The sequence below is a fragment of the Pseudomonas sp. H1h genome (assembly GCF_000633255.1).
In the GTDB taxonomy this organism is placed as follows: domain Bacteria; phylum Pseudomonadota; class Gammaproteobacteria; order Pseudomonadales; family Pseudomonadaceae; genus Aquipseudomonas.
The window spans coordinates 1-113,198 of sequence record NZ_AYMJ01000017.1; the positions used below are offsets into that span (position 1 = coordinate 1).

A 113,198-nucleotide genomic window follows, 5' to 3' on the forward strand; every position below is an offset into this window, starting at 1 on the left:
GTTTTGCCCGCAGGAAAGTGATTTGCTTCGCCACACAAGGCGCTACGACTGAGGTGCGGGCGTTCCAGCCGTCGCCGGGACAGCCACTGGGGAAAAACCTTCTGAAGTGACCGCCCGGTTTTTGGTATGGTGCAGCTCGTTTTTAACGGACTGATGTCATGCCCACGGACAGGCACTCATTTTTTGTCGAAGAGTTGCTGTAGAAATGCCAGAACCCATCCCGATCAAGGATCACGAAAAAGAGAAGCGCTTGGTCAACAAGCGGTTGATCGCCTGCGCTCTGTTCGTCTTCGCTATCAGCTGTGCGCTGGTGGTGCGCTTGTACATCCTGCAAGTGGTTGAATACGACTATCACTCGACCATTTCCGAAAACAACCGCGTCCACGTCTTGCCGATCCCGCCGACTCGCGGCCTGATCTATGATCGCAACGGCGTACTGCTCGCCGACAACCGCCCCAGTTACAACCTGATCATCACCCGCGAACGCGCCACTAACGTCAACCAGGAGCTGGACGAGGTCATCAATCTCCTGCATCTGCCGGCAGAAGATCGTAGCGTTTTCGATAAGGCCATGAAGCAGTCCCGTCACCCATTCACCCCGGTGACGCTGTTCTACGAGCTGACGGAAGAACAGATCGCTGTGTTAGCGGTTAACGAGTTCCGCTTGCCTGGCCTGGATGTCGAGCCGCAGTTCGTTCGGCATTACCCGCTGGGGCCGCACTTCGCGCATTCGATCGGTTACGTCGGCCGGATCAACGAGAAAGAGTCCAAAACTCTGGATTCGGTCGAATACCGCGGTACGCAATCTATCGGCAAAACCGGCATCGAACGCTTCTACGAAGCGCAGTTGCACGGCCATGTCGGCTATGAAGAGGTCGAGACCAACGCTCAGGGCCGAGTGCTGCGAGTGCTCAAGCACACCGATCCGGTTCCAGGCAAAAATATCGTGCTGAGCCTCGACGTCAAACTGCAGGAGGCTGCCGAAGCGGCACTGGGAGACCGCCGTGGTTCGGTGGTGGCGCTGGATCCGGCCACCGGCGAAGTGCTGGCGATGGTCAGCAACCCGAGTTTCGACCCGAATCTGTTCGTCACCGGCATCAGCTCCAAGGAGTACTCGGCGCTGCGCGATTCCATCGACCGACCGTTGTTCAACCGAGTGCTGCGCGGTTTGTACGCACCGGGTTCGACCATCAAGCCTGAGGTGGCGATTGCAGGCCTCGATGCCGGCGTGGTCACCCCGCAGACCCGTGTCTTCGATCCGGGCTACTACCAACTCCCGGACTTCGATCACAAGTACCGTAACTGGAACCATAGCGGCGACGGCTGGGTGGACATGGACGCGGCGATCATGCGTTCCAACGATACCTACTTCTACGACCTCGCGCACAAGCTCGGCATTGATCGGTTGCACGACTACATGGCCATGTTCGGTCTCGGTGAAAAAGTCTCGCTCGACATGTTCGAAGAGTCGCCCGGATTGATGCCGTCGCAGGCCTGGAAGCGCGCCACGCGCCGTCAGGCGTGGTTCCCGGGTGAAACGGTCATTCTCGGCATTGGCCAAGGCTACATGCAGGTCACGCCGCTACAGTTGGCCCAGGCGACTGCGCTGATTGCCAACAAGGGTGTGTGGAACCGTCCACACCTGGCCAAGACCGTCGATGGTGTGGCACCGGTCGACGAACATCCAATGCCCAACATCCTGCTGAAGAATCCGCGTGACTGGGATCAGGTCAACCACGGCATGCAGATGGTGATGCACGATGCCCGGGGTATTGCTCGCGCCGCTGCGGCCGGTGCGCAATACCGCATTGCCGGCAAGAGTGGTACCGCGCAAGTGGTGGCGATCAAGCAGGGCGAGCGCTACAACCGCGAGAAAACCCTCGAACGCCACCGGGACAACGCCTTGTTCGTCGGCTTCGCGCCGGCAGAGCATCCGACGATCGCCATTTCGGTGATGATCGAAAACGGTGAGGCCGGTGGTCGGGTGGCGGGTCCTGTGGTGCGGCAGATCATGGACGCCTGGCTGCTGGACCAGGATGGCCACCTCAAGCCGCAATATGCGGCGCCGGCCAAGCCACCCGGTGATCCGCACGTGTAGCCGCAAAAAGCTTCACAGCACAGGCTCACGCGGGCTGCGCATGTGCTGTGAAGCTCGTTATCGGTGACTCAGCTTGCGCATCGATGCGCTTTCATTCTGCAACGGACTATTTGCAGCTGTAACCCTCGGGCATCGTGATGCTGTAGTTGCGTTGCACACGGTCCTGGAAGTTCAGGTTCTGCAGACCTTGCTCCACCAGAAAGGCTTCGACCTTGGCTGCCTGGCAGTCCTCGTTATAAGACGACGCCCGCAGCAGATACACCGTGCGTTTGCTCGCCTCATCGCGGGCGGTGGCAATGAAGGTGCTGAGGGTGGTGTAACCGATTCGCTCAGAGGTGCCCACCGGGCCATAAGTGGTATTGGGGGTACTGGTGCAGGTCAGTCGGTCATCTTTTTTCTTGGTGTTCTTGCACACGGTCGAAGTGCTGGTTGGCACTTGCCCATAGTCGGTCGCGGTATAGCGGTAAGACACCTGCCGGCTACCAATGTCGAGCGTGATGGTCATTTTGATCGGCGCGTGGTTCCTGGGCAGGCTGGCGTCGGTATAAACCTCCAGGAAGCCCAGGTCTTTCAGTGCGTTGACCATATCACGAAGATAGTAGCGGGCATTGAGTGCATTCTCATCGGCGGCGCTCGCCGAGGTCACAAGTACTGTTGCCTTTCGGTCGAACTGATAGTCCGGATCAGGTATTGCATTGAGTGCTACGTCTATTTGCGTGGCGCAGCCGCCAAGCAACGCGGTGAGCATTAACAGGACGCAGAACAAATAACGGGACATGACAAAGACGCCTTGCAACTAAGGATTGAATAGAAGTTAAACGGATGAGGCGCGCGACAAATAACTCGTGGCCGGCAAGGCTCAGTCTTTCTGGTATTCCAGCAGATCGCCTGGCTGGCAATTGAGCGCTGCGCAGAGTTTGTCGAGCGTGGCCATTTTCACGCCCTTGACCTTGCCATTCTTCAGCAATGACAGGTTGGCCTCGGTGATGCCCAGCAGGGCGGCTAACTCTTTCGAGCGAATTTTTTGCGTGGCCATGACAACGTCAAGGCGGACGATAATGGTCATTATATTGTTCTATATGTATTGACTTTGCTCATCGCTGAGTACTTTTGCGTCACGCATGATAATTGAAAATATGCAGAGCAATACGCCTTTGATTATCTCGTAGGCAGAAGCGGAAGACAGGCCGATCGAGAACTGAAAAATCCGATCCCCCGGCGGCAGATCTATCGACAGCGCCAGACCTTGCAAGGTCTCTACCAGCGGATAGGCTGCCGGAGAAACGATGCACAGTATGCCCACTCGCCACAGGACCCTGATGTTGCGGTCGGTCCAGGTTTCGCCGCGCGACAAGCGCAGGAAAAACAGCCCCGTCAGCCATAACGCGTAGCCCGACAGAGCAACGGGCAGGAAGTCCAGAAGAACGATCAGCGCAGTGACCGTCGACGACAGCCAGGTCGCAGGATCAAGCAGCGCGCCCTCGACAAACGGGTCAAGCAATTGCGGTGAGCCTTCAGCAAAGGCATAGAGCAGGCCCGCGAGCATTTCATCCTTTTTGAAGAACCAGATCGTCGCGTTGCCGCCGACCTCCGTCACACCCAGAACCCAGACAAGAATCGCTGCCAGCAGCCCGATCCAATGCATGCGCTGCAGCGCCAATCCGTTGATGTGAGTACTCATGAGAATTCCTGGTTGTTTCAATTGGGTAGCGAATTCTCGATGATAAATTATCGAATAACAATAATTAATTTTGAGCAACTACAAAATCAGGCCCCAGGCACCGGGCAACTCATGTCACCTTCCTCACACTTCAAATACTGCTTCAGGGCGTCGACCCGCACCTTGGTCACCCCGGTCAGGCAGTTGCTGTAAATCAACGGATAAACGCTCCCGCCGTCTACCCCGGACGCCGAAAACTTGCATTCGGCATCACGAAATTCGATCCACGCCCGCTGTGCACTCACTAGCAGCTTTCTGGCGTCGGCGTTGTCTTTCAACCGACCGGTGATCTGCTGATACACCGCATTCAGCTCCTTGTCCGCCGCCTTGAATTCCTGCCCGGCACACTGGTTCATGGTGGCCTGATCGCTGGCATTGGCGCAGTCGACGGCGGCGTGGGCGATAGGCGTGAGCAGGAAGGGTGTCAGGGCTATGAGCAGGCGTGGGGACATGAGTAATCTCACTGTGTCGGATGAAAGTGCAGAACAGTTTATCGGCTGTGGTGCTTCTATTCAGGAACGCGCAGCCGGGAGGCTTCGAGCAGGCGATCTGCGGTGGCTGCAATCTCCTCGCCGTCATGGAGCATTTCCAGCCAGTGGGCAGGAATCGCCCTAACGCCATAATAGGCCCCGGCCAATTGACCGACGATCGCGGCAGTGGTGTCGGCACCATCGCCCAGGTTGGCGGCTTGCAGAATCGCTGCTGCGAAACTGTCGGTGTGATGAAAACACCACAGCGCGGCTTCCAGTGACTCAACGCTGTAGCCGCTGCCACGGATTTCAGTGACTGATTTGGCCAGATAATCTCCTCGAGCAATTGCGGCAACTTTAGGTTGAGTGAAGGTTGAGAGCGGCAGTCTGCACAACTCGGTTTTGGAGGCGCCGAGCAGCGCGTTGGCAATCAGTTCGGCAAACAATTGACAGCATTCGATGGCTTCAGGGGCCGCGTGGGTTGTCCGCGAACTGTCGCTGGCGAACTGGCGGATTTGTTGGGCGACAGGGAGGAAAACAGCACCACTGGCGCCAACCGCATCAGCGAGCCGTTGCCGGCGGTAAACGGGTCGGTTGATCCAGCAAAGGGCTGACCGGTTTGCTGGTACTGCGACAGTGCCTGACTGACCGTCATGCCAATATCGAAACAATCCCCCGTCGAGCTGAGATATCCCCATTGCCACCAGTTCAGATAGCGTCCCATTTGATCCGCCGCATCGAATGTGTTTTTGGTCAGCAGACTCTCTGCGAGGCACAGCGCCATCGAGGTGTCATCCGTCCATTGCCCAGGCTTCAAGTGAAAGGGGCCTCCGCCGACCATGTCTGTCAGCGGCTGGAATGAGCCTCGCGGTTTGAACTCCACCGTGGTGCCAACGGCGTCGCCGCAAGCCAGGCCGAGCAGGGCGCCGCGATAACGTTCTGATAGGGAGGGCTGCATGCTTCGTCCTTGTTTGTTTCCGTTTCGCTGGAAAAGGTAGCAGGTTCACTGGGAGGGATGCGTCAGTCATTCACTCTTTCAACGATCAGAAATGCCGCCGAATGTTTCCTTTGGACTGAACAGGCGCAGCCCTTTGATACAACTTCAGGTTGGACATGTGGTCATACAAGCCTACTGTTCAGAACAGGAGGTGACTTATGAAACCAGTACCCAATAGTTTCGAACGCAAAATCACGCTCAAGGCGCCGCGTTCTTATGTCTGGCGCGCATTGGTCGATGCCGAGGCGTTTGGCCAGTGGTTTGGTGTGGCGCTGGAGGGCAGGCGGTTCATTGCCGGCGAATGGACGCAAGGGCAGGTCACGTACCCGGGTTATGAACATGTCCTGTGGAACGTGCTGGTCGAGCGGGTCGAGCCGCAGCAGTTGTTCTCGTTTCGCTGGCACCCGTACGCGGTCAATCCGAAAATCGATTACTCCCAGGAGCCGACGACACTGGTCAAGTTCGAGCTGCAGGATTACGAGGGCGGCACGTTGCTCAAGGTGTCCGAATCCGGTTTTGCGCATATTCCCGATGTGCGGCAGAAAGAGGCGTATTACATGGACAGCCGTGGCTGGGAGGAACAACTGAGTCGACTCGAACAGTTTCTCGCCGAAAGCGCCAAGACCCGCGAGCGTGACGGTGACTGATGACGCCATGTTCGAACCGTGGCTGCAACGCTGGGCGCTGGTGCCGGACGGTGAGCCGATCATCACCCCGGGCAGCCGCCTGTTACCGGTGCGTTTTGCCGATGCACCGGCCATGCTCAAGATCGCGCTGGATACCGACGAAAAGTATGGCAATCGGCTGATGACCTGGTGGGACGGTGATGGCGCCGCGCAGGTGCTGGCTCATCACGAGGACGGTTTGCTGCTGGAACGGGCCATGGGCCGGCGTTCGCTGATGCACATGGCGCTCAATGGTGAAGACGACACCGCCACACGGATCATGTGCACGGCGCTGGCGCACCTGCATGCACCGCGTCCGACACCGCCACCGCCGCTGGTGGAGCTGGCGCCGTGGTTCGCCTCACTGCGAATGGCCGCCGCCGAACATGGCGGCGCTTATGCCGTGAGCCTGCAAGCGGCTGAAGCGTTGCTCGCTGACCCGCAAGAGATAGTGGTGCTGCACGGTGATATGCACCACGACAATGTCCTCGATTTCGGTACTCGCGGCTGGCTGGCGATCGATCCCAAGCGGGTGCGCGGTGAGCGCGGTTTTGATTACGCGAACCTGATCTGCAACCCGGATCTGCCGACGGCTGCCGACCCGGAGCGTGTCCGGCGACAGGTTGAGGTGATTGTCGAAGTGGCCAAGCTGGATCGCCGACGGGTGCTGCAATGGGTGCTGGCGTTCGCCGGATTGTCTGCCGCCTGGTTTTTGGAGGATGACCAGCAGGAACGGGCCACTGGGCAGCTGAGCGTCGCGCACATCGCGGCTTTGCTGCTTGAAGGCTGACAGGCGTAAGGGTTTTCGGAAGGGCTTCTATAGCGAATGTCTTACACGCGGTGGTAGCTTTTTCGACTATTGCCGATTGGATCCACGGCGTAATCTACACCCATCAACTGAGACACAGGGAGTGTTTCAGGATCACGGATGATCGACCATTAGCAAGGATCGCTGCCGACAGGGAGTCGATATTGGTCTTGGGAAAAACCCGCTTCGGCGGGTTTTTTTTCGCCTATGGAAAAGTGCAGGGATATTTGTGGCAGGTGAACTTGTGGCGGGGGAGCAAGCGCCCTCGCCACAGTGGATTCAAGTCCTGAGGCGTGCGTGTTACGAGGCAATCAACTGCCGCAACACGTAATGCAGGATCCCGCCGGACTTGAAGTACTCCACCTCATTCAACGTGTCGATGCGGCACAGTACTTCAAGTTTCTCCTGCCGCCCGTCTTCACGGGTGATCACCAGGGTCAGGTTCATCCGCGGCGTCAGCTCGACACCGGTCAGGCCCTGAATATCCACGGTTTCCTTGCCGGTGAGGTTCAGGCTCTTGCGGTTCTGATCAAGCTTGAACTGCAGCGGCAACACGCCCATGCCCACCAGGTTGGAGCGGTGAATACGCTCGAAACTTTCGGCGATCACCGCTTTGACGCCCAACAGGTTGGTGCCCTTGGCCGCCCAGTCGCGGCTGGAGCCGGTGCCGTATTCCTGACCCGCAATCACCACCAACGGCGTGCCATCGGCCTGATAACGCATGGCAGCGTCGTAGATCGCCATCTTCTCGCCGCTGGGGATGTAGATCGTGTTGCCACCTTCTTCGCCGCCGAGCATTTCGTTGCGGATACGGATGTTGGCGAACGTGCCGCGCATCATCACTTCATGGTTGCCACGGCGTGAACCGTAGGAGTTGAAGTCCCGCGGTTCCACGCCTTTTTCGCGCAGATAGCGCCCGGCCGGACTGTCAGCCTTGATGTTACCGGCAGGGGAGATGTGGTCGGTGGTCACCGAATCACCGAGCAGTGCCAACACCCGCGCGCCTTTGACGTCAGTGATCACCGGCAACGGTCCGCCAATGTCATCGAAGAACGGGGGATGCTGAATGTAGGTCGAATCGTCCTGCCACACATAGGTGGCGGCTTGTGGCACCTGGATCGCCTGCCATTGCTCATCGCCGGCGAACACCTCGGCGTATTCCTTGTGGAACATCGCGGTGTTGACCTGACTCACCGCCTCGGCGATTTCCTTGCTGCTCGGCCAGATGTCACGCAGGTACACCGGGTTGCCTTGTTTGTCCTCACCCAGCGGCTCAGTGCTGATGTCTGTACGCACGCTGCCGGCCAGGGCGTAAGCGACCACCAGCGGCGGCGAGGCCAGCCAGTTGGTCTTGACCAACGGATGCACCCGGCCTTCGAAGTTGCGGTTGCCGGACAGCACCGAAGCGACGGTGAGGTCGGCTTTTTGAATGGCTTTCTCGATCGGTTCCGGCAAGGGGCCGGAGTTGCCGATGCACGTTGTACAACCGTAACCGACCAGCGAAAACCCGAGTTGATCGAGGTACTGCGTCAACCCGGCAGCCTTGTAGTAGTCGGTCACCACTTTTGAACCCGGTGCCAGCGAACTCTTGACCCACGGTTTGCGCGTCAGGCCTTTCTCCACGGCTTTTTTCGCCAACAGACCGGCCGCCATCATCACGCTCGGGTTGGAGGTGTTGGTGCAGGAGGTGATCGCGGCGATCACCACCGCGCCGTTTTTCAGGCGATAGGTGTGGCCTTCGTATTCGTACTCGGTTTCGCCGATCAGATCGGCGTTACCCACGGCCACACCACCACCGCCTTCGCTTTCCAGGCGACCTTCTTCCTTGCTGGTGGGCTTGAATTGCAGGTCCATGAAATCACTGAAGGCCTGCGCCACATTCGGCAGCGAGACGCGATCCTGCGGGCGTTTCGGCCCGGCCAGACTGGCTTCGACGCTGCTCATGTCCAGCGCCAGGCTGTCGGTGAACACTGGTTCCTGACCGGGCAGGCGCCACAGGCCCTGGGCCTTGGTGTAAGCCTCGACGAGTTTCACCACTTCCGGCGGTCGGCCGGACAGGCGCAGGTATTCCAGAGTCACGTCATCGACCGGGAAGAAGCCGCAAGTTGCGCCATATTCCGGGGCCATGTTGGCGATGGTTGCGCGATCCGCCAGTGGCAGGTCGGCGAGGCCGTCACCGTAGAACTCGACGAATTTGCCGACCACGCCTTTCTTGCGCAGCATCTGCGTGACCGTCAGCACCAGGTCGGTGGCGGTGATGCCTTCCTTGAGCTTGCCGGTGAGTTTGAAGCCGATCACTTCCGGAATCAGCATCGACACCGGTTGGCCGAGCATCGCCGCTTCCGCCTCGATCCCGCCGACGCCCCAGCCGAGTACGCCGAGGCCGTTGATCATGGTGGTATGGGAGTCGGTGCCGACCAGCGTGTCGGGGAACGCGTAGGTGCGGCCGTCCTCATCCTTGGTCCACACGGTGCGCCCGAGGTATTCGAGGTTGACCTGGTGGCAGATCCCGGTACCGGGTGGCACCACGCTGAAGTTGTCGAAGGCGCTTTGGCCCCAGCGCAGGAAGGCATAACGTTCGCCGTTACGCCGCATCTCAATGTCGACGTTCTGTTCGAAAGCGCTGGCGGTGGCGAATTTGTCGACCATCACCGAGTGGTCGATCACCAGATCCACCGGCGACAGCGGGTTGATTCGTTGCGGATCGCCGCCGGCCTTGGCCATGGCAGCGCGCATCGCGGCAAGGTCGACCACGGCGGGTACGCCGGTAAAGTCTTGCATCAATACGCGGGCCGGGCGGTACTGGATTTCCCGGTCGGAGCGCCGCTCCTTGAGCCAGGCGGCGATCGCCTTGAGGTCGGCGCCGGTGACAGTTTTTTCATCTTCCCAGCGCAGCAGGTTTTCCAGCAGGACTTTCAGCGACATTGGCAGCTTGTCGATATTGCCAAGGCTTTTCGCTGCGTCCGGCAGGCTGAAATAGTGGTAGGTCTTGTCGTCGATTTGCAGTGTTTTAAGGGTCTTCAGACTATCGAGGGACGGCATTACGATCACTCCTTTGAGTCCGCACGGCTACGGACTGAGGGGACGGGCAGAGCTATCAACGTAGCCCTGTTTTCAGTAGCTGGCTAATAACTGGACTCTATGGGCAAGTCCAAGGTTCCGACATCGGCTATCATGCGCCGGTTTTCGTGACAGGCTTTGCTTCAATGCAAGGCTTGAGCATCGTGCAGGGGCCGAATGTCCGCCCTCTGCCCAGGAGTAAGAATGAACACCCTATTCATGCATTGCCGGCCAGGCTTCGAAGGCGAAGTCTGTTCGGAGATTTCCGACCTCGCCGCCCAGTTGAACGTCGCCGGTTACGCCAAGGCCAAAGCGGCCACGGCCTACGCCGAGTTCGTCTGCACTGAAGCAGACGGCGCTGAACGCCTGATGCGCGGCCAGCGTTTCGCCGAACTGATTTTCCCGCGGCAATGGGCGCGCGGTATCTTCATCGATCTGCCGGAAAACGACCGCATCAGCGTCATCCTTGCGCACATGGCCGATTTCCCGGTGTTCGGCAGCCTGTGGCTGGAAGTCGTCGATACCAATGACGGCAAGGAACTGTCGAACTTCTGCAAGAAATTCGAAGGCCCGCTGCGCAAGGCACTGACCGCCGCCGGCAAACTGGTGGAGGACGCCAGCAAGCCGCGTCTGCTGCTGACGTTCAAAAGTGGTCGCGAAGTGTTCCTCGGCATGGCCGATGCCGGTAATTCGGCGATGTGGCCGATGGGCATTCCGCGCCTGAAGTTTCCGCGCGAGGCGCCAAGCCGTTCGACGTTGAAGCTGGAAGAGGCCTGGCACCACTTCATCCCGCGTGACCAGTGGGACGAGCGTCTGCACAGTGACATGACCGGCGTCGACCTCGGCGCGGCGCCCGGTGGCTGGACCTGGCAACTGGTCAACCGCGGCATGCTGGTGACCGCCATCGACAACGGCCCGATGGCTGAAAGCCTGATGGACACCGGCCTGGTGCAGCACTTGATGGCTGACGGGTTCACCTTCAAGCCCAAGCAGCCGGTGGACTGGATGGTCTGCGATATCGTCGAGAAGCCGGCGCGCAACGCGGCGATGCTTGAAGAGTGGATCGGCGAGGGCCATTGCCGGGAGGCGGTGGTCAACCTCAAGTTGCCGATGAAGCAGCGCTATGCCGAAGTGAAACGCTTGCTCGAGCGCATTGCCGATGGCTTCAAGGCCCGTGGGATCAAGGTCGATATTGGCTGCAAGCAGCTGTATCACGATCGCGAGGAAGTGACCTGCCACCTGCGCCGGCATGACATCAAGAAAGCCAAATCCCGCTGACACACCGTAACGCCTTGTGGGAGCAAGCCCGGTCCCACAGGGGTTAGACGATGCCCCCGGCAATGCGCGACAATGCCGGTCAGTTTCAGGAGTGAATCATGAGTGAAATGATTGATACCCCGGTCGATGGCACCCTAGACGCCACCGGCCTCAATTGCCCGGAGCCGGTGATGATGCTGCACCAGCACATTCGTGATCTGGTGCCCGGCGGCCTGCTCAAGGTGATTGCCACCGATCCCTCGACCCGTCGCGACATTCCCAAGTTCTGCGTGTTTCTTGACCACGAACTGGTCGGTCAGCACGAAGAGGCCGGTACTTATCTGTACTGGATCCGCAAGAAACACGCCTGAGTCCGAGCCAAACACAAAACCTGATGTGGGAGCGGGCTTGCTCGCGAAAGCGGTATGTCAGTCACGATCAATGGCGACTGATACACCGCATTCGCGAGCAAGCTCGCTCCCACATTTTTTGTCTTGCGTTAAGGGGCTTAGCCCACCGAACGACTGATCCGAATACGCTTGCGCGCACTGCGGGTCAGGCGGATCGACAGCATCAGCGCCGCACAGCTCAGGCCGACGATCAGGCCTTGCCACAAGCCACTCGGGCCACGCGGTTCGCCGAGCCAGTCGGTCAGGCCGAGAGCGTAACCCACCGGCAGACCGATGCCCCAGTAGGCGAACAGGGTCAGGATCATCGTCACCCGGGTGTCCTGATAACCGCGCAGAGCGCCGGCGGCGGTGACCTGAATCGCATCGGAAAACTGGAACAGCGCCGAGTACACAATCAGCATCGCCGCGATGTGGATCACCGTCGGGTCTGCAGTGTAGATCGCGGCAATCGGCTCGCGCAGCAATAGCATCATGCTTGCCGACAGGCAGGCGTAGGCCAACGCGGTGCCCATGCCGACGCCGGCGGCGAAGCGCGCCTCGCGTGGTTCTTCACGGCCCAGGGCCTGGCCGACTCGTACGGTCACCGCCATGCCCAGCGAGTACGGAATCATGAACACCAGCGAACTGACGTTCAGTGCGATCTGATGCCCGGCGACCACCGTGGCGCCGAGACTGCCGATCAGCAGGGCGATCACGGCAAAGATGCTCGACTCGGCAAACACCGCGATGCCGATTGGCAGGCCAATCGCCAGCAAACGCTTGATTACCGCCCATTGTGGCCAGTCGAAGCGGCTGAAGATCTCACTCGAACGATAGGCTGGCGCCCAGCGCTCCCAACCGGCCAGACCCAGCGCCATGACCCACATCACGATGGCCGTGGCCCAGCCGCAGCCGACGCCGCCCATGGCCGGCACGCCGAAGTGGCCATAAATGAAGATGTAGTTCAGCGGAATGTTCAGTGCCAGACCGCACAGACCCAGCACCATCGCCGGGCGGGTACGACCGATGCCGTCACTGGTGCAGCGCAGCACGTGATAGAACGCCACCGCCGGCAGTCCGCTGGCAATGCCGTGCAGGTACTGCATGCACGGGCCGATCAGTTCGGGATCGACCTTCATCAGGTGCAGCACCGGCTCGGCGGCCACCAGCATCGCCGTCGCGATCAGGCCGACCACCAGCGCCAGCCACAACGCCTGACGGACGATCGGGCCGATCTCGCTGTGGGTGCCGGCGCCGAAACGCTGGGCGACTTTCGGTGTGGTGGCCAGCAGGGTGCCGGTCATCAGCAGAAATACCGGGACCCAGATCGAGTTACCCAGTGCGACTGCCGCCAGATCCTTGGGCCCGACGCGCCCGGCCATCACCGCATCGACGAAGCCCATGGCCGTGGTCGCCAACTGCGCGATGATGATCGGCAGCGCCAGGGCGAGCAGGTTCTTGAACTCCAGGCGGATACGCGCGGGGCGGTTGAGAGAGACGGCGACAGGTTGTTCAGTTACAGAGTTCACAGGCAAAGCGTCCACAGGTGTTGATGCGCAAGGCGCCGCATTCTACGCCGCTGACGTGACAGTCAGGAAAAATCCTCTGTTGCGGATTTGTAATCGCAAGGCCTCTGGCCCAACCGCCCATCTGCACCTAAACTGCCGATCCGCTATAGGAGCCCGCCATGCTGATTGTTGCCGACGAAAATATCCCGTTGCTCGATGCCTTTTTTGCCGGTTTCGGCGAGATCCGCCGGGTGCCGGGCCGTTCCATCGACCGTGCGACGGTCGAACACGCCGATGTGTTGCTGGTGCGCTCGGTGACCAACGTCAATCGGGCGTTGCTCGAAGGCAGCCGGGTACGTTTCGTGGGGACGTGCACCATCGGCACCGATCATCTGGATCTCGATTACTTCACCGAAGCGGGGATCACCTGGTCCAGCGCTCCCGGCTGCAATGCCCGCGGTGTGGTCGATTACGTGCTCGGCAGCCTGATGACCCTCGCCGAAATCGAAGGCGTCGATCTGACGCAGCGCACCTATGGCGTGGTCGGCGCCGGTGAGGTCGGTGGTCGGTTGATCAAGGTGCTCAAAGGACTGGGCTGGAACGTGAAAGTCTGCGATCCGCCGCGTCAGGCGGCCGAGGGTGGCGACTACGTCAGCCTGGAACAGATCATCGAGCAGTGCGACGTGATCAGCCTGCACACCCCGCTGACCCGCAACGGAGCAGGGGCCACCTGGCATCTGTTCGATCAGCAGCGTTTGCAACAGCTCAAACCCGGTGCCTGGCTGATCAATGCCGCGCGTGGTCCGGTGGTGGATAACGCTGCACTGCGCAAGGTGCTGCTGCAGCGCGAAGACCTGCAAGCGGTGCTTGACGTTTGGGAGGCAGAGCCCGAAGTCGATGTGGCGTTGGCCGAGCTCTGCGTGCTGGCGACGCCGCACATTGCCGGCTACAGCCTGGACGGCAAACAGCGCGGCACGGCGCAGATCTATCAGGCGTACTGTGAATTTATCGGACAGCCGGCGAGCATCCAGCTCAGTGAGTTACTGCCTGCACCGTGGCTGTCACAAGTGACCCTGCACGCTGGCAGTGATCCGGCTTGGGCGCTGGCGATGTTGTGCCGTGGAGTGTACGACCCGCGCCGCGACGATGCGGATTTTCGCCGCAGTCTTGTAGGTAATGTCGGTGAACAGCGTGCGGCGTTCGATGTGTTGCGCAAGCAGTATCCCGTGCGACGCGAGATTGAAGGCTTGCAGGTGCGAATCGAAGGGGACTCGCCGCAGTTGCAGCAGATTGTGGCGGCGCTGGGGGCAGTGGCGGTCTAGAACCGAGTCGGCCTTTTTCGCGAGCAGGGATCTCTCATTCAATGAAGATCCCCCCTGTGGGAGCGAGCCCGCTCGCGAAGGTCGCACCAAAACAACCGGATCGGCACACAGAAAAAACCCGGCCAAAACGGGCCGGGTCAGGAAGGCGGTGGCTATGTCACTTTTGTTCGGCAGGCTTGACCAATCGCTTCTCCAGTTCGCGGCATGCGTCCTGGATCATGTCTTCAGTGATCGGTACTTCACGCCCATCCTTGTCAATAATGGAGCAACCCAGAGGTTGGCCGGGCTTGGTGCGGATCACTTGAATCTTGTCTTCGCTGCTGTGTTGCAAGGACATGGCCTGTCTCCTCATCAGGTTGTACGCGTAGATTAAAACCGCCACGTGACCAGGCTGTGACAACTCCCTGAGGTCTTTCAAAAGCGGCATCTCCACTCCAACAGAAATGACCGCTCGTCTCAACCGGGACATTAGACCAATAGCAACTATGGCCTAGTCTTTGGGGGCATATTTAACCTGACTCATTGTGATTTACAGAGTTCCGCCCCATAGAAGGTTTAGGCTAGCCCTTTCACCAACACGGATGTGTACCTGAATGACCCCGAAGCTTTCTTCACGACACCGTCGCGCTCTGCGCCTGACCAGTCGATTTCTGGCCCCTTACCGCTGGCAAGTCATCGGTGCGCTGCTGGCGTTGATCGTCACCGCCGCTGTCACGTTGTCGATGGGGCAGGGGATCAAGTTGCTGGTCGATCGGGGTTTCATGACCCAGTCGCCGCACCAGTTGAACCAGAGCATCGGCATCTTCATGTTGATGGTGCTTGGCCTCGCGATCGGCACGTTCGCGCGGTTTTACTGGGTGTCCTGGATCGGTGAGCGCTGCGTGGCCGATATCCGACGCGAGGTGTTCAACCATCTGGTGTACTTGCACCCCGGTTTCTACGAGAACAACCGCAGTTCGGAGATTCAGTCGCGGCTGACCGCCGACACCACGTTGCTGCAATCGGTGATTGGCTCTTCACTCTCGATGTTTCTGCGCAACCTGCTGATGGTCATCGGCGGCGTCGTGCTGCTGTTCGTGACCAACGCCAAACTCACCAGCATCGTGGTGATTGCGTTGCCGTTCGTGGTTGCCCCGATACTGATTTTCGGTCGGCGGGTGCGCAATCTGTCGCGGTTGAGTCAGGACCGGGTTGCCGATATCGGCAGCTATGTTTCCGAAACCCTCGGTCAGATCAAGACCGTGCAGGCCTACAACCATCAGGTGCAGGATGAGCGACGTTTCGCCGCGACGGTCGAGGATGCGTTCGATACGGCACGCAAGCGTATTTTTCAGCGCTCATGGATGATCACCATGGTGATCGTGCTGGTACTGGGCGCGGTCGCGGTGATGTTGTGGGTCGGCGGCATGGACGTGATTGCCGGCCGCATCACCGGTGGCGAACTGGCTGCGTTCGTCTTTTACAGCCTGATCGTCGGCAGTGCGATTGGCACCTTGAGCGAGGTGATCGGCGAGCTGCAACGTGCGGCGGGTGCCGCCGAGCGCATCGCCGAACTGCTGGGTTCGCAGAACATCATCCTGCCCCCGACCACCGGGCTGGTGACCTTGCCGGAGCGCATCCAGGGCGAACTGCAATTGCAGGATGTGCGCTTTTCCTACCCGTCGCGTCCGGAAAGCTACGCCGTCAACGGCTTGAATCTGACTATCAAGGCCGGCGAGACGCTGGCGCTGGTGGGGCCATCCGGTGCCGGCAAGTCCACGGTGTACGACCTGTTGTTGCGTTTCTACGACCCGATTGAGGGGCAGATCCTGATTGACGGCGTGCCACTGACCAGCCTTGACCCGCTGGATCTGCGTCGCAACTTTGCCTTGGTCTCGCAATCGCCGGCGCTGTTTTTTGGCAGTGTCGAAGAAAATATTCGTTACGGTAATGCGGGCGCAACGCTGGAGCAGGTCAAGGACGCCGCGCGGATCGCCCACGCCCATGACTTCATCGAGAAAATGCCCAACGGTTACCAGACGCATCTGGGCGATGGTGGCCTCGGCCTTTCGGGCGGCCAGCGTCAGCGCCTGGCGATTGCCCGTGCGTTGTTGGTGGATGCGCCGATCCTGTTGCTCGACGAAGCCACCAGCGCCCTCGATGCGCAGAGCGAACACTTGATCCAGGAAGCCTTGCCCAGCCTGATGCAAAACCGCACCACGCTGGTGATCGCGCATCGTCTGGCCACGGTGAAAAACGCCGACCGGATCGCAGTGATGGATCAGGGCAAATTGGTGGCAATCGGTACGCATCAGGAGCTGATCGTCAGCAACCCGCTGTATGCGCGGCTGGCGGCGTTGCAGTTCAATGATGGTCAGAGTGCTGCAACGAACTCGGTCACCGAACCTGTAATCGACTAAGTAACCGACCCGATAGCGCCTAAAAAAAATGCCCTTATCTCGCGATAAGGGCATTTTTTGTTACTCGGTGTCAGCCATGTAATCACTGATCATCAAAGTACCGCTCATGCCAATCCACCAGCGGTTGCGGCGAGTTGAGTTTCTGCCCGTAGATCACCGAGTAAGACAGCACGTTCTGCACGTACTGACGGGTTTCGTCGAACGGGATGCTTTCCACCCACACGTCGAAACTCAGGTGATCGGCACCGCGCAGCCACTGGCGCACGCGGCCGGGGCCGGCGTTGTAGGCGGCGGAGGCAAGTACGCGGTTGCCGTTGAACTGGCTGTGTACCTGACTCAGGTACGCGGCGCCGAGCTGGATGTTTTTGTCCGGATCGAGCACTTGCTGCGGCGAGGCCAGCGGGATGCTGAATTTGCGCGCAGTTTCCTTGGCGGTGCCCGGCATCAGTTGCATCAGGCCGCTGGCGCCGACGCCGGAGCGGGCGTCGTCCATAAAAGCGCTTTCCTGGCGGGTGATGGCGAATACCCAGCTGGAATGCAGGCCACGGACCTTGGCTTCACGCACGAGGGTGTCGCGGTGCGCCATCGGGAAGCGGATGTCCAGATCGTCCCAGTATTGCGCCTGACTGATGGTGCGAATCGCCGGGAAGTACCACTTCAGGTCGTAGGCCAGTTTGGCCTGCGCAACCATTTCGTCACGGTTGAAATGACGGCTGACGTGGTACCACTCGCGGCGCCCGTCGACGATCTGTCCACGGGCATGGAATTCCAGGGCGCGACGCACACCGGGGGTGTTGCGCACCTTGTTGATGGTCGCCTGGCTGAGTACCAACGGCTTGTTGACCAGCGAGTAGGGCAGTTGCGAGCGGTCAGCGGCGAGGAAACCGTAGAAGTCACGTTCCTTCGCCAGATTCTTGTACAGCGTCTGCGCTTCCGGGTTCTGTGGCTGCGCCAGTTCCAGGCTGCGGGCCTGCCAGTAACGCCAGCGGTTGGTGGTCGCCAGATCCTGCGGCAGGCGACGGGTCAACTGATAGGCATCGTCCCAGCGTGCCAGACGCAACAGCAGGCGCAGGCGCCATTCGGAAACGGTGTTGTCGCGCAGTTCCGGGTCGTATTTGGTCATCACGTCCAGCGCGCGGCTGTCGAAACGCCGGGCCAGGGTCAGGCCGATTTCCCGGGCGATCGCGACTTTCTCGTCACGGGAGAAGTGCATGCTGCTGGCGTAACCGTCGAGCAGGGCCATGGCCTTGTCCGGATCCTGACGGGCGAGACGGCGCAGGCCGAGGCTGACCACGTCGGACATTGGTTCATCCGCCGGGGTGAAACGCGACGGCTGATTCAGCAACTCTGGCTTCTGCGCCACATCCACCAGCAGGCGACCGCGCGGGGCGAGGGTGGTCAGGCCGTTGACCAGGCTGTTGGCGAGTGGATAGTTGCGCGCCTGGGCGGCGAGTTTGGTGCGTTCCCAGCGCTTCTGTTCGGTCAACTGACCGTCGGCGGCCCAGATGCCGAACAGCGCGTCACAGGCTGCCGGTTGTGATTTGCCGGTCAGCCACAGTTTGTCGGCGTTGGCGTAACCCTCGGCCTTGTGGCCGCTGCTGATCTGGTATTGCGCGTTGAGGCAGTCCAGTTCGGTGAAATTGAGTTTCGGGTCGTAATACTTGACGAAAGTTGCCCAGTCGCCACGGTCGGCGAGCCAGCGCAACCAGCGCAGCTTCATCCAGTTGGCCTGGGGCAGGTCACCGTGCTCGGCGAGGAACTTCTCGATCTCGGCGTTGCTCGCGGACTTCAGGCGCGCGGTCAGTTCGTCGTAGGCCAGGTAAGGCTCCAGCGGATAATCGGCCAGGGCCTGGCTGTAACGGAAGTACGGGCCGGTATCGCCCTTGGCCAGGGCGCGCTTGGCTTCATCGTAATACTGGCGTTGGGTGGACAGGTCCACCGCCTGGGCGGATTGAGCGGCAGCGGCGGTAAGTAGCAAACAGGACAAGACACTGAAAAGGCGACTGCGCATGAGACATCCGGGCAGAGAAATCATGACAAGCACCGGCCGTGGCCAGCACTGAATTGTCTGTAGCTTAGCCTTTTGCCAGCAACGGGCGAAAGCTTTGCGGGTCTCGCAGCACAAGTTCGCAACAAATGTTGTGCAGAGTGCTTCGGCAGACAAATTGCCGGCCTGTTGAGGGCCTAACTCAGGTAGAATGCGCGCCCGGTTTTTGGAGAAGCTCATGACCCTGCTCAAATTCAGCGATGTGTCCCTTGCATTCGGCGCGATGCCGTTGTTGGACAAGGTGTCCTGGCAGATCGCCCGTGGTGAGCGGGTGTGCATCATCGGCCGCAACGGCACTGGCAAGTCCAGCATGATGAAACTGGTCAAGGGCGACCAGAAGCCCGATGACGGCTCGGTATGGCGTGCCCCCGGTCTGAAAATCGGCGAATTGCCGCAAGAATTGCCGGTGGCCGACGAGCGGACCGTGTTCGACGTGGTTGCCGAGGGCCTCGATGGCGTTGGCGCCTTGCTCGCCGAATACCATCACCTGAGCCAGAACATCGTCACCGACGCCGATCTGGACAAGCTGATGCACGTTCAGCACGACCTCGAAGCCCGTGACGGCTGGCGTTTACAGACCCTGGTCGACAGCACGCTGAGCCGCCTGCAACTGCCGGCCGACAAGACCCTCGCCGAGTTGTCCGGTGGCTGGCGTCGTCGCGTGCTGCTGGCGCAGGCGCTGGTGTCCGAGCCGGATCTGCTGCTGCTCGACGAACCGACCAACCACCTGGACATCGGTGCGATTGCCTGGCTCGAAGAAGCGCTGAAGGATTTCCAGGGCGCCGTGCTGTTCATCACGCACGACCGTTCCTTCCTGCAAAACCTTGCCACGCGCATCCTCGAACTGGATCGCGGCGGCCTGATCGACTGGAACGGCGACTACGCCAGTTTCCTGGTGCACAAAGAAGCCGCTCTGGCCGCTGAAGAAACCGCCAACGCGCTGTTCGACAAGCGTCTGGCCCAGGAAGAAGTGTGGATCCGTCAGGGCATCAAGGCCCGTCGTACCCGTAACGAAGGCCGCGTGCGTGCCTTGAAAGCCCTGCGTGTTGAGCGCAGCGAGCGTCGCGAACGCACCGGCAAGGCCAACATTCAGCTGGAAACTGCTGACAAGTCCGGCAAGCAAGTGATGGTGTTGGAAAATGTCAGCTTCCATCACCCGGACGGCCCGTTCCTGATCAAGGACTTCTCGATGGTCCTGCAGCGCGGCGACCGTATCGGACTGCTGGGCGCTAACGGTACCGGCAAGACCACCCTGCTGAAACTGATGCTCAACGGTCTGCAACCGACCAGCGGCAAAGTGGAAGAGGGCACCCGGATTGACGTGGCCTACTTCGACCAGTTGCGCCATCAGCTGGACCTGGAAAAAACCGTGATCGATAACGTCGCCGAAGGTCGTGACTTCATCGACATCGACGGCCAGAGCCGCCACGTGCTGAGCTACCTCGGTGACTTCCTGTTCAGCCCGCAGCGTGCCCGCACGCCGGTGAAGGCGTTGTCCGGCGGCGAGCGTGCGCGCTTGCTGTTGGCGAAGCTGTTCAGCAAGCCGGCGAACCTGCTGGTGCTCGATGAACCGACCAACGACCTCGACGTGGAAACCCTCGAACTGCTCGAAGAAGTGCTGCTGACCTTCAACGGCACTGTGCTGATGGTCAGCCACGACCGGGCATTCCTCGACAACGTGGTCACCAGTACGCTGGTCTTCGAAGGTGAAGGCAAGGTTCGTGAATACGTCGGTGGCTATCAGGACTGGATCCGTCAGGGCGGCTCGCCGCGCCTGCTGGGCGTGACCGAGAGCAAGTCCGGCAAGGCTGACCTGAATTCGGCGGTGGTCACCGCTGAGCCTGCGCCAGTTGCTGCACCTGCTGCTGCCCCCGCCGCCAAGAAGAAGCTGAGCTACAAGCTGCAGCGCGAGCTGGAAGCGTTGCCGGGTGACATCGACGCCAAGGAACAGCAGATTGCTGCCGTCGAGGCTGAAATGGCCGAAGCCGGCTTCTACCAGCGCCCAGCGGCCGAGACTGCCAAGGTGATTGCTTCGCTTGAGCAGTTGCAGGCTGAGCTTGATGCATTGGTGGAGCGTTGGGCCGAGCTGGATGCCTGATTGATCCGCTAACAAAAAAGCCCGGCGCTCAGTGATGAGCGCCGGGCTTTTCATATGCAATGCGATCTACAGGCCAAGGTAGATCAAATGTGGAGCAGGCTTGCTCGCGAAGGCGTTGTGTCGGCCGAGATCAATGGCAGGTGCGCGACGCTTGCGCGAGCAATCCGGCTTCCACCGGCTCATGTGTTTCAGCGTTTGACCAGGTGTACGGCGAGTACGTCGCACGGCGCTCCGTGCAGCACATCATTCGCGGTCGAACCCAGCAGCAGCGCCAAGCCGTGACGGCCATGGCTGCCGACCACGATCAGGTCACACAGTTGCTCCTTGGCGAAGTGGTGGATCTCCTGGCGTGGCTGGCCGTAGGTCAGGTGGCAGTTGGCGCCTTCAAGCTCGGTGTATTTGAGTTTCAGGCGCTCAAGGCGCTCCTTGGCCTGATCGAACTGTTGCTGTTGCAGTTGTGACAGATCCATTGGCACATCGCCGCCGAACGCCATGGCCATCGGTTCGACGATATGCACCAGCGACAGCTTGGCGCCATTGCTCACCGACAGCTCTCGGGCGCGGTGGATCACTGGGTCGCACTCTTCGGTCAGATCTACGGCGACCAGGATGTGGGAGTAGGGCATGAGGTGCTCCTCGTGACAGTTCAATATTGTTAAGTATGGCTGGTTTCAAGCGCATTGGTTCCAAAGTGACACAATGCGCTTACCTATAAGTCGGGAGTAGAGATATGACGGTCTGGTTGGTGGTGTCAATCCTGCTGGTGGTTCTGAGCCCACTGGCATGGTTGCGCCCATCGCGCGTGCAGAGCGGCCGGATGGCCCTGCGCATGGAGGCGCGGCGCATCGGGCTGGCCATGCAACTGGCGCCTCAGGAGTGGCCGCACTGGCTGTCTCAGGAGCCCCCGAGCCCGTGTGCGCAATACCATCGACCGCGGCGTGGCAGTCAGCCGGCGTGCTGGACCTATTGGCAGAAATCGCCGGGGGTGTGGGTCAATCAATGGCAGGAAGTCTGCGAAGACCGGGCGCTGCTCAATCATTTCGAAAAATTGCCAGGCAATGTCTTCAAGGTCGAGGCCGACAAGCAAATGATCGCCTTGTACTGGGGCGAGAAGGGTGAGGCCACGGTCTTGCAGGATATCGACGCGACTCTGAAAGCGCTGGCATGACTCACGGACTTTTCCCACTGCAAGGGTGGGGAGCGTCCGGCAGACGAGCAATAAAAAGCCCGACATGATTCATCGGGCGGGGTGGCCAGGCAGGCCGGTAACTGTTTTTGTCGTTGACTCGACTTTGCGCGGTCAACGAATCTCCCTGTAGTCCAGCCAGCGTAGCCTGTTAAACAAGGCCCGCGGTGAATTAGGGCGACTTTTCTAACTATTGATTCTATGAATGGCTTTGCATGCAGTGCCGTGTTGCAGGTCTGTGTGCGACGGAAGTGACCGCAAAGTCGCATTTCAACCCGTATTTTGGGCGATTGACAATTGCTGGAAATTCCGTGAAGGTGACGTACCCAAATCAAACGGGCGTATGAATTGAGCGTTTGTCTTACAGACTGCTCCTACAGAATCCCGACTATCGCGTTGGCGGGTGTGCCGGGTGGATTGGCGTCAGCATCGACGAAAAAGCGTCCTGCCGAGCCATTTACCTGCGTCCGACGTGTACTGTTCAGCTTCCATATCGTGGAGATCAGTTGATGATTTACGAAGGTAAAGCCATCACGGTTAAAGCTCTTGAAAGTGGCATCGTCGAATTGAAATTCGACCTCAAGGGTGAGTCCGTCAACAAGTTCAACCGTCTTACCCTGAACGAACTGCGTCAGGCCGTAGACACCATCAAGGCAGATGCTTCGATCAAGGGCGTGATCGTCAGCAGTGGCAAGGACGTATTCATCGTCGGCGCCGACATCACCGAATTTGTCGACAACTTCAAGCTGCCGGATGCCGAGCTGGTTGCTGGCAATCTCGAAGCCAACAAGATCTTCAGCGATTTCGAAGACCTCAACGTTCCGACCGTGGCCGCGATCAACGGCATCGCCCTGGGTGGCGGTCTGGAAATGTGCCTGGCAGCTGACTATCGCGTCATGTCGACCAAGGCCAAGATCGGTCTGCCGGAAGTCAAACTGGGTATCTACCCAGGCTTCGGCGGTACTGTGCGTCTGCCACGTCTGATCGGTGTCGACAACGCCATCGAATGGATTGCCGCCGGCAAGGAAAACCGCCCTGAAGACGCCCTGAAAGTCAGCGCCGTCGATGCCGTGGTTGCTCCAGAGAAGCTGCAGGAAGCTGCCCTTGAACTGATCAAGCGCGCCATCTCCGGCGAGTTCGACTTCAAGGCCAAGCGTCAGCCGAAACTTGAAAAACTCAAGCTGAACGCCATTGAGCAAATGATGGCTTTCGAAACCGCCAAAGGTTTCGTGGCAGGCCAGGCTGGCCCGAACTACCCGGCGCCGGTTGAAGCGATCAAAACCATCCAGAAAGCCGCGAACTTCGGTCGTGACAAAGCGCTGGAAGTCGAAGCCGCCGGTTTCGTCAAACTGGCCAAGACCTCTGCCGCGCAGAGCTTGATCGGTTTGTTCCTGAACGATCAGGAATTGAAGAAAAAGGCCAAGGCCTACGACGAAATCGCCAAAGACGTGAAACAGGCCGCTGTATTGGGCGCTGGCATCATGGGTGGCGGTATCGCTTATCAGTCGGCCTCCAAAGGTACGCCGATCCTGATGAAGGACATCAACGAGCACGGTATCGAGCAGGGTCTGGCCGAAGCCGCCAAACTGCTGGTTGGCCGCGTTGACAAGGGCCGCATGACCGCCGCGAAAATGGCTGAAGTGCTCAACGGTATTCGTCCGACCCTGTCCTACGGCGACTTCGGTCACGTCGATCTGGTTGTCGAAGCTGTGGTCGAGAACCCGAAGGTCAAGCAAGCTGTGCTGGCTGAAGTTGAAGGTCAGGTCAAAGAGGACACAATCCTCGCGTCCAACACTTCGACCATTTCCATCAGCCTGCTGGCCAAGGCCCTCAAGCGTCCGGAAAACTTCGTCGGCATGCACTTCTTCAACCCGGTGCACATGATGCCACTGGTGGAAGTGATCCGTGGCGAGAAGTCCAGCGAGCTGGCTGTTGCCACCACCGTTGCCTACGCCAAGAAAATGGGCAAGAACCCGATCGTCGTCAACGACTGCCCGGGCTTCCTGGTCAACCGTGTGCTGTTCCCGTACTTCGGCGGTTTCGCCAAACTGGTCAGCGCCGGTGTGGACTTCGTCCGTATCGACAAGGTCATGGAAAAATTCGGCTGGCCGATGGGCCCGGCGTACCTGATGGACGTGGTCGGCATCGACACCGGCCACCATGGTCGTGACGTGATGGCTGAAGGCTTCCCGGACCGTATGAAGGATGACCGTCGTTCGGCCATCGACGTGCTTTACGAATCCAAGCGCCTGGGCCAGAAGAATGGCAAGGGCTTTTACGCCTACGAGGCCGACAAGAAAGGCAAGCAGAAGAAAGTCGCTGATCCGTCGGTGCTGGAAGTGCTCAAGCCGATCGTTTACGAGCAGCGCGAAGTCACTGACGAAGACATCATCAACTGGATGATGATCCCGCTGTGCCTGGAAACCGTGCGTTGCCTGGAAGACGGCATCGTTGAAACCGCCGCCGAAGCCGACATGGGTCTGGTCTACGGTATCGGTTTCCCTCCATTCCGTGGCGGTGCGCTGCGCTACATCGATTCGATCGGTGTTGCCGAGTTCGTTGCCCTGGCTGACCAGTACGCTGATTTGGGCGCGCTGTACCACCCGACCGCGAAGCTGCGTGAGATGGCCAAAAACGGCCAGAGCTTCTTCGGTTAAGCGCCCCCAACTAGAGTGAGAGTGAACTTATGAGCTTGAATCCTAGAGACGTCGTGATTGTCGACTTCGGTCGTACTCCGATGGGCCGCTCCAAGGGCGGCATGCACCGCAACACCCGCGCCGAAGACATGTCGGCGCACCTGATCAGCAAATTGCTGGAACGCAACACCAAGGTCGATCCTGCTGAAGTCGAGGACGTGATCTGGGGCTGCGTCAACCAGACCCTGGAGCAGGGCTGGAACATCGCACGCATGGCGTCGCTGATGACCCAGATCCCACACACTTCTGCCGGCCAGACTGTCAGCCGCCTGTGCGGCTCGTCGATGAGTGCGCTGCACACTGCTGCGCAAGCGATCATGACCGGTAACGGTGACGTGTTCGTGGTTGGCGGCGTCGAGCATATGGGTCACGTCAGCATGATGCACGGCGTCGATCCGAACCCGCACATGTCGCTGTACGCGGCGAAAGCTTCGGGCATGATGGGTCTGACCGCAGAAATGCTGGGCAAGATGCACGGCATCACCCGTGAGCAGCAGGATGCCTTTGGCGTGCGCTCCCACCAACTCGCCCACAAAGCGACTGTGGAAGGCAAGTTCAAAGACGAAATCATCCCGATGCAGGGCTACGACGAAAACGGCTTCCTGAAGCTGTTCGACTACGACGAAACCATTCGTCCGGAAACCACCCTGGAAAGTCTGGCGGCCCTCAAGCCTGCCTTCAATCCAAAGGGCGGCACCGTGACTGCCGGTACTTCGTCGCAGATCACCGATGGTGCTTCGTGCATGATCGTGATGTCGGCGCAGCGTGCGCAGGACCTGGGGATCCAGCCGATGGCCGTGATCCGTTCGATGGCAGTGGCGGGTGTGGATCCGGCGATCATGGGCTATGGTCCAGTGCCGGCTACACAAAAAGCCCTGAAGCGTGCGGGCCTTGGCATCAACGATATCGACTTCTTCGAGCTCAACGAAGCTTTCGCCGCACAGGCCCTGCCGGTGCTGAAAGATCTGAAAGTACTCGACAAGATGAACGAGAAGGTTAACCTGCACGGCGGCGCGATCGCCCTGGGTCACCCGTTCGGTTGCTCCGGTGCCCGTATCTCCGGCACCTTGCTGAACGTGATGAAGCAGAATAGCGGCACCTTCGGGGTGGCCACTATGTGCATTGGTCTCGGCCAAGGCATCTCCACCGTCTTCGAACGCGTTTAAGCGTCTCGTCGATGGAAGCCGGGGCCAAGTGCCCCGGTTTTTGTTTTTGTGGATTTATTTTTGTATTTATTTTGAAAAAAATTGAGTGAGGGCCAAAACATGCCGATACAACCTGGGCTCTACCAACATTACAAAGGTCCGCAGTACCGCGTATTCAGTGTCGCGCGGCATTCCGAGACCGAAGAAGAAGTGGTCTTTTACCAAGCCCTGTATGGGGATTACGGCTTTTGGGTGCGCCCTTTGAGCATGTTCGTCGAGTCGGTCGAGGTTGACGGCGAGCAGGTGCCACGCTTTGCTTTGGTGCAAGCCGAACCGAGCCTTTTTTCCAGGGCATAAGGCGAGTGCGCACAGAACCCTGTGCTTGACCTCACCTTGTATCAACTATATATAGCGGTGCCGCGTCAGGCGCCAACCGCCTTTCACTTCTAGAATTCAGGAATTTTCTGATCCATGGGCAAATCGCTGGTCATTGTGGAATCCCCGGCTAAGGCCAAGACCATCAACAAGTATCTGGGTAACCAATACGTGGTGAAGTCGAGTATCGGCCATATCCGAGACCTGCCCACCAGCGGTTCGGCTAGCGCCAGCAAAGAGCCAGCCGCCAAGCGCGGCAAGGCTGCCGCAGGCGAAGGTCCGGTGCTCTCCCCTAAAGAGAAGGCGCGCAAGCAGCTGGTCTCGCGCATGGGTGTCGATCCCGATCATGGCTGGAAAGCCAAGTACGAGATCCTCCCGGGCAAGGAAAAGGTCATCGAAGAGCTGCGCCGGCTCGCCAAGGATGCTGACACCATCTATCTCGCAACCGACTTGGATCGCGAGGGGGAAGCCATTGCCTGGCACCTGCGCGAAGCCATCGGTGGTGACGACAGCCGCTACAAGCGAGTGGTGTTCAACGAAATCACCAAGAAGGCGATTCAGGAAGCCTTCTCCGAGCCTGGCGAACTGGACATCGATCGTGTAAACGCTCAGCAGGCGCGTCGCTTCCTTGACCGCGTCGTGGGTTACATGGTTTCGCCACTGCTGTGGTCGAAAATCGCCCGTGGCCTGTCCGCCGGCCGCGTGCAATCGGTTGCCGTGAAGCTGGTAGTCGAGCGAGAGCGTGAAATCCGTGCGTTCAACCCGGAAGAGTACTGGGAAGTTCACGCCGACCTCGGCACCGCCAAAGGCTCGACCGTGCGTTTCGAAGTAGCTCGCGAGAAAGGCGAAGCCTTCAAGCCGCTCAACGAAGCTCAGGCCATGGCCGCGCTGGAGAAGCTCAAGTCTTCCAGCTACAGCATCGTCAAGCGCGAAGACAAGCCGACAAGCAGCAAGCCTTCGGCGCCGTTCATCACGTCCACCCTGCAGCAGGCCGCGAGTAACCGCCTGGGCTTCGGCGTGAAGAAAACCATGATGATGGCCCAGCGTCTGTACGAAGCCGGCTACATCACTTATATGCGTACCGACTCGACCAACCTCTCGGCCGATGCCGTGGCGATGGCGCGTACCTACATCGAAGACGAGTTCGGCAAGAAGTACCTGCCGGAAACGCCAAACGTCTACAGCAGCAAAGAAGGCGCACAGGAGGCTCACGAAGCGATTCGTCCTTCCGACGCCAACACCACGCCGAGCAAGCTTGCAGGCATGGAGCGTGATGCCGAGCGCCTCTACGAGCTGATCTGGCGCCAGTTCCTCGCTTGCCAGATGCTGCCGGCGCAATACCTGTCGACCACTGTCAGCGTAGGTGCTGGCGACTTCGAGCTGCGTGCCAAGGGCCGTATTCTGAAGTTCGACGGTTACACCCGCGTGATGCCGCAGATCGCCAAGCCTGGCGATGACGACGTTCTGCCGGACATGGCGCAGGGCGACGTGATGAAGCTGATCAAGCTTGATCCGTCCCAGCACTTCACCAAGCCGCCGGCACGCTACTCCGAAGCCAGCCTGGTCAAGGAAATGGAAAAGCGCGGTATCGGTCGTCCTTCGACCTACGCTGCGATCATTTCGACCATTCAGGATCGCGGCTATGTGACCCTGCACAACCGTCGTTTTTATTCGGAAAAGATGGGTGACATCGTCACCGAGCGTCTGTCGGAGAGCTTCTCGAACCTGATGGACTACGGCTTCACTGCCGGCATGGAAGAGAACCTCGATGACGTGGCCCAGGGCGAGCGCGACTGGAAAAACGTGCTGGACGAGTTCTACGGCGATTTCAAAAAGAAACTCGAAGTAGCCGAAAACCCGGATAGCGGCATGCGTGCCAACCAGCCGGTCATGACCGACATCCCTTGCACCACGTGCGGCCGCCCGATGCAGATCCGTACCGCATCGACCGGTGTGTTCCTCGGTTGCTCGGGCTACAGCCTGCCGCCGAAAGAGCGCTGCAAGGCCACTGTCAACCTGGTGCCGGGCGACGAGATTGCCGCAGACGACGAAGGCGAGTCGGAATCGTTGGTACTGCGTGGCAAGCATCGCTGCCCGATCTGCAGCACGGCGATGGACGCTTACCTGCTCGACGAGAAGCGCAAGCTGCACATCTGCGGCAACAACCCGGATTGCGCTGGCTACGAAATCGAAGAAGGCAGCTATCGCATCAAGGGCTACGAAGGCCCGAGCCTGGAATGCGACAAGTGCGGCAGCGAGATGCAGCTCAAGACTGGCCGTTTCGGCAAGTTCTTCGGGTGCACCAACCCGGCGTGCAAAAACACCCGCAAACTGCTCAAGAGCGGTGATGCGGCGCCGCCGAAGATGGACCCGGTGAAGATGCCTGAGCTGAAATGCGAAAAGGTCAACGACACCTACATCCTGCGCGACGGTGCGTCCGGTCTGTTCCTGGCAGCCAGCCAGTTCCCGAAAAATCGTGAGACCCGTGCTCCGCTGGTGATCGAAATTCTGCCGCACAAGGACGAGATCGATCCGAAGTATCACTTCCTGTGCGAAGCGCCGCAGAAGGATCCTGATGGTCTGCCAGCCGTTATCCGCTACAGCCGCAAGACCAAGGAGCAATACGTGCAGACCGAGGTCGACGGCAAGCCTACCGGTTGGAAAGCTTACTACGACGGTGGCAAGTGGACCGTTGAAGACAAGCGCACGAAAGCCAAGGCTGAGTAAGCGCTAGTCCGATACACACAAGGCCGCATGATGACCCTCGGGTTTTCATGCGGCCTTTTTGTTTTGTGCTTGCGGTGGGATCGACTGATCCATGACACTGTCCGGCCTGTGTGACGCAATTATTTCGTTGTGGAGACTGCCGGCATGGCGCACGAACTCTATACCCGCACCAATCAGAAGATCTATTTTGCCGGCCTGTCGCTGGAAGCCCTGGCTCGCGCCGAAGAAGGCCGGGCGATGAACTCGTTGGCGTTGATTCAGGCAGGGCGTGAATCGGCGTTGTTCCATCTTTACGGCGCGCTTTTGGGGCTGTGTCATGAGATCGCCGGTTTCTACCGTTTGCCTCAGGCTAATGCGCCGCGGGCAGAAACGCTTCTGACTCGTGAGGTTCTGGAATCGATTGCGATCCCTGAGTTGGCGGAGATGGTTGAGCTGGCCGGCAATCCTGAAACCTGGCTGGCGAAACTGTTGGCGGCGCATTCGGCGCTGTTCCAGCCACCACGGGTGCCACACAAGCCAAAGGGTGATGTGACACAGCCATTGATTCAGGCCGTTAATCTGGATGAAGAGGAGGCGCCGCAGGAGTTGAGTCGCGAAGAGCTGGAGAGCTGGCGGCAGAATCTCAAGGGGCTGGCCATTCGTTTTCGCGAAGGCTTGAACGAATGCTGAGGACAATTGACACGGTGGCAATCTGAAACATGCTGCTGGTCAAGATCCCGAGCGAAGCCCGAATGATGTCTATATAATCCCTGCCTTTCGTGGAGAACAGACCTATATGCCAACGTCCTTTCTAGAAATTGTCGAGTTACCAGACGGCCGAATCGAACTGCGCAGGGCTGAGGACGAGGGTTCTCTGGTGACGCTGGATTTCTCCGAGGATGCCAAGGCGTTCCTGCAAGGCCAGCACGTGGAAATCGCCAAGGCGATGTTGAGCGTCGGCGTGCAGATGGCCGGTCGTATGGTTGAAGGCGAATTTGATAAGGAAGAGGGGCCGCGGGTTCTTCACTGATCCCCTGCCTTTCGGCGTTAGCCGGTACTGTATCAAGTCGGCTTCTCTGTCCCTGGAGAAGCCATGCGCTTCACACAGCGCGCGTTACAAGTGAATCAACCCAATCGAATGTTCAAGCTCTGCGCGTCGCCTATGCGGGCAGCGCTGATCAGTTGTTGCCGTGAGCCGGTGTTCAGCGGGTTGAGCCAGGTCACGACCGTGTGGCTGCGACCCAGGCGCAGTGCTTCACACGCCAGTTGCTGTGCGCTTTGCGCGCCCCGTGGCTGCAACAGCAGGATGCGTTCGCGGTTCAGGCCGGCCTCGCGCAGCCAGGTCTGGGTCAGGCTGGCAGGCGGGGCAATCAGTGTCAGCCAGCGGGCATCCTGATCCTCGCTCAGTTCGCGAAGGATCGGGGCGAGCAGGTTCAGGCAGTTCCCTGCTGCACCGCGCAGTGACAGCTCACTGAATACTTCCGGTTCGGCAATCCAGGGGCGCTCGACCACGTCTTTCAGGGTCGGCGCCATCGGTTGTGCCAGAAACGCTTCGAATAAAGGCAGTTGTGTTTGCTGAGGTGTGTGTGGGAACTGCATAAAGCCTCCTTTAGCGGCGGATTACGCCGACACTCAAGCCTTCGATCACCAGTTCCTGATCTTTCAGGTCCACTTCAATAGGGGCGAACTCGGGGTTTTCGGCAATTAGCCAGACCTTGCTGCCTTCACGCTTGAAGCGCTTGACGGTCACTTCGTCACCGATACGTGCAACCACGACCTGGCCATTGCGTGCCTCGCGGGTGGTATGCACCGCCAGCAGGTCACCGTCGAAAATGCCGATGTCCTTCATGCTCATGCCGTGCACGCGCAGCAGGTAGTCGGCGCGGGGATGGAAGAAGGCCGGGTTGATGTTGCAGGATTCTTCGATGTGCTGCTGGGCGAGGATCGGTGCGCCGGCGGCGACCCGGCCAATAATCGGCAGGGTGGAGTCGTCAGCCTTGGCTTCGAAGCCCGGGATGCGAATGCCGCGCGAGGCGCCCGGGGTCATCTCGATGGCGCCTTTGCGGGCGAGCGCCTTGAGGTGTTCTTCAGCCGCGTTCGGCGATTTGAAGCCCAGTTCCTGAGCGATTTCCGCGCGGGTTGGCGGGTAGCCGTTGTCTTCAAGGCAGCGTTTGATAAAGGCCAGAATCTCGGCTTGGCGTGGCGTCAGCTTTAGCATATTGATCGCTCTGTCTTTTTATACAGTGACTGGGATTATATACAGTGAAGCGGTCTTGGCAATGCCCGTTTTTTTGCAGGCCGCCGGACGGTCGGCGGCCACGCTTATTAATGGCGCGGGTGAGTGTGGTTAAATAGCTGACCGACCATTCCCAAAACGAACTGGCAGGCTTGACAAGGCACAGGCTGAAACGTATGTTTCAAACAAGTGTTTGTCAGGCGGAGTAGCCATGGCCCAGTCGGAAACCGTTGAACGCATTCTTGATGCTGCCGAACAGTTGTTCGCGGAGAAAGGTTTCGCGGAAACCTCATTGCGTTTGATCACCAGCAAGGCCGGCGTCAACCTGGCTGCGGTGAACTATCATTTCGGCTCCAAGAAAGCCCTGATCCAGGCAGTGTTCTCGCGCTTCCTCGGGCCGTTCTGCATCAGCCTCGATAAAGAGCTGGAGCGGCGTCAGGCCAAGCCTGAAAACAAGCCGACGCTTGAAGAGCTGCTGGAGATCCTCGTTGAGCAGGCGCTGGTGGTGCAGCCACGCAGCGGTAATGACCTGTCGATCTTCATGCGCTTGCTGGGCCTGGCGTTCAGTCAGAGCCAGGGCCACCTGCGTCGTTATCTGGAAGACATGTACGGCAAGGTGTTCCGCCGCTACATGCTGCTGGTCAATGAGGCAGCCCCACGGATTCCGCCTATCGAGCTGTTCTGGCGCGTGCACTTCATGCTCGGTGCGGCGGCGTTCAGCATGTCGGGGATCAAGGCCTTGCGTGCGATTGCCGAGACCGATTTCGGCGTCAACACCTCGATCGAGCAGGTGATGCGCCTGATGGTGCCGTTCCTCGCTGCCGGCATGCGCGCCGAAACCGGTGTCACCGATCCTGCGATGGCGACAGCGCAACTTCGCCCCCGCAGCAAATCGACCCCGGTGGCCGCCAAGGTTTAACCGCGCACGGGTGGGCGCGGCAGTTTACATCCGCTAAGCTAGCCGCCCATGTCGACTCTCGTTCTGAACCCGTTTCCCATGACCATCGCCAACCTGCCGGGCACTGCCCTCGGTGGCGATGTCGTGCGGGACGGGTTTTTCGTTTTCAAGGAATCTCTATGACTGCTGGCCTGCAAGGCTCGTTGATGGTGGACGTCGCCGGTACCTGGCTGACGGCCGAGGATCGCCAATTGTTGCGCCAGCCCGAAGTGGGCGGCCTGATCATTTTTGCCCGTAATATCGAGCATCCGCGCCAGGTGCGGGAGTTGAGCGCCGCGATTCGCGCCATTCGCCCGGACCTGTTGCTGGCGGTGGACCAGGAGGGTGGTCGTGTGCAGCGCTTGCGTCAGGGCTTTGTGCGCTTGCCGGCGATGCGCGCCATTGCTGACAATCCGAATGCCGAATACCTCGCCGAGCAATGCGGCTGGATCATGGCCACCGAGGTGCTGGCGGTCGGCCTCGACCTGAGTTTCGCCCCGGTGCTGGACCTGGACTACCAGCGCAGCGCCGTGGTCGGCACCCGGTCGTTCGAGGGTGACCCCGAGCGCGCCGCATTGCTTGCCGGAGCGTTTATCCGCGGCATGAACAGCGCCGGCATGGCTGCCACCGGAAAGCATTTCCCCGGTCATGGCTGGGCTGAAGCCGACTCCCACGTGGCCATCCCGAACGACGAGCGCAGTCTCGACGAAATCCGCGCCAACGACCTCGTGCCGTTCGCCAGGCTCAGCAAGCAACTGGCGGCGGTGATGCCGGCGCATGTGATTTATCCGCAAGTCGATTCGCAGCCTGCCGGTTTCTCCCGCCGCTGGTTGCAGGACATCCTGCGCGGCGAGTTGCAATTTGACGGTGTGATCTTCAGCGACGACCTGTCGATGGCCGGCGCCCACGTGGTCGGTGACGCCGCCAGCCGTATCGAGGCCGCGCTCAGCGCTGGTTGCGACATGGGCCTGGTGTGCAACGACCGTGCTGCGGCCGAACTGGCCCTGAGCGCTGCACAACGGATGAAGGTCAAACCGTCCGCGCGCATTGCGCGGATGCGCGGACAGGCGTTTGCCAGCACCGACTATCGTCAGGATCCGCGTTGGCTCACTGCCATCGGCGCGCTCAAAGACGCTCAATTGATCGATTAAGGACTCATTCGTTATGACGGTTTACGCAATCATCGGTGGCACCGGCCTGACTCAGCTTGAAGGCTTGAGCATTCGTCAGTCGTTGGCGGTGGATACGCCTTATGGTGCGCCGTCGGCTGAAGTGCAGGTCGGCGAGTACGCTGGCAAGGAAGTGCTGTTCCTCGCCCGTCACGGCCATCCGCACCGCTTCCCGCCACACAAGGTCAACTACCGCGCCAACCTGTGGGCGCTGAAGCAGGCCGGCGCCGAAGCGATCATCGCGGTCAACGCGGTGGGTGGGATTCATCCCGCCATGGGCACTGGACACTTCTGCGTGCCGCATCAGATCGTCGACTACACCAGCGGTCGCGAGCACACGTTTTTCGCCGATGATCTGGAGCACGTCACCCACATCGATTTCAGCTTCCCCTACAGTGAGCCGTTGCGTCAGCAATTGATCGCCGCGCTGGCTGCTGAAGGCTGCGAGTACAGCGATCAAGGCGTGTATGCCTGCACCCAGGGCCCGCGCCTGGAAACGGTGGCGGAGATCGTGCGTCTGGAGCGCGACGGCTGCGACATCGTTGGCATGACCGGCATGCCGGAAGCGGCATTGGCCCGTGAGCTGGACCTGGATTACGCCTGTCTGTCGCTGGTGGTGAACCCGGCAGCGGGCAAGACCACGGCGGTGATCACCATGGCCGAGATCGAGCAGGCGCTGCATGACGGGATGGGCAAGGTAAAGTCGACGTTGGCGCGGGTGCTCAAGGGCTGAGTCTGGCTTCGGACCGAGTGAGCCCATTCGCGAGCAGGCTCGCTCCCACACTGGATCTGTGACAATCACAAATCCCCTGTGGGAGCGAGCCTGCTCGCGAAGACGATCTAATAGACACCCAGGATCTCAACGCTTGTCGAACTTGTCCGGCAGCGGCGCAAACAGCGCTTCAATATCATTACTCTGCAGTTTCCAGTCCCCGGCCTTGCGCCCATCCAGCACGCCCGCTGCCAAGTCGGATTTTTCCTTCTGCAGGTGCTGAATCTTCTCTTCCACTGTGCCCCGGGCAATCATCTTGTAGACGAACACCGGTTTCTCCTGGCCGATCCGATACGCGCGATCAGTCGCCTGATTCTCGGTTGCCGGGTTCCACCACGGATCGTAATGAATCACCGTATCCGCTTCGGTCAGGTTCAAGCCGACGCCGCCGGCCTTCAGGCTGATCAGAAAGATCTGACGCTTGCCGCTTTGAAATTCCTTCACCGGCGTGCGTCGATCACGGGTCTGCCCGGTCAGCAGTGCGTAGGCGACATTGCGCTTTTTCAGTTCGTCTTCGATCAGCGTCAGCATTGAGGTGAACTGCGAAAACAGCAAAATCCGTCGACCTTCCTCGAACAGCTCCTCGAGCATTTCCATCAGGCTGTCGAGCTTGCCTGAGCTGCTGCCACGAGCGGGCAGGGTGGCGTCGTTGACCAGGCGCAAGTCGCAGCACACCTGACGCAGCTTGAGCAATGCTTCCAGAATGATGATCTGGCTGCGCGCGACACCCTTGCGGGTGATTTCGTCACGGACTTTCTTGTCCATCGCCAGGCGCATGGTCTCGTAGACATCACGCTGGGCTTCGTTGAGTTCGACCCAGTGGATGATCTCGGTCTTGGGCGGCAGTTCGGTGGCCACCTGTTCCTTGGTACGGCGCAGCAGAAACGGTTTTATCCGACCATTGAGGTGCTGAAGTCTGACTTCGCTGGCGCGCTTTTCGATGGGCACGCGGTAGTCGGCGTTGAAGCTTTTTATATCGCCGAGCCAGCCGGGCAGCAGAAAGTGGAACAGCGACCACAACTCACCGAGGTGGTTTTCCAGCGGTGTACCGCTCAGGCACAGGCGTTGGCGCGCGTTGAATTCGCGGGCGGCCTGCGCTGCTTTGCTGTTGGGGTTCTTGATGTACTGCGCTTCATCCAGCACCAGCACGTGCAGCGGCTGTTGCGCCAGACGCTCGACGTCCTTGGGCAGTATTGCGTAAGTGGTCAGGATCAGGTCGAAGTCAGCCAGATGATCGAAATGCTTTTTCCGGTTGGCGCCATACAGCGCGACCACTTTCAGTTGCGGCGTGAAGTGTGCTGCCTCGTCGAGCCAGTTCGGGATCAGGCTGGTGGGCATGACCACCATGCATGGTCGATCCAGGCGTCCGGCGTTTTTCTCGCTGAGAATGTGCGCCAGGGTCTGTAGGGTTTTACCCAGACCCATGTCGTCCGCAAGAATCCCGCCTACCTCAAGCTGACGCAAGGACTGCATCCAGCTCAACCCTTCGAGCTGATAAGGGCGCAGCGTCGCATTCAAGCCCTTCGGTGCCTTGGCCGTGTAATCACGGATGTCGCGCAGGCGTTGGGCGAAGCTGCGGATCTGTTCGCCGCCCTCCCACAGCAGTGGGATGCCTTCCAGCGAGTTGAGCCGTGTGGCGTCGGCCTTGCTCAGGCGCAGGGTGGTTTCGCCCGGCTCCTGCAAGTAAAACTCGCCCAGCGTCGCCAGTACCGGTTTCAGTCGGCCAAGGGGCAGGGCCACTTGCAGCGGTCCATGTTCACTGTTGCGTTGCGGAATATTGACCAGAATCAGCTCGTCATCGCGGCGGCGCGCCAGACGTTCCGGGTTAAGGATTTCCGTGTGCGAACGCATCAGATTGAGCAGGATCGGCAGTAGGCTCAGGCGTTCGCCATTGACGATGATCCCCAGTTCCAGATCGAACCAGTCGCGTTCCGGTGTCTGTTCGACCGTGGCATACCAATCGTCGACAGCAGTCAGATCGAAGCCGAATTCCTCATCGATCTGCAATTCCCAGCCTTGGGTGCGCAGCTTCGGCAGTTCGTTGAGGGTGAACGTCAGCCAGGCGCTGTCGTTGACCATCTCGTACAGCTCGCCGGCGCTTTCCGGCAGGGCTTTGCTCTGGCGGGTGGCGATACGAAAGCCGAGGATGCGTAACTGTTCGCGGTAGGACTGTTCCACTTCGGGGTGGCGTTTTATCCGCAGGGTCTGTGCTTCCTGGCGGATCAGGATGTCGCTGTTTTTCTGTCCGCTGACGTATTCATCCAGATAGCTGAACGACAGCGCCGCCCGATGCTGGATGTACCGCTGCATCTTGCCGTTGCGCGGCTCGAACGCGCTGAATTCGACGCTTGCCAGCCACAGGCGCGGCACCGGTTGCACATTGTCCACCAGCACTTGCGGCGGCGCCTTGGGGCTGCGGTTTTCGAGGACGGCCTGGAGCTTTTCCAGCAGTTCGGCGTCTTTCGCGGCGGCAGGGTACTCGAGGGTTTCCTGCACTTGCAGCAGCACCGCTGCGCAATGTTTGCAGTTGCTGCGCACCGGGCAGGTGCAAGCGGCGTCAACCAGCAGCAGGGTGCCTTTGGCTGACTCGCGCAGGTGAATGGTCTGACGGTAGACGTTGCCGCCAGAGCCTTCGCAGCTGGCGGTGATGGTGGCATCGCCCACTTGGGCTATGCGTACTCGATTCTCCAGGGCGTAGCGGCGGCCACGCTCCAGGCTCTGTTCCTTGAATCGGCTGACCCAGGAGGGTGCCAACGGTTTACTCAGGGGCGGGGACATAAGGACTTCGATCAGTCCGGAATGGCTTCAGGCGCTTCCCGTGGCGCAGGCGCCGTCAGGGAAGTGATCTTGATCAGCAGGGCCAGGTGGCCGTTGTCGAGATAGTTGAGTTGGCCGTTTTTGGTGTGGCTGTCCTGCTTCAGGCGTTCGCTGGCGGTGACCATGCCGTTGGTGTCGATCTGGTTGACCCAGAAGTCGGCGTTCACATCGGTGAAGCGTCCCAGTTTCAGTTCCAGGGTGCCCTCGATCGGGAATTGGCCGAACTGTTCCTTGCCGTCGCTGACCGCCACCTTGGTCGGCGCCTCGCCGAGGGTCTGCTGCCAGGCCTTGTGCAGCAGTACGCTGTAATCGCCGCTGGCGGTGAGTTTGCTGGCAACCTCACCCAGTGCAGGCGTGCGCTGGCTGGCAGCGTCCAGTCGCTGAGCGCCGGCGGCCCAGTCTTCCGGGGCGGCACGGCTGACGATCGCCGGTACAGCGTTCTGCCGGACCAGAATCATTTCGACCTGATACAGGTCATCGGCAAACGCCATCGGTGCTACGAAGGTCAGTAGCAAAGTCAGTGAGCGAAACAGGCGCATGCGGCGTCCTTCAAACAGTTTTCGGGAGGAGACGCTCGAACAGCGCCTCTACAGTATTAAAGCGCTCTTCCGGGCGCTCCATCGGCACCTGGAACTTGAACATCGTGGCGCCTTCGAATTTGTAGCGTTTTGGCTGAGTCTGGATCAGTTTGATCAAGGTCATCGGGTCGACCGGCGTTTGGGCGGCGAACTCGATGCGTCCGCCTTGCGGGCCGCCATCGACCTTTTTGATACCCAATTGCTCGGCCTGCAACTTGAGCGCAGTGATGCGCACCAGGTTCTTCGTAGGCTCCGGCAGCAGGCCGAAACGGTCGATCATCTCGACTTGCAGATCCTTCAGGCCTTCCTCGTCGGTGGCCGAAGCGATGCGCTTGTACAGAATCAGGCGTGCATGCACATCCGGCAGATAGTCTTCCGGAATCAGCGCCGGCACGCGCAGGTTGACCTCAGGGCCACCGCCGAGCGGTTGATCGAGGTTCGGTTGCTCGCCCTTGCGTATCGATTTCACCGCGCGCTCGAGCATTTCCATATACAGCGTGAAGCCCACGGCCTGAATCTGACCGCTCTGACCGTCGCCGAGCAGTTCGCCAGCGCCTCGGATCTCCAGGTCGTTGGTTGCCAGTACGAAACCGGCACCGAGGTCCTGAGTATTGGCAATCGCTTCAAGACGTTTTTCGGCGTCCGAGGTGATTTGCTGGCGCGGCGGGGTCAGCAGGTAGGCGTAAGCCTGGTGGTGGCTGCGGCCGACGCGACCACGCAACTGGTGCAGTTGCGCCAGCCCGAACTTGTCGGCGCGCTCGATGATGATGGTGTTGGCGCTCGGCACGTCGATGCCGGTCTCGATGATGGTCGAGGCAATCAGCACGTTGAAGCGCTTGTGGTAGAAGTCGCTCATCACCTGTTCGAGTTCGCGCTCGCGCATCTGCCCGTGGCCGATGCCGATCCGTGCTTCCGGCACCAGTTCGGCGAGATCCGCCGCGCACTTCTCAATGGTCTTCACGTCGTTGTGCAAGTAGTAAACCTGACCACCGCGCAGCAGTTCACGCAGCAGGGCCTCTTTGACCGTGCTCTTGTTCTGCTCCATGACAAAGGTGCGTACCGACAGGCGTCGCGCCGGTGGCGTGGCGATGATCGACAGGTCGCGCATGCCCGACACTGCCATGTTCAGCGTGCGCGGAATCGGCGTGGCGGTCAGCGTAAGAATGTCGACTTCGCTGCGCAGGGCCTTGAGTTGTTCTTTCTGACGGACACCGAAGCGGTGTTCTTCGTCGATGATCACAAGGCCAAGGTTTTTGATCTTCACGTCGTCGGACAGCAGCTTGTGCGTGCCGATGACGATGTCGATCTTGCCTTCCGCCAAGTCGGCGATTGCCGCGTTGACTTCCTTGGCCGATTTGAAGCGGCTCATCACTTCCACGGTCACCGGCCAGTCGGCGAAGCGGTCGCGGAAGCTGTTGTAGTGTTGTTGGGCGAGCAGGGTGGTCGGCACCAGAATTGCCACCTGACGACCGCCGTGCACGGCGATGAACGCTGCGCGCATCGCCACTTCGGTCTTGCCGAAACCGACGTCGCCGCAGACCAGACGGTCCATCGGTTTTGGCGCGAGCATGTCTTCGCGCACCGCTTCGATGGTCGACTGCTGGTCCGGGGTTTCTTCGAACGGGAAGCCGGCGCTGAACGTGGCGTAATCGGCCTTCGGGTCGGCGAACGCGTAGCCTTCGCGGGCGGCGCGACGGGCATAGATGTCGAGCAGTTCGGCGGCGACGTCGCGAACCTGCTCGGCCGCTTTGCGCTTGGCTTTCTGCCAGGTCTCGGAGCCGAGGCGGTGCAGCGGCGCCAACGCGTCATCGCTGCCGGTGTAGCGAGCGATCAAATGCAGGTTGGCCACCGGCACGTACAGCTTGGCGTTCTCGGCGTATTCCAGGGTGAGGAACTCGGCGGCCTGGCTGTCGATCTCCAGAATCGTCAGGCCCAGATAACGTCCGACACCGTGATCGATATGCACCACTGGCGCGCCTTCGCGCAGCTCGGTGAGGTTTTTGATCACTGCGTCGTTGTTGCCGTCTGCACGCTTCTCGCGACGCCGACGCTGCATCACGCGCTGCCCGAACAGCGGGCTCTCGGCCACCAGCGCCAACGCCGGGTCGTCGAGCATCAGGCCTTCGTCGAGCGGCGCAATGGTGATCGCCAGGCGATCTTTGCTGCTGACGAAGTCCGGCCAGCTCTCGACGGTTTTCGGTCGTAGCTTCAGGCGTTCCAGCAGCTCCAGCAAGACTTCGCGACGGCCCGCCGATTCGGCAGTGAACAGCACGCGCCCGGGGAATTCGTCGAGGAATGCCGAAAGCGCCGCCAGCGGCTGCGTGGCCTTGGCTTCGATTGCCAGATTTGGCAGAGCCTGCGCCGGGAAGCGCTCACGGCCGGCGCCGGGTTCCACATCCTGTTGGCTGGCGACCACGCGTGGCCAGCTCTTGAGGCGGGCAAAGCAATCTTCCACCGGCAGGAACAATTCTGCGGGTGGCAATAAAGGACGCGAAGGATCGACGCGGCGTTCTTCATAACGATTGCGCACGTCGTTCCAGAAATTTTCCGCCGCTTGTTCGATGCCCGGCAGCGAGAAGACCTGGGTGTCCTGCGGCAGGTAGTCGAAGAGGGTCGAGGTTTCGTCGAAGAACAGCGGCAGGTAGTACTCGATGCCGGCCGGGGTAATGCCGCTGCTCAGGTCCTGGAAGATCGGGCAGCGACGGAAGTCGACGTCGAAGCGCTCGCGAAAGCGCGCCTTGAAGCGGGTGACCGCATCCTTCTGCAGCGGGAATTCGCGGGCCGGCAGCAGCTTGACCGAATCGACCTTGTCGATGGAACGCTGGTTTTCCGGATCGAAGGTGCGCAGGGTTTCGATTTCGTCGTCGAACAGGTCGATGCGATACGGCAGCTTGCTGCCCATCGGGAACAGGTCGATCAGTGCGCCGCGAACGGTGAACTCGCCGTGCTCATAGACCGTGTCGACGTAGCGATAACCGCTGGCTTCAAGCCGCGAGCGCATCTGTTCGACGTCGAGCTTCTGCCCGACATCCAGCACCAGACTGCTGCCGAGCAGGAATTTGGTCGGTGCCAGGCGGTGCAGCGCGGTGGTGATCGGCACCACCAGTACGCCGTGTGCCAGCTCCGGCAATCTATACAGGCTGGCAATGCGCTGGGAAATGATGTCCTGGTGCGGCGAGAACAGGTCGTAGGGCAGGGTTTCCCAGTCGGGAAAATGCAGAACGGGCAAATCCGGGGCGAAGAAGCTCAGCTCCTGTTCCAGCCGTTCGGCACTCTGGCTGTCGGCGGTCAGTAGCAAGGTGAAGCGCTTGGCAGCGCTGGCAGCCTCGGCAATCGCGAGGCTGAGGGCAGCACCGGGCAGGTTGCCCCAATGCTGTTTACCTGCCGCGGCAGGGAGAAGCGGTAGACGCAGAACGGGCACGGAAGGTTGAGCTCCAGGCTTTGCGACAAAGTCGGTAATTGTAGCGGCGTCCGGTGCCGCCTGTCAGTTGCAGACTGCGTCTATCTTCGCTGTTTGCGCGAAATGTAGTGGTAACCATAAAAACGAGCACTTTTTTTGCGGTTATGTAGTGCCGAAATCGACTGGTGTTACGGAGGGTTACAGACATCGTCTAACAGTCGTCGAAAAATTGACTGTGCTGAAAGCCCCGGTTTTACTGGGCTGGAGCGGGGCGTAATTTTTTTGAACGGAATTTTGTTACCGATTGCGCGACAAGCGCGCATTGCTACGCGAGGTTCTCGGCGGCATAATGTAGCCCCTTTTTTCTGCCCCTACATGTGGAAGGTTACCGTGACTCAGAAGCCCGACCAGTGTCTTGGTGAATGGATCGACCGTGAAGCTCTCGCAGAAGCGATGATTCCGCTTATCGGTCAGCTCTACCGCAATAACAACGTGGTGAGCTCGATCTATGGCCGCAGCCTGATCAACCAGTCTGTCATCGCGATTCTCAAAGCTCACCGCTTTGCTCGCCACCGTTCTTCCGACGACAGCGAACTCTCCGTCCACGAAACATTCCCACTGCTCAAGGCCATGAGCGAGCTCAAGCTCGGCGCGGCTTCGGTAGACCTGGGCAAGTTGGCGTTCAAATTCCGCAGCGAAGGCAATGGCCGCAGTGCCGAGCAGTTCGTTCGCGAAGAACTGGCTGACGTGGTTGGCCAGCAAAACGCTTCGGCCCGTAAAGGCACTGACGTTGTCCTGTACGGCTTCGGTCGTATCGGCCGTCTGCTGGCGCGCATCCTGATCGAGAAAACCGGTGGTGGCGACGGTCTGCGTCTGCGTGCCATCGTCGTGCGCAAAGGCGCCGACAACGACCTGACCAAGCGCGCCAGCCTGCTGCGTCGCGATTCGGTACACGGTCCGTTCAACGGCACCATCGTTATCGACGAAGAAAACAACACCATCACCGCCAACGGTAACCTGATCCAGGTGATCTACGCGAAGAACCCGACCGAGGTGGATTACACCCAGTACGGCATCAAAGACGCGCTGCTGGTGGACAACACCGGTGTATGGCGTGACGCCGATGGTCTGGGCCAGCACCTGCAATGCCCGGGTGTCTCCCGCGTTGTTCTGACCGCGCCTGGCAAAGGCAAACTGAAGAACATCGTTCACGGTATCAACCACAACGAAATCACCGCTGACGACAAGATCGTGTCCGCCGCTTCCTGCACCACCAACGCCATCGTGCCGGTGCTCAAGGCTGTGAATGACAAGTTCGGGATCATCAACGGTCACGTCGAAACCGTTCACTCGTACACCAACGACCAGAACCTGATCGACAACTTCCACAAGGGTGATCGTCGTGGCCGTAGCGCCGCGCTGAACATGGTAATCACCGAGACCGGTGCTGCCACCGCTGCTGCCAAGGCCCTGCCTGAACTGGCTGGCAAGCTGACCGGTAACGCGATCCGTGTTCCGACGCCAAACGTGTCGATGGCCATTCTCAACCTGAACCTTGAGAAAGCCGCCACCCGTGAAGAGATGAACGAGTACCTGCGCTACATGGCGCTGCACTCCGATCTGCACAAGCAAATCGACTTCGTCAACTCGCAGGAAGTGGTTTCCACTGACTTCGTGGGTTCGCGTCACGCCGGTGTGGTCGATGCTGAAGCGACCATCGTTCAGGACAACCGCGTTGTTCTGTACGTCTGGTACGACAACGAGTTCGGCTACAGCTGCCAGGTCGTTCGCGTGATGGAAGACATGGCCGGTGTAAACCCGCCAGCGTTCCCGCGCTAAGCACTCGCTGCAAATGAAAACGCCCCGACTTAGGTCGGGGCGTTTTTGTTTGTGTGGCTGGTAAATCTTTATTGCCTGTACCGGCCTCTTCGGGAGCAAGCCCCCTCCCACAGGTTTCTTGTGCGATACAAAACCCTGTGGGAGGGGGCTTGCTCCCGAAGGCGTCCTAGCGGGCGCCGCCGACTATCGAAGCTTGCGCGGTGCGCAGTTCATGCTTGTTGCCCCGGAACAACACCAGCGTTGCAATCAACCCCAGCACCGCCGCACCGCTGAGCCAGATCCCCGGCGCAGCCTTGTTGTCCAGCACATGAATCAGGTAAGTACACGCCGCCGGCGTGAAGCCACCGAAGGTCGCAGTCGCCAGGCTATAGGCCAGCGAGAACCCGGTGGTTCGTACGTCCACCGGCATGATTTCGGTCAGTGCCACCACCATCGCGCCGTTGTACGAGCCGTACAGGAACGACAGCCAGAGTTCGACGATCAGCAGATGGCTGAAGCTCGGATTCGCCACCAGCCACGACAGGGCAGGGTAAGCGGTCAGGATCGCCAGAATGGTCGCTGCCAGCAGCAGGGGTTTGCGACCGATCTTGTCCGACAGCGAGCCCATCACCGGCAGCCAGAAGAAGTTCGACAGACCGATGCACACCGTCACCAGCAACGCGTCGAAATCCGACAAATGCAGTTCAGCCTTGCCGAAGGTCGGGGTGTAGGCGGTGATCAGGTAGAACGACACCGTGGTCATCACCACCAGCGCCATGCCGGCGATGACGATGCCAAAGTTCTGACCGATCGAGCGAACGATTTCCCGCAGGGTAGGGCGATGTTTGCGCGCCTGGAATTCCGGAGTTTCCTCCAGCGAACGACGAATGACGAAGATCACCGGCACGATCATGCAGCCGATCAGGAACGGCACGCGCCAGCCCCAGTCACCCATCTGCTCCGGGCTCAGCCAGTGGTTGAGGCCAACACCGAGCAGGCCGGCAAACACCACTGCTGCCTGCTGGCTGGCGGACTGCCAACTGACGAAGAAGCCCTTGCGGCCCGGCGTGGCGATTTCCGCCAGGTACACCGAGACCCCGCCCAGCTCGACGCCGGCCGAGAAGCCTTGCAGCAAGCGGCCGAACAGCACGATCAGTGGGGCAGCAACGCCAAGGGTGGCATAACCGGGGACGCAGGCGATCAACACCGTACCGGCAGCCATCAGCGCCAGCGTGATGATCAAGCCTTTGCGACGACCATGCCGGTCAATGTAGGCGCCGAGGAAAATTGCCCCCAGCGGACGCATCAGGAAGCCGGCACCGAACGTTGCCAGGGAGAGCATCAGGGAGGCGAAGGCGCTGTCGGCCGGGAAGAAGGTTTTGGCGATGGCCGTGGCATAGAAGCCGTAGACCATGAAGTCGAACATCTCGAGAAAATTGCCGCTGACAACGCGAAAAATCGCTTTGCCTTTGCCCGTGGTGGAGGACATTGGTTCGTACTCTCTGTTGGCTGTCTTATTGGATATCCCTGATCTAGACACGTCCTCGCCGTCACGCGGCAAACTCAGGCAGTACCCGTGAACAGTTTTGTAACCATATGTGTATAAAGATCGTTAGGCAACAACTGGTTAGGGCACTGCTTAAACGCTAAAGCCATTAGCCCGCGCGATTTCCTATCCCGATTGCATAAAAGTCTTATTGGCAACGCCTACCAAAAGTGGGACTGGCCTTGCTCGCGAAGAGGGCGAATCAGTCGATAGGGAAGTCGTTAGCAAGACTGCCTTCGCGAGCAAGCCCGCTCCCACATTTGTGCCGCATAATGGCCGCTATGGATGTCGTGTCAGAGGATTGTTGATTTGTTGAGATTGCGGTTGTGGGGCGTTTTGGTTGTTGTCTGCGCACTTTCCGGCTGCGGCAATGGCGATTCGCTGGAAAGCTTCGGTGGCCCGACCATGGGCAGCACTTATTCGATCAAGTATGTGCGCCACGCCGGCCTTCCCGAACCCGCGCAGGTTCAGCGTGAAGTGGAAAAAATCCTCACCGACGTCGACCTCCAGATGTCGACCTATCGCAGTGACTCCGACATCGAGCGCTTCAACGCTTTGCCGGCAAACAGCTGTCAGACGATGCCGGCCTCCGTGCTCGAACTGGTCCGGGTTGGCGAACAACTGTCAGTCCAAAGCGAAGGCTCCTACGACCTGACCGTCGAACCGCTGATGAATCTGTGGGGGTTCGGCCCGCAAGGTCGGGAAGAAAAAGTCCCCAGTGCCGCCGCCGTGGCCGAAGCCCTGCAACGGGTCGGCTATCGCCATTTGCATATCGACGCTGACCGCTTGTGCAAGGATGCGCCGGTCGAAGTCGACTTCAACAGCATCGCTGCCGGTTACGCGGTGGACACCATTGCCGCTCGCCTCGAGTCCATGGGCATCCGCGACTATCTGGCCGAAGCCACTGGCGAGTTGAAGGCCAGGGGCAAAAAGCCTGACGGCTCGGCATGGCGCATCGCGCTGGAGGAGCCGCGCGATGACCAGCAGGTGGCCGAGCGCGTTATCAATGTCGACGGCTACGGCGTTTCCACTTCCGGTGATTACCGCAATTATTTCCTGCAGGGCGGTCGGCGCTATTCCCACACTTTCGATGCGCATAGCGGGGCGCCGGTCCTACACAACCTGGCGTCGGTCACGGTGATTCATCCTTCAGCGCTGATGGCCGATGGACTATCGACGTTGTTGCTGATTCTCGGGCCGGAAAGGGCCTGGGACTATGCCGAAAAACATGACATTGGTGCATTCTTCGTGATTCGTGCCGATACAGGTTTCGTCATCCGCACCAGTCAGGCTTTCGAGCGCCTCAGTGGCGCAAAAGTTGACTGAGAACAGTACGAAAGCTGGCGTTGTAGTGCAGGCAAAAGTAGCCTACGACGCGACCAAGGGTTAATGTGCGCGGCGTTGACGCTTCTATAGACTGTGTCCGGGTTCTTTACTGGCCCCCAATTGTTCCTTCGCGCCGCGATTCGGCGTGATTTAGCCGCCGGTGCTGCTGGCACCGCGGCCTGTTCTGAGGAGTACGCATGGCTGTCTACAACTACGACGTGGTGGTGTTGGGTTCCGGCCCGGCGGGAGAAGGCGCGGCAATGAACGCCGCCAAAGCAGGGCGCAAGGTGGCGATGGTCGACAGCCGTCGCCAGGTCGGCGGTAACTGCACCCACCTGGGAACCATCCCGTCCAAGGCCCTGCGTCACTCGGTCCGGCAGATCATGCAGTTCAACACCAACCCGATGTTCCGGGCGATCGGCGAGCCGCGCTGGTTCTCCTTCCCGGACGTGTTGAAAAGCGCCGAGAAAGTCATTTCCAAACAAGTCGCTTCGCGTACCGGCTACTACGCCCGTAACCGCGTCGACGTGTTCTTCGGCACCGGCAGCTTCGCTGACGAACAAACCATCGAAGTGGTCTGCGCCAACGGCGTGGTCGAGAAACTGGTGGCCAAGCACATCATCATCGCCACCGGTTCGCGTCCGTATCGCCCGGCGGACATCGATTTCCACCACCCGCGTATCTACGATAGCGACACCATCCTCAGCCTCGGCCACACCCCGCGCAAACTGATTGTTTACGGCGCCGGCGTGATCGGCTGTGAATACGCCTCGATCTTCAGCGGTCTGGGTGTACTGGTTGAGCTGGTGGACAACCGCGGTCAGTTGCTGAGCTTCCTCGACTCGGAAATCTCCCAGGCGCTGAGCTACCACTTCAGCAACAACAACATCACCGTGCGCCACAACGAAGACTACGACCGTGTCGAAGGCGTGGACAACGGCGTGATCCTGCACCTCAAGTCCGGCAAGAAGATCAAGGCCGATGCCTTGCTCTGGTGCAACGGCCGTACCGGTAATACCGATCAGCTCGGTCTGGAAAACATCGGCGTCAAGGTCAACAGCCGTGGTCAGATCGAAGTCGACGAGGCCTACCGCACCTGCGTGCCGAACATCTACGGTGCAGGCGACGTGATCGGCTGGCCGAGCCTGGCCAGTGCCGCCCACGACCAGGGTCGTTCGGCAGCCGGCAGCATCGTCGATAACGGTAGCTGGCGCTTTGTGAATGACGTGCCGACCGGCATCTACACCATTCCGGAAATCAGCTCGATCGGCAAGAACGAGCAGGAACTGACCCAGGCCAAAGTGCCGTACGAAGTGGGCAAGGCGTTCTTCAAGAGCATGGCGCGGGCACAGATCGCCGGCGAGCCGCAAGGCATGCTGAAGATCCTGTTCCACCGTGAAACCCTGGAAGTGCTGGGCGTTCACTGCTTTGGTTATCAGGCCTCGGAGATCGTGCACATCGGTCAGGCGATCATGAACCAGCCGGGCGAACTGAACACGTTGAAGTACTTCGTCAACACCACGTTCAACTACCCGACCATGGCCGAAGCCTATCGGGTAGCGGCGTACGACGGCCTCAACCGGCTTTTTTGACGGGCTCCGGCCGGTGGCCTGAGCCGGCCGGGGAGACCGATTTCAGCAATTCTCGAGGGTGGCAGTGGCCAAACCGGGAAAGTCTGTAATCAGGCTGTCAACGCCGAAGTCGGCGAGTCTGCGCATCAGCGCAGGCTCGTTGACGGTCCATACCGACACATGCAGCCCCTGACGCTGCGCCTTCTGCAGGCGTTCCGGCGTACACAGCGTCCAGTTCAAAGCCAGAATCTCACAGCCATAGCTGGCCGCGACCTTCAGCGGGTCGAGCCAGGCGTATTCGGCTACCAATCCCCGTGATACGTCCGGTACCAGATCCAGCGCCGCTTTCAGCACTTCCCGTGAACTCGAGGTGATCGTCACCTTGTCCAGCAGGCCATGACGCTGAGCCATTTCGCGAATCGCCAGCACGGTGGTCGCTGCGCGGGTGCGCGAAGCACTTTTGACTTCCAGTTGCCAGTGCTCGAAATCGCACTTTTCGAACAATTCTTCCAGCGTCGGAATCGGGCATGGCTTGATCCAGCCCGGGCCGCCCTTGCGCGCGTCGTAGGTCACCAGCTCGGCTGCGGTGTGCTCGACGACTTTGCCGCGACGGTCAGTGGTGCGCTTGAGGGTCGGGTCGTGGATCACCATCAACTCGCCGTCCTTGGACAGGTGCAGATCCAGTTCGCAACGGCGCACGCCGTGTTTGAGACATTCCTGAAAACTGCTCAGGGTATTTTCCGGTGCTTCGCCCTTGGCGCCGCGGTGGCCGTAGATGAGGGTCACGGTGCTTCCTTAATTTAAATGCCGGGTTCGTTCTGTTCGCGAGCCAGGCGTCGTTCCTGGGCCTGCTTTTGCAAAATATAACGGGCGAGCAACTGGCGCTGGGCGTCGGTCAAGTGTTCGAACTCGGTGCCAACGTCGTAGCCGTCGCCCTTGCCGTCGCAATGGGTGACACGGGCGCGCAGCAGCAGGCCGAGCGCCTGGGGCATCAGCACCAGTTTGACCGACAGGTGCGCGCCGGTGGCGAGCGCTGTGGGGTGCTGAAAGTCGATCCCGCCTTCGGAAATGATCACCGGTTGCGGCTCGCCGATGTGGCCGAGCACGGTCAGGGCGACCACCTGGCTGAGCAGGTCGATGCGTTTGTTCTGGGATTTGAGGAACGCGGCAATGGCCCGATCGCGCTCGCTGATCTGGCGCAACAGGTGCTGCGACTCGAATTCGCTCAGGTGCAGTTCGCTGAGCAGGTTGAACAGCGGGGAAGCATCCTGCAACACTTCCTGGCCTGCGGCTTCGGGAGCGGACAGGGGCCGAATTTCCAGTGCGATCGTGTCCTCGATACGGTAGTATTCGCGGCGATCTTCTTCATCTAATGTCGACATGGCGAACCCATGGTAGCGGCGGTGGTCTGAGTGTAAAGCTGGTTATCGACCCCCGCCACAAGGACGTTCCTTTTCCCTCCGAACAAGCCCCGACATGTTCAGACCTCTCTTCGTATTTATCGGCACGCGTTATACCCGTGCAAAGCGTCGCAATCATTTTGTGTCATTCATTTCCCTGACTTCGATGATCGGGCTCGCCCTTGGCGTGATCGTGATGATCGTGGTGCTATCGGTGATGAACGGCTTCGATCATGAGATGCGCACCCGCGTGCTGGGCATGGTGCCCCACGCGACCCTTGAATCTGGCGAGCCGATCAACGATTGGCAAAGCCTGGCCGCCAAGGTCAAACGCAACCCGGAGGTGACGGCCGTTGCGCCGTTCACCCAGATGCAGGGTTTGCTGACCAACAACGGCCAGGTGTCCAAGGTGTTGCTCAACGCCATCGACCCTGCGCTTGAGCGCAACGTGTCGATCATCGACAACTTCATGAAGCAGGGCAAACTCGACGACCTGACGCCGGGCAGCTTCGGCATCGTCATCGGCGACAAGGCCGCGACCAAGCTGGGCGTGGGCCTCGGTGACAAGGTCACCTTCGTCGCGCCGGAGGTCAGCGTGACCCCGGCCGGGATGTTCCCGCGCATGAAGCGCTTTACCGTGGTCGGCATTTTCCATGTCGGCGCCGGTGAGCTGGACGGCTACCTGGGCGTCACCAACCTGCAGGATCTGGCGAAGATGCACCGCTGGAAGCCTGATCAGGTGCAGGGCATCCGGATGAAGTTCGATGATTTGTTCCAGGCGCCACGCGTGGCCTGGACCATCGCCCAGCAGCTGGGCGAAGACCATTACTACGCCCGCGACTGGACCCGCACCCACGGCAACCTGTATCAGGCGATCCGCATGGAAAAAGCCATGATCGGACTGCTGTTGCTGCTGATCGTCGCGGTGGCCGCGTTCAACATCATTTCCACGCTGGTGATGGTGGTGAATGACAAGAAGGGCGACATCGCCATTCTGCGTACCCTTGGCGCCACGCCGGGGACGATCATGCGCACGTTCATGGTGCAGGGCACGGTGATTGGCGTGGTCGGTACGGCCATCGGCGCCGTGGTCGGGATTTTTGCCGCGTTGAACGTCAGCGCCGCGATTTCGGCGCTGGAAGGGCTGATCGGCCACAAGTTCCTCAACGCCGACGTGTACTTCATCGATTACCTGCCGTCGCAGGTGCAGAGCCAGGACGTGGTCATGGTCTGCGCCGCCGCGTTGGTCCTGAGTTTCCTCGCCACCCTGTATCCCGCCTGGCGTGCCGCGCGCACCCAGCCGGCGGAGGCGCTACGTTATGAGTGAGTCGGGCATGAGTGATAAAGCAATCTTGAGCTGCCGCAACCTGGGCAAATCCTACGAGGAAGGCCCGGAGTCGGTGCAAGTGTTGGCCGGTCTGCAACTGGAGTTGCATCCGGGCGAGCGTGTCGCGATCGTCGGCAAATCCGGTTCGGGCAAAAGTACTTTGCTCAACCTGCTGGGCGGTCTCGACACGCCGACCGAGGGCAGCGTCTGGCTCGACGGCGAAGAACTGTCGGCGCTGAGCGAGAAGAAGCGTGGCCTGCTGCGTAACCGTGCCCTCGGGTTCGTGTACCAGTTCCACCACTTGCTGCCGGAGTTCACCGCGCTGGAAAACGTCTGCATGCCGCTGTTGATCGGCAAGACCGCGATCCCTGAAGCGCGTCAGCGTGCCATGGCGTTGCTCGAGCGAGTAGGGCTGGGCCATCGCCTGGAACACAAACCGGCGGAACTGTCCGGTGGCGAGCGCCAACGTGTGGCCATTGCCCGGGCACTGGTGAACAATCCAGGCCTGGTGATGCTCGACGAGCCGACCGGCAACCTAGACTCGCACACCGCCGAAGGCATTCAGGATCTGATGCTGGAACTCAGCACCTCGATGCGCACCGCGTTCCTGGTGGTGACTCACGACATGAACCTGGCCCGCCAGATGGACCGCGTCCTGCAATTGCAGGAAGGCTGCCTGACGCCCATCTGACCGACCGAAACCCGCTGCCTGTGAAGGCATCGGGTCTTTTATTTTTATACGGTGCCCCAGCGAATGTTCAGACCGTTATCGATCTTTATCGGCACGCGCTATACCCGCGCCAAGCGCCGCAATCGCTTTGTTTCGTTCATCTCGATGACCTCGATGATCGGTCTCGCCCTCGGCGTGCTGGCGATGATCGTGGTGCTGTCGGTGATGAACGGCTTCCAGCGCGAAATGAGCTCGCGCATCCTTGGCATGGTGCCGCACGCGACCATCGTCGGCGTAAAGCCGATTGATGACTGGCAGCCGGTAGCCGCCGCCGCGCTGAAGAATCCTGAAGTGACCGCCGCCGTGCCGTTCACCGAAATGGAAGGCATGCTGTCTTACAAGGGCTTGATGCAGCCGATCCAGATCAGTGGCGTCGACCCGGCCCAGGAAGGCAAGGTATCGATCGTCGCCCAGCACATCGTGCAGGGCCGTCTCGATGACTTGAAGCCGGGCGAATTCGGCGTGGTGATCGGTGAAATCACCGCGCGCCGCTTCCGCCTCAATGTCGGCGACAAGATCACCCTGATCGTACCGGAAGTCAGCACCGCGCCGGGTGGCATCACCCCGCGCATGCAGCGCCTCAACGTGGTTGGTGTGTTCAAGGTCGGTGCCGAACTGGACGGCTCCATGGGTCTGATCCACGTGGCCGACGCGGCAACCATGCAGCACTGGGAGCCGAATCAGGTGCAGAGCGTGCGTCTGGCGGTCAAGGATTTGTACGCCGCGCCGAAGGTTTCTTCCGACATCGCCGCAGGCCTGGGTGCCGAGTTCAAGGCTGACGACTGGACCCACACCCAGGGCAGCCTGTTCAGTGCGATGAAAATGGAAAAAACCATGATCGGCTTGCTGTTGCTGATGATCGTCGCGGTGGCGGCGTTCAACATCATCGCCACGCTGATCATGGTGGTGAACGACAAGGGCGCGGACATCGCGATTCTGCGCACCATCGGTGCCACGCCACGGCAGATCATGGCGATCTTCATGGTGCAGGGCACGGTGATCGGCATTGTCGGTACCATCATCGGCGGCGTGCTCGGCGTGATCGCCGCGCTGAACGTCAGTGAGATGGTCGGCTGGGTCGAGCGCGTCACCGGGCAGCACATCTTCAGTTCCGACGTGTATTTCGTCAGTAACCTGCCTTCGGAGTTGCAGGGTGGGGATGTGCTGTTGATCTGCTCGGCGGGCTTTATTCTGAGCTTCCTGGCAACGGTGTACCCGGCGTTGCGGGCGGCGAAGATCGAGCCGGCTCACGCGCTGAGATATTCGTAAGCGGATACACCGTTTTCGCGAGCAAGCCCGCTCCCACAATGGATCTGTAATTCAGCTCAATCCACTGTGGGAGCGGGCTTGCTCGCGAAGAGGCCGGAACTGCTGGCCTCAATCCCCCTTGGGCAACTCGATCACAAACCGCGTCCATCCCGCCTCTGATTCGCAACGAATCCGCCCACCATGGGCCCGGACGATCGATTGCGTAATCGCCAAGCCCAACCCCGCATGCTCGCTGCTGCCTTCCTGCCGCGCAGGATCCGCCCGATAAAACCGGTCAAACAACCGCGGCAACAGTTCGGCTGAAATCCCTTTGCCACTGTTCTCGACCAACACCTGCACGGCATCCGGTTGATCGACGATGGACAGCCGCACGCTGCCCGCCGCCGGGGTAAAGCGCAGCGCGTTATCCAGCAGATTCGACAAGGCCCGACGCAGCATGCTGCGATCACCCTCTATACGTGCGTGACCTTCGCGACTGAGCGTCACGCCGGCGTCCTCGGCCAATGGCGCGAAAAACTCCAGCAGCACATCGCTCTCATCCGCCAGTTCCAGCGCTTCACGTTTGGGCATCAGCAAGCCGTGGTCTGCCTTGGCCAGGTACAGCATGTCGTTGACCAGTTGCGCCATCCACTGCAACTCTTCGAGGTTGCTGTGCAGCGCTTCGCGGTAATCTTCGAGCGGGCGCGGGCGGGTGAGGGTGACCTGGGTATGAGTCAGCAGGTTCGACAGCGGCGTGCGCAGTTCATGGGCGATGTCGGCCGAGAATGCCGACAGTCGCTGAAACGAGTCGTCGAGGCGTCCGAGCATGGCGTTGAAGCTGTGGGCCATTTCCGCAAGCTCTGGCGGCATTCGCGCTTCCGGCAGTCGGGCATTCAGCGATTGTGCGGAAATCCCACGGGCGACGGCGCTCATGCGTCTTAGTGGACGCAAACCGCTACGCGCTGCCCAGGCGCCGAGCAGCGCGGTGGCCAGCGCCGACAGTCCGACGGTCAGCCAGATCAGATGCTGCATGCGCTGCAGGAAATGCTGGTGGTGGGTGATGTCCAGCAATAGCGTCAATTGTGGCGAGTCGGTCTTGTCCGGGTAGAGCGGGGCGTTGAGCACCCGATAATCGGTGCCTTCCTGACTCACGGTCGCCAGGCCGGACTGTTTCGGCAGCGCCGTGGGGATCTGCGTCGAACTGTCGTACCAGCGCTGGCCGTCACTGCCAGTAATGCGCAGTGCCAGATCGGCCTGGCGGCTCAATTCATCCGCCAGCCGTGCCTCGCGTTGACCGGGTTGCACATCCTGCAAGGCCCGGCGCAGGCCGATCAGCTTGCCGTCCAGCAGTTGCTGGTCGAGCTCAACGAAGTGCGCTTCGCTGGCGCGGCTGAACAGCACCCCCGCAAACAACGAGACCACGGCGGTGCAGGCGGCGAACAGCAAGGCCAGACGCGAACTCAAGGACAGGCGACGCATCAGGCAGGACGCTCTTCAAGCACGTAGCCCATGCCGCGTACGGTGTGGATCAGTTTGTCGGGGAAATCATCGTCGATCTTCAGGCGTAAACGGCGGATCGCCACTTCGATCACGTTGGTGTCACTGTCGAAGTTCATGTCCCAGACTTGCGAGGCAATCAGTGATTTTGGCAGCACTTCACCCTGACGGCGCAGGAGCATTTCCAGCAAGGCGAACTCCTTGGCGGTCAGGTCGATGCGCTGGCCACTGCGTTCGACGCGACGGCGAATCAGGTCCAGGCGCAGATCGGCCAGTTGCAGGCTGGTTTCCTGTGGCGTGACGCTGCCCCGACGCAACAGGCTGCGCACCCGGGCCAGCAGTTCGGAGAAGGCGAACGGTTTGACCAGGTAGTCGTCGGCGCCGAGTTCGAGGCCATGGACCCGGTCTTCCACGGCATCCCTGGCGGTCAGAAACAGCACCGGCGTGTCGAGACCGGCGTTGCGCACCGCTTGCAGGATTTGCCAGCCACTGCGTCCGGGCAGCATCACGTCGAGGATCAGCAGCGCATAATCACCGCTCAGGGCCAGTTGCTGGCCACTGTTGCCGTCGGCCACCAGTTCTGTGTTGAACCCGGCCTCGGTCAGGCCCTGGCGCAGGTAGTGGCCGGTTTTCGGTTGGTCTTCGATGATCAGCAGTTTCATGGGCGGCTCGGGTTTTCGCGGTGATACGGTGTTTTGCAAACGAAAGCTTTATACCGTGAGAGAGGGCGACGGGCGCCAACCTGACAAAGTTGTAATCTGCCTGTCAGGTAGCTGCCAGCGCAGGCGGGCTAGAGTTTCCCACAGGCTGAACCTTATCTTGTTGGAGTATGACTATGTTTTTGCGCAACCCTCTGGCCGTCGCCGCCTGTTTGCTGGCGCTGAGTTCACCTGTCTGGGCGGCGCCCGCGCACACTTATGACTTCGGTCAACCGGCACCGGCGGCCAGGGCCACCCGTAGCATTGAGGTGGTGCTGAACGACATGTCGTTCGACCCGAAGGCGATTCAAGTCAAGGCCGGTGAGACCGTTCGCTTTGTGTTGGTGAATAAAGGCCAGTTGTTGCATGAATTCAACCTCGGTGATGCGGCGATGCATGCTCAACACCAGCAGGAAATGCTGCAGATGCAGCAAAGCGGCATGCTCACGCCTACCGCGATGAAAGAAATGTCCCACGACATGACGGGCATGGATCACTCGGCCATGGGGCATGGCATGAAGCACGACGACCCGAACAGCGTGCTGGTCGAGCCGGGCAAGACCGCCGAACTGACCTGGACCTTCAGCAAGGCCACCAGCCTTGAGTTTGCCTGCAATATTCCCGGGCATTATCAGGCAGGCATGGTCGGCAAACTGACTGTCAGTCAGTAAGCACTCAAAGGCGTGAGCAAAGGCTGGTAGAATCCGCTGATTCTTCAGTCAGGTTTCCGCCATGCATCCCGCAGCCGAACATTCGCCGCTGGGCAAATCCAGCGAATACATCGCCACGTACACGCCGTCCCTGTTGTTCCCGATCCCGCGCACCGCGAAGTGGGCCGAACTGGGCCTGAGCGCCGAAACCCTGCCGTACCAAGGCGTGGATTTCTGGAACTGCTTCGAACTGTCGTGGCTGCTGCCGTCGGGTAAACCGGTGGTAGCGATTGGTGAATTCAGTATTCCGGCCGATTCGCCAAACATCATCGAATCGAAGTCGTTCAAGCTGTACCTGAACTCGCTGAACCAGACGCCGTTTGCCGACATCGCCAGCCTGGAAGCGACGCTGGTCAAGGACCTGTCTGCCGCGGCCGGCAAGCCGGTGGGCGTGCGGGTGCGCAGCCTGAAGGATGTCGAAGCCGAAGGCGTCGTGGCATTGCCGGGCGTGTGTATCGATGATCTGGACATCAGCGTCAGCAACTATGAGCATCCGCGTCCGGAACTGCTGCGTTGCGATGATTCGAAGATTGTCGAAGAGAGCGTGCACAGCCATTTGCTCAAATCCAACTGCCCGGTGACCAGTCAGCCGGACTGGGGCAGCGTGGTGGTGGAATATCGCGGCGCGGCGCTGGATCACGCCAGCCTGCTGGAGTACATCGTCAGCTTCCGCCAGCATTCGGATTTCCATGAACAATGTGTGGAGCGGATTTTCCTCGATCTGCAGCGCTTGCTGAAGCCGCAGAAGCTCACGGTATTTGCACGGTATGTGCGTCGTGGCGGCCTGGACATCAACCCGTATCGCAGCACTGAATCCGTGCAGCTGCCGAACCACCGTCTGGTGCGTCAATAAAATACCCGAGTGTGGACGCTCCAATGTGGGAGCGAGCCTGCTCGCGAATGCGGTCTGTCATTCAACGATGATGTCGACTGACACGACGTCTTCGCGAGCAGGCTCGCTCCCACAGGGGGCGGTGTTGCAAATCGTAGAAATGAAAAAGCCCTGCCAGTGATGGCAGGGCTTTTTGCATTTCAGCGCAGGGCGATCAGATCCCCATGCTGCCCAGCGCATTGACGATGTTGCGCAGGGTGCCGGCGATGGCCGGGTGTTCGAGTTCGAAGCGGTCGACCGCCAAGTTTACGCCGTCGGCGATGCTGGCGTCCTGCGTGGCGCTCTCCAGTTTGATTTCCGATTCGATCTGCGCCATCAGCGCATGCAGATCTTCACGCTCGGTTTCGGACAGCGGCGGATTCTGCTCCAATTGCTCGCGCAGGGTGTCGAGTTGTTTTTGCAGTTCTTGGGCGGGCATGGTGTGGTTCCTTTTATCAAGAGGCACTGGCATTGACCGCAGCCGCGCGCCAAAGGTCTATGGCTGACCTTTAGATTAATCCACTCTGCACCAACCTGCATGATCCCGATCAGGGCTTTTCGCCTTTGAGGCGGCGCAGGCTGATGTCGGCCAGACAGGTATCGAGTTCGCCCAGATGATCGATCACCGAATGCACGCCCAGACCAAACAACTGCAGGGTCGCCTTGGCGCGGCGCTGTTCGCGTTCCTTCTGGCTCAGGGCTTGCCACTCGCTCGGCGACAGGCCGCACAGCGAGCCGCAGGACGCCAGGCCAATGGTCCACAACCCGGCGTTGAGGCCCGATTGCAGCAATCGCGGCTCGCCGCTGACCAGCACGCAGCCATCCAGACGACCCACGTTCAGCCCCATCAATGCTTGCCAACAGGCGTTCGGCGCCGGCCATGGATTGATTGTTGCTGAATATTGCGTCGGTTTGATCCACGCCGGCAGCAGGGCCGACAGCGGTTGCGCGAGGGCAGGGGGCAACTCGTCGATCCACGCACAGGGAATCTGCTGGCGCTGCAAACTGAGCAGGCTGTCGAGGGCGCCGGGTGTGGCGTCGGCGTGCTCGGGCAGCGCGCTGGCGTGTTGATGGGCACGGGCACCGAAATCCACCAGACATCCGCTGAGTCCGAACAGCACGGCGGTCAGGCCGGGTGCGGCGACAGGCAAGGCTTCAGCGTGTGTCATGAAAACGTCCCTGAAATAGTCATGAGGCTAGGGGGCGTCGGTGACAGTTGGATGACAAGCGTATGAAAGGGGCTTCAGGAAACGTCCTGCATTACTGCTCACGGGTGGACTGCCTAAAATAGCTTTTGCGCTTATACTAGCGGTCTTGATGCTTGGGCCGACGGTGCCCGCGCCAGTAAAAATCCAAGGAGCTTTTCTATGCGCTGGAGCAACCCTCTCGCTCAGCTATGTGTATGTGCCAGCGTCTTGCTGGTTCCGTTTGCCGCCAACGCCGCAACGGAAGAAGACCCTTGGGAAAGCGTCAACCGCCCGATCTTCCAGTTCAACGACTTCGTCGACACCTACGCACTCAAGCCGATTGCGCAGGGCTACGAATACGTGACGCCGCAGTTCCTCGAAGACGGCATTCACAACATGTTCCGCAACGTCGGTGATGTCACCAACCTGGCGAACAACATTCTGCAGGCCAAACCTGCAGCGGCCGGCGTCGATACCGCACGAATCATTTTCAACACCACCTTCGGCCTGCTGGGCTTCTTCGACGTCGGCACCAAAATGGGCCTGCATCGCAGCGACGAAGATTTCGGCCAGACCCTCGGCTACTGGGGCGTCAGCAGCGGTCCGTACGTGATGCTGCCGTTGCTCGGTCCAAGCACCCTGCGTGATGCGCCTTCGAAGTATGTCGACAGCTACACTGCCCCGTACCGCTACATCAACGACATCCCGGTGCGTAACTCGACGTTCGGCCTGAACATCGTCGACACCCGCGCCAGCCTGCTGTCGAGCGAGAAGCTGATCAGCGGCGACAAGTACACCTTCATCCGCAATGCGTACCTGCAGAACCGCGAATTCAAGGTCAAGGATGGTCAGGTCGAAGACGATTTTTAATCTCGACCGATAAAGAGAAGGCGGCCCTTGGGGCCGCCTTTTTTGTGTGCGCTTATTTCATCTTCAGAATGGTCAGGCCAAGCTTCTGGCTGTCGCCTTCCTGGGCCTTGACCCAGACCACCTCGGTCTCCGCTTCCAGCCCGCTGAGTGCTGCGTGATCGGAATCGATGCGCACGCTCAAGCGGTCGCCAACCGCGAACTGGCGCGGCGCTTCAACCTGCATGCCACTGCTGGAGAGGTCGATGCACACGCCCGACACCTCGTCCCCTTCATGAATCAACACGACATCGGCATCGACCCGCATGCGGATGAAATCGCGCTTTTCGCTGTAGTCTCGACCGGTTTGACTCACGGCTTTGTCCTTCCATTGGGTTACGGTTTGAGCTGTTCTTATAACTCTCGGTGATTTGACAAGTAAAGTCGTCAAGCGACCATCGGCGCATGCTTGAAACGCCCCGCGGATGGGAGTACCGTCTGCGCCTTAGAAGGGCACCTCTGGTGCAATCGCGTTCCGGGCCAATGCTCGAAAGCGGTGCAGCAGAGAGGCTAGAAAGCGAATCCAGTAGTCTGAGCCGGGCCAATGCCCCGCCTGCTACGCCAACCTAATTCTGGCGCCGTTTGCCCACATGCCAAAAACCAGTGCCACGCTGCTGATAATCGATGATGACGAAGTAGTGCGCGCGAGCCTCGCGGCCTATTTGGAAGACAGTGGTTTCAGCGTCCTGCAGGCCAGCAACGGCCAACAGGGTCTTCAGGTATTCGAGCAAGACAAGCCCGACTTGGTCATCTGCGATCTGCGCATGCCGCAGATGGGCGGTCTCGAACTCATCCGTCAGGTCACCGAGCGGTCACCGCAAACGCCGATGATCGTCGTTTCGGGTGCCGGCGTGATGAACGACGCGGTCGAGGCGCTGCGCCTGGGTGCGGCGGACTACCTGATCAAGCCTCTCGAAGACCTGGCCGTGCTCGAGCACTCTGTGCGTCGGGCGCTGGATCGTGCGCGCCTGCTGCTGGAGAACCAGCGCTACCGCGAGAAGCTGGAGAAGGCCAACCGCGAACTCGAAGCCAGCCTGAACCTGCTCCAGGAAGACCAGAACGCCGGTCGCCAGGTGCAGATGAACATGCTGCCGGAAAGTCCGTGGCGCATCGACGAGTTCCAGTTTGCCCACCAGATCATCCCGTCGCTGTACCTGTCGGGTGATTTTGTCGACTATTTCCGGGTCGACGAGCGTCGGGTCGCGTTTTATCTGGCCGACGTGTCAGGCCATGGCGCCTCTTCGGCGTTCGTCACCGTGCTGCTGAAGTTCATGACCACGCGTCTGCTGTTCGAGTCCAAACGCAACGGTACGTTGCCGGAATTCAAGCCTTCGGAAGTTCTTGGTCATATCAACCGGGGGCTGATCAGTTGTAAGCTGGGCAAACACGTCACAATGGTCGGTGGAGTCATCGACGAGGAGACCGGTTTGTTGACCTATAGCATCGGCGGCCATCTGCCGTTGCCTGTGTTGTACACGCCTGACAGTGTTCGTTACCTCGAAGGCCGTGGTTTGCCGGTGGGCCTGTTCAATGAGGCCACCTACGAAGATCACGTGCTTGAGCTGCCTGCGACCTTCAGCCTGACGCTGATGTCCGACGGCATTCTGGATCTATTGCCAGAACCTACGCTCAAAGAAAAAGAAGCTGCTTTGCCTCAACGGGTGAAGTCGGCGGGCGGCAGCCTGGATGGTCTGCGGCAAGTGTTTGGATTGGCCACGCTAGGGGAGATGCCGGATGATATCGCCCTGTTGGTGTTGAGCAGGAACCTTCAATGAGTACCGGTAGAATCCAGTTCGCCGAGCAGGACGGCACCTTCGTCCTGAAGTTCGTCGGTGAAGTTCGCCTGACCCTGTGTTCGGCGTTGGATGCGACTATTGAGAAAATCTTCACCGCGTTGAATTTCAACGCGATCGTGATCGATTTGACCGAAACCCGCAGCATCGACAGCACCACCCTGGGCCTGTTGGCCAAGCTGTCGATCCTGTCGCGGCAAAAGGTCGGCCTGCTGCCGACCGTCGTCACCACCCACGAAGACATCACGCGTCTGCTGCAGTCGATGGGCTTCGAGCAGGTGTTCAACATCGTCAACCACCCGGTGCCGTGCCCCGAGTGTCTGGACGACCTGCCGGATCAGGACCAGTCCGAAGAAGTGGTGCGGATCAAGGTGCTGGAAGCGCACAAGATCCTCATGGGGCTGAACGATTCCAATCGCGAAGCCTTCCACGATCTGGTGAATGCGCTCGAGCGGCATTGATCTGGTGAGGTGATGTTGTCTGGGCGGCCCCTTCGCGAGCAAGCCCGCTCCCACATTTGAAATGCATTCCCTCTGTGAGAGCGGGCTTGCTCGCGAAGGCGAGAGTTCGGACGATGCGTGTTCTAGCGCGAGCGAAAAAAAGGGCGAACCCGTGAAGGTTCGCCCTTTTTGCATTCCAGTGGCTCAGATCACAGCTTGGCCTGCAGCAGCGCCTCAAGCTTCTCCTGGTCACGGGCAAACTGACGAATACCCTCGGCCAGTTTCTCGGTGGCCATCGCGTCTTCGTTGGACAGCCAGCGGAACTGCGCTTCGTTCAGGCTCAGGCGGGCTTCGCCAGCATGGCCCGGGGCGAGTTTGCGCTCCAGTTTGCCGGTGTCTGCCGCCAGCTTGTCGATCAGGTCCGGGCTGATGGTCAGGCGGTCGCAACCGGCCAACTGCTCGATCTGGTTCAGATTGCGGAAGCTGGCGCCCATGACCACGGTCTTGTAGTCATTGGCCTTGTAGTAGTTGTAGATGCGGGTGACCGACTGCACGCCCGGATCATCGGCGCCGGTGTAGTCGTTGCCGTTGGCCTTTTTGTACCAGTCGTAGATGCGGCCCACGAACGGCGAGATCAGGAACACCCCGGCGTCGGCGCAGGCAGCGGCCTGGGCAAAGGAGAACAGCAGGGTCAGGTTGGTCTGGATGCCTTCTTTTTCGAGAATCTCGGCAGCGCGGATGCCTTCCCAGGTCGAAGCGATCTTGATCAGCACGCGGTCACGGCCGATGCCGGCCTTGTCGTACAGCTCGATCAGGCGATGCGCACGCTTGAGCACGGCGTCCTGGTCGAACGACAGGCGCGCATCCACTTCGGTGGAAATACGGCCCGGGATCACTTTGAGGATTTCCTGGCCCACGGCGACGCCAAAGCGGTCGCTGGCCAGGCCCACATCGCCCTTGCAGTCGCTGACGCAAGCGTTCAGCAGTTCGGCATAAGCCGGAATGGCCGCTGCTTTGAGCAGCAGGGAAGGGTTGGTAGTGGCGTCGACCGGCTTGACCCGGGCAATCGCTTCGAAGTCGCCGGTGTCGGCAACCACGGTGGTCATCTGTTTGAGTTGTTCCAGCTTGGAAGTCATGGGTGTGCTCTGTCCTGTGGGTTTGACGACATTACCCGAGCGCTGACAGCCACTCAAGGGCATCAAGGCGTATCGGGTTCCCCGGTGGCAACAACCTGAGAACGGCTGTTTGAAAGGTGGGGCGCGGTATCGATGAATACGATGCCAAAATCGGCCGCAGGTTCAACGCATCTGACGGTCAGCGCCCCTTGAGCACATGGAGGGGCTTATTGCTGACTCAGTTGGGTTCTGACGGCGGTTTCCGCCGGTTTCGGCTGGCCGTCGGAGGTCAGCAGGCCGAAATTCTTCTCGCGGTCGTTGCTGCCGGTGTCGCTGTTTTTCCATTCATAGATGGAGGTCAGCGCAATGTTGCGGGTTTTGATATCGGCGACAAACGCACTGATTTTACTGGCCTGACCTTCTGTCCCACCGTTGGAGCTGAGCGCCGAGATGCCCCATTCGCTGATCACCCCCGGCAGATGGAAGTTTTGCTGGATAAACGCCTGGGCGTTACTGATCTGCGTGCCCGTCATGCCATAGGGATGATAGGAAATCGCGTTGAGGCATTTAGGGTACTGGCTGACGATTCGGTTGAGGGCCACCGTGGACGCCGAGCCGGCAGTCGGCGGCCGGGCGAAACCGAAGCCGATCACCGGCGTGGCCTGGGGCTTGTCTTGCAGTGTCTTGCACGCTGCGCTCATGAATGGCACGAAGGTCGTGTCGAAATTGCCAGTCGGCCAGTAGGCGTCGAGATCCGGCTCATTCCACAGTTCAATGGCAACCAGTTGCGAGCCGTAGGTTGTCGCCAGGCTGGCCAACGCGTTGGCGTACGCGACGCCTGCGGCTGCCAGATCACTGGTATTTAATGGCTGAGTCGTGCGCAGGGTCATCAATACCGGCAGGCCAGCGGCTCGTGCCACGGCGAAGGCGTCGCTGACCTGCTGTTGATAGGCCTGGGTGTTCAGGCTGTCGGTCCAAACGCCAAAGCGCACGAAACTGAAGCCGGTGGTCTTGATCAGTTGGGCGTCTGCGGCAGAGAAGTTCTGGACCTTGACCTGCACGCCAATGGTTTTATGGGTGGGCAATGCCGGGAACAGCTCGCTGGCGTTGACTTGGCTGGCTGTACTGAGCAGCAGCAAGGTCAAAAGGCTCAATCGTTTGAGATGTGCTGACTTCATGTCGGCTCTCCGGGTGAGAAGTGACAACGGCGAATAGGTATCTCGTGATACCTCATTCGAAACTAACAGTGTCACTAAGTGCGTAAATGTTATTTTTTGTCAGGAAATCAAGAACTGAAAATCACAGTTATTTTTAGTCCGGTAATTCCGTTTGGGCGACTTTTGGCGCTGTGGTACTTAATACGCTGGTACTAACAGGGCGAATCTATTTCTGAGTGCAGGATGATCTAGTGGGTTCATTAAGATCCGCACTAGATGTTGGCAGAATGATATTACACAGGAAAGTAAACCTTGTTCAGAAATATCCTTGTCGTGTGCGTTGGCAATATTTGCCGAAGTCCGACAGCAGAACTTCTGCTGCGTAACGCGCTGACCCCCTCAACGATCTCGGTGACCTCCGCAGGCCTCGCGGCCCGGGTTGGCGAAGGCATGGAAGCTTCGGCGCGCCAGGTCCTGGAAGATCACGGGCATAGCGCCGAGGGCTTCACCGCCCGGCAATTGACCGCCGATATCGTCAATCAATCGGACCTGATTCTGGTCATGGAAAAACAACATATGAATCAGGTACTGAAGATTGCCTCGCACGCCAGAGGCAAAGTGTTCCTTCTTGGCAAGTGGCAGAGCGAACGCGAAATACAGGATCCCTATCGTCAAGGTAAGGCCGCCTTTATTCATGCCCATGCATTGATTGAAGATGCTGTTAGCTCGTGGGCGCAGCGCCTCGGACATTGATGAATATTCTTCAGATCAGTGAATGGTAAGAACAGACTTATGCAGTTACCGTCAGTAATCGCCAACCGTGATAACGATCAGGACAGTATTGATCTTCTCGGCATATTTGGCAGTTTGATCGACCAGAAATGGCTGATTGGTGCATTCACCGGTGCCTTCATGGCCGCGGGTGTTGCCTATGCGGTATTGGCGACGCCGGTGTACCTGGCGAACGCGCTGGTGCAGGTCGAACCGAAAAAGAACGACATGCTCGGGTTTTCCGACCTCAGCAGCATGCTCGGCGGCCAATCGCCGTCGGTGACCGAAATCGGCATCATCAAGTCCCGCGCGGTAATCGGCAAAACTGTCGATGACCTGCGCCTGGATATCGACGTCACCCCCAACACCTTTCCGGTCATCGGCGGTTTTCTCGCCAGGCGCTATCGCGGCGAAACCGAGTTCAGCGTGGCGCCGCCGCGTTTTGGCTTTAACAGTTACGCCTGGGGGGGCGAGCGTCTGGAGTTCGCCCGGCTCAATCTGCCCAAAGAACTGTTGGGCAAGAAACTGACACTGGTGGCGGGAGAACAGCAGCGCTTCCAGTTGCTCGATGACAACGGCAACGTGCTGGTCGAGGGCGTCGCGGGTGAAACCTTCGCGCAGGACGGCGTAGAGGGGCAGGTCGCGCAATTGTCGGCCAACCCGGGCACGCGTTTTGAAGTGGTGCGCAATCCGCGAATCGTGACCATTCAGGCTTACCAGGATGCGCTGGATATTTCCGAGCAAGGTAAAGAGTCTGGGATTATCCGTCTGGCACTGGCCAGCGCCGATGCCCCCGAGGCGGTGAAGATCCTCAACAAGATCGCTGCGCTGTACGTCGATCAAAACGTGCGTCGCACTTCGGCAGAAGCAGCGCAGAGCCTGGCGTTCCTGCAAAGCCAGTTGCCGCAGGTCAAGCGCGATCTGGCCAAGGCCAGCGATGCGCTTAACGCCTACCAGACCCACGGCAAGACCGTGAACATCTCCCTGGAAACCCAGTCGGTGCTCGGTCAGTCCGTTGCGCTCGAAACGCGGATTTCCGAGCTGAAAATGCAGCAGGCCGAGATGGATCGCAAGTTCACCAAACAGCATCCGGCGTATCGCGCCCTGATGTCACAGATCGGTGAGTTGACCCAGCAGCAGAAGTCGCTGGAAGGCAAGGTCGGGGATCTGCCAGCCACGCAACAGGAGCTGCTCAACCTGACCCGCGATGTGGAAGTGGCTTCGCAGATCTACACGCAGTTGCTGAACAAGTCGCAGGAACTGGACATCGTCCGCGCTGGTGCGGTGGGCAACGTGCGTTTGATCGACCCGGCAGATGTCGACCTGACCAGCCCGGTCAAACCGAAAAAAGCCCTGATTGTGTTGATCGCGACGTTCCTCGGCGCTTTTGTCGGCGTAGCGCTGGTGCTGCTGCGCAAATCCCTGAGCAAAGGCCTGGAAGGACCGGAAGCCATTGAGCAGCTCGGGCTGCCGGTGTACGCCTCGATTCCCTACAGCGCATTGCAGCGCGAAGAGGACAGTAAAAAAGTGCGGGTCAAAAGCACGGCTGAAACGCCGGCCTATCTGCTGGCCCTGCGCAATCCGACCGACCTGTCCATCGAGTCGATTCGCAGCCTGCGCACCTGCCTGCATTTTGCCGCGCTGGATTCGACCAACAACCGGATCATGATCTCCGGTCCCAGCCCGCAGGTCGGCAAGACGTTCGTCTCGTCCAACCTCGCCGCGGTCATGGCGCAAAGCGGTCAACGCGTGTTGCTGATCGACGCCGACATGCGCAAGGGCCACCTGCACAAGTCGCTGAACGTGCCGATCGCCAATGGCCTGTCGGACCTGTTGGTCAAGCGTTGCAGCATCGAGCAGGCCATCAACACCGTGGAAATCGACAACCTGCACTTCATCAGCCGTGGGCAGGTTCCACCCAATCCTTCGGAGCTGTTGATGCACGCCAACTTCCGCGACCTGCTGACCGAACTCAGTGAGCGCTACGACGTGGTGATCATCGATACGCCGCCGCTGCTGGCGGTGACCGACGCAGCGATTGTCGGGCGCGAAGCAGGGATCAGCCTGATTGTCACCCGTTTTGCGGTGAACCCGGCCAAAGAAATTGAAATGACCATTCGGCGCTTCGCCCAGAACGGCATCGAGCTCAAGGGCGCGGTGTTCAACGGCGTCGAGAAGCGCGCGGCCAGCTACTACGGCAACGGCAACTACGGTTATTACAACTACGAATACGCGTCGGACAAATCCTGATTTTCAGGGGCGTTCCAACAGGCATGAAAGTGGGTGGGTCGTGAAAAAAATACTGCACGTGGCTGAAACGATAAAAGGTGGGGTCGCCACCGTTATTCGTACCATCTCGGCTTCCCCCGAGGATCAGGAGTCGAACTACGAGCTGGTCTATCTGGTGCCGCTTGACCAGAAAAAAGAGCTGCACGGCATCGACGAACGACAGATTCGCACGTTCGAACGCAGCGGTCGCGATGTGCGTTCACTGCTGCGTTTTGCCTGGCAGTTGACCCGGGTGATGCTCAAGGAAAAACCCGATGTGGTGCATTTGCACAGCACCTTTTCCGGGGTGATCGGCCGGGTGGTCTGCGTACTTCTGCGGCCGTGGCGCAAACCGAAAATCGTTTACTGCCCGCACGCGTTTTCGTTCCTGATGGAAAGCTCGCCGACCAAGCAAAGGATCTACGCGTGGATCGAACGGGTCCTGCAGCGAGTCACCGACGTGATCATCTGCGTCAGCCGCTACGAAATGGACAAGGCGGCGCGTTTCGGCATTCAGCGCAAGCGCATGAAGCTGATCTACAACGGCATTCATCAGCGTGACGAGGCGCCGAAGGCTCAGAGCCCCGAGCCGATTCATCTGCTGTTCGTCGGTCGTCTCGACTACCAGAAAGGCTTCGATGTGTTGCTCAAGGCCTTCGCCAAGGTGCGGCGCAGCGATCTGAAACTGACCGTGGTTGGCAGTGCGGTCAACGAAGACACGGTCGAGTGTCCCGAGATGGACGCTGTCGAGTACCTGCCCTGGGTCACGCCGGCCGAGGTGCACGCGCTGTATCAACAGGCCGACGCGCTGATCGTCCCGAGTCGCTGGGAAGGATTCGCCATGGTGCCGCTCGAAGGCATGGCCATGGGGTTGCCGGTGATCGCCAGCAATTGCACATCGTTGCCCGAACTGGTCACCCATGAGGTGTCCGGTTATGTCTTCCCCACCGGTGACCACCAGGCGCTGGCCGATGTATTGGCGAGAATCCAGAAGCCGCGGTTGCTCGACCTCGGCAGCGAAGGCCGCAACATCGTGCGCGAACGCTTCAGCGCCGCGCTGATGATCCGCCAGACCTACGACGTGTATTGCGCTCCCACTTATTAAGTAGAACTCAGCTTATGAACGTAACGATTTTGCATGGCTACAGTGCCTCCAACTCCGGTGACGGCCTGCTCGTCGATCTGGCCATTGCGCTGGTGCAGCGCAACTTTGGCGAAGACACCGCGATCAATGTCGTGGCGTCCGATCCGCAGTCTTTCGACTATTTGCCGCACCCGCGTTTTGACGCGCCGGTGATGGCGGCCAAGGGTCTGGGCCGAGTCAAGCAGGCGGTGTTCCTCAATCAGTCGTATGCCGGCCTCGCGGAGCTGTTGCAGAAGACTGATCTGATCGTCGGTGTGGGTGGCGGTTACATGCGCTCCAAAAGCGCCTTCGAGCACATCAAGTTGAAGCTTGGCCACGCCAAGCAACTGGAAACGGCGATCCTCAGCAAAGTGCCCTCGGTGTACCTGCCGCAAAGCATCGGCCCGTTCCATGGCGAGAGCCGCAAGATCGTCGAGCACTACGCCAGTGCTAATGCGGTGTTCGTGCGCGATAACCGCTCCTCGGCGATGTTCGATGCCTGTGAAAACGTCTACCGCGCGCCGGACCTGGCGGTGCAGTCACTGGCGAGCAAGATCCTTATGCAACCCAAGTTCACCCGCTGCGCCGCATCGCCGGCCACTGTCTGCGTGGTCCTGCGCAAGCCGCCGGAGTGGAGCAAGGACAAGAAGGTCGCCTACGTCGCCAACCTGAAGCTGCTGCTGCAGCGCCTGAAGAACAAAAGCAAAGTGGTCTGCGCAGTACAGAGCGCCGTTCGCGGCAATGATGACGGGGCGTTCTATCGCGAGTTGGGTATCACCGAAGACCTGCTGTCGCTGAAGGCCACGATTGCCCAATATCAGCCCGACCTGGTGATCTCGGTGCGCCTGCACGGCGCCATCGAGTCGCTGCTGTCCGGTGTCCCGGCGTACCACATCAGCTATGAGCGCAAGGGCTTCGGCGCCTATCAGGACATGGGGGTGGAGGATTGGGTGATCAATGGTGGCGACATCAATGTCGACACCATCATCGACACCGTTTACGCGCCCAACGCACTGTCGAATTTCGGCAAGCGCCTGACCGACACCTGCCGCGAAATCGAGGCAAAAACCGTGGCCATGGACGAGATCATCAAAGGGATCGTTCGATGATATTTCGCCTGCTGCTGCGCGGTGGAGCGTTAGGCGCGAAGTTTCTGCTGGTGTTGGCCATCACCCATTACCTGGGCTATGAAGCGCTGGGTTTTTATGGGGTGGTGGTCGCGGCTTCGCTGATCGCCTCAAAGTTTTACAGCGTCGGGTTCAGTTCCGAGATCAATCGGTTGATCAGCGTCGGCGGCAGTTCGCGGCGGGTGGTCGACAAAGTCCTGTTGCTGTACCTGGCAGTTGGGCTGCTGCTGTCGCTGCTGACGGTGGGGATCTACTCGCTGTTTCAGCAGGTCGAGGCGAGCACTGCGCTGATTCTCTGCGTGACGCTGGTGCTGCTCACTGAACACCTGTCGTTCGAAATCAACTCGTTCGTGTTTTCCGCGCAGAAAGCCACGGCGGGCGCGCTGCTGTTTTTCATCAAGACCGGCCTCTGGGCGCTGCTGGCGGTAGGCGGGATGATGCTCGATCGGGTGTCCGGCATCGCCAGTGTGCTGTGGCTATGGGTGGCGGCGAACGTGCTGGTGATCATCGCCGGTTACCTGATCGTGGTGAATGTGCACAAAGGCCGGGTCAGCGTGGCGCTGACGACCGCGACCGTATGGAAAGCCGGGTTGCCGTTTTATTTCGGTACGGGGTTGATCGCCTTGAGTCAGTACGCCGAGCGCTTTCTGATCGTCGACCTCGAACCCTACGCCAGCCTCGGTAAATACGTGTACGCGTGGTCGGCGGCGAACACCTTGCAGGCGCTGTCTTACGCGGTGGTGGCGGTGGTCGGCATTCCGGTGCTGGCCAAGCGATTTCAGGCCGATCAACAGGCGTTCACGGTCCGGCAATTGTTCGTCAACAAATGGGTAATGCGCTCGCTGGTGGTGTCGGCGGCAGTGGCGGTGCTGATTTATCTGTTCTTCAACGTGGTGCTCGATTATGTCGCCACCAGCGTGCCGCGTCCGGATAACGCGATCCTCGGCGTGCTGATTTTTTCCTTCGCCCTGCGGGCCATCGGCGACATCGTCTGGGGCGGTCTGATCGCCTCGAAAAACAGTCGGGTGTCATTCGCCAGCGCGGCAATCTGCCTGCTGGTGTCGGTGCCGGTCAGCTATGGGCTGATCAAGCACTATTCGATTTATGGCGCGGCGTGGGGCAATGTCTTCGCGATCGTCGTGCAGCTCGGCGTAATTGCGCTATTGACCCGTGCGACCCGTGCAAAAGGGGCGCTGGCATGGGGTTGAAGCTGCCGTGCATCGAGTTTCGCGGACGCAGACTCGATTCCTCGCTGTCGTTCCTGATTCTGTTCACCGGATTGTTTCTGTCGGTGGCGATGCCGCTGCTGATCCCGCGTGACCCGGGCCCGGATGCGATGACGTTGTGGTCGTCCTACGCGCGCGCCGACAACTGCAACTTTTGGAACCCGTTCTCGCCGGACCGCTCTTCCTACGAATGTTCGGCGTTCCTGCTGCGGCCCACCGGGATCAACCTGACCAACGCCTGGGCCTACGGGATGTTCTGCAATTTTTTCCTCACGGCGATCCCGGTGGTGGTGTTCCGGCGCATGCCGCTGGCGATCTTCGGCACCCTGTGCCTGTGGGGCGTGGTGCGGTCGTTCTTTCTGGAAAACCTGACCAAGGAAATCATTGTGTCGGTGGCGGTGTTGAGCATTTTGTTCAGCTCGTTGACGCGTAAATACCGCAGCGGTTTTTTCCTCTCGGCGGTGATTTACGGTGTGCTGATCCGGCCTTACTGGATTCTGTTTTCGCTGTCGTGGTTTGGCGTCTGCGTAATGAAAAAGTACGTGTCGCGTTTCACCTTCTTCCTGATGCTGTTCCTGTTTTACCTGGCGGTAGCCATGGCTATCCAGTTGGCGCTGGGGTTTCCGGTGTCGTCGATTCGCGCGAGCAACAACGAGTTGCGCACCGCAGGCGAGGAGGGCTCCAAATCGCTGATTGTGTCGTGGCTCACCGGCAGTGATTTCGTCTCGCAGGCGCTGGATTCGATGATCATCTTCTTCAGGTTGTCGTTCCCGGTGGAGCTGATTCTGCTGTCGGGACCGGGGCAGGTGATCTTCGTCGCGCTGATGATCATGACTGCTCTGCTGCTGTTCAAAGTCATCACCTCCACCGATTACAAAGGCGCGCCGATCGAGACCAAACCCAAGGAACTGATCGCGATTCCGCTGGCGTTTCTGCTGGTTCAGGGTTTGTTCGAACCGGACTTCGGCTCCTTCGCCCGGCACTTTTCCATGGTGGTGCCGGTGCTGTTTGTCGGGCTGGGCCTGATGTTGCGCGCGAACAAACCGGTACGGGTTGAATCAAGAGTTCTGAATTGAGGCGGGTGCTGTATGTCGAGCAAGAAAAAGTCCCTGGAGATCGAAACCCTGCGTGGCCTGGCGTGCCTGCTGCTGGTGCTCTATCACGTCATCGGCCCGTTGGGCGGGGGGCTGAAAATCGATATCGGCTCGCCGTTCCGGGTCATCGCCGACTCCATGGTGTACGTGCGCATGCCGCTGTTCACCTTCATTTCCGGCTACATCTATTCGATCTACAAAATTCGCGGCAATGACTTTTCCGCATTCTTCAACGGCAAGGTGCGACGACTGATCGTGCCGCTGTTTTGCGTCGGTGTGCCGTTCTCGGTGTTGCAGGCGGTGGGGCCAGGCGTGAACAAGGACGTCGGGGTGATCGACGCGTTGTTGTCGTTCTGGGTTCCGGTCAACCACTTCTGGTTCTTGCAGGCGGTGTTCATCATTTTCATGTTCGTCGGCCTGCTGGAATGGCGCGGGATGCTGCGCTCGATGACGCGCTTGTATGGGCTGTTTGCATTTGCGGCGGCGGTGTTTCTGTTGCCACCGTTCAAGCTCGATGCGTTCGGCATCAATGGCGCGATTTACCTGCTGCCGTTTTTCGTGGCGGGGATGATCGGGCAGGAAAATGTCGAGGCGCTGAAGCAGCGGTTCAAGGTGATCGGGCCGCTGGTGTTTGTGCTGATCTCGTTGACGCTGCTGTATGTCGCGGCGATTGATCGCGAGTTGATTGTCGATCGTCGCAGTCTGATCGGGTTGACCGTGGGCTGTGTGTCCTGCATCGCTTTGCTGTCCAGTGACATGCGCTCGAAGTGGCTGACCTGGCTGGGTGGGTATTCTTACGCGATCTTCCTGTTCCATGTGCTGTTTGCGGCGACTTCGCGGTTTGTCATGGGGCGACTGGGCGTGAAAGACGAAAGTATTCTGGTGCTCAGCGGACTGCTGTCTGGCCTGTTGGGGCCGGTGCTGTTGTCGATGATTTTCAGTCGCTTCAATGTCACGTCGGTACTGTTCCTGGGTGAGCGTGCGGCGAAGAAGAAACCGGCGGCGAGCATTGCTCCGGTGGTGCCAGCCAATAGCTGAAAAGCTTCGCGAGCAAGCCCGCTCCCACAGGGTTCAGGTTGGACACAGATTAAGCAGACGCCCGCAACACCTGTAGGAGTGAGCCTGCTCGCGATAGCGGTCTGTCAGTCAGAGTGACCGCGTCTGAACCAACGCCATCGCGAGCAGGGTTTTCGGCAATTCACGCAACCCCTGTGGGAGCGGGCTTGCTCGCGAAGGGGCCATTCCAGACTGAAGGAAATTACGCATGTTGGCAGTGGATGACGCTCAGCCCGTTGCAGCGTCGGTAGTCGAAGTGGGCGATGCCCGCGAGCGCTTTGCGCAGTGGCGCGAAGGCAGGGCGGGGAAGGTGCTGTCGGTCTCGGTGATCGGCGACAGCTACAGCGCCGGGCAGGATTTCTACCTCAACAAACTGGTGCAGCGCGTGGCCGGGGAGGTCGGATTTGCCGGTCCCGGTTATGTCGGCTTCAACCACGGTGCGGCGCTGGGTGGCACACATTTCAAATACACCCGCAGCAGTGAGAAGTACTTCGGCGGTGGCTGGCAGGTGTCCGGACTCGGTCAGGCCAGCCCCGACAGTCGCACGGTGACCGGCAAGCCCGGTGCCTGGCTTGAGATCGACGCCAGTGCGACACCGGCGATCAACACCGCCGTTACTCAGGCGAAATTGCTCTACCTGGGCACTGGCGAGTCCGCAGAGCTGCGCTATCGCTGGACGCCATCGCAAGACTGGCAGCCGCTGAAACTTGATGGCTCAGGCGTACAGGAAGTACCGCTGGCCGGTCTTGCGGCAGCGGCAGACTGGTCGTTCAGACTGGAAGTGGTGAAGGGCGCGCCGACCTTGTTTGGGCTGTGGATGAGCAATGATCACGACGGCGTACGCGTGTCGAAACTGGCTGCATCGGGCGCAGCTTCCGCGGACTTCTATCACCAGGATCCGCAATGGCAGGTGCAGTGGAAAGCCGCCGTGTCGAAGATCCCCGCCGACATTTATCTGATCATGCTCGGCGGCAACGATCAGGGCTTTGGGGTCAAACCCGAACAGTATCTGCAGAACGTTCAGGGGCTGGTGGCAATGATCCGCGAGATTCAACCGGCGGCGAGCATCAACCTGATCCTGCGCCAGGACACCACGCGTTCCAGCGCCTATCCGATGTCAGCGTACGCACAGGTCTTGCAGCCGTGGGCGCATGAGCAGCATCTGGGTTTCGCCAATCTGCAATGCGCCTTTGGGCCTGACGTCAAACGGTATGCCGCCGCGATGATCGGCCCGGACAAGATTCATCCGCAGCCGGCCACGGGCGGGAAGGTGATTGCCGATTATTTCTATGGCTGGATCACCGGCACCAAGGATCGTTGCGACGTGTCACCACGATGATCGTTCCCCACGCTCTGCGTGAGGTCGATCAGGTGTCCTGCTGAAAAGCGTCGACTTGACTCAGCAACTCCGAGAGCTTCTGCGGCATCAGCTGCGTGGCACAACGAGTCTCGACATTGATGATGATTGCCGGCTCGTTGCAGCACAGGCGCACGCGGAATCGCCAGTCGCTGAAGATCACTTTCAGACCATCACGGTCATCCATTTCCAGCGCCTGCCCGGCGTAGCGTTTCTTCAGATGGGCGAGCAGGGGATAGGGATCTGCCAGCGTGCGACGAATATCGCCGGACGCGGGGAACATGCCGATACGCTCCACCAGCAGAATGCTGCCCAGCCACGACTCGTTGGCGCTGGGCAATGGCTGATGGCGTGACAACCAGCTCACCACCCCGAGGTTGCCCACCTCCCGTTCAATGTCCGCTGAATGTTGTGCGATGTTCATGCTGGTCTCCTGAAAGAGAAGTGGGCGGGGAACCGTCTCAGCGGCCCTTGAGGTAAACGTTGTCGTAGCAGAAATTGGTCGCCTGCAAGTAACCCTCGGCGTCGCCGCAGTCGAAGCGCAGGCCCTTGAACTTGTAGGCCAGCACGCAACCGTTCTGCGCCTGTTTCATCAGCGCGTCGGTGATCTGGATCTCGCCACCCTTGCCGGGTTGGGTGTCGGCGATCAGGTCGAAGATGTCCGGGGTCAGGATGTAGCGGCCGATGATCGCCAGGTTTGACGGAGCGTCCTGCGGCGCCGGTTTTTCCACCATGTGGTTGACCCGGTAAATACCTTCGGAAATCAGTTCGCCGGCGATCACTCCGTATTTGTGAGTCTGATCGGCCGGGACTTCCTGGATGGCGACGATCGAGCAGCGGAATTTCTTGTACAGCTGGATCATTTGAGTGAGTACGCCGTCACCTTCCAGGTTCAGGCACAGGTCATCGGCCAGTACCACAGCGAAGGGTTCATCGCCGATCAGCGGGCGGCCGCTGAGAATCGCGTGGCCCAGGCCTTTCATTTCCACCTGACGGGTGTAGGAGAAGGTGCAGGTGTCGATCAGCTCGCGGGTGCCGGCGAGGAATTTTTCTTTCTCGGTGCCGCGGATCTGGTGTTCGAGTTCGTAGCTGATGTCGAAGTGGTCTTCCAGCGCACGCTTGCCCCGACCGGTGACGATTGCCATGTGCTGCAGGCCTGCGTCCCGTGCTTCTTCGACGGCGTATTCGATCAACGGCTTGTTGACGATCGGCAGCATTTCCTTGGGCATGGCTTTGGTGGCCGGCAAGAAACGCGTGCCGTAACCGGCGGCGGGGAACAAACATTTACGAATCATAAAAATATCCTGAACAGTCATGGAACACCGTCAACGGGTGCGCGCACTAACGAAGGTGTGCAAGTTTCAATGAATATTGAAGGACTGCTTTAATACCTGAGTCAGGTGCTGAGTGGCAATTAGCAAGCGCGGTAAAACATGACAATGTTATGAGATGTCGGTAACAGCGTTATTAGTTATTTTTAGTCGGTATCTGTTGATAGTGACGAGTGTACTTGGGGTGCTAATAAGTACCCGGCAATACAGTTTGACCTGCAAAAATATTTATTGCCAGTGGTTGAACTAATTTTGTTTGAGGCTGTTGTCGTCCTTCTTTGTGTGGTGCGCCACAGAATGAATAAAAGGGACTTGACAGGCTACTAGTCACTTATCCAATGACGGACCGCGCTATGAAGATTCTGGTAACGGGTGGCGCCGGCTATATCGGCTCGCACACCACACTTGCGCTGCTGGAAGCAGGTTATGAAGTTGTTGTACTGGATAATCTTTGCAACAGCAGCGACGCGGCACTGCACGCGGTGGAAGGCATTTGCGGCAAACGTGCGTTGATGATCCGCGGCGATGTCTGTGACCGGACGTTGCTGGACCGGATTTTTCGCGAGCACCACATCGAAGCTGTCCTGCATTTTGCCGGGCTGAAAGCCGTGGGCGAGAGCGTGCGCAAGCCGCTGGAGTACTACGAGAACAACGTCGGCGGCAGCGTCACGCTGTGCCAGGCGATGGCCGCGGCAGGGGTGTTCCGCCTGGTGTTCAGCTCGTCGGCCACAGTGTATGGCGAGCCTGCGCAGATGCCGATCCGCGAGGATTTCCCCACCGGCGTTCCGACCAACCCTTATGGCCAGTCCAAACTGATCGTCGAGAACGTGCTGCGCGACCTGAGTCAGGCCGAGCCGCGCTGGAGCATCGCCTTGCTGCGCTACTTCAACCCGATCGGCGCCCATGACAGCGGGCACATGGGCGAAGACCCCAACGGCATCCCCAACAACCTGCTGCCTTACATCAGCCAGGTGGCGGTTGGCAGCCTGCAGGAGTTGTCGATCTTCGGCGACGATTACCCGACGATCGACGGCACCGGCGTGCGCGATTACATCCACGTCGTCGACCTTGCGGATGGCCACCTGAAGGCGTTGCAGTCGATTGCCGGTCGCCCGGGCATTCACACCTGGAACCTCGGTACCGGCGACGGCTACAGCGTGATGCAAGTGCTGCGCGCCTTCGAGCAGGCCAGCGGGCAGCCGGTGCCATACCGGGTGATGCCGCGTCGCAGCGGTGACATCGCCGAGAGTTGGGCCGATGCCTCGAAAGCGGCAAAGGAACTCGGCTGGAAAGCCACGCGCAATTTGCAGGACATGGTCACCGATACCTGGCGCTGGCAATCGAACCATCCTCGCGGTTATCTCGAATGATGTCGTTCTAATACTGAATGTTAGTTTCGGTCAGGTGTTAGATATCGTCGGGAAAATACGCTGGAAATGCCTTTTGCAAGTCCGTAGATATAAACCTGCCGTTCGACTTTTATCAGTTGGGTAAGACTGTGAAAGAGCGACGGATCTTGTTCGCACTTTTCGCGGACTTGAACTCTACCACCTCTAACACCGGCCGGTTTTTAACAGGCCGACTGTTAGAAAGGAGTTGATATGAAAAAAGTGATGGCGATTGCCCTGTTGACGATGTTGAGCAACTGGGCATCCGCCGCTGAAGCACCGCTTACTGCGGTAACCAATGTATCTGGCAGTGTCGCGGCTTCTACAGCGCCTGCTGCCAGTACGGCAATGGTTGCCAGCGCAGTCGCGGCGTCCAACAGCGGCGGAAGTGCCAACGGCGGTACCACCGGTACGACCGGTACCACCGGCACCACCGGCACGCACAACTAACAGGAATATTTGTTAGTGCAGTACAGGGTCGCCCGACGCAAGTCGGGTGACTTTGTTTTTAGATTTGCCCTTGAATAGCGTAGTGCCATTATGACTCGTAGTTTTTCTCTCTTGATGTTGGCAAGTATCGCTTTGCAAGGTTGCATGTTTTCCCCTGGCCAATACCTCAGCACCAGTGACATCACCCGCCAGGGCGCCAGCGAGAGCAGTCGGGTCGAACTGATCCCGATCACGCCCAAGCTGATCTCGATGACGCGCGCCACGCAAAAGCGTGAATCGGTGCCTGCGGAACTGCTGGCAACGCCTGCCGAATACCGCATCGGCAGCAACGACGTGTTGTACATCACGGTGTGGGATCACCCGGAGCTGACCGCGCCATCGGGGGCACAACAGCAGATCGACGCCAACGGGCGTCTGGTGCGCTCCGATGGCACGCTGTACTACCCGTTCATCAAGGAAGTGCAGGCGGCCGGCAAAACCATCCAGCAACTGCGTGCGGACATCGAAACCCGACTGTCGGCGTTCATCGCCGAGCCGCAAGTGGATGTTGCGGTGCTGCGTTTCGCCAGTCAGAAAGTGGTGGTCTCGGGCGCCGTGGCCAAGGCCGGTCCACAGCCGATTTCCACCAACCCGTTGAGCGTGGTCGAGGCCCTCGGTTCCGCCGGCATCGATACCAACAATGCCGATTTGTCGAGCCTGCTGCTGACCCGCAATGGTCGGGTGTATCCGCTCAATCTCGACGCACTCAATCAGCACGATTCCGAGTTGCAGAACGTCTACCTCAAGGGGGGCGATCAGCTGTATCTGCCGTACAACGACAACAAGCGCATTTACGTCATGGGCGAAGTCAATCAGCCCCGTGCGCTGAGCTTCAAGACTGCGACGATGAACCTGTCCGACGTACTTGGTTCGGTCGGCGGCTTGAGTCAGACCACCTCCAACGGCAATGCGGTGTACGTCATTCGCGGGGTGGAGAATCTCGATGTCGAGCCGGCGAAGATCTATCAGCTGGAAGCCGAGTCGCCAACGGCCATGGCCCTCGCTTCGCACTTTCAAGTACGTCCCCAGGACGTGGTGTATGTCGGGCCTGCCAACGTGACGCGCTGGAATCGCCTGATCAGCCAGTTGGTGCCATCGGCATCGATTGTCGGCACCGGCGCTTCCGCTGCGAAGAACTGGAGCGAATTCAGTAACAACAACGCCAAATAGGCCCGACTGTGAAAACCTTGAAAGTTGGCGTCTGCCTGATGGCGGCCTTGTTGCTGTGTGGCTGTAACCCGCTGATGACCGCTTCGGTGCGCAACCTGAAATCAGCGGTGCTCGGCCCGGATGATCTGGATGTGACGGCGGCTCAGGTGGCCGAGGTCAAGTACCCGCAAATCAAACTGACCACGCCGTCCGGCTCCGGGGTGCTGGCGCTGGTGCGCGAGCGTGAAGACCTGCAGTTCTGGGTTGCCTCCGGCAAGCAGGTATTGCTGCTGCGTGACGGCCTCGCCGTGCGCACCATCGGCCTTGGCGTGGAGGGTGATCTGGACGGCACGCGGCTGTCCGACGACGCGCCGTTCAAACAAGGCCTGCACCGCGTTGCCGATGGCTTCACCACCCAGCGCTGGATCGACCTTTACAAGGGGCAGGAAGTCGGCTTGATCGTCAACAGCCGCTTTTTGCGCCGGTCCACGCAAACCCTGGACATTCTCGACAAGGAATACACCGTGCTGCGTGTCGACGAGCAGATCGACGTCCCGGCCATCGGCCTGCGTGCGACCAACCATTATTGGGTTGATCCGGTGGACGGTTTCATTGTGCAGAGCGAGCAGCAACTGACCTCGCAATTGCGCGTGCGCATCGTGCAATTGACGCCTGATCGCAGGCATCTGCCGTGAAGCGCTTGCGGATGTTATCGGCTTGCCTGTTGTTGATCAGCGGCGTCGGTCAGGCAGCGGTCACCGTCAGCGGCGACGTCGCCAATCCGGGACCGGTCGAATTGCCACCAGGCGGGCGCTTGCTTGACGTGATCAGCGTGGCGCAACCGAATGCCGAAGGTTACTGGCTGGCGGGGGAGTTGCTGCGTCAGTCGTTGCTGGACGAGCAGGCCCGGCTCAAGGCTGGGGTGCTGTTCGATCTGGATGTGCTGCAACGCATGGCTGCGCTGTTCGACCGCCCCGGTCGGGCGGCACTGGCGTTGCGCCTGTCCGGGCAGGTGCAGCAGATGGCGGTCACTGGCCGGCAGGTCGCGGATCTCGATCCGGTCGCGGTGGAAGTCGGTTTCGCGCGCAACATTCGCCTGGATGACGGCGATCGTCTGATCTACCCGAAGCGGGTCGATGAGGTGCAAGTGCTGGGCGCGGTTGCCGACACTTGCCACGTGCCTTATCAGCCGCTGCTGGAGGCGCGCGAGTACCTGCAAAGTTGCACGCCGCTAGACGATGCCGAGGCCGATTATCTGTGGCTGATCCAGCCCAATGGTGCGGTCCGGCGCGTGGGCATTGCGCACTGGAATCGCGAGAGTGGGCACTTCCCAGTGGCCGGCAGCAAGATTCTGGTGCCGGTGAAAAACGATGATCTTGATCCGCCTGTTCCTGAACTGAATCAGCAGTTGGCCGAATTGATTGCCACGCAGCTGGCTGAGGTGGTTCGTTGAAGTTACGTGTTGCAGCTGTGTTGTTATTGCCGTGCGGTTTGGTGCATGCCGAGCCGCGCATTACTCAAAATGATTTCGGTGGCACGGGGCTGTTGCAGACGCCGACGGCGCGCATGGCCCCGGCCGGCGAACTGAGTGTCAACGCCAACCGCACCGAGCCTTACAGCCGCTACAGCGTGTCGCTGCAGCCGCTGGACTGGCTCGAAGGCTCGTTCCGCTACACCGCCATCACTAACCGCCCGTACGGGCCGGAGTCGATGAGCGGCAGCCAGAGCTATAAGGATAAGGCGGTCGACGTCAAAGTCCGGTTGTGGGAGGAGAGCCACTGGGCACCCGACTTCGCCATCGGCTTCCGGGACATCGGCGGTACCGGCCTGTTCGCCAGTGAATATTTCGTCGCCAACAAGCGCTATGACAATTTCGATTTCAGTGCCGGCATTGCCTGGGGGTACCTGGGCAATCGCGGCGACATCGACAACCCGCTGGGCTATCTCGATGATCGCTTCAAGACCCGGCCCGCGATGGAAGGCACCGGCGACGTCAACGCCGGTTCGTACTTTCGCGGCAAGCCTTCGTTCTTCGGCGGCGTGAGCTATCAGACGCCGTGGGATCGGCTCAGCCTGAAACTCGAATACGAAGGCAACGACTACAAGCACGAACCGAAGGACAACGTGATCGTGCAGGACTCGCCGATCAACCTCGGCGCAGTGTTCAAGGTCACCGATTCGGTTGACGTCAGCGCGGCGTGGGAGCGTGGCAACACGGCGATGTTCGGCGTGACTTTTCACACCAATTTCGTCGGCCGCAAGGCGCCGGCCAAGACCTACGACCCGGCGCCCGAACCGTTGCCGGCGAAGGTGCCGACCACGCCGCTCGATCAGGTCAACTGGGCCGATGTGTCGCAACGCCTGCAGCAAAATGCCGGGTACAAGGTCGAGCGCATCAGCCAGCGCGATTCCGAGTTGATCGTGTACGGCGAGCAGCAGCGCTACTTCCATTCGTCCAAGGCAGTTGGCCGCGCGAGCCGGATTCTCGACAACAGTGTGAACGACGACATCAACTGGTTCACCGTGGTCAACAAGCGCTACGACTTGCCGCTGGAAGAGACCAGCGTGCCACGCCAGACCTTCCGTGAAGTGATCAACAACGAGGAGCCGCTGGAGTCGTTGCACCGCACCACCGAGATCAATCCGGCGATGCCGCACAACGAGAAAACCCTCTATGCCGAAGCGCCGCAGCATTTCAGTTATGGTGTCGGCCTGGGCTTCAAGCAAAACGTCGGCGGCCCTGATGGCTTGCTCTATCAGTTCAGTGCCGACGCGGATGCCGAGTACCGCTTCAACCGCAACACCTGGTGGAGCGGGCTGCTCAGTGCCAACCTGGCGAACAACTTTGACAAGTTCAGCTACGATGCGCCGAGCGGTCTGCCGCGGGTGCGCACCGATTTGCGTCAGTACCTGACCACCTCGGAGGTGACCATGCCATTGTTCCAGGTCAGCCATGCCGAGCAGTTGGACAAAGACCTGTATGGCATGGTCTATGGCGGGTATCTGGAGTCGATGTTTGCCGGTGTCGGCGGTGAGGTGCTGTTTCGTCCGACCGGCGAGCGCTGGTCGGTAGGCGCCGATCTGAACTATGTACGCCAGCGTGAATTCGACCAGGGTTTCGGCCTGCGCGACTACTCGATCTGGACCGGCCACATCACCGGTTACACCGACCTGCCGTACGACACGCTGGCTGCGGTCAGCGTCGGTCGCTATCTGGCAGGCGACTGGGGCGGCACGCTCGACATCTCCCGCGAGTTCTTCAACGGCGTGCGCTTCGGCGCCTGGGCCACGATCACCACCGCCGGCAGTGCGGAGTACGGGGAGGGTAGTTTCGACAAGGGTATCTATCTGTCGATCCCGTTCGACGAAATGATGAGCATGTCGACCATGCGCCGCGCCAACCTCGTCTGGGCCCCACTGACCCGTGACGGCGGCGCAAGGCTCAATCGCAGCTTCCAGCTGCACTCGATGACCGACAGCCGCGAGGGCGACATGTTCTACCGCAACTTCTCGAAGATTACCGAGTAACCCCCGGAACCTGTAGGAGTGAGCCTGCTCGCGAAGGCGTCAGCGCATTCGACATCAATGTCGCCTGACCCACCGCTTTCGCGAGCAAGCCCGCTCCCACAAAGGTACCTGCGGCAAGCCACCCATCCCGATCCAACGCCCAATCCCCGGTGGGAGCGGGCTTGCTCGCGAAGGCGTCAACGCATTCGACATCAATGCCACCTGACCCACCGCTTTCGCGAGCAAGCCCGCTCCCACAAAGGGACCTGCGGCAGCCACCCATCCCGATCCAGCGCCCAATCCCCTGTGGGAGTGGGCTTGCTCGCGAAGGCGTCCGTCCATTGAACATCAATGCTGCCTGACCCACCGCTTTCGCTTGCAGGCAAGCTCCCACAATGAGTTCTGCGGCAGGCCACAAATCCCGATCCATACCGAGATCCCCTGTGGGAGCTAGCCTGCTAGCGATGGCGTCAGTCCATCCAGCATCAATACCCGTTCCCTCTAAACCCCGCCCACAAAAAAGGGGACTTTCGTCCCCTTGCGGTATTGCCTGGCCTAGCACCAGCCCATCAATAAATGTCTTTCGACAGCAACGTAAACGGCGTCTTCACCAGAATCTTCAGATCCAGCCACAACGACCAGTTGTTGATGTAATGCAGGTCCATCTCGACGCGACGCTGCATCTTGTCGATGGTGTCGGTCTCGCCACGGCAGCCGCTGATTTGCGCCAGGCCGGTGATACCCGGTTTGATTCGGTGACGGGCCATGTACGCGAGGATTTTCCCCGAGTAGTAGTTGTTGTGCGCCACCGCGTGCGGACGCGGACCGACAAGGGCCATCTGTCCCTGCAGCACGTTGAACAACTGCGGCAGTTCGTCCAGCGACGTGCGGCGGATGAAGCGCCCGACCGCAGTGATGCGCGAGTCATTGCGGCTGGCCTGGATCACCTCGCGGTCATCGTGAACGCGCATTGAGCGGTACTTCCAGACCTGAATCACCTTGCCGTTCCAGCCGTGGCGATCCTGCTTGAAGAACACCGGGCCGGGAGAGCTGATCTTCACCGCCAGCGCAATCAGCAGCAGCAGCGGGCTCAACAGGATGATTGCCAGCAACGCCACGCCTTTTTCCACCAGACTTTTGCTCAGGGCAGCGGTAGGGCGGCTGGTCAGCGGGCTCTCGTTGAGGCAGATCGCCGGCAGACCGTCCACCACCTTCACTGAGTGGTTGAGCAGGGTCAGGCTGTTCAAGTCCGGTACCCAGACCACATCAACGTTGGCACCCAGCAAATCGACATACATCGCTTCGATTTTCGCGGCTTCCGCCAGTGGCAGGGTGATGTACAAACGGCGGATGTCATGGTCCTTGATCAGTTGCAGCAGATCTTCCTGATCACCGACCACACGTGGTGCGTCCGCATCCAGATTTGCCGTCGCACCATTGCTGACCAAACCGACCAGCGGCAGGTTTTCCACCTGACTGATCTTCTTCGCCAGGCCCAGTGCCAACTCACCCGTTCCGACGATCAGGGTCTTCTGCGCGCTGGTGCGGGAACGCTGGTAGTACTTGGAAAATGCATGCAGCGGCGCGTACAACAGCGCCTGACCGAGGAAGCCGTACACCGCCCAACTCAGCGTCACTTCACGGGAGAACACCTCGTCGGCCTTGCACACGAACGCGATACAAGCCAGCGCCACCATGGTCATCGACCAGCCCATGAACAAACGCCCGAGCCCGGTCAGGTAATTGTCCTGCTTGCGATACACGCCGCTGAACGTATACGCCGGCACCGAGGCCAGTACCGCCAGTGTCGCGCACATGCGGTAATAGAACTCGACCGTTCCTGTGTGTTGTTCAGCCAGCATGAACAACAGCGCAACAATGAAACTCTGCGCCAGCGCCCATTGGCCCCAGAAGGTAAGTCCCTTGAGGCCGTTATTTCGATTGATCCGTAGAGAAAGTTCCATGAGATATCCCCAGAAATACGTCCATTCAGGTTTCGACAGTTGAAGTCCGAGTTGCTAGTAGGCTTGTTGTTGTTATTGGACGAGTGTCCTGAGGTAACAACGTCGATAGGCCGAACTGTCGTCAATCAATAGACTAAGTTATTGCCGGAGAGGGTGTCTGACGAGTTCTAACAAGATGGCACAATGCCAACTTTTTAATAATCAAATACAAGGCTGTTAGAAAAGGTCGCAGAACGGAGGGTGAATAAATTATGTTGTGTTTGTTACTGTAGGAGGGGTGGAGGCAGGGAGCTTTATTTTACCAGGGGAGGTGAAGTCAAACAGAGTGCTCTTGTTGTTTTTGTAATCGCACTGTTCTGTTTGTCTTGTTCGTGGATATCGTCGGTGTTTACGCCACGATGTCCTGGATGAGGCAATAACCGCGGTTTCTTACGGCACGAAACAAGCGCTCACCATTACTGGCACTTTTGAACTTGTCCTGCAGGCGACTCAGGCACATCTCAAGGCCACGATACTGTTCCGGCTCGCGGCCGATGCTGAGGATCAGGTCATCTCGACTGACCACGCGTTCTTCGTGATTGAGCATCTTCCTGACCAACGCGGTCTCAAGCCCGGTAAGGCTGATCTCGACGCCTTCCTTGACCAGTGCGCCTTGATCGTTGTCCAGGTGCCAGGTCTCGCTGCACGGTGCGCCGTCTTCATTGGCTGAAGTCTGGTGGCTGGTGTCCGCGTTCATCGCCGGGACTTTGTGAAACGGAGTTGCCGATTGCGCGGCCAGCCATTCCGACTCGAGGGTGGCCAGTATGCGCTGAGTATCGTGTTCAATTGTGCGGGCGACGTTTTTCCGGGTGCCGCTTGGGTAAGAGAACTCCATCAGCAGGGGGGCGGAAGAGGGCGAAGTAGCACCTTCAATAAACATTTGTGCCTGAGACGTGCCAAACGAATTGAAGCGCTCGCTGGACAGAATGCTCTCAAGTTCACGCTGCGACGTTGTACTGTGAGTCACGACGACAAAATATTTTCTCGGGAGGGTTGTACTCGTTTCCATGTCTCTCTCCTAAAATGTGCACCAAAATGGGCGAAAAGATAAATCGGCAGGCGAGCAATGACTTCCTTGGAAGTAATCGACAGGCAGGGTCTGGGCCCAAAATGGCCCTCGATAAGTTCCACTCGTTCTGCTGCTATGTTGTTAAGTTTATTGTTATGGTTCGGTGTAGCCGCGCTCATTCAATTGCTTGATTATTAGTAGATTTGAAGTACAACTAGAGCTGTATGGTTGCATATGACGATCCTTCGTAAGTATGCAAAGAGGATGGCTGCCCGAGAGTCAGGCAGTCGATATCAGACCCCGCATCAGGCGATAGCCATAGCCGCGGATACTCTGAATCGCGTTTGTACCATACATGTCCTTGATTTTTCCACGCAAGCGGCTGATCGATTTTTCCAGCGCTCTCGGGTCGTAGAAATTGGTATTGAGCCCCATGATGCTGGCGATTTCATCATGGCTGAGGATGTGGTTGCTGGTCTGCGCAAAGGCTTCCAGGATCTTCATCTCGGCAAACGAGATGTCGAGTTTCTGGCTGGTGCCCAGCAGGCAGATACGCGTCGGGTCGAGCGTCAGATTGATATCCCGCTGCCATTCTTCGCTGTTGAAGAACTCACCAAGCAACTCTGTGCCCTCGTCGGAAAGAGTATTGAGCTTGATACAGAAGTCGGCACCGGCCAGAAAGTACTTGATCTTGTTGAAGGCGCCGCGACCGGTGATGACCGCGCAGATTATCGGCTTCAAGTTGTCGGTGCGCAGGTTCTCGATCAGCGCAAGATTGTCTTCCAGCGCTTGTGGACTGTCGATAACGAGAAAGATGGCCCGATACGAACCAGAAAGTTCATTGTGCTTATATGAACTAGTGTACGAACCGGCCTCAAGTGCCATATCAGTGCGTACGTGCTGTGCGACCAGCGTCCTAAAATGTTCAGCCACGCCACGGGTACGGCCCAGAGTGAGAACACCGGGTTCGTCGTTTGTCGGGCGCGGACTTCTAGTCGCCAAGTTCCCTGAGAGCATCATGCATTGACTCGAATTAGGTGCTGACATCGGGATGTTAAAGCACCGGTTCTCATCTGTGACTGACAATTGGTAACATTCACGCGATTTTTAGACGTGGCTCCCGAGTTTTCTAACAATAATTAAGCATTTCAAGCTTTTAGTTGATTTTCTCGGGGCTGTGAACTAGTCGTTACATGATGGCAATGTGGAATTGTGCCACTATTTTGAATCTGTGGCCACGGCTTTGTTCATGTCCAATTGCCACTGTCCGCGTTCACGAGATAGTGTGAGCTTGATCACACTTTATTGGCTGGTCGAACTTTTTGCCACTAAATGCCTGAATATTTTCACAGAGGTTCGTAGGCGGACGTTTATTAACATGGCTTGAGTGTGTCTTTTGATAAGACATATTCTCCGACGCCTGATCGGGCGATGGGTGTCGTTATACCGATTGTTTAACTTCAGATACTCAATTCCTGAATGCAGTTGACCGGTCGCTCATCAAGAGCGCTCTGACGGAGGATTAATGGATTTCTGGACCTTTATCCAGGTGTTGATTTTGGGCGCGGTAGAAGGCCTGACCGAGTTCTTGCCGATCTCCAGTACCGGCCACCAGATCATCGTCGCCGACCTGCTGGACTTCGGCGGCGAACGCGCCATGGCGTTCAACATCATTATCCAGCTGGGGGCGATTCTTGCCGTGGTCTGGGAGTTTCGACCGAAGATCTTCGACATCGTCAAAGGCTTGCCGACCCAACGCAATGCGCAACGTTTCACCCTCAATCTGCTGATCGCCTTTCTTCCGGCGGTGGTACTTGGCGTGTTGTTCGCTGACAAAATCCATCAATACCTGTTTAACCCGATCACCGTGGCAGTTGCACTGGTGGTGGGCGGCATCGTCATGTTGTGGGCCGAACAACGCCGCCACGTCGTGAGCGTCGAACATGTCGACGAGATGCGCTGGTCAGACGCGTTGAAAATCGGCTTCGTGCAATGCCTGGCGATGATCCCCGGCACTTCGCGCTCCGGCTCGACCATCATCGGCGGTTTATTGTTCGGCTTGTCCCGGAAAGCCGCCACAGAGTTCTCGTTCTTCCTCGCCATGCCGACCATGGTCGGCGCGGCGGTGTACTCCGGCTACAAATACCGCGACCTGTTCCAGGCCAGCGACCTGCCGGTGTTCGCTCTGGGTTTCGTCATCGCCTTCATCTTCGCCATGATCGCCGTGCGCGGCCTGCTCAAATTCATCGCTAACCACAGCTACGCCGCGTTCGCCTGGTATCGGATCGCGTTTGGCTTGTTGATTCTGGCGACGTGGGTGTTTGGCTGGGTGAACTGGACGGAAGCGGCAGCGGGGTGATGTGCACGCCAGGCGGATCAACCCGCCTGGCGCATTTTACGGAGGGAGGGCATCAACGCCCTTGTAGCAACTCGCCAGCCTGATCCAGCAACGCCAGCGGATCCTTGGCCTTGTGAATATCCACCGACAACAACTGACGGAATTTACGCGCCCCCGGGAACCCGGTGCCCAAGCCCAGCACATGCCGCGTGATGTGATGCATCGCGCCGCCCGCCTGCAAATGCGAGGCGATATAAGGCCGCAACTGCGCCAGCGCCTCGGCACGGCTGATCACCGGCGCGCTGCTACCGAATAACTGCTGATCGACCTCCGCCAGCAAATACGGATTGTGATAAGCCTCACGCCCGAGCATCACACCGTCAAAAGTCTGCAAATGCTCATGGCAGGCCTCCATCGTCTTGATCCCGCCGTTCAGCACAATCTCCAGCTCCGGAAAATCCGCCTTCAACTGCGCCGCCACGTCATAACGCAGCGGCGGAATGTCGCGATTCTCCTTCGGCGACAACCCCTCCAGAATCGCAATCCGCGCATGCACGGTAAAACTGGTACACCCGGCATCCCGCACCGTACCGACGAAATCACACAACTCGGCGTAACTGTCCCGCCCATTGATCCCGATCCGATGCTTCACCGTCACCGGAATCGACACCGCATCGCGCATCGCCTTCACACAATCCGCCACCAACTGCGGATGCCCCATCAGGCACGCACCAATCATATTGTTCTGCACCCGATCACTCGGGCAGCCCACATTCAGGTTCACCTCGTCGTAACCATGCTCCTGGGCCATGCGCGCGCAGGCGGCCAGATCGAGCGGAAGACTGCCACCCAACTGCAACGCCAGCGGATGCTCGGCTTCGTTGTGACGGAGGAAACGTTCGTGATCGCCGTTGAGGAGAGCGCCAGTGGTGACCATTTCGGTGTAGAGCAGGGCGTTCTTCGACAGGAGGCGTAGGAAATATCTGCAATGCCTATCAGTCCAATCCATCATGGGCGCAACGGAGAACCTTCTAGACAGCGTAGAGCCGGTGTTTGTTGGGTATGTAGCTGAATTCTGTATCATTTTGCTCTACGTGTTCTAAGCCGGTTTCAGGGGGTAAATAGGCGTTTTCTGAGATCGGTTGGTACAATGTACCAACCACTTTTCAAATTGTACCAGTTGACTATGGCCACGATCAGAGCACGGAAACGCACCGACGGCAGCACCAGTTACACGGCACAGATACGCCTGTTTCGAGATGGGACGCAAGTTTACCAAGAGAGTCAGACCTTCGCCCGAAAACAGGCCGCACAGGCTTGGGTGCGTAAAAGAGAAACCGAACTGGACGAACCAGGTGCGATCGAGCGGGCAAACCGACCTGGTGCGACGATCAAGGAAATGATCGATCGGTACTTGGCCGAGATGACCAAGGCGCGACCTCTCGGGAAGACGAAGCTCGGCACGTTGAAGGCGATCAGCGAATCCTATCTGGGGAAGTTGAACGACAGAGATGTGAGCAGCCAGCACTTGGTCGAATATGCTTTATGGCGCATGGGCAAGGAGGGCGGGGGCGTTCAGCCGCAGACGGCTGGCAACGATCTCGCGCACCTTGGCGCGGTTCTCTCGATCGCTCGGCCCGCTTGGGGTTATGAGGTGGATCCGCATGCGATGGCGGATGCGCGCCGAGTATTAAAAAAGCTCGGTTACAACATGAAAAGCCGCGAGCGCGATCGCCGGCCGAGCCTGGGCGAACTCGACAAACTGCTTACGCACTTCCGAAGTATCCAAACCCGTCGTCCAACTTCTATCAACATGCTTAAGCTGACGGGCTTCGCGTTGTTCTCCACGCGTAGGCAAGAAGAGATTACCCGGATCCGCTGGGATGATTTGGACGAGGCTGGCCAGCGGGTTCTGGTTCGTGACATGAAGAACCCTGGGCAAAAAATCGGTAACGACGTCTGGTGTCATTTGCCGCCAGAAGCATGGGCGATCCTTCAGACCATGCCTAAAGTGCTGCCTGAGATTTTTCCTTACAGTGCTGAATCCGTGTCGACGTCCTGGACAAGGGCCTGCAAAATCCTGGGCATTGAAGATTTGCACTTTCACGATCTTCGACACGAAGGCGTCAGTCGTCTTTTTGAAATGGATTGGGATATTCCGCGAGTGGCGAGCGTGTCGGGCCATCGAGACTGGAACTCAATGCGCCGTTATACCCACTTGCGCGGGCGAGGGGATGTATATGCGACTTGGGAATGGTTCGAGCGCATCCTGCAGGCGCCCGTAAAACTGGGCGCCAAAACGTTGAAGTGAATTAGCTGCTGCGCGGCGCGCTATTCAGTTGATTACTTTCTTTGACTGCTGCAGCGCGCTGTTCATCCAGGTAGGCCGACAGGTCTGCAATATGAACACCTTTCGCACTTTTCTGGCTCGGCTCCATGCGAGTAATCGGGAGCTTTATCTGCCCGGCACCAACTTTGCGTTGAAACATATCCGTTGTCAGGTGCGTGAAGTAATCCTGGCACACTCGATCCAGGGGAATTACCACTTGGCCGTTGTATTGGGCCATCAGTACAAACAGCGTTTTCATAGTGCGATTCCTTCGAGTGAGTAAGTTCGATCAATTGGGGGGCGGTCGGCTGTTGATTTGCCTGCCAGTAGTTGAGCGACAACAGCGAACTCTGCCGCATCAATGTCGCCCAGCTCCTTAGCGAAAGTGGTAAGGCATTCAAGCCGGATCCGCGCTGCTTCAGTTTTCAGTACTCGATAATCAAACAGCGCTGTACCTACGATTTTGATAGCCATCAGATGCCGTGCGTGCGGGTCACTGTTGTTGAGTGTGTTAGCCTTTGAATCGCTGCTGCTTTGGTGCTGTGCTTCCATGGTGTTGCCCTCAGTGGTGGTTGATGTCGGGGAGGTGCGACTCCTCGACATCGTTTCTCTTTTCCGTCAGTCCTTACGCGCCAGGTGAATCACCAGGCCGTCATAGTCCGGCACATGTTCGACACATGATTGCCACTCCAATACCTTCAAGATCTTTTGCCGGCTGCAGTCGTCGACCAGGATTTCGCGCTGGCCACCGGCGGCGCGGACTTCCAGAATCTGCAGCAGACCTTCTTCGCCGTAAGCACCGGCCTGAATGATCGGCGCGCTTTCGCCCACAAACGCCAATCGATCCTGAACAGCCTGCAGCTTGTTGGTTTTGCCGTCGCCGGCGTTGCCCATAAACACTTGAACTTGCATCGGTGTAGCCTCCTTTTACGCTTTGAAGATCCAGCACTTGACCGTCGTCGGACGGCCCGGCGCCAGTGGGGTTTTGGCGTTCAGCGCCGCACGTACCGCGCTGTGCACGGCCTTGTTGGCGTCCAGAAATTTGCGCGAACGGGATTCTTTGAGCAGGTCGCGCAGGGTCGCCACGTCGGCCAGCTTCTGTTTGTGCTCGGCGGCGCGTTCGCTGAATTCGTTGAGGTTGATCGCGATGACGTTCGGGTCGCTGCTGTGGTCGACCACCGGGTCTTCGCTGAGCGACTGGAGGTAGTCGTACACCTCCCAAAACTCGGCCACCGCCGGATGGTCGGAGCTGATCGAGGCCTGGCGCTCGATGGCCATACGCACGATCTGCCGCTGGGTTGCGGATACCTGGGCGTCGTCCAGTTTCAGAATCAAGCGCAGGGCATCGAGTAGCGACAGCAACTGCGCATGGTTCTTGCTGATTCGCTCGACGCGGATGTAACCGCGCAAGTTGTACCCGCAGCTGCTGCAGTTGCCTTGCTCGTTGGGATACTCCGTACCGCAGGCAAAGCAGTGGGTGTGCAGGCGGCGCAGTCTGGCTTCGTGTTCGGGCATGTGTTGGGCGAACAGCTCAAGCACAGCCGATTCCTTACCGACGGCCCGAATCAGGAAGTGGCTCAGCGTGCCTCCGTCCAGGGCGTTCAGTTTGTCTGCCGCCACGCGGCTTTGCGGGGTCACTGTCGGCCGAATGAAGTGCAGCTTGACGATCCGGGTCATGATCGCCTCATGAGCGACCACGGCCGCGTTCTGGCTGATGGCGATCGTGCCGCGAAACGGTGGTTCGTACGTTTCGTTGCCGGCGGTCTTCACGCCTTTGGTGGCCAGGGTGCCGCCGCCGTAGAAGTCTTTCAGTTCGTCCCACTCGAAGGTCTTGGCGTGCGATCGATCATCGCCGTGGCGATCGGCTTCAAGGAACACCACCGGCATGCCCGACACCTGGCCCATCAACCGCGAGCGACCGGCTTTCGTCGACTTCATTGGGTCGAAGCCTTCGTAGCCTTCACGGCCGAGCAGTTTCCACAGCAGATTGAGCAAAGTGGTCTTGCCGGCGCCGGCCTCGCCCGTGGCTTCCAGAAATGGAAACGACTGGTAGCGGCCGCGGATTTGCTCACAGAACAGCGAACCGAAAAAGAACACCAAGGCCACCAGGCCTTGGGCACCGAAGCAGGTCCACAACAACGGCAGCCAGGCTTCGTTGAAGTCCTTGCCATCGCGCTGCAGTTTGATCGGGACGCCTTTTTGCAGTGTCTTCAGACGCAATTTGCCGAACTCGAAATAGTCCTCGCTGTTGACCTTGTAGGTCGTGCCGTCCTTGATCGCCAAGTCGCCATAGACGTAGCAGCCATATTCCTTGCTGTACCCCACGTAGTCGATCGTCGACACGGTTTTGATGCCGAACAGTTGGTCCTTCATCAGCTTGTCCAGCTGCTGGCCGCTGCCGGTGTACATGGCACCGGCGGCCATGCCGAGCAGGCGTTTTTTGAATTCGCTGGCCGCTGACAACTGCCCGCTGGTGAAGGTGTTCTTTACGCTCTCGGAGTCGTGCGGGAAATCGACGCGCAGGTAATACCAGGACTCGTCCGTGACTTCGTTGCGCTGGAAATACAGCGCCTGTGGATAACAGTTGGCGATCTCGACCACGCTGCCGGACTGCTGCAGGGCTTTTTCGCGCTGCTGCGACTGGTTGAGCAGTTGGTCGTCGTGGTTCTCGCTGTCCTCGATGTCCTGCATCGCCCGGTTGAATTTCTCCATGTCCAACTTGAACCAGTACAGGCGGCTGCCGAAGCCCAGGTGAAATTCCCCGCGCTTGTTCCAGTCGTACATCAGCAGCGCTTTTTCGGCCGCGCTTTCGGCCAGCAGCAGGGCGCCCAGGTGGCGGGTCTGTTTAAGATCCGCTGCCACCTGGTTGGCGCGCTCGCTCTCATCTTCGATAAACCCCCAACGCTGGTGCAGGTCGTTCCAGTCATTCTTGCGGCCATCACGCAGTGGGATCTGCGCCGCCTCGCAGACGAACCCCAGTGCGCGTGCCTGCTTTGCCCAGCGTTTGGTGTAAGTGTGCGCACCCGGTTCGTTGTCGAGTGCCCAGACCAGTTTGGGCAGCTTGCCTTCACGGTCACGGGCCAGCGCTCGCAACGACTCTTCAGGAAAGGCGTTCGAAGACATGGCCGACACCGCGACGATGTCGTTGTGCACCAGGGCGATGGCGTCAAAGATGCCTTCGACAATCCAGATCTCTTTCGCTTCCAACAGGTCCACGCAGGGCGGGCACCACCAAACGCCGCGATAGCTGTCCTTGGATTTGAACCGGGCTTTCATCTTGCCGAAGCGGTGCGGACGATCGATCAGGCGTTCCCACCAGCCGCCTTTTTCCAAGGCAAAGCGCACCGTCGCGCTGCCGGCGTTGTGTTCGACGGAGTAGAAGCTTTCCTGAGTGAACCAACCCTGGATCAGTTCGATGCGAAAGCCTCGGGCGAATTCCAGGTAGGCACGCGCGGTGGCGTTGGGGTGTTGGTCGGTGGCCGGCGCACGCTTGCTCCAGTCTTCGAACAGGTCTTCGTACAGCTCCTTCACATGCAGGGTGTGCGCGCATTTTTCGGGTCTGCCGCAGATCACCAACCACGGAGCCTGAATGCGGGTGTACAGCGTTTTCTGCCGGCACTTCGGGCAAGTTCCGCCGCGCATGTAGTGGGCGTCTGACCGTTGCTTAAGCCCGTAGTCGTTTTGCAGGCGCTTGATCACGTCGCTGCGCAGTTGCTCTTTCATGGTTACTTCGCTTTCTTGAGGCAGAGGGAGAGGGCGCCGATCAGGTGTTTCTGAGCAGCCATCACGGGGCAGTTCGCGAGGATTGAGCCGTGGCGCAGGCCATCGGGGATCAGGCGGAACTGGTCTGCGTACCAGAGTTCGTTGAAGTTGAGACGGTACTGCTCGCGCAGGTTGGCCAAGAGCGCTTGAGCCTCTACAGGCGTCAGTTTTGCGTTGATGTTCAGGGCGTTTTCCATCGTCAAACCTCAATTTCGGGCGCAGCTCACCCAAACCCACAGGAATGGGGGATCGGGGATTGGTTGGTTAGGTGTTACGAAGTGGTGACGCGGAAGCGCCCGTTATCGGGAGCAATGAGGATGCGTTCGTAGATCAGGCTGACCGGGATTGCCCAGGCGTTACCGGTGGCGGTATCGAAAATTACGGTGTGCGTGGATGTGCTGTTGATGACGTCCAGTCGCTGCCGATCGCTGACCGCTGACATTTCACTGTTGGCCAAGTGCACCAGCCGCTCGGCGTGCTGCGTCGTGGCGTTGTAATCCGTCACAAGGTGCTGAACAGCCCGCTTGAACAGCTGCTGATCGTCGCCCAGGTGTTCGCACTGATGACGTTCAAGAAACGCAAAAGCCGCTGTTTTGAGCATGTCCTGATATTCCTGTACGGCCGGCTGATTGTTCATTGGTTTTTCCCCGGTTTGGCGCGGTACAGGTCGATAGCGGCCAGCACTTCGGCGTGCCGTGCGGCCATGTGAAGGTTGTGAGCAGCGAGGATGTGTTCGGCTTCCTCCTTGCTTATGGAGCCGTCCTCCAGTGCCTGGGCGATCGCCTGGTCAACGCAGCCGCGTTTGGCCGATACCTGCACCGATCTGGCATACAGTTCTACGTTGTCCAGCTTCTCTGGATCGGCAACGGCTACGAATAAACCGCCGTACATCTGCGCAACATAGTTCGGAAAGTGGTGGGTGCCGCTGGCTTGCTCGAGCATGAAAACCTGAGCATCCGTCAGTGGGCTGCAGCCGGCATTCTCATAGGCGTGGTTGTCGAACTTTTTGACTTTCATTCCCAAGCGAGCGGCAGCGCCTTCGCGTCCCTCAGGAAAGCTGCGAATGATCTCGCGCATCGCTTCCTTGCGCGTCTTTAGAACGGGGCTTTTCATCTTCTACTGTTCCCTGTTAGTCCGGACCGTTACTGTTCGATCACGCCGTCTTTGATCCCGAGTAGTACGGCGGCGCGATGTGCCTCTCCCCGGCGACAATGGCTCTGGCCACTTAGCACCGCATAAACGGTGCTGGGGTTTAGTCCGTGTAATTTCGCGAAGTCTTTCGCTGATTGACCTCGCTTTTCCAAGCCCTGCCTAGCTTGCTGGCGGGCTTGATCGTTGATGTTTGTGTTCGGCATAGTGCAATTCCGTGCATTTTCATGTGTCGGGAATGCAGAATGATGCACATAAGTGCATTTGTAAACATCGGGAATGAAAAATTTTGCACGATTCTGAAAGCATCGGCTCGCGATTGCGGGAAGAGAGAAAGAAAAGCGGGCTGACTCAGGATCAGGTTGCCGAAGTTCTTGGTATTTCGAAACGCACCCAAGCTAACTACGAAGCAGGCAGCAGCGATGCCCCAGCGTGGTATCTGAGTAAGGTTATGCGCGAGCCAGGTTTTGACGTTCATTACATTCTGAGCGGTCAGCAAACGACAGCTACGGAAGCTTCGCTTTCCGAAGTTGAGAATCTGCTTTTGACGCAATACAGAACCATCACGCCAGGTGATCAAGAGGCAATCCGCCGATTTCTGAAAGCGATGGCGGACGACGCTGCCCGTCAGAAGAATTAACGCGCAACATAAGCTTTTACGACATTCGTCGCCCCCGCGTTTTAAAGCTGACGCTCATCCCGTCAATGCTGATTCAGCCATGCACTTTATGGAGTAGTCAGCATGTTGGATCGCATCAAAAAAGAACCTCTTTGCTTGGGATTTGCCGAGTTCGAATGGCACAACCTGAGCAAAGCGGAACGCCGCCTCATAGGCCTATACCGGTCATTGAGTGAAAAGGAGCAAGGTCAGCTTCGTCGGCTATCTGAAATTCTTGCCATCAATCCTGAAGAGTCAGCGAACAGCTGATGTCTTGATCGCCGACGTTTAGGTGTCGGCGATTTACGTCTTACGCAACTGCCTGCGCCCCGAGTTGTTCGAACAACTCTCGCTGTTTTGCTCTGGGCATTTCCCGAAGACGATCAAACAGCAATCGGTCGAAGGTTTGCGCTGATGGACTCAGCGTGTGGGAAAACGTCAAATGGGCCACCCATGTATGCCCGCACTGGACGTCCAGGCACTGGCAATAAAGCGTCACAAAATCTGGCGATTGCGGCTTGCTATCCCGGATTAATCCCTTGTTTCCACACTTACATGTCACTCGCATATGTCCCTCCCCAGGGGCAACTGATCGCCACCATGTTGCCACAATTTATAGTGGAAATTTCTTAGTAAGGTGTCTCATGCAGTGGCTTCAACTGCTTATGGCGCGGTTTTCCAGCTAAACCGCCTGTCTTCGCGCAGCCGATCATTCAACTGGTTGAACAGCTGGCAGATCGGCCGGATTTCGTTGCTGGTGTACACCCGATCAATCTTCTCGATGTCGCCAAACCCGCCGGTGTTCTCCGGGATGATGCCGGCCAGCGCGGGGTTCATCCGCCAGGCCGCGATGACATCGTTTCGGGTGATGTTCTTCACTTTCTCCAGCTCGTCTTTCGCCTGGAAGTCACCCACGGGGATGATCTGAATCGCGTTCTCTTTGCCGTTGGGGATGTTGACGAACATTGAGCGGAAGTTGCCTACACCTTTGCTGGCGCTGATTTGGGCGCGCAGCTCGTCTTCGTCCTCTTCTGTCAGGTCGGGATCGTTGGTGTAGAAGATGTAGCCGGCGTGCGCGCCGTTGCTGTAGTAGCGCCGGCGGAAGAGGGTGGCGGCCTCATTCAGCAGCAACGCCTGCAGGCCGCCCAGGTAGTCCGGAATCCCGTAAATGTTCTGTTCCACGTCGTAGTCCAGGACGTGGGAGATTTCGTGCGCCTCAAACTCCATTTCCTTGTTGTCCGGCAGCAGCATCACGTAGCCGCCGTCGACCTTCACGCGCATGTTGATCGCCGGCAGGTGCTGCAGTTCCAGCACCTGGCCGAATGCGTTGGTGTCGTTGTAGAAGTACGCTTCACCAAACACCATGTAGTCCAGTCCGGCGCGTCCCATCGTCTCCGTGCTGCAGCCCGCCGAGGCGATGAACTCACGCAGCAACAGGTTGCGCTTGAATTTCGGAATGGCGCCGTGGTGCGCGTTGGCGCGCAACAGCTTGGCCAGGCCAGCCCGAGACACCGGCGGTTTGTAGATCTTGCCGTCGTCGCTGGGAAACACACCCACGTACTCGCCGATGTTGCCGGACAGCACCTGTTCCGGCTCCCCGAACGTAAACGAGCGCATCGGCTGCTGCTGTGGTTGGGCTACGTGGTGTTTTTTGCGATTGCGGTTGCGGTTGGCCATGGCTGCTCTGGTTACTCGTGACGTAGCGGCTACGGCGCCGCTTGTTGGTGTTCAAAGGTTCGTTGGCCAGGGCGTGCATCACCGCCCAGGCAATGTCGGCGTGACCGGTGGCTTCAGTACGGGATGCGCTGTAGGTGATCTGGCCGCTGTTGGTGGCGCCGCGCTTGATGGTCAGGAACGCCTGGGCGATGTCCGTCCAACCGGCGTCCCACTCGATGCGGCTACCTTGGATCGTGTCCTGAGCCTTGAGGACGAGCGCGTTTTTCGCCTCCAGGCTGTAGTGAATCGGCGTTGCCTTGGCGTAGAAGTCGCGCACCAGGTCGAACACGCCGTAACCCACGCCGGTGACATCGATGCCGATGTGCTGCACGTTGAAGCGCTCGGTCAGCTTCTTGACCTGCGCGGCCTGGTAGGTGAACGAGTGGCCCCGCCAGCTGTGCTTTTCCAGAATCCGGAACTTCGCCCCGGGTTCGAGCGGCGGCGCGATGACCACACAGGTCGCGTCGTCGCGGGTGCGGCTCGGGTCGTAGCCCAGCCAGACCGGGCTGTTGCCGAACGGGCGATCCAGATCAGGGTTGTAGTCCTCCCACAACGACAGATCCGAGTAGCAGCGCTCCAGATCCTTGAGACTGAACGCGCTTTGCGTGCTGTCGATGAACTTGCAGTAGAACAACTGCTGGAACTTGTCTTCGTCGTACTCCAGCTGCAGCTGTTCGAGGTCGAACAGATCGCAACCGCCGGCGATCGCATCGTCCAGGGTGATCGTCTTGCGCCACTGGCCGTCCGGGCACAGCGCGCCCTGCGTGTAAGCCGCTTCGCTCGGCCACACGCCGCCGGCCTTTTTGCCGCGCTTGCTATTGCGGAACTCTTCACCCGACCAGAACGGGTACGCCTGGTGCGACACGGCGCTGGGCGTCGAGAAATAGGTTTTGCGCCATTTCTTGTGGGTGCCCATGGCGCTGGCGACGGTACTGAGCTTTTCGAAGTCGCGGATCCAGAAATATTCGTCCACGTAGACGTGGCCGTGATAACCCTGGGCGGTACTGCTGTTGGTGCTGAGAAAGCGCAGTTCGGCGCCGTTGCTCAAGGTGATCGGGTTGCCGGTCAGCTCAATGCCGAACCACTGCTGGGCGAACTGGATGATGTAGCTGCGGAAGATCTCGGATTGCGATCGGCTGGCCGACAGGAACACCTGGTTATCACCGCTCAACACGGCGTCCATGAACGCTTCGCCGGCGAAGTAGTAGGTCAGGCCGACCTGACGGCTTTTGAGGATGTTCCGGACACGGCGGGTCAGCGGGTTCTGTTTCGCCTCGAACAGTTCTTTCTGGTAGCCGTACATTTTCGAGATGAACTTATCCAGGAAGTCCACTTCGGTCAGACCGCTGATGTCGTTCTTGGCCTTTTTTTCGCGCTTTTTGCCGCCGCCCTCGCCACGCTCACGGCGTTGACCTGGCTGGCGTTCGCGAGACTCCTCCGGACGGTCTGAAGGCGCCGCCGGCGCTGGTTTGGCCGCGAGCTTTTTCAGTCGCTCAAGCAGGCTTGTCAGCCGCTCCAATTCGTCCAGTTCGGCTTTTGTCAGGGGATCGATCTTCTCAAGGATCAGAGTGATTCGCCGGTTGACTGCGCTCAACGGTTCTTCATCCGTCAGCATCTCGTCCCAGCCGCCTTGGCGGATCCAGTAGTAAACGATGCGGATGTTCGGCAGCTTCAAGTGCGCTTGGATTTCCTTCACCGAACAGCGGCGCAGGTAGAGGCGTTTTGCAGCTTCTTTGACTTCGGTCGGGTAGTTCATGGGCCGCAGTCTATGCGGCGAAAACGCCGGAAACGCGGGCTTAAATGCGGCGTTATTCGTAGAGTTTTCTTCTACGAATCGTGCCGAAGGAAAGCGTTTGTTTGGGGGATTTCGGCTCCCTATCGTGGCGGCTCATTCAACGATTGAGCGCAGTTACCACTCATGCCCCGTTCCCTTGTCTCCTACTGGAAACGTGTTGCCACCAGCGGCCCGACCGTCGATGGTCGCGAGATCCTTCCCCAGGAACTGCGCGACATCGCCGAGACCTACACGCCGACTTTGTACACTGCTGTTATCTGGTGCGAACACGAACGCTGGTTCGGATCCCACGGGACGGTTTTTGCTGTTCGTCTGATCGAGGAAGGCGACGATCTGGAACCTGGTCAAGTCGCGCTGGAAGCGCAACTGAAGCCAAATGACAAGCTGCTGCGTCTGAACGACGCGGGCGAAAAGCTGTTCACCAGCATTGAAATCAAGCCGAATTTCCGTGGTCGTGGAAAAGCCTACATGACCGGCATCGCGGTCACTGATGAACCCGCCAGCATCGGTACGCAAGAACTCTATTTCTCCAGCCGCACCAGTCGCGATGCCTACTACGCCGCATCACAGGAGCTTGGTCCTCTGCGCGAAACCGAGCCGCAGGGCGAGATCGGTCGGCTCATGGCCATGTTCACCCGCATGTTCAAGCGTTTCGGCATTGATGACACCCCCACCGAAACCACTCCGCAAACCCCAACCGAGAGCAAACCCCCAATGGATGAAGCTACCGCAACGGCTTTGAAAGCCCTGCTGGCCCAGCTGCTGGTCGTCGCTGCCGGCATTCAGGCCGTGATCGAGCCTGCAGCCGAAGACGCACCGGAACCCGATCAAGCCCCGATCGATGACGTCAGCGCGGCCGTGGACGAGATTGTCACTACTGCCGAAGAAGAACGCGAATTCAAGCGTAACGGCGGCGGCAACAAAGCAGTGCTTGCAGCGTTGACCAGCCTGCAGAAGCAGTTCACCACGCTGCAGAACACCAGCACCGGCCGTCAGTTGCCGCGCTCCACCGGCGCAGCTGACAAAGCCAAAGAGCGGGTACTCTGACATGGCCCGTTCTCTGAGCGCTTACGGCGCCAAAATGTATGCTGCGATGCAGCTGGCGATGGCCGAAACCTACGGTGTCGAGCTGTCCAGCAAGATGTTCAGCGTCGAGCCGTCCATCACCCAAGAACTGAACGACGCCATCACCGCCAAGTCGGACTTCCTTTCGCGCATCAACGTCATTGGCGTGAGCGAAATCAAGGGCGAGAAGGTATTTATCGGCGTGTCTGGCCCGGTCACCGGCCGCACCAACACCAAGACTACCGACCGCGAAGCGAAAGACGCTTCCGAGCTGGACAACACCACTTACGAACTTTCGTCTACCGAATCCGACGTAGGTCTGCCGTACGCGAAAATCGACGCATGGGCCAAGTTTCCGGACTTCCACCAACGCTATTCGGCGGCTGTGCAGAAACAGATCGCCCTGGACCGCATCATGGTTGGTTTCCACGGCCTGAAGGCAGCAGTGCAAACCGATATCGCGGCCTATCCGATGTTGCAGGATGTGAACAAAGGCTGGCTTCAGCAATTGCGCGAGCAGGCCCCGCAGCAGGTGCTCAAGGAAGGCAAAACCGCTGGCAAAGTCATCCTGGGGCCGAATGGTGATTACGCCAATCTGGACGCCCTGGTGCATGACACCAAACAGATGGTGGACGAACGTCTGCGCGACGGTGGCGACCTGATTGCCATTATCGGCACTGACCTGTTGGCGGCTGACAAGGCGAAACTGTACGCCAAGCAGGGCGACACACCGACCGAGAAAGAGCGCATCGAGGACGCCCAGGTGATCGCCACTTACGGTGGTCTGCCGAGCTTCAGCGTGCCGTTCTTTCCGGTCAACGGCGTGCTGGTCACCAGTTGGGACAACCTGTCGATCTACTTCCAGGATTCCAGCTGGCGCAAGCAAACCGTGGACAACCCTAAACGCTCCCGCGTCGAGGACTACAACAGCCGAAACGAAGGCTACGTGATCGAGCAGCTGGAAAAGATCGCATTCACTGAAAACGTCGAGTTGGCCGCATGAGCTTGGCCCTTGCCCACAAACGCCGCACTTTGGCGCAGGGAACCGCTGCAGTGATCGCTGCTGCAGCGGCCCCGCTGGCGTATTCGCCGGCGGAAGCCCTGAGCAGCCCGGCCAACGCGAAAAAGCACCTGCTGCTGATGGAAGCCTCGCTGGACCAGGATCTGCAGCGCCTGAGCGATATCAAGGGTCTCGCCGGGCGTCAGGCCCTCAAGCGTGAAGAACTGCTGCCCAAGTACCAGGACTTTATCCAGCGCTATATGGAATCCGGTCTGGTGATGCCGAACCGCGTCCTGGTGCAGGTGATGGTCTGGCTGTTCGACACCGAGCAGTTCGAAGACGGCTTGGAACTGGCGGACTTCGCGATCGAGCAGAAGCAGGAAATGCCGGAGCGCTTCAAACGGCGCGACGTACAGACCTTTGTCGCGGATGCCGTGATCGATTGGGCTTACGCCGAGTACAACGCCCAGCGCAGTCCGGAGCCGTACCTGTCCGACCTGCTGCCGCGTGTCGATGGTGAGTGGCAGCTGACGGAACAGATCCCGAGCAAGTACCACAAGCTGATCGGTATGCGCGCCATGGAGGCTGAGCAGTGGGATACCGCGCTCTGGCATCTGGAGCGCTCCACCGAGCTGTACGCCAAGGCCGGCAACGAGACACGCATTGCGAAATGCCGCAAGGCGATCGCCAAACAAGCACCCGCCGTCACCGGCGCCCAATAACCGACTACCCCCCCAGCGGGGAACTGTGGACGTGTGTCTGCCATTTATGGACAGCCCCACGAAAAACAGTCTCCCCGCCCTAATTCGAGCGGTCAGCAATGAGCTTTTCCGGGAAACCCACCACCATTGTGGAACAGGCGATCGAGAACGACGGCTTCTGGCCGAACCTCTCCGTGGCCGAGTTTCAGAAGGGCTACCGCCTGCCGGCGGAGTTTCTGGGCGACCTGCTGACCGACGCTTTGTTTATTGCGATGGCCGAGGTCAATACCGACCTGGCCAAGCTCAAAACCAGTTGGCTGGCAGCGGGCATCGTCGCCGTGGAAACAGCCGATCCGATGCTGCTGCCTGAGCGTGCATTCAAAGCCAAGCTGTACAAGCGCGCCGTGTATTGCCGCGCCAAGGCCAGCGCCCTGCAGCAGTTCGCGACCGTTACCCGGCGCGAGAGCGCCGAGAACACCGGCAAAGAAGCGCCGGAGCGTGAAGACACGTTTCTGGCATTCAGTCAGCAGGCTGTGCGCGCCCTGCAGGGCCGTGGCCGCATCACGGCGAAGTTGCTATGACCAAGCTGCAGGCGTTGACCGCCTACCTACTGGAGCGACGCCTTGTCGAGCCTGAACAGCTCGACAGCTGGACGGAGCAGGTAAAGCTGTCGCTGATCTGGAAACCCGACGTCGACGGCATGCACTTTGCCGACATGCACTATCGCGCCGTGATTGTCCTGGAGCGTTTCGCCGCCAATCCGGCCCGCATGATGGCCCTGGTCGGCAGTTGGCTGGAGACCCACGACGCCGACCGCGACCGCCACGAACTGCCCGCGCCGGAATTCGCGGTTGAACCGTTGGACAGCGACCTGTTCGACGTGGAAGTCACGCTGGAATTCGTCGAGCCGCAGTACCTGTCCGAAGATCCTGCAGGCGAGATTGAGGCCTTCGGCAAGTCCTGGGCGTTTGTCCCCTTTGATCTGTGGATAGCCGAGCGCGGCGAGGTGGCCACCGATGGCCGGGCGTAGCACCTTCGAACTCGACGTGCGCGGACGCCTCGGTGTGCGTGAGCAACTGGCGTTGCTGAGTCTGCCGCCGCAACTGCGCCGCCGGTTGTTGAACCAGGTGACCAAGCGCGTGCGGACGATGAGTCGCAAGCGTGTCCGCGACCAGCAGAACCTGGACGGCACACCGTTCGCCCCACGCCGAGGCGACGGCAAGGGCAAAAAGAAGATGGAAGCCGGCCTGGCCAAGTTGATGGTGGTCACCCGCGTGACCGCTGACGAAGCGGAACTGGGCTGGAAAAACGCCCTGACCCGATGGGTTGCCGCCCAGCAACACAACGGTGTCAGCGAACGCCGCACCGCCGCGCAGATGCGTCGCTGGAACAAAACCCCGCCGGGCCTGGCTGCCACCGAGAAACAGGCCAAGCGCCTGCGCCGGTTGGGCTTTCGCGTGCGTCAGGCCGGCAAAAAGACCCTGACCAGGCCGTCAGTGGCGTGGATTCAAGAGCATGTGAATTACGCCAAGGCCGGTTTGCTGATTCGCATCCTGGACGACCAGCGCAGCGAGTCTTCGGGTGCGCAGAGCTGGGAAATCACGCTCCCGAAACGCCAGTTCATCGGCGCCGAAACCGAACGCGACACCGACCTGCTGATTAGCCAGGTGTTGCAACAAATCCTAACTTCACCACGCTAACGAGGCACTGCATGGCACTCGGTCAAGTCACCGTCGACAATCTCAACTTGGGCCAAGGGCCTGTGAGCGAGATTGAGCGTTACTTTCTTTTCATCGGCCCCGCCGGCAAGAACGTCGGCCAGATCCTCCCGCTGAACACGGACAGCGATCTGGACGCCGAACTGGGCGTTCCGGCCAGCGACCTGAAAACTCAAATCACCGCTGCCCGTCTCAACGGTGGCCAGCGCTGGGCATGTGTCGCGGCTCCGATCGGCGCCGAGGGCAAATGGGACGAGGCGTTGGAAAAGGCCCAGCAGCAGGGCTACTCCGTCGAATCCGTGGTGATTACCAAGCCGGTGACCGCTGCCGCCGAGCTGTCGGCGATGCATGACGCAGCGATCGCGCTGAACAACACCTACGGACGCCGCGTGTTCGTCATGGCGTCCGCGCCTGGTATCACCGCCGAACAGAACTGGGCGCAGTACGTCAGCGAACGCAAAGCGTTGTTGGCCAACCTGGCCGCGCCGCGTGTGCTGGTCGTACCGCAGTTGCACGGCAATGATCTGGGCGTGCTGGCCGGTCGCCTGGCCAATGCTTCCGTGAGCATCGCTGACAGCCCGATGCGCGTGGCCACCGGTGCTGTGCTGGGCCTCGGCCCTGTTCCGATCGATGGCGAAAAAGTCCCGCTGACCTCGGCGGTGCGCAGCGAGCTGGATCGGGCGCGCTACTCGGTTTCGCAGACCTATCCCGACTACCCGGGCGTGTACTGGGGCGACGGCAACATGCTGGACACCGCCGGCAGTGACTTTCAGGTCGTGGAATACCTGCGCATCACCGACAAGGCCGCTCGGCAGATCCGCCCGCTGCTGATTCGCCGCGTGGCCGATCGCCGACTGAACAACACCCCCAACAGCATGGCCGTCAACACCAACCAGTTGATGGCACCGCTGCGCGCCATGGCCAAGTCCGTCACGTTCGCGGGCCAGGTGTTCCCTGGCGATATCGAGCCGCCGAAAGACGGCGATCTGGTGCTGACCTGGCTGACGAAAACCAAGGTCGCGGCCTACATCAAGCTCAAGCCCCACAACTGCCCGAAAGACCTCACGGCGAACATCGCCTTGGATCTTTCCACTGACCAAACGGAGTAACGCCCCATGGCGAAGATTGGCGGCAAGAACTTTGACGTGAGCCTGGGCGATATCGCGCTGCACGTCGAAAGCTGCACTTTGGATATCACCGACAACTCGGCAGTGGCCCAAACCCGGGGCGTGCCAGACGGCACTGTGGACGGTGACGTGGCTGCTGCCGGCGAATTCGAGCTGGATACCACCAACTTCAATCTGCTGATCGACGCGGCGCGCTCGGCGGGCAGCTTCCGAGGCCTCAAACCGTTCGATGCGGTGTTCTTCGCCAAGGCCGGCGAAGACGAGGAGCTGCGGGTGGAAGCCTTCGGCTGCAAGGTGAAGCTCTCCAGCCTGCTGGCGATCGATCCGAAGGGCGGCGAGAAGAGCAAACACAAGGTTCCGTTCGACGTGACCAGCCCGGATTTCATCCACATCAACGGCGTGCCGTACCTGGCTGCGACCGAGATCGAGGGGCTGCGCTGATGGTGGACTGGTTCGACCGTGCCCAGGAGCTGGAGCAACGCCAACGTGACCAAGCGATCAAGGCCCAGTTGAGCAAGCCCGTGCCGGTCGGGCCGAGCCTGACCCATTGCCAGGACTGCGACAGACCAATCCCGCCGGCGCGCCAGGCGCACGGTGGCATAACCCGGTGCGTCCCGTGCCAGACGGACGTCGAGAAGAGTAAACGCCGATGACCACTGAAACTTCGCGTCTGGGAACGCTGGAGCGGCAACTCGCCGTGATCGAGCACCGCATGAACGAGTTTGAAGGTCGTCACGACACCGTGCCGACTCGCGTGACCAAGCTTGAGCAGCAATTCGAAAACATGACTGGCCAGCTCAAGGAACTGAACAAGGGACAGCAGGCGTTGACCCTGGCGGTCAACGTGATCGGCTCCAAGGTCGGGCGCTTGCTCACGATTCTGACGTTGGTTGGCGCGGTGCTGCAGATGGTCGTGCCGGCACTGCTGCGCGTGTGGTTCCCATGAGCCTGCGCGGCAGGATCATGGCCGGCGCGATCGCGCTGGCCAGCACCCCGTTGGTGATCTTCCTGGGCACCTGGGAAGGCAACGGCCAGAACACCGTTTACGCGGACAAGCTCGCCAGCGGACTGCCCACGGTTTGCAAAGGCATCACCCGTTTTACCAGCCCGTATTCGGTCGTCGTTGGCGACTACTGGTCGCCGGCCAAGTGCGCCGAGGTGGAGCAGCTGGTGATCCGCAAAACGCAGCTGCAGCTCGCCGAGTGCATCACCAACCCGAAGGTGGGACAGAACACGTTCGACGCACTCACCAGCCACGGCCACAACTTCGGAGTGACCAGCACCTGCGCCAGTCGAGCGGTCGCGCTTATCAACGCCGGTCGCATTGCCGAAGGCTGCAAAGCCTTGGCATGGGCGCCGGACGGTAGGACACCGGTGTGGGCTTTTGTGACTGACGCCAAGGGTCAGAAACGTTTTGTGCCGGGCCTGCACAACCGCCGACTGGCCGAATCCCGCCTGTGTGCGGTGGGCCTGTAATGCTGCGCGAAGCCTTGTTCCTGGTCGTGCTGTGCCTGGTTGCCTGGATCGGTTTCGACGCGCTCGAAGGCCAGCGCGACGAAGCTAGGCGCGAACGCGACAGCGCGAAGTGGGAGGCCAGCGGCCTGCGGGAAGCGGCACGCATCAGCGGCGAAATGCTCGCCGAGCGGGACGCGATCGACCAACGAAACACCAAGGAATTGACCGATGCACGCACTGAAAACGAACGCCTGCGCCGCGCTGTTGATGATGGGACTCGGCGGCTGCGGATCCGCGCCACCTGTCCCGCCTCCGGATCTTTGCCCACCGCCACCGGCCCCGGCCGCGTGGCTGATGCAGGAACCGCCGAACTCGCGCCAGACGCTCGACCGGATTATCACACCCTCCGAGATCAGCACGCCTTAAGCCGGCAAATGATTCTCGGACTGCAGCAATACGTCCGTGGCGTGTGCCAGCGATTGCCAGCGTCCCAGGACACCACTTTCCCCAACTTCAACGAGAGAACTACCCCATGAGCCAGCAAAACACCGAAATCACCCTGGAAGTCGGCGAAGCGGAATTCACCTTCAACCTGACCCCGGCCGACGTGACCAAATACTTCAACGCCTTGACCCAGACCAACAAGGTAGCCCCGGGCAACAACCTGTTGATGACCACCGTGCTGCAGGATCAAAAGCCTGCTTTGAAAGTCCTGCTGGGCAACCCGGTGATGGTGATGCAGCTCGCCGGCGCGCTGCTGGAGGAATACGCGCCGAACGTTGATGTGATCGTAAAAAAGCGCTCGGCCACGCTGAGCGCCTAAGCGAAAACGGCCTGGGTCAACTGATGGCCCTGACGAACCGCTGGCTACCTGGTGCCGAACCCACGCCCGAGGCGATGGGGACGGCCAAGTGGCTGGAGGACGAATACTGGAGACGCATGGAATTTGCCGTGGCTAACGGCATCGCCCTTGCGCTGAACGGGTAACGACTTTGGCAGACCGTAGCGCCAGCCTGGCTTTCATTCTGAGCCTGACCGATAAGGTCACCGCGCCCCTGGGCAAGGTGAAAATGGGCTTTTCCGAGCTTGCCGATCAGAGCGAAAAGCACATTAAGACGATCGGCCTGGGCTTTGGCGGGCTGACGGCGGGCGTGGTGGCGATTCAGCAATCCATGGAACCGGCGCTGGAAGTCAATCGCGCCCTGGGCGACGTCCGATCGCTGGGCGTGGCGGAAGATGCGCTGGCCGCACTGAACAGCAAGTCGCTGGAGTTCGCGGTGAGCTACGGCGAGAACGCCAAGGATTTTGTGGCCTCGGCGTATCTGATTGAGGGCGCCATCAAGGGGCTTGCCGGCAACCAGCTGGCGATCTTTACCAACACCAGCAACCTGCTGGCCAAGGCCACCAAGACCGACGCCGAAACCATGGGCGAATACGTCGGCACGCTCTACAACCTGCAGAAGTCCCAAGCCGATGCGATGGGGAAGGGCGCGTGGGTGGAGAAGCTCGGCGGCCAGACGGCGCTGGCGGTGCAGCTGTTCCGTACCAGCGGCGCGGCCATGAAAGACGCTTTCAAGGAGGCCGGCGCGATCGCTACGACCTCCGGCGTCGATCTGGCTGAGCAGATGGCGGTGATCGGCACGCTGAGCAGCACCATGGAAGGCGGCGACGCCGGCGGACGCTACAAGGCGTTTTTCGAGAACATCGGCGCCGCTTCGGAAAAGCTCGGCATGAAGTTCACCGACCAGCAGGGCAAGGTGTTGCCGATGATGACCATCCTGGACAAGCTCCAGGGCAAGTTCGGCGACCTCACCAGCGCGTCGGCCGGGGCCAAGTTGATGGAGGCTTTCGGCGGTGAGGGTGCCCAAGTGATCGGCGCACTGGCCAAGGATACCGATCGGCTGCGCAACGGCATCGAGCAGCTGGGCAAAGTGCGCGGGCTGGAGAACGCCGAGCAAATGGCCCGGGCGATGGTCGATCCCTGGCAGCAATGGGCGTCACTAGTCGAAGTCATGCGAGTGGTGTTCGGCCAGGTGCTGATTCCGGTGCTGTCGCCATTCATGGCCAAGATGGTGGACATCGGTAAAACCCTGGTGCGCTGGTCACAGCTGTTCCCGAACATCACCCGCGTGATCGGCATCACCGCGCTGTCGATCATGGGCATCGTCGCTGCAATGTCGGCCCTGACCATGGTGGTGGGCATTGCGCGTATGACCTGGCTGGGCATGCTGACCGTCTGGAAACTCTTCCAGTTGATGGGCCTGCGCACCGTTGCGATGTTCATCCTGCAGAAACTGGCGATCCTGGCTTACGTCGTGGTGATTCACACGCTGAGCGCCGTTCTGGCCGTCATTCGCGGCGCCATGTTGCTGTGGCAGGGCGCGATCTGGCTGGTCAACGCGGCGCTGCTGGCTAACCCGGTGGTGTGGATCGTGGTCGGGATCGTCGCCCTGGTCGCCGCGATCGCTGCAGCAGTCTACTACTGGGACGAATGGACGACGGCCCTGATGAATACCGCCGCGTTCCAAGCCGTTGCCGAAACGTTCCAGAAACTGTCCGACTGGTTTAACTCCATGGGCGGCTGGTCGGGCATGGCCAAGGCCGCGTGGGACAGCATCGTCAGCATTTTCACCAAGGCCGTAAACGGTGTGATCGAGCTGCTGAACAGCATCCCGGGCGTGAACATCGAAGCGCGCTTCGGCGGCATGCCCGAGGTGCCCGGCGTCGATGCCGCGACCAACGCCGCCGACACCGCCAACGCCGCGCAGAAAGCCCAGCAGACCATCAGCGCGGCGATCCCCAGTCTGTCACCGGCGCGCCCTTCGGCGGTGCCGCCGGGCGGCCTGCTGACCAGCATTCAGAACAACAACAGCAGCCAGAACAAGGGCACGCATGTGGAGAACGTGACCATCAACACCGGTAAGCAGATGACGCCTCTGGAGATGGAAAACATGGTCGCCATGGCGGTGGGCGGATGAGCGAGTACGTGGACCTGCTGATTGCCGACAACGACCTGGTGCTGGATCCGTCGCACCAGCCGCTGCTGGTCGATGACCGCGCCTGCATCGCCCAGGACATTGCCCACATGATCCGCGACAGCGGGCTGCTGGTCGTGCTGGTGGCCGAACGCGATCGCCTGCGTCAGCGCGATTGCATCCAGCGGATGGAACTGCTGGTGGAGGCCGACGTGCGCCTGGTGCCGGGGACGGCACGCATCACCCAACAGGCGCCAGGCGTTTACCTGGTAACCGCCAAAACCCTGAAATTCGGATCGATAGAGGTAAGTCTGTGAGCGTCGATTTTAAAAAGGTGATCGCCGATGCCGGCATCCCGACCACCGAGGCGGGATTGAAGGCCGCGTGGGAAAAAGAGGTCGAAGCCCAGGGTGCCAAGGTGGCCAACACCAGCAGCTATTCGCCGTTCTGGCGGGTCATGACTGCACTGGTCACCAAGCCGGTGCTGTGGTTGCTGGACTTCCTGTGCATGACCGTACTGCCGAACTTCTTTGTGAAAACCGCCGTGGACGCTTGGCTGGATATGTTGGCCTGGGCGGTCAACGTCGAACGCAAGGGCGCCACGAAAGCCCGAGGCAAATTGCTGTTTACCCGATCAACACCAGACGGGGTACTGCAGCTGGAAAAAGGCATTGTGGTGCAGTCGGCCGCGATCAACGGCAACGTCTATCAGTTGGTGACCACGGCTCAAGCGACGTTCCAGCAAGGCCAGTTGCAACTGGACGTGCCGGCGGAAGCGATCCAGGCCGGCAGTGGCTTCAATCTGGCGCCGGGGTACTACGCGATCCTGCCGGTTCCGATTCCCGGCATTGTCCAGGTGGTGAACAAAGACGGCTGGCTGGAATCCCCAGGGGCCGATCCGGAACCGAACGACCAACTGCGTCTGCGTGTGCGCAACCAGTTCTCGGCAGTCAACCAGTGGCACACCGACGCGGTGTATCGCGCCATGATTTCCGCCTTCCCGGGCGTGCGGCCGGATGGCGTGTATTTCGAACACGGCGCGCCCCGTGGTCCGGGCAGTGCGAACGCCTACATTCTGTTCGATGCGGGTGTGCCGGCGGACGCCTACCTGCAGCAAATCAACGCGCACATTCGCGACCAGGGCAACCACGGCCACGGCGACGATCTGCTGGCCATGGTCATGCCCGAAGTCCCGGCGACCGTGACGCTGTGGCTGTGGCCCAAGCCCAACTTGGGCGCCGAGCGGATCGCCGCCCTGGTGAAAGAGGTGGAACTGTTCGTGCGGGCTGCGTTTCGCGAAAGCACCGCGACCGACTACCAGCCGACGCTGACCTATCCGCAATCGCGTTTCAGCTACAGCCGGCTCAGTGAAGAGATCCACCAGCAGTTCGAGGACATTGCGTCCCTGCGGTTCTTGCCCGGTCAGGACATCATCAGCGGGCTGAACATTCCGCGCCTGGGCCAGTTGAAGGTGACGGCGCAATGACCAAGCTCAAACTGCCTTTCTGGCTCGGCGGCACCGAGCTGTCGAAGTTGTTGGCCGCTGCACAGTCCTGGTGGGAAACCGTGACCGGCTGGCTGCGCTGGCCCTACCTGCAGATCGATCCCGACACCTGCCACCTTGCCATTCTGGAACTGTGGGCTTGGCAGCGTGACGTGACGCGCTTCACCGGTGAACCGGAAGCCCTGTTCCGCCTGCGCGTGAAATACGCCTTCGTGAACTCCGTGGACGCCGGCAGTACCGCCGGCATGAAACGCATTTTCGAGCGTCTGGGCGTTGGCTACGTCGAGATCGAGGAACGCCAGCCCGGGCGTGACTGGGACGTGGTGCTGCTCAAGTTCAGCAACGCGCAGCTGTCCCTCAATCCCGAGCTGTTGCGTGTGCTGATCCAGCAGTACGGCCGCACCTGCCGGCGCTATGACTTCGTGACCATTACCCCCGTGGGCCTGCAAATGGGCCTGATCGACTTCAACGACGACCAGCAGACGCTGGTTGCCAGCCTGTAGGAGCGCACCGTGAGCGCCAGTATCACTTTGGCCGGCGAAAGCCAGATCGCCCTGAAACAAAGCCAGAAAAAGCCCCTGGTCGTGACGAAATTCATCTTCGCCAACGTGCCCGGGCTGAACCCCGAAACGCCGGTGGATCGCGCCGCCGGCAAACCGCCGGTAGGGCAGATTGTTCAGGTTTACGACATCCCCGAGGAGAACCGGGGATTTGTGAACCCGAACCAGGTTGTCTACAGCGCGCAGCTGGGTTCCGACATCGGCGACTGGGACTTTAACTGGGTCGGCCTTGAGGACGCGGACGGCCTGCTGTTTGCCGTCTCCTACGTCCCGCTGCAGCAGAAGCGCAAGAACATCCCGCCGCTGCAGATCGGCAACAACGTCACCCGCAACTTTTTGGTGGCCTACGACGGTGCCCAGGCGCTGACCGGCATCACCATTGATGCCAGCACCTGGCAGCATGACTTTACTGTGCGCCTGGCCGGCATCGATGAGCGCGAGCGCCTGAGCAATCGCGAAATGTATGGTCGTGCCTGTTTTTTCGGCAACGCGCTGGCATTCGGGAAAAGCGAAAACGGGTTCCAACTGGGAACCGGTACGGCGTACATCGAAGGCATTCGGGTGTCGATGACAACCCCGTGGCCGTTCACCGGTGTCATTCCCGCCGGGACAATCACACTCGACGTTTGCCTGGAGCGACAGCTGAACGATCGGGTGGCGACGTGGAAAGTCGTCTACGGAGAAAAGTCCGATTACACCGACTCGGCCGGCGTTCGCCATTACTGCGTGCCGATCGCCTTTTACACATCGCCAACGGCTTTCTGGGACGCGCGCAAGCCTGAGTCAGTCGCTGGGCCGTTGATCCAGCACTTCGCGGCGCGGGATGGCGATTACGCGACCCTGCGCGCCCGTGGTACGACCAAAGAAGACGTGGATCTGGGCAACCTGCCCAACGCCAAGAGCGACGATCCGAACACCAATAGCAGCGAGATCCTCGCCACCACGGCCGCGTTGAACAAGCTGCAAAAGCAGGTCGGCGACTCTATGACGGGTTTGGTGGCCGCGTTCGCCATGAACAGCCCACCGGCGGGATGGCTGGCATGTAATGGTGCCGCGATTTCTCGCACGGCGTTCGCCGGTTTGTTTGCACGGATCGCCACACACTACGGGGCCGGCGACGGGACCACCACCTTCAACTTGCCGGACATGCGCGGCCTGTTCCCTCGCGGCTGGGACGACGGGCGCGGTGTGGATGCCAGCCGAGCGTTCGGCAGCTTTCAGGACATGATGATCCATTCCCACGCGCACACCGCCTCGGCCGCAGCAGTGGGCGACCACATACACGCCGCGTGGACGGATGCGCAGGGCAACCACGCCCACCGCGCCTGGACGGATGCCCAAGGCGCGCACAACCACACAGCGCCGAGTTCGGCGGGTATTGGCCAGGGCGCTGGTGGTCTCAATTCGGTGCAGCAGTCGGCTGGGGCACACGAAACGTCTTGGGCCGGGCACCACCAACACACTGTCGGGATGGATGGCGCTGGCAATCACGCGCACAACGTCGGGATCGGCGCCGGCGGCGCACACACCCACGGCGTGACCGTCGCCGCTGCCGGCGGCACTGAGACCCGGCCCAAGAACTTGGCCCTTTTCTACTGCATCAAGTATTGAGATTGAGCATGACTGAAAAACTCGTCTATCAGACCAACCATTTTGGCATCCTGGTCGGCGCCGTGAGGGCCGACGAATCGCCACTGGAACCAGGTGTTTTTCTGATTCCCGGTGGCTGCGTGGAAGTTGCCCCACCGTCGATCCCGGAGCACAAAGCCGCCTGGTGGGACGGCAAAGCTTGGCAGCTTGTGGACTACTTCGGCGGCGTCGTGGTGTACAGCACTGACACCGGCGAGCCTCGAATTCTCGAAGGCTTCGAACCGGTGCCGGCAGGCTTCACCATGAAAAAGCCCGGGGCAAACCAGATCTGGAAGAACGGCGAATGGGTTGACGACATCGATGCCGTGCTGGCTGCACTGCGGGACAAAAAACTGCAGGCGATCGCCGCCGACTGCGCGACGTACATCGCCGGCGGATTCAACTCCAGTGCCCTGGGCGAGGTGTACCGCTACAGCAGCGCGATCGATGACCAGGTGAACCTGAACGGTCAGGTGTTGCTGGGGATGGATGACACCTACCCATGCTACGACGCCGACCAGGTGCTGGCGTTCCGGCCGCACACGATCGCCCAGCTGCAGAAGGTCAGCCACGACCTGGTGCGCTTTCGTCAAGGCGCCCAGCAGTGCGCCGAGTTGTTGCGCCAGGCGGTGGAAAAGGCCCTGAAAGACAAAAACCTCAAGGCAATGAAAGCCATCACCTGGACGCCGCCGGCATGAGCTGGACGCCGGTGACGATGCGCTGGCCGGAGCAGGCCACGCAATGGATGGGCGAGCTGTCCGCTGCCAAGGATCTGGCCACCGGCGAGCTGGCAAGCACCGCGCAACGGTTGGCCGGTTTGAACGGGTTGGCCAACACCAACCCGGGGCCGGTCGGCGATGCCGCGAAAGGCGCCATTGAAGCCGGACGGGCGGCGCTGGCCGAGCAGTTGGGTCAGGTGCCCGCGTGCCTGGTGGTGACGCCTTTTCAAAGCGGCGTCGGCCAAGGCAAGGGCTATCAGCGCTTCCTGTCGGCGCCGAACGTGCTGGAACACCTGGCCAAAAAGCTGGAGGACGCCACCGACTCGGGCCGTCCGGTCGGGCCGCAATATGCCCTGTCGGTTCTGTTCCTGGGGACACGCCTGGAACAGTTGGCCAGCGGCCTGTCGCGTTTCAACGCGTTGTTGCCGATTGGCGACCTGGTGCGCATCGAGCGGCGCGCCCAGCACCTGATGAAACTTGAGACTGACAAGTGGGAGATCCCCGGCGCCGGTGCGTTGCCGCGCTGGCAAGGACTGCCCCTGGAGCGCTGCACAGTGGTCAAGGCTGCGAAACAGTCCATGGCCGGCCAGTTGGCCGTGCTGGAGGGCTACGCCGCCGACAGTTCGCCGCTGGGCGATCTGGCGGCGCTGGCCGCTCGCAAGGCGGCACAGCAACAGGGGCGGGATCAGCAATTGGCTGAATTAAAAAACCTGCTGGCGGGGGGTAACCCCGACGTCAGCATACGGGCGCGCCTGATTGGCCCGGGCAACTCCAGCGAGCTGCGCCAGGAGCTGTTGAGCGGCGATGCCCCTGGGCATGAGTGGGTGCAATGCGCCGGCCTGCTGCTGGTGGGCACGCAAGAGGGGTTGAGTTTTGTACGGGAACTGGTGGGCCTATGACGCTGCTGCTCGATGGGCAAAAAGTCCAGGGGAAGAACCTCAAGGTCACCGGCAATCTACGCATCGAAAGCGGCGACATGTCGGGGCAGACCAGCAACACCGACAAGGCGCACAAGGGCTTCAAGCCCAAAACGTTGGCCGTCTCGCTGATGATCCCTTTTGTTGATTGGGTGCAGCTGACTGACTTGATGCGTCTGGCCGAAGCCACGGCGAGCGGCGGGGAGTTGCATCTGTACCGCGTCGTGAACGACACCGCCGAGGCGTTCGGCGTGCGCCAGGTTGAATTCTCCGAAGGCGTCAGCGCCCGCGAGGCGGACAACCTGAAAGCCTGGCTGGTGCAATTCACCCTCAGCGAGCGCGAATCGAACCCGGAAAAGGTCGAGGGTCGACGGGCCGGCAACAAGGTCGACGCCCAAGGCGCCCCGGGCAGCGCGGCCGGTGAAGGTGGTAGTAACTCAGGTTCGAGCGACAACCCGGAGCTGAGCGGCTTTGAAAAGGTGCTGGGGCGCGTGGATAAGTGGCTGGGGAGTGAGCAGAAGTGAAACTGCACAAGGTTCTGTCGATCAATGGCGCGCCTGTTCGCCTGGTCAAGGAAGACGTTCGGCTGGACGCCACCAGTCCAGGGCGGGCGAACTTCACTGTTCAGTCTGCTGAGCCGCTTAAAGGGTTGGTGACGCTGGATATCGGCTACAACGACCGCACGCTGCAGCGCCACTTCATCGGCTACGTCGAGCGTTGCACCGCCGCCAATGCCAAAGAGCAGGTGCTGTTCTGCCGTGAGCTGGCTGCTGTGCTGGCCAACCCGTTGCCGTTGAACCTGCGTCATGTCGATTTGCGCGCTGTACTGGCGGCCATCAGCGAGCAGGCAGGCCTGCGCTTTCGCGTTCCCGATCGGCCTTACGCCGGCGTGAAGGCGCCGTACTTCTACAGCCTTGCTGCCGGATACCAGGCCATGGACAGCCTGGCCCGAGTGTTCAGTATTCCCGACTTCACCTGGCACCAGCTG

At 59.7% G+C, this 113,198-nt stretch carries 111 protein-coding genes and 1 pseudogene (1 of these 112 running past the window's edge); 70 read left to right on the forward strand and 42 right to left on the reverse strand.

The annotated features are described in order from the left end of the window. Positions 1 to 205: 205 nt before the first annotated feature. Positions 206 to 2,098 (forward strand): penicillin-binding protein 2, encoded by a 1,893-nt coding sequence (mrdA, locus tag U862_RS0114425; RefSeq protein ID WP_025111035.1) that lies wholly within the window; start codon positions 206 to 208, stop codon positions 2,096 to 2,098. 106 nt (positions 2,099 to 2,204) lie between these two features. Here the strand turns inward: mrdA and U862_RS0114430 are convergent, their stop codons facing one another. From U862_RS0114430 to U862_RS0114450, 5 genes and pseudogenes are all read right to left on the reverse strand, one after another. Continuing rightward, the gene (locus U862_RS0114430) at positions 2,205 to 2,876 is read right to left on the reverse strand and encodes a hypothetical protein (protein ID WP_025111036.1); all 672 of its coding nucleotides are present in this window, start codon (positions 2,874 to 2,876) and stop codon (positions 2,205 to 2,207) included. A gap of 81 nt (positions 2,877 to 2,957) precedes the next feature. Continuing rightward, positions 2,958 to 3,164, reverse strand: coding sequence for a helix-turn-helix transcriptional regulator (locus U862_RS0114435; protein WP_025111037.1), 207 nt, complete (start codon positions 3,162 to 3,164; stop codon positions 2,958 to 2,960). A 9-nt stretch (positions 3,165 to 3,173) separates the two neighbouring features. Then, entirely contained in the window at positions 3,174 to 3,779 is a 606-nt protein-coding gene (locus tag U862_RS0114440) for a DUF2975 domain-containing protein (RefSeq protein WP_049828010.1), read from the reverse strand. Positions 3,780 to 3,865: 86 nt separating this feature from the next. After that, positions 3,866 to 4,270 (reverse strand): lysozyme inhibitor LprI family protein, encoded by a 405-nt coding sequence (locus U862_RS0114445; RefSeq protein WP_025111039.1) that lies wholly within the window; start codon positions 4,268 to 4,270, stop codon positions 3,866 to 3,868. Positions 4,271 to 4,326: 56 nt separating this feature from the next. Continuing rightward, positions 4,327 to 5,246 (reverse strand): annotated as a pseudogene (locus tag U862_RS0114450) (ADP-ribosylglycohydrolase family protein). A gap of 197 nt (positions 5,247 to 5,443) precedes the next feature. Here U862_RS0114450 and U862_RS0114455 point away from each other — a divergent pair. Both U862_RS0114455 and U862_RS0114460 read left to right on the forward strand, forming a co-directional pair. Beyond that, positions 5,444 to 5,932 (forward strand): SRPBCC family protein, encoded by a 489-nt coding sequence (locus U862_RS0114455; protein WP_025111040.1) that lies wholly within the window; start codon positions 5,444 to 5,446, stop codon positions 5,930 to 5,932. A 7-nt stretch (positions 5,933 to 5,939) separates the two neighbouring features. Continuing rightward, positions 5,940 to 6,740, forward strand: coding sequence for an aminoglycoside phosphotransferase family protein (locus U862_RS0114460; protein ID WP_025111041.1), 801 nt, complete (start codon positions 5,940 to 5,942; stop codon positions 6,738 to 6,740). A 318-nt stretch (positions 6,741 to 7,058) separates the two neighbouring features. Here U862_RS0114460 and acnA read toward each other — a convergent pair whose 3' ends face one another. Continuing rightward, the gene (acnA, locus tag U862_RS0114465) at positions 7,059 to 9,800 is read right to left on the reverse strand and encodes an aconitate hydratase AcnA (protein ID WP_025111042.1); all 2,742 of its coding nucleotides are present in this window, start codon (positions 9,798 to 9,800) and stop codon (positions 7,059 to 7,061) included. A gap of 222 nt (positions 9,801 to 10,022) precedes the next feature. Between acnA and rlmM the strand changes: the two genes are divergently transcribed. Continuing rightward, the gene (rlmM, locus tag U862_RS0114470) at positions 10,023 to 11,096 is read left to right on the forward strand and encodes a 23S rRNA (cytidine(2498)-2'-O)-methyltransferase RlmM (protein ID WP_025111043.1); all 1,074 of its coding nucleotides are present in this window, start codon (positions 10,023 to 10,025) and stop codon (positions 11,094 to 11,096) included. Between the two features lie 98 nt (positions 11,097 to 11,194). Beyond that, positions 11,195 to 11,446: a sulfurtransferase TusA gene (gene tusA / locus U862_RS0114475; protein ID WP_025111044.1), complete on the forward strand. Its 252-nt coding sequence runs from the start codon at positions 11,195 to 11,197 to the stop codon at positions 11,444 to 11,446. Between the two features lie 137 nt (positions 11,447 to 11,583). Here the strand turns inward: tusA and U862_RS0114480 are convergent, their stop codons facing one another. Continuing rightward, positions 11,584 to 12,993 (reverse strand): MATE family efflux transporter, encoded by a 1,410-nt coding sequence (locus U862_RS0114480; RefSeq protein ID WP_025111045.1) that lies wholly within the window; start codon positions 12,991 to 12,993, stop codon positions 11,584 to 11,586. A gap of 158 nt (positions 12,994 to 13,151) precedes the next feature. On the opposite strand from U862_RS0114480, the gene pdxB reads away from it, so the two are divergent. After that, positions 13,152 to 14,294 (forward strand): 4-phosphoerythronate dehydrogenase PdxB, encoded by a 1,143-nt coding sequence (gene pdxB, locus U862_RS0114485; RefSeq protein WP_025111046.1) that lies wholly within the window; start codon positions 13,152 to 13,154, stop codon positions 14,292 to 14,294. Positions 14,295 to 14,451: 157 nt separating this feature from the next. Here the strand turns inward: pdxB and U862_RS0114490 are convergent, their stop codons facing one another. Further along, on the reverse strand, positions 14,452 to 14,631 hold the full coding sequence (locus U862_RS0114490; RefSeq protein ID WP_025111047.1) for a PA1571 family protein: 180 nt from the start codon (positions 14,629 to 14,631) through the stop codon (positions 14,452 to 14,454). A gap of 256 nt (positions 14,632 to 14,887) precedes the next feature. Here U862_RS0114490 and U862_RS0114495 point away from each other — a divergent pair, with 256 nt between their 5' ends. Continuing rightward, complete coding sequence (locus U862_RS0114495; protein WP_025111048.1) at positions 14,888 to 16,693, forward strand: ABC transporter transmembrane domain-containing protein; 1,806 nt, start codon at positions 14,888 to 14,890, stop codon at positions 16,691 to 16,693. An 82-nt stretch (positions 16,694 to 16,775) separates the two neighbouring features. Here U862_RS0114495 and U862_RS0114500 read toward each other — a convergent pair whose 3' ends face one another. Next, entirely contained in the window at positions 16,776 to 18,704 is a 1,929-nt protein-coding gene (locus tag U862_RS0114500; RefSeq protein WP_025111049.1) for a transglycosylase SLT domain-containing protein, read from the reverse strand. Positions 18,705 to 18,918: 214 nt separating this feature from the next. On the opposite strand from U862_RS0114500, the gene U862_RS0114505 reads away from it, so the two are divergent. Continuing rightward, positions 18,919 to 20,838 (forward strand): ATP-binding cassette domain-containing protein, encoded by a 1,920-nt coding sequence (locus U862_RS0114505; protein WP_025111050.1) that lies wholly within the window; start codon positions 18,919 to 18,921, stop codon positions 20,836 to 20,838. 188 nt (positions 20,839 to 21,026) lie between these two features. On the opposite strand, the gene U862_RS0114510 is transcribed toward U862_RS0114505, so the two are convergent. Further along, positions 21,027 to 21,464, reverse strand: a complete 438-nt coding sequence (locus U862_RS0114510; protein ID WP_025111051.1) for a universal stress protein — start codon at positions 21,462 to 21,464, stop codon at positions 21,027 to 21,029. Positions 21,465 to 21,568: 104 nt separating this feature from the next. Between U862_RS0114510 and U862_RS0114515 the strand changes: the two genes are divergently transcribed. The 7 genes from U862_RS0114515 (at position 21,569) to U862_RS0114545 (ending at position 29,976) form a co-directional block, all read left to right on the forward strand. Next, entirely contained in the window at positions 21,569 to 22,006 is a 438-nt protein-coding gene (locus U862_RS0114515; protein WP_025111052.1) for a hypothetical protein, read from the forward strand. A gap of 527 nt (positions 22,007 to 22,533) precedes the next feature. Further along, positions 22,534 to 24,681 (forward strand): fatty acid oxidation complex subunit alpha FadB, encoded by a 2,148-nt coding sequence (fadB, locus tag U862_RS0114520; RefSeq protein WP_025111053.1) that lies wholly within the window; start codon positions 22,534 to 22,536, stop codon positions 24,679 to 24,681. A gap of 29 nt (positions 24,682 to 24,710) precedes the next feature. Beyond that, positions 24,711 to 25,886, forward strand: coding sequence for an acetyl-CoA C-acyltransferase FadA (fadA, locus tag U862_RS0114525; protein ID WP_025111054.1), 1,176 nt, complete (start codon positions 24,711 to 24,713; stop codon positions 25,884 to 25,886). 99 nt (positions 25,887 to 25,985) lie between these two features. After that, positions 25,986 to 26,222 (forward strand): DUF1653 domain-containing protein, encoded by a 237-nt coding sequence (locus U862_RS0114530; protein WP_025111055.1) that lies wholly within the window; start codon positions 25,986 to 25,988, stop codon positions 26,220 to 26,222. Between the two features lie 114 nt (positions 26,223 to 26,336). Further along, positions 26,337 to 28,967 carry a type I DNA topoisomerase gene (topA, locus tag U862_RS0114535; protein ID WP_025111056.1) on the forward strand — a complete coding sequence of 877 codons (2,631 nt, stop codon included), beginning with the start codon at positions 26,337 to 26,339 and terminating at the stop codon, positions 28,965 to 28,967. 144 nt (positions 28,968 to 29,111) lie between these two features. Continuing rightward, positions 29,112 to 29,636: a DUF6586 family protein gene (locus tag U862_RS0114540; RefSeq protein ID WP_025111057.1), complete on the forward strand. Its 525-nt coding sequence runs from the start codon at positions 29,112 to 29,114 to the stop codon at positions 29,634 to 29,636. 106 nt (positions 29,637 to 29,742) lie between these two features. Continuing rightward, complete coding sequence (locus U862_RS0114545; RefSeq protein WP_003226592.1) at positions 29,743 to 29,976, forward strand: hypothetical protein; 234 nt, start codon at positions 29,743 to 29,745, stop codon at positions 29,974 to 29,976. Between the two features lie 95 nt (positions 29,977 to 30,071). On the opposite strand, the gene sulA is transcribed toward U862_RS0114545, so the two are convergent. Next, positions 30,072 to 30,545, reverse strand: coding sequence for an SOS-induced cell division inhibitor SulA (sulA, locus tag U862_RS0114550; protein WP_025111058.1), 474 nt, complete (start codon positions 30,543 to 30,545; stop codon positions 30,072 to 30,074). Positions 30,546 to 30,555: 10 nt separating this feature from the next. Continuing rightward, complete coding sequence (gene lexA / locus U862_RS0114555; RefSeq protein WP_003226590.1) at positions 30,556 to 31,164, reverse strand: transcriptional repressor LexA; 609 nt, start codon at positions 31,162 to 31,164, stop codon at positions 30,556 to 30,558. 229 nt (positions 31,165 to 31,393) lie between these two features. Between lexA and U862_RS0114560 the strand changes: the two genes are divergently transcribed. From U862_RS0114560 to U862_RS0114570, 3 genes are all read left to right on the forward strand, one after another. Next, positions 31,394 to 32,101, forward strand: a complete 708-nt coding sequence (locus tag U862_RS0114560; RefSeq protein ID WP_007961819.1) for a TetR/AcrR family transcriptional regulator — start codon at positions 31,394 to 31,396, stop codon at positions 32,099 to 32,101. A 158-nt stretch (positions 32,102 to 32,259) separates the two neighbouring features. Beyond that, on the forward strand, positions 32,260 to 33,270 hold the full coding sequence (nagZ, locus tag U862_RS0114565) for a beta-N-acetylhexosaminidase (protein ID WP_025111059.1): 1,011 nt from the start codon (positions 32,260 to 32,262) through the stop codon (positions 33,268 to 33,270). Between the two features lie 13 nt (positions 33,271 to 33,283). Then, positions 33,284 to 34,021, forward strand: coding sequence for an S-methyl-5'-thioinosine phosphorylase (locus tag U862_RS0114570; protein WP_025111060.1), 738 nt, complete (start codon positions 33,284 to 33,286; stop codon positions 34,019 to 34,021). A 126-nt stretch (positions 34,022 to 34,147) separates the two neighbouring features. Here the strand turns inward: U862_RS0114570 and U862_RS0114575 are convergent, their stop codons facing one another. From U862_RS0114575 to mfd, 3 genes are read right to left on the reverse strand one after another with little or no spacing between them, the layout of a single operon-like run. Further along, the gene (locus tag U862_RS0114575) at positions 34,148 to 36,838 is read right to left on the reverse strand and encodes a DEAD/DEAH box helicase (protein WP_025111061.1); all 2,691 of its coding nucleotides are present in this window, start codon (positions 36,836 to 36,838) and stop codon (positions 34,148 to 34,150) included. 11 nt (positions 36,839 to 36,849) lie between these two features. Continuing rightward, entirely contained in the window at positions 36,850 to 37,416 is a 567-nt protein-coding gene (locus U862_RS0114580) for a CsiV family protein (protein ID WP_025111062.1), read from the reverse strand. 10 nt (positions 37,417 to 37,426) lie between these two features. Continuing rightward, a complete protein-coding gene (gene mfd, locus U862_RS0114585) occupies positions 37,427 to 40,876 on the reverse strand; it encodes a transcription-repair coupling factor (protein WP_025111063.1) in 3,450 nt (1,149 codons plus the stop codon). Positions 40,877 to 41,230: 354 nt separating this feature from the next. Here mfd and U862_RS0114590 point away from each other — a divergent pair, with 354 nt between their 5' ends. Next, on the forward strand, positions 41,231 to 42,694 hold the full coding sequence (locus U862_RS0114590; protein WP_025111064.1) for a glyceraldehyde-3-phosphate dehydrogenase: 1,464 nt from the start codon (positions 41,231 to 41,233) through the stop codon (positions 42,692 to 42,694). A 166-nt stretch (positions 42,695 to 42,860) separates the two neighbouring features. On the opposite strand, the gene U862_RS0114595 is transcribed toward U862_RS0114590, so the two are convergent. Then, on the reverse strand, positions 42,861 to 44,162 hold the full coding sequence (locus tag U862_RS0114595; protein WP_025111065.1) for an MFS transporter: 1,302 nt from the start codon (positions 44,160 to 44,162) through the stop codon (positions 42,861 to 42,863). Between the two features lie 342 nt (positions 44,163 to 44,504). On the opposite strand from U862_RS0114595, the gene U862_RS0114600 reads away from it, so the two are divergent. After that, positions 44,505 to 45,545: an FAD:protein FMN transferase gene (locus U862_RS0114600; protein WP_049828011.1), complete on the forward strand. Its 1,041-nt coding sequence runs from the start codon at positions 44,505 to 44,507 to the stop codon at positions 45,543 to 45,545. 197 nt (positions 45,546 to 45,742) lie between these two features. Beyond that, positions 45,743 to 47,137 carry a Si-specific NAD(P)(+) transhydrogenase gene (sthA, locus tag U862_RS0114605; RefSeq protein WP_007984277.1) on the forward strand — a complete coding sequence of 465 codons (1,395 nt, stop codon included), beginning with the start codon at positions 45,743 to 45,745 and terminating at the stop codon, positions 47,135 to 47,137. A 42-nt stretch (positions 47,138 to 47,179) separates the two neighbouring features. Here the strand turns inward: sthA and U862_RS0114610 are convergent, their stop codons facing one another. Then, positions 47,180 to 47,902, reverse strand: a complete 723-nt coding sequence (locus U862_RS0114610; RefSeq protein ID WP_025111067.1) for a glycerophosphodiester phosphodiesterase family protein — start codon at positions 47,900 to 47,902, stop codon at positions 47,180 to 47,182. A 14-nt stretch (positions 47,903 to 47,916) separates the two neighbouring features. Then, positions 47,917 to 48,498: a PilZ domain-containing protein gene (locus U862_RS0114615; protein WP_025111068.1), complete on the reverse strand. Its 582-nt coding sequence runs from the start codon at positions 48,496 to 48,498 to the stop codon at positions 47,917 to 47,919. Between the two features lie 94 nt (positions 48,499 to 48,592). On the opposite strand from U862_RS0114615, the gene U862_RS0114620 reads away from it, so the two are divergent. The 3 genes from U862_RS0114620 to U862_RS0114630 all read left to right on the forward strand — a co-directional run bounded on the left by U862_RS0114620 (position 48,593) and on the right by U862_RS0114630 (position 51,842). Further along, on the forward strand, positions 48,593 to 49,843 hold the full coding sequence (locus U862_RS0114620) for a lipoprotein-releasing ABC transporter permease subunit (protein WP_025111069.1): 1,251 nt from the start codon (positions 48,593 to 48,595) through the stop codon (positions 49,841 to 49,843). A 7-nt stretch (positions 49,844 to 49,850) separates the two neighbouring features. Further along, on the forward strand, positions 49,851 to 50,534 hold the full coding sequence (lolD, locus tag U862_RS0114625; RefSeq protein ID WP_177327342.1) for a lipoprotein-releasing ABC transporter ATP-binding protein LolD: 684 nt from the start codon (positions 49,851 to 49,853) through the stop codon (positions 50,532 to 50,534). Positions 50,535 to 50,597: 63 nt separating this feature from the next. Continuing rightward, positions 50,598 to 51,842: a lipoprotein-releasing ABC transporter permease subunit gene (locus U862_RS0114630; protein WP_025111071.1), complete on the forward strand. Its 1,245-nt coding sequence runs from the start codon at positions 50,598 to 50,600 to the stop codon at positions 51,840 to 51,842. Between the two features lie 108 nt (positions 51,843 to 51,950). Here U862_RS0114630 and U862_RS0114635 read toward each other — a convergent pair whose 3' ends face one another. Both U862_RS0114635 and U862_RS0114640 read right to left on the reverse strand, forming a co-directional pair. Continuing rightward, positions 51,951 to 53,300 carry a heavy metal sensor histidine kinase gene (locus U862_RS0114635; protein ID WP_025111072.1) on the reverse strand — a complete coding sequence of 450 codons (1,350 nt, stop codon included), beginning with the start codon at positions 53,298 to 53,300 and terminating at the stop codon, positions 51,951 to 51,953. Continuing rightward, a complete protein-coding gene (locus tag U862_RS0114640; protein ID WP_025111073.1) occupies positions 53,300 to 53,980 on the reverse strand; it encodes a heavy metal response regulator transcription factor in 681 nt (226 codons plus the stop codon). Before U862_RS0114640 ends, U862_RS0114635 begins: the two co-directional genes overlap by 1 nt. Positions 53,981 to 54,153: 173 nt before the next feature. Between U862_RS0114640 and U862_RS0114645 the strand changes: the two genes are divergently transcribed. Next, positions 54,154 to 54,687, forward strand: coding sequence for a plastocyanin/azurin family copper-binding protein (locus tag U862_RS0114645; RefSeq protein WP_025111074.1), 534 nt, complete (start codon positions 54,154 to 54,156; stop codon positions 54,685 to 54,687). 61 nt (positions 54,688 to 54,748) lie between these two features. Continuing rightward, a complete protein-coding gene (gene queF, locus U862_RS0114650) occupies positions 54,749 to 55,579 on the forward strand; it encodes an NADPH-dependent 7-cyano-7-deazaguanine reductase QueF (protein WP_025111075.1) in 831 nt (276 codons plus the stop codon). 193 nt (positions 55,580 to 55,772) lie between these two features. On the opposite strand, the gene U862_RS0114655 is transcribed toward queF, so the two are convergent. Then, complete coding sequence (locus tag U862_RS0114655; protein WP_025111076.1) at positions 55,773 to 56,036, reverse strand: DUF4404 family protein; 264 nt, start codon at positions 56,034 to 56,036, stop codon at positions 55,773 to 55,775. Between the two features lie 109 nt (positions 56,037 to 56,145). Further along, positions 56,146 to 56,766, reverse strand: a complete 621-nt coding sequence (locus U862_RS0114660; RefSeq protein WP_025111077.1) for a hypothetical protein — start codon at positions 56,764 to 56,766, stop codon at positions 56,146 to 56,148. Positions 56,767 to 56,964: 198 nt separating this feature from the next. Between U862_RS0114660 and U862_RS0114665 the strand changes: the two genes are divergently transcribed. Then, on the forward strand, positions 56,965 to 57,654 hold the full coding sequence (locus tag U862_RS0114665; RefSeq protein ID WP_025111078.1) for a VacJ family lipoprotein: 690 nt from the start codon (positions 56,965 to 56,967) through the stop codon (positions 57,652 to 57,654). 52 nt (positions 57,655 to 57,706) lie between these two features. On the opposite strand, the gene U862_RS0114670 is transcribed toward U862_RS0114665, so the two are convergent. Further along, positions 57,707 to 58,006: a PilZ domain-containing protein gene (locus U862_RS0114670; protein ID WP_025111079.1), complete on the reverse strand. Its 300-nt coding sequence runs from the start codon at positions 58,004 to 58,006 to the stop codon at positions 57,707 to 57,709. A gap of 274 nt (positions 58,007 to 58,280) precedes the next feature. Between U862_RS0114670 and rssB the strand changes: the two genes are divergently transcribed. Together rssB and rssC are read left to right on the forward strand one after the other, a co-directional pair. After that, a complete protein-coding gene (gene rssB, locus U862_RS0114675) occupies positions 58,281 to 59,465 on the forward strand; it encodes a two-component system response regulator RssB (protein ID WP_025111080.1) in 1,185 nt (394 codons plus the stop codon). Further along, positions 59,462 to 59,944 (forward strand): anti-sigma factor antagonist RssC, encoded by a 483-nt coding sequence (gene rssC, locus U862_RS0114680; protein WP_003226553.1) that lies wholly within the window; start codon positions 59,462 to 59,464, stop codon positions 59,942 to 59,944. The genes rssB and rssC overlap by 4 nt, the downstream gene beginning before the upstream one ends. Positions 59,945 to 60,132: 188 nt before the next feature. Here rssC and tal read toward each other — a convergent pair whose 3' ends face one another. Then, the gene (gene tal / locus U862_RS0114685) at positions 60,133 to 61,059 is read right to left on the reverse strand and encodes a transaldolase (RefSeq protein WP_025111081.1); all 927 of its coding nucleotides are present in this window, start codon (positions 61,057 to 61,059) and stop codon (positions 60,133 to 60,135) included. A 206-nt stretch (positions 61,060 to 61,265) separates the two neighbouring features. Further along, on the reverse strand, positions 61,266 to 62,216 hold the full coding sequence (locus U862_RS0114690; protein WP_025111082.1) for a glycosyl hydrolase family 5: 951 nt from the start codon (positions 62,214 to 62,216) through the stop codon (positions 61,266 to 61,268). Between the two features lie 291 nt (positions 62,217 to 62,507). Here U862_RS0114690 and U862_RS29635 point away from each other — a divergent pair, with 291 nt between their 5' ends. The 8 genes from U862_RS29635 to U862_RS0114730 all read left to right on the forward strand — a co-directional run bounded on the left by U862_RS29635 (position 62,508) and on the right by U862_RS0114730 (position 72,199). Continuing rightward, entirely contained in the window at positions 62,508 to 62,948 is a 441-nt protein-coding gene (locus tag U862_RS29635) for a low molecular weight protein-tyrosine-phosphatase (RefSeq protein WP_081794885.1), read from the forward strand. A gap of 39 nt (positions 62,949 to 62,987) precedes the next feature. Then, positions 62,988 to 65,216, forward strand: a complete 2,229-nt coding sequence (locus U862_RS0114700) for a polysaccharide biosynthesis tyrosine autokinase (RefSeq protein WP_025111084.1) — start codon at positions 62,988 to 62,990, stop codon at positions 65,214 to 65,216. 40 nt (positions 65,217 to 65,256) lie between these two features. Then, the gene (locus U862_RS0114705) at positions 65,257 to 66,339 is read left to right on the forward strand and encodes a glycosyltransferase family 4 protein (RefSeq protein ID WP_025111085.1); all 1,083 of its coding nucleotides are present in this window, start codon (positions 65,257 to 65,259) and stop codon (positions 66,337 to 66,339) included. Positions 66,340 to 66,353: 14 nt separating this feature from the next. Further along, on the forward strand, positions 66,354 to 67,466 hold the full coding sequence (locus tag U862_RS0114710) for a polysaccharide pyruvyl transferase family protein (protein WP_025111086.1): 1,113 nt from the start codon (positions 66,354 to 66,356) through the stop codon (positions 67,464 to 67,466). After that, positions 67,463 to 68,692 carry a phosphoribosylaminoimidazole carboxylase gene (locus U862_RS0114715; RefSeq protein WP_025111087.1) on the forward strand — a complete coding sequence of 410 codons (1,230 nt, stop codon included), beginning with the start codon at positions 67,463 to 67,465 and terminating at the stop codon, positions 68,690 to 68,692. Before U862_RS0114710 ends, U862_RS0114715 begins: the two co-directional genes overlap by 4 nt. Further along, the gene (locus U862_RS0114720) at positions 68,683 to 69,786 is read left to right on the forward strand and encodes a hypothetical protein (RefSeq protein ID WP_025111088.1); all 1,104 of its coding nucleotides are present in this window, start codon (positions 68,683 to 68,685) and stop codon (positions 69,784 to 69,786) included. The genes U862_RS0114715 and U862_RS0114720 overlap by 10 nt, the downstream gene beginning before the upstream one ends. A gap of 12 nt (positions 69,787 to 69,798) precedes the next feature. Further along, positions 69,799 to 70,842 (forward strand): acyltransferase family protein, encoded by a 1,044-nt coding sequence (locus tag U862_RS0114725; RefSeq protein WP_025111089.1) that lies wholly within the window; start codon positions 69,799 to 69,801, stop codon positions 70,840 to 70,842. Positions 70,843 to 71,068: 226 nt separating this feature from the next. After that, the gene (locus U862_RS0114730; RefSeq protein ID WP_025111090.1) at positions 71,069 to 72,199 is read left to right on the forward strand and encodes a GDSL-type esterase/lipase family protein; all 1,131 of its coding nucleotides are present in this window, start codon (positions 71,069 to 71,071) and stop codon (positions 72,197 to 72,199) included. Positions 72,200 to 72,227: 28 nt separating this feature from the next. Here the strand turns inward: U862_RS0114730 and U862_RS0114735 are convergent, their stop codons facing one another. After that, positions 72,228 to 72,641, reverse strand: a complete 414-nt coding sequence (locus U862_RS0114735) for a mannose-1-phosphate guanylyltransferase (protein ID WP_025111091.1) — start codon at positions 72,639 to 72,641, stop codon at positions 72,228 to 72,230. Between the two features lie 37 nt (positions 72,642 to 72,678). Then, positions 72,679 to 73,512, reverse strand: a complete 834-nt coding sequence (gene galU, locus U862_RS0114740; RefSeq protein WP_025111092.1) for a UTP--glucose-1-phosphate uridylyltransferase GalU — start codon at positions 73,510 to 73,512, stop codon at positions 72,679 to 72,681. Positions 73,513 to 73,901: 389 nt separating this feature from the next. Between galU and galE the strand changes: the two genes are divergently transcribed. From galE to U862_RS0114770, 6 genes are all read left to right on the forward strand, one after another. After that, entirely contained in the window at positions 73,902 to 74,918 is a 1,017-nt protein-coding gene (gene galE / locus U862_RS0114745; protein WP_025111093.1) for a UDP-glucose 4-epimerase GalE, read from the forward strand. 231 nt (positions 74,919 to 75,149) lie between these two features. Further along, entirely contained in the window at positions 75,150 to 75,386 is a 237-nt protein-coding gene (locus tag U862_RS0114750; protein WP_003226528.1) for a hypothetical protein, read from the forward strand. A 144-nt stretch (positions 75,387 to 75,530) separates the two neighbouring features. After that, entirely contained in the window at positions 75,531 to 76,595 is a 1,065-nt protein-coding gene (locus U862_RS0114755; RefSeq protein WP_049828012.1) for a polysaccharide biosynthesis/export family protein, read from the forward strand. A gap of 8 nt (positions 76,596 to 76,603) precedes the next feature. Beyond that, entirely contained in the window at positions 76,604 to 77,269 is a 666-nt protein-coding gene (locus tag U862_RS0114760) for a YjbF family lipoprotein (RefSeq protein WP_025111095.1), read from the forward strand. Beyond that, the gene (locus U862_RS0114765; protein WP_025111096.1) at positions 77,266 to 78,027 is read left to right on the forward strand and encodes a capsule biosynthesis GfcC family protein; all 762 of its coding nucleotides are present in this window, start codon (positions 77,266 to 77,268) and stop codon (positions 78,025 to 78,027) included. Before U862_RS0114760 ends, U862_RS0114765 begins: the two co-directional genes overlap by 4 nt. Next, positions 78,024 to 80,102, forward strand: a complete 2,079-nt coding sequence (locus U862_RS0114770) for a YjbH domain-containing protein (protein WP_025111097.1) — start codon at positions 78,024 to 78,026, stop codon at positions 80,100 to 80,102. The genes U862_RS0114765 and U862_RS0114770 overlap by 4 nt, the downstream gene beginning before the upstream one ends. A 548-nt stretch (positions 80,103 to 80,650) precedes the next feature. On the opposite strand, the gene U862_RS0114775 is transcribed toward U862_RS0114770, so the two are convergent. From U862_RS0114775 to U862_RS0114785, 3 genes are all read right to left on the reverse strand, one after another. Then, entirely contained in the window at positions 80,651 to 82,045 is a 1,395-nt protein-coding gene (locus U862_RS0114775; RefSeq protein ID WP_025111098.1) for an undecaprenyl-phosphate glucose phosphotransferase, read from the reverse strand. A 388-nt stretch (positions 82,046 to 82,433) separates the two neighbouring features. Continuing rightward, positions 82,434 to 83,093, reverse strand: coding sequence for a helix-turn-helix domain-containing protein (locus tag U862_RS0114780; protein ID WP_025111099.1), 660 nt, complete (start codon positions 83,091 to 83,093; stop codon positions 82,434 to 82,436). Between the two features lie 279 nt (positions 83,094 to 83,372). After that, positions 83,373 to 84,113 carry a winged helix-turn-helix domain-containing protein gene (locus U862_RS0114785; RefSeq protein WP_025111100.1) on the reverse strand — a complete coding sequence of 247 codons (741 nt, stop codon included), beginning with the start codon at positions 84,111 to 84,113 and terminating at the stop codon, positions 83,373 to 83,375. A 505-nt stretch (positions 84,114 to 84,618) separates the two neighbouring features. On the opposite strand from U862_RS0114785, the gene U862_RS0114790 reads away from it, so the two are divergent. Beyond that, complete coding sequence (locus tag U862_RS0114790) at positions 84,619 to 85,452, forward strand: undecaprenyl-diphosphate phosphatase (RefSeq protein ID WP_025111101.1); 834 nt, start codon at positions 84,619 to 84,621, stop codon at positions 85,450 to 85,452. Positions 85,453 to 85,504: 52 nt separating this feature from the next. Here the strand turns inward: U862_RS0114790 and dusA are convergent, their stop codons facing one another. Beyond that, positions 85,505 to 86,515: a tRNA dihydrouridine(20/20a) synthase DusA gene (dusA, locus tag U862_RS0114795; RefSeq protein WP_029977666.1), complete on the reverse strand. Its 1,011-nt coding sequence runs from the start codon at positions 86,513 to 86,515 to the stop codon at positions 85,505 to 85,507. A 102-nt stretch (positions 86,516 to 86,617) separates the two neighbouring features. On the opposite strand from dusA, the gene U862_RS0114800 reads away from it, so the two are divergent. Then, entirely contained in the window at positions 86,618 to 87,742 is a 1,125-nt protein-coding gene (locus U862_RS0114800; RefSeq protein ID WP_025111103.1) for a site-specific integrase, read from the forward strand. A 1-nt stretch (position 87,743) separates the two neighbouring features. Here the strand turns inward: U862_RS0114800 and U862_RS0114805 are convergent, their stop codons facing one another. From U862_RS0114805 to U862_RS0114840, 8 genes are all read right to left on the reverse strand, one after another. Beyond that, the gene (locus tag U862_RS0114805; RefSeq protein WP_025111104.1) at positions 87,744 to 88,019 is read right to left on the reverse strand and encodes a pyocin activator PrtN family protein; all 276 of its coding nucleotides are present in this window, start codon (positions 88,017 to 88,019) and stop codon (positions 87,744 to 87,746) included. Then, entirely contained in the window at positions 88,016 to 88,312 is a 297-nt protein-coding gene (locus tag U862_RS0114810) for a hypothetical protein (RefSeq protein ID WP_025111105.1), read from the reverse strand. The genes U862_RS0114805 and U862_RS0114810 overlap by 4 nt, the downstream gene beginning before the upstream one ends. A 66-nt stretch (positions 88,313 to 88,378) precedes the next feature. Then, positions 88,379 to 88,672 (reverse strand): hypothetical protein, encoded by a 294-nt coding sequence (locus U862_RS0114815; RefSeq protein ID WP_025111106.1) that lies wholly within the window; start codon positions 88,670 to 88,672, stop codon positions 88,379 to 88,381. A 15-nt stretch (positions 88,673 to 88,687) separates the two neighbouring features. Continuing rightward, positions 88,688 to 91,483, reverse strand: coding sequence for a toprim domain-containing protein (locus tag U862_RS0114820; RefSeq protein ID WP_025111107.1), 2,796 nt, complete (start codon positions 91,481 to 91,483; stop codon positions 88,688 to 88,690). Positions 91,484 to 91,485: 2 nt separating this feature from the next. Next, complete coding sequence (locus U862_RS0114825; protein WP_025111108.1) at positions 91,486 to 91,719, reverse strand: hypothetical protein; 234 nt, start codon at positions 91,717 to 91,719, stop codon at positions 91,486 to 91,488. A 74-nt stretch (positions 91,720 to 91,793) separates the two neighbouring features. Next, positions 91,794 to 92,159, reverse strand: coding sequence for a hypothetical protein (locus U862_RS0114830; protein WP_025111109.1), 366 nt, complete (start codon positions 92,157 to 92,159; stop codon positions 91,794 to 91,796). Beyond that, a complete protein-coding gene (locus U862_RS0114835) occupies positions 92,156 to 92,635 on the reverse strand; it encodes a YmfL family putative regulatory protein (RefSeq protein WP_025111110.1) in 480 nt (159 codons plus the stop codon). Before U862_RS0114835 ends, U862_RS0114830 begins: the two co-directional genes overlap by 4 nt. Positions 92,636 to 92,664: 29 nt before the next feature. Beyond that, positions 92,665 to 92,877 carry a DNA-binding protein gene (locus tag U862_RS0114840; protein ID WP_025111111.1) on the reverse strand — a complete coding sequence of 71 codons (213 nt, stop codon included), beginning with the start codon at positions 92,875 to 92,877 and terminating at the stop codon, positions 92,665 to 92,667. Between the two features lie 83 nt (positions 92,878 to 92,960). Between U862_RS0114840 and U862_RS0114845 the strand changes: the two genes are divergently transcribed. Continuing rightward, on the forward strand, positions 92,961 to 93,311 hold the full coding sequence (locus U862_RS0114845) for a helix-turn-helix domain-containing protein (protein ID WP_025111112.1): 351 nt from the start codon (positions 92,961 to 92,963) through the stop codon (positions 93,309 to 93,311). A gap of 102 nt (positions 93,312 to 93,413) precedes the next feature. Continuing rightward, the gene (locus U862_RS0114850) at positions 93,414 to 93,599 is read left to right on the forward strand and encodes a hypothetical protein (protein WP_025111113.1); all 186 of its coding nucleotides are present in this window, start codon (positions 93,414 to 93,416) and stop codon (positions 93,597 to 93,599) included. Between the two features lie 40 nt (positions 93,600 to 93,639). On the opposite strand, the gene U862_RS29645 is transcribed toward U862_RS0114850, so the two are convergent. From U862_RS29645 to U862_RS0114860, 3 genes are all read right to left on the reverse strand, one after another. Continuing rightward, positions 93,640 to 93,897: an ogr/Delta-like zinc finger family protein gene (locus U862_RS29645; RefSeq protein WP_081794887.1), complete on the reverse strand. Its 258-nt coding sequence runs from the start codon at positions 93,895 to 93,897 to the stop codon at positions 93,640 to 93,642. Positions 93,898 to 93,992: 95 nt separating this feature from the next. Beyond that, positions 93,993 to 94,841, reverse strand: a complete 849-nt coding sequence (locus U862_RS0114855) for a phage portal protein (RefSeq protein WP_025111114.1) — start codon at positions 94,839 to 94,841, stop codon at positions 93,993 to 93,995. Next, positions 94,753 to 96,801 (reverse strand): terminase large subunit domain-containing protein, encoded by a 2,049-nt coding sequence (locus tag U862_RS0114860; RefSeq protein ID WP_025111115.1) that lies wholly within the window; start codon positions 96,799 to 96,801, stop codon positions 94,753 to 94,755. Before U862_RS0114860 ends, U862_RS0114855 begins: the two co-directional genes overlap by 89 nt. A 162-nt stretch (positions 96,802 to 96,963) precedes the next feature. Between U862_RS0114860 and U862_RS0114865 the strand changes: the two genes are divergently transcribed. From U862_RS0114865 to U862_RS0114975, 23 genes are all read left to right on the forward strand, one after another. Continuing rightward, positions 96,964 to 97,887, forward strand: coding sequence for a GPO family capsid scaffolding protein (locus U862_RS0114865; RefSeq protein ID WP_025111116.1), 924 nt, complete (start codon positions 96,964 to 96,966; stop codon positions 97,885 to 97,887). 1 nt (position 97,888) lies between these two features. Further along, on the forward strand, positions 97,889 to 98,908 hold the full coding sequence (locus U862_RS0114870; protein WP_025111117.1) for a phage major capsid protein, P2 family: 1,020 nt from the start codon (positions 97,889 to 97,891) through the stop codon (positions 98,906 to 98,908). After that, positions 98,905 to 99,627 carry a phage terminase small subunit gene (gene gpM, locus U862_RS0114875; protein WP_025111118.1) on the forward strand — a complete coding sequence of 241 codons (723 nt, stop codon included), beginning with the start codon at positions 98,905 to 98,907 and terminating at the stop codon, positions 99,625 to 99,627. The genes U862_RS0114870 and gpM overlap by 4 nt, the downstream gene beginning before the upstream one ends. 98 nt (positions 99,628 to 99,725) lie before the next feature. After that, positions 99,726 to 100,187, forward strand: a complete 462-nt coding sequence (locus U862_RS0114880; RefSeq protein WP_025111119.1) for a head completion/stabilization protein — start codon at positions 99,726 to 99,728, stop codon at positions 100,185 to 100,187. After that, complete coding sequence (locus U862_RS0114885; RefSeq protein ID WP_025111120.1) at positions 100,184 to 100,636, forward strand: phage tail protein; 453 nt, start codon at positions 100,184 to 100,186, stop codon at positions 100,634 to 100,636. The genes U862_RS0114880 and U862_RS0114885 overlap by 4 nt, the downstream gene beginning before the upstream one ends. Further along, positions 100,623 to 101,306: a phage virion morphogenesis protein gene (locus U862_RS0114890; RefSeq protein WP_025111121.1), complete on the forward strand. Its 684-nt coding sequence runs from the start codon at positions 100,623 to 100,625 to the stop codon at positions 101,304 to 101,306. The genes U862_RS0114885 and U862_RS0114890 overlap by 14 nt, the downstream gene beginning before the upstream one ends. Positions 101,307 to 101,317: 11 nt before the next feature. Further along, complete coding sequence (locus tag U862_RS0114895) at positions 101,318 to 102,433, forward strand: DUF2586 domain-containing protein (RefSeq protein WP_025111122.1); 1,116 nt, start codon at positions 101,318 to 101,320, stop codon at positions 102,431 to 102,433. A 6-nt stretch (positions 102,434 to 102,439) separates the two neighbouring features. Further along, positions 102,440 to 102,892, forward strand: a complete 453-nt coding sequence (locus tag U862_RS0114900) for a phage protein (protein ID WP_025111123.1) — start codon at positions 102,440 to 102,442, stop codon at positions 102,890 to 102,892. Beyond that, positions 102,892 to 103,104, forward strand: a complete 213-nt coding sequence (locus U862_RS0114905; protein WP_025111124.1) for a TraR/DksA C4-type zinc finger protein — start codon at positions 102,892 to 102,894, stop codon at positions 103,102 to 103,104. The genes U862_RS0114900 and U862_RS0114905 overlap by 1 nt, the downstream gene beginning before the upstream one ends. Continuing rightward, entirely contained in the window at positions 103,101 to 103,397 is a 297-nt protein-coding gene (locus U862_RS0114910) for a hypothetical protein (RefSeq protein WP_025111125.1), read from the forward strand. Before U862_RS0114905 ends, U862_RS0114910 begins: the two co-directional genes overlap by 4 nt. Further along, positions 103,394 to 103,927 carry a lysozyme gene (locus U862_RS0114915; protein WP_025111126.1) on the forward strand — a complete coding sequence of 178 codons (534 nt, stop codon included), beginning with the start codon at positions 103,394 to 103,396 and terminating at the stop codon, positions 103,925 to 103,927. Before U862_RS0114910 ends, U862_RS0114915 begins: the two co-directional genes overlap by 4 nt. Continuing rightward, positions 103,927 to 104,442: a lysis protein gene (locus U862_RS0114920; RefSeq protein WP_025111127.1), complete on the forward strand. Its 516-nt coding sequence runs from the start codon at positions 103,927 to 103,929 to the stop codon at positions 104,440 to 104,442. Before U862_RS0114915 ends, U862_RS0114920 begins: the two co-directional genes overlap by 1 nt. Further along, positions 104,439 to 104,729, forward strand: a complete 291-nt coding sequence (locus U862_RS0114925; protein ID WP_025111128.1) for a putative phage tail assembly chaperone — start codon at positions 104,439 to 104,441, stop codon at positions 104,727 to 104,729. Before U862_RS0114920 ends, U862_RS0114925 begins: the two co-directional genes overlap by 4 nt. 23 nt (positions 104,730 to 104,752) lie before the next feature. Then, positions 104,753 to 104,893, forward strand: a complete 141-nt coding sequence (locus U862_RS30890; protein ID WP_176393387.1) for a hypothetical protein — start codon at positions 104,753 to 104,755, stop codon at positions 104,891 to 104,893. Between the two features lie 5 nt (positions 104,894 to 104,898). After that, positions 104,899 to 106,884 carry a phage tail tape measure protein gene (locus tag U862_RS0114935; protein ID WP_025111129.1) on the forward strand — a complete coding sequence of 662 codons (1,986 nt, stop codon included), beginning with the start codon at positions 104,899 to 104,901 and terminating at the stop codon, positions 106,882 to 106,884. Next, the gene (locus U862_RS0114940) at positions 106,881 to 107,198 is read left to right on the forward strand and encodes a DUF2590 family protein (protein ID WP_025111130.1); all 318 of its coding nucleotides are present in this window, start codon (positions 106,881 to 106,883) and stop codon (positions 107,196 to 107,198) included. Before U862_RS0114935 ends, U862_RS0114940 begins: the two co-directional genes overlap by 4 nt. Then, positions 107,195 to 108,367 (forward strand): baseplate J/gp47 family protein, encoded by a 1,173-nt coding sequence (locus tag U862_RS0114945; protein WP_025111131.1) that lies wholly within the window; start codon positions 107,195 to 107,197, stop codon positions 108,365 to 108,367. Before U862_RS0114940 ends, U862_RS0114945 begins: the two co-directional genes overlap by 4 nt. Continuing rightward, the gene (locus U862_RS0114950; protein ID WP_025111132.1) at positions 108,364 to 108,888 is read left to right on the forward strand and encodes a phage tail protein; all 525 of its coding nucleotides are present in this window, start codon (positions 108,364 to 108,366) and stop codon (positions 108,886 to 108,888) included. Before U862_RS0114945 ends, U862_RS0114950 begins: the two co-directional genes overlap by 4 nt. A 9-nt stretch (positions 108,889 to 108,897) precedes the next feature. Next, positions 108,898 to 110,556, forward strand: a complete 1,659-nt coding sequence (locus tag U862_RS0114955) for a phage tail protein (RefSeq protein WP_025111133.1) — start codon at positions 108,898 to 108,900, stop codon at positions 110,554 to 110,556. An 8-nt stretch (positions 110,557 to 110,564) separates the two neighbouring features. Further along, complete coding sequence (locus U862_RS0114960; RefSeq protein WP_025111134.1) at positions 110,565 to 111,272, forward strand: hypothetical protein; 708 nt, start codon at positions 110,565 to 110,567, stop codon at positions 111,270 to 111,272. Continuing rightward, complete coding sequence (locus U862_RS0114965) at positions 111,269 to 112,192, forward strand: hypothetical protein (RefSeq protein ID WP_025111135.1); 924 nt, start codon at positions 111,269 to 111,271, stop codon at positions 112,190 to 112,192. The genes U862_RS0114960 and U862_RS0114965 overlap by 4 nt, the downstream gene beginning before the upstream one ends. Further along, positions 112,189 to 112,734, forward strand: a complete 546-nt coding sequence (locus tag U862_RS0114970) for a hypothetical protein (RefSeq protein ID WP_025111136.1) — start codon at positions 112,189 to 112,191, stop codon at positions 112,732 to 112,734. Before U862_RS0114965 ends, U862_RS0114970 begins: the two co-directional genes overlap by 4 nt. Beyond that, positions 112,731 to 113,198 carry the 5' portion of a hypothetical protein gene (locus U862_RS0114975; RefSeq protein WP_025111137.1) on the forward strand. Its footprint extends 237 nt past the window's final position, so only the first 468 of its 705 coding nucleotides appear in the window; the start codon lies at positions 112,731 to 112,733; its stop codon lies off the right edge, out of view. Before U862_RS0114970 ends, U862_RS0114975 begins: the two co-directional genes overlap by 4 nt.

Coding starts and splice junctions, on each gene's coding strand:
- mrdA (WP_025111035.1), top strand. CDS start 206: ATGCCAGAACCCATCCCGATCAAGGATCACGAAAAAGAGAAGCGCTTG.
- U862_RS0114430 (WP_025111036.1), bottom strand. CDS start 2,876: ATGTCCCGTTATTTGTTCTGCGTCCTGTTAATGCTCACCGCGTTGCTT.
- U862_RS0114435 (WP_025111037.1), bottom strand. CDS start 3,164: ATGACCATTATCGTCCGCCTTGACGTTGTCATGGCCACGCAAAAAATT.
- U862_RS0114440 (WP_049828010.1), bottom strand. CDS start 3,779: ATGAGTACTCACATCAACGGATTGGCGCTGCAGCGCATGCATTGGATC.
- U862_RS0114445 (WP_025111039.1), bottom strand. CDS start 4,270: ATGTCCCCACGCCTGCTCATAGCCCTGACACCCTTCCTGCTCACGCCT.
- U862_RS0114455 (WP_025111040.1), top strand. CDS start 5,444: ATGAAACCAGTACCCAATAGTTTCGAACGCAAAATCACGCTCAAGGCG.
- U862_RS0114460 (WP_025111041.1), top strand. CDS start 5,940: ATGTTCGAACCGTGGCTGCAACGCTGGGCGCTGGTGCCGGACGGTGAG.
- acnA (WP_025111042.1), bottom strand. CDS start 9,800: ATGCCGTCCCTCGATAGTCTGAAGACCCTTAAAACACTGCAAATCGAC.
- rlmM (WP_025111043.1), top strand. CDS start 10,023: ATGAACACCCTATTCATGCATTGCCGGCCAGGCTTCGAAGGCGAAGTC.
- tusA (WP_025111044.1), top strand. CDS start 11,195: ATGAGTGAAATGATTGATACCCCGGTCGATGGCACCCTAGACGCCACC.
- pdxB (WP_025111046.1), top strand. CDS start 13,152: ATGCTGATTGTTGCCGACGAAAATATCCCGTTGCTCGATGCCTTTTTT.
- U862_RS0114490 (WP_025111047.1), bottom strand. CDS start 14,631: ATGTCCTTGCAACACAGCAGCGAAGACAAGATTCAAGTGATCCGCACC.
- U862_RS0114495 (WP_025111048.1), top strand. CDS start 14,888: ATGACCCCGAAGCTTTCTTCACGACACCGTCGCGCTCTGCGCCTGACC.
- U862_RS0114500 (WP_025111049.1), bottom strand. CDS start 18,704: ATGCGCAGTCGCCTTTTCAGTGTCTTGTCCTGTTTGCTACTTACCGCC.
- U862_RS0114505 (WP_025111050.1), top strand. CDS start 18,919: ATGACCCTGCTCAAATTCAGCGATGTGTCCCTTGCATTCGGCGCGATG.
- U862_RS0114510 (WP_025111051.1), bottom strand. CDS start 21,464: ATGCCCTACTCCCACATCCTGGTCGCCGTAGATCTGACCGAAGAGTGC.
- U862_RS0114515 (WP_025111052.1), top strand. CDS start 21,569: ATGACGGTCTGGTTGGTGGTGTCAATCCTGCTGGTGGTTCTGAGCCCA.
- fadB (WP_025111053.1), top strand. CDS start 22,534: ATGATTTACGAAGGTAAAGCCATCACGGTTAAAGCTCTTGAAAGTGGC.
- fadA (WP_025111054.1), top strand. CDS start 24,711: ATGAGCTTGAATCCTAGAGACGTCGTGATTGTCGACTTCGGTCGTACT.
- U862_RS0114530 (WP_025111055.1), top strand. CDS start 25,986: ATGCCGATACAACCTGGGCTCTACCAACATTACAAAGGTCCGCAGTAC.
- topA (WP_025111056.1), top strand. CDS start 26,337: ATGGGCAAATCGCTGGTCATTGTGGAATCCCCGGCTAAGGCCAAGACC.
- U862_RS0114540 (WP_025111057.1), top strand. CDS start 29,112: ATGGCGCACGAACTCTATACCCGCACCAATCAGAAGATCTATTTTGCC.
- U862_RS0114545 (WP_003226592.1), top strand. CDS start 29,743: ATGCCAACGTCCTTTCTAGAAATTGTCGAGTTACCAGACGGCCGAATC.
- sulA (WP_025111058.1), bottom strand. CDS start 30,545: ATGCAGTTCCCACACACACCTCAGCAAACACAACTGCCTTTATTCGAA.
- lexA (WP_003226590.1), bottom strand. CDS start 31,164: ATGCTAAAGCTGACGCCACGCCAAGCCGAGATTCTGGCCTTTATCAAA.
- U862_RS0114560 (WP_007961819.1), top strand. CDS start 31,394: ATGGCCCAGTCGGAAACCGTTGAACGCATTCTTGATGCTGCCGAACAG.
- nagZ (WP_025111059.1), top strand. CDS start 32,260: ATGACTGCTGGCCTGCAAGGCTCGTTGATGGTGGACGTCGCCGGTACC.
- U862_RS0114570 (WP_025111060.1), top strand. CDS start 33,284: ATGACGGTTTACGCAATCATCGGTGGCACCGGCCTGACTCAGCTTGAA.
- U862_RS0114575 (WP_025111061.1), bottom strand. CDS start 36,838: ATGTCCCCGCCCCTGAGTAAACCGTTGGCACCCTCCTGGGTCAGCCGA.
- U862_RS0114580 (WP_025111062.1), bottom strand. CDS start 37,416: ATGCGCCTGTTTCGCTCACTGACTTTGCTACTGACCTTCGTAGCACCG.
- U862_RS0114590 (WP_025111064.1), top strand. CDS start 41,231: ATGTGGAAGGTTACCGTGACTCAGAAGCCCGACCAGTGTCTTGGTGAA.
- U862_RS0114595 (WP_025111065.1), bottom strand. CDS start 44,162: ATGTCCTCCACCACGGGCAAAGGCAAAGCGATTTTTCGCGTTGTCAGC.
- U862_RS0114600 (WP_049828011.1), top strand. CDS start 44,505: ATGTCGTGTCAGAGGATTGTTGATTTGTTGAGATTGCGGTTGTGGGGC.
- sthA (WP_007984277.1), top strand. CDS start 45,743: ATGGCTGTCTACAACTACGACGTGGTGGTGTTGGGTTCCGGCCCGGCG.
- U862_RS0114615 (WP_025111068.1), bottom strand. CDS start 48,498: ATGTCGACATTAGATGAAGAAGATCGCCGCGAATACTACCGTATCGAG.
- U862_RS0114620 (WP_025111069.1), top strand. CDS start 48,593: ATGTTCAGACCTCTCTTCGTATTTATCGGCACGCGTTATACCCGTGCA.
- lolD (WP_177327342.1), top strand. CDS start 49,851: ATGAGTGATAAAGCAATCTTGAGCTGCCGCAACCTGGGCAAATCCTAC.
- U862_RS0114630 (WP_025111071.1), top strand. CDS start 50,598: ATGTTCAGACCGTTATCGATCTTTATCGGCACGCGCTATACCCGCGCC.
- U862_RS0114635 (WP_025111072.1), bottom strand. CDS start 53,300: ATGCGTCGCCTGTCCTTGAGTTCGCGTCTGGCCTTGCTGTTCGCCGCC.
- U862_RS0114640 (WP_025111073.1), bottom strand. CDS start 53,980: ATGAAACTGCTGATCATCGAAGACCAACCGAAAACCGGCCACTACCTG.
- U862_RS0114645 (WP_025111074.1), top strand. CDS start 54,154: ATGTTTTTGCGCAACCCTCTGGCCGTCGCCGCCTGTTTGCTGGCGCTG.
- queF (WP_025111075.1), top strand. CDS start 54,749: ATGCATCCCGCAGCCGAACATTCGCCGCTGGGCAAATCCAGCGAATAC.
- U862_RS0114655 (WP_025111076.1), bottom strand. CDS start 56,036: ATGCCCGCCCAAGAACTGCAAAAACAACTCGACACCCTGCGCGAGCAA.
- U862_RS0114660 (WP_025111077.1), bottom strand. CDS start 56,766: ATGACACACGCTGAAGCCTTGCCTGTCGCCGCACCCGGCCTGACCGCC.
- U862_RS0114665 (WP_025111078.1), top strand. CDS start 56,965: ATGCGCTGGAGCAACCCTCTCGCTCAGCTATGTGTATGTGCCAGCGTC.
- rssB (WP_025111080.1), top strand. CDS start 58,281: ATGCCAAAAACCAGTGCCACGCTGCTGATAATCGATGATGACGAAGTA.
- rssC (WP_003226553.1), top strand. CDS start 59,462: ATGAGTACCGGTAGAATCCAGTTCGCCGAGCAGGACGGCACCTTCGTC.
- tal (WP_025111081.1), bottom strand. CDS start 61,059: ATGACTTCCAAGCTGGAACAACTCAAACAGATGACCACCGTGGTTGCC.
- U862_RS0114690 (WP_025111082.1), bottom strand. CDS start 62,216: ATGAAGTCAGCACATCTCAAACGATTGAGCCTTTTGACCTTGCTGCTG.
- U862_RS0114700 (WP_025111084.1), top strand. CDS start 62,988: ATGCAGTTACCGTCAGTAATCGCCAACCGTGATAACGATCAGGACAGT.
- U862_RS0114710 (WP_025111086.1), top strand. CDS start 66,354: ATGAACGTAACGATTTTGCATGGCTACAGTGCCTCCAACTCCGGTGAC.
- U862_RS0114715 (WP_025111087.1), top strand. CDS start 67,463: ATGATATTTCGCCTGCTGCTGCGCGGTGGAGCGTTAGGCGCGAAGTTT.
- U862_RS0114720 (WP_025111088.1), top strand. CDS start 68,683: ATGGGGTTGAAGCTGCCGTGCATCGAGTTTCGCGGACGCAGACTCGAT.
- U862_RS0114725 (WP_025111089.1), top strand. CDS start 69,799: ATGTCGAGCAAGAAAAAGTCCCTGGAGATCGAAACCCTGCGTGGCCTG.
- U862_RS0114730 (WP_025111090.1), top strand. CDS start 71,069: ATGTTGGCAGTGGATGACGCTCAGCCCGTTGCAGCGTCGGTAGTCGAA.
- U862_RS0114735 (WP_025111091.1), bottom strand. CDS start 72,641: ATGAACATCGCACAACATTCAGCGGACATTGAACGGGAGGTGGGCAAC.
- galU (WP_025111092.1), bottom strand. CDS start 73,512: ATGATTCGTAAATGTTTGTTCCCCGCCGCCGGTTACGGCACGCGTTTC.
- galE (WP_025111093.1), top strand. CDS start 73,902: ATGAAGATTCTGGTAACGGGTGGCGCCGGCTATATCGGCTCGCACACC.
- U862_RS0114750 (WP_003226528.1), top strand. CDS start 75,150: ATGAAAAAAGTGATGGCGATTGCCCTGTTGACGATGTTGAGCAACTGG.
- U862_RS0114755 (WP_049828012.1), top strand. CDS start 75,531: ATGTTTTCCCCTGGCCAATACCTCAGCACCAGTGACATCACCCGCCAG.
- U862_RS0114775 (WP_025111098.1), bottom strand. CDS start 82,045: ATGGAACTTTCTCTACGGATCAATCGAAATAACGGCCTCAAGGGACTT.
- U862_RS0114780 (WP_025111099.1), bottom strand. CDS start 83,093: ATGGAAACGAGTACAACCCTCCCGAGAAAATATTTTGTCGTCGTGACT.
- U862_RS0114785 (WP_025111100.1), bottom strand. CDS start 84,113: ATGATGCTCTCAGGGAACTTGGCGACTAGAAGTCCGCGCCCGACAAAC.
- U862_RS0114790 (WP_025111101.1), top strand. CDS start 84,619: ATGGATTTCTGGACCTTTATCCAGGTGTTGATTTTGGGCGCGGTAGAA.
- dusA (WP_029977666.1), bottom strand. CDS start 86,515: ATGATACAGAATTCAGCTACATACCCAACAAACACCGGCTCTACGCTG.
- U862_RS0114800 (WP_025111103.1), top strand. CDS start 86,618: ATGGCCACGATCAGAGCACGGAAACGCACCGACGGCAGCACCAGTTAC.
- U862_RS0114805 (WP_025111104.1), bottom strand. CDS start 88,019: ATGAAAACGCTGTTTGTACTGATGGCCCAATACAACGGCCAAGTGGTA.
- U862_RS0114810 (WP_025111105.1), bottom strand. CDS start 88,312: ATGGAAGCACAGCACCAAAGCAGCAGCGATTCAAAGGCTAACACACTC.
- U862_RS0114815 (WP_025111106.1), bottom strand. CDS start 88,672: ATGCAAGTTCAAGTGTTTATGGGCAACGCCGGCGACGGCAAAACCAAC.
- U862_RS0114820 (WP_025111107.1), bottom strand. CDS start 91,483: ATGAAAGAGCAACTGCGCAGCGACGTGATCAAGCGCCTGCAAAACGAC.
- U862_RS0114825 (WP_025111108.1), bottom strand. CDS start 91,719: ATGGAAAACGCCCTGAACATCAACGCAAAACTGACGCCTGTAGAGGCT.
- U862_RS0114830 (WP_025111109.1), bottom strand. CDS start 92,159: ATGAACAATCAGCCGGCCGTACAGGAATATCAGGACATGCTCAAAACA.
- U862_RS0114835 (WP_025111110.1), bottom strand. CDS start 92,635: ATGAAAAGCCCCGTTCTAAAGACGCGCAAGGAAGCGATGCGCGAGATC.
- U862_RS0114840 (WP_025111111.1), bottom strand. CDS start 92,877: ATGCCGAACACAAACATCAACGATCAAGCCCGCCAGCAAGCTAGGCAG.
- U862_RS0114850 (WP_025111113.1), top strand. CDS start 93,414: ATGTTGGATCGCATCAAAAAAGAACCTCTTTGCTTGGGATTTGCCGAG.
- U862_RS29645 (WP_081794887.1), bottom strand. CDS start 93,897: ATGCGAGTGACATGTAAGTGTGGAAACAAGGGATTAATCCGGGATAGC.
- U862_RS0114860 (WP_025111115.1), bottom strand. CDS start 96,801: ATGAACTACCCGACCGAAGTCAAAGAAGCTGCAAAACGCCTCTACCTG.
- U862_RS0114865 (WP_025111116.1), top strand. CDS start 96,964: ATGCCCCGTTCCCTTGTCTCCTACTGGAAACGTGTTGCCACCAGCGGC.
- U862_RS0114870 (WP_025111117.1), top strand. CDS start 97,889: ATGGCCCGTTCTCTGAGCGCTTACGGCGCCAAAATGTATGCTGCGATG.
- gpM (WP_025111118.1), top strand. CDS start 98,905: ATGAGCTTGGCCCTTGCCCACAAACGCCGCACTTTGGCGCAGGGAACC.
- U862_RS0114880 (WP_025111119.1), top strand. CDS start 99,726: ATGAGCTTTTCCGGGAAACCCACCACCATTGTGGAACAGGCGATCGAG.
- U862_RS0114885 (WP_025111120.1), top strand. CDS start 100,184: ATGACCAAGCTGCAGGCGTTGACCGCCTACCTACTGGAGCGACGCCTT.
- U862_RS0114890 (WP_025111121.1), top strand. CDS start 100,623: ATGGCCGGGCGTAGCACCTTCGAACTCGACGTGCGCGGACGCCTCGGT.
- U862_RS0114895 (WP_025111122.1), top strand. CDS start 101,318: ATGGCACTCGGTCAAGTCACCGTCGACAATCTCAACTTGGGCCAAGGG.
- U862_RS0114900 (WP_025111123.1), top strand. CDS start 102,440: ATGGCGAAGATTGGCGGCAAGAACTTTGACGTGAGCCTGGGCGATATC.
- U862_RS0114905 (WP_025111124.1), top strand. CDS start 102,892: ATGGTGGACTGGTTCGACCGTGCCCAGGAGCTGGAGCAACGCCAACGT.
- U862_RS0114910 (WP_025111125.1), top strand. CDS start 103,101: ATGACCACTGAAACTTCGCGTCTGGGAACGCTGGAGCGGCAACTCGCC.
- U862_RS0114915 (WP_025111126.1), top strand. CDS start 103,394: ATGAGCCTGCGCGGCAGGATCATGGCCGGCGCGATCGCGCTGGCCAGC.
- U862_RS0114920 (WP_025111127.1), top strand. CDS start 103,927: ATGCTGCGCGAAGCCTTGTTCCTGGTCGTGCTGTGCCTGGTTGCCTGG.
- U862_RS0114925 (WP_025111128.1), top strand. CDS start 104,439: ATGAGCCAGCAAAACACCGAAATCACCCTGGAAGTCGGCGAAGCGGAA.
- U862_RS30890 (WP_176393387.1), top strand. CDS start 104,753: ATGGCCCTGACGAACCGCTGGCTACCTGGTGCCGAACCCACGCCCGAG.
- U862_RS0114940 (WP_025111130.1), top strand. CDS start 106,881: ATGAGCGAGTACGTGGACCTGCTGATTGCCGACAACGACCTGGTGCTG.
- U862_RS0114950 (WP_025111132.1), top strand. CDS start 108,364: ATGACCAAGCTCAAACTGCCTTTCTGGCTCGGCGGCACCGAGCTGTCG.
- U862_RS0114960 (WP_025111134.1), top strand. CDS start 110,565: ATGACTGAAAAACTCGTCTATCAGACCAACCATTTTGGCATCCTGGTC.
- U862_RS0114965 (WP_025111135.1), top strand. CDS start 111,269: ATGAGCTGGACGCCGGTGACGATGCGCTGGCCGGAGCAGGCCACGCAA.
- U862_RS0114970 (WP_025111136.1), top strand. CDS start 112,189: ATGACGCTGCTGCTCGATGGGCAAAAAGTCCAGGGGAAGAACCTCAAG.